The following is a 111848-nucleotide window of genomic DNA, read 5'->3' as shown; positions in this document are numbered from 1 at the left end:
CGCTGGACAACGTCGGCGGCACGATGCTGGCCGGCCTGCTGCCGCTGATCGCGCCGTACGGCAACGTGGCGATCTGCGGCAACGCCGGCGGCATCGCGTTCGACAGCACCGTGATGCCCTTCATCATCCGCGGCGTGAACCTGCTGGGCGTGGCCAGCGCCGGCACTGCACGCGACCAGCGCGACCGGGTGTGGCAGCATCTGGCGAGCGACTGGAAACCGCGTCACCTCGATCGCATCGCCACCCGCGAAGTCACCCTCGACGAACTGCCGGCCGTGTTTCCCGCCATGCTGGCCGGCCAGTCGTTCGGCCGTACCGTGGTGCGCCACGCCGGCACCTGATCGCGGCGACTTGGAAGCCGGTCGGGCGCAGCTTAGAATTCATTCACTTTCGCACAAGGGATCCCCACCTTATGGCCCGTATCCTCATCGTCGACGATTCCCCGTCGCAGTTGCTCGGTCTCAAACGTGTCGTGGAGAAGCTCGGCCACGAGGCGCTGACCGCCGAGGACGGCGCCGCCGGCGTCGAGGCGGCCAAGCGCGAGCTGCCGGACCTGATCCTGATGGACGTGGTGATGCCCAACCTCAACGGTTTCCAGGCCACCCGCACGATCAGCAAGGACCCCACCACCGCGCACATCCCGGTGGTGCTGGTGACCACCAAGGACCAGGAGACCGACAAGGTCTGGGGCATGCGCCAGGGCGCCAAGGCCTACGTCACCAAGCCGATCAAGGAGGACGAGCTGGTCGCCACGCTGGCCGAGCTGCTGCCCGCCTGACCGGCGCGGCCATCGCCGGACACCAAACACGGCGCCCGCGGGCGCCGTGTTCGTTGGATGCCTGCGGACCGGCCACGTTTCAGCCGCGCGGGTCGTAGTCCGCAAAGTGCCTGTGCAGCGACTCGTAGGCCTTGCGCTGCTTGTCGTCGTCGGCCGGTGGCGTGCGGATAGACAGCTCCACCAGCTGGTCGCCGGGCGGCGAACCGGGCATGCCGCGGCCCTTCAGCCGCAGCTTCTTGCCCGACTGCGAACCGGCCGGAATGCGCAGATCCACCGTGCCGGCCAGCGTCGGCACCGGCACCGTGGCGCCCAGCGCCGCCTCCCAGGGGGCGATCGGCAGCACGTGCAGCACGTTGCGCCCGTCCAGCTTGAAGCGGGCGTCATCGCGGATCGCCACTTCCAGCAGCAGGTCGCCGTTGGGGCCGCCTGCCGCGCCGGCATGGCCCTGGCCGGACAGCCGGATCACCTGCCCCGGCTGGATGCCGGCCGGGATCTTCACTTCCAGCACGCGCTCGTTGCCGTGGCCGTCGTGCAGCGCCACACGGGTGCGGCCGCCGTCGAACGCGGTCTGCAGATCGATCTGCACCTGCGCCTGCACGTCGCGACCGCGCCGCGCGCGGGGCTGGCCGCGATGGCCGCCCGCGCCGCGACCGAACAGGCTCTCGAAGAAGTCGCTGAAGTCGCCCTCACCGGCGCCGCCGTGGCCAAAGTCATAGCCCTGGCCGAAGCCCGGCGGCGGGCGGAACTGCTCACCGCCGCGGTAGCCGCCGGCGCGCACCTGATCGTAGGCGCGGCGCTTTTCCTTGTCGCGCAGCACCTCGTTGGCCTCGTTGATGGCCTTGAACCTGTCCTCGGCACCGGACTCCTTGTTCTTGTCCGGATGGTATTGCCGCGCCAGCTTGCGATAGGCGGCCTTGATCTCCGCCTCGCTGGCATCGGGCTTCACGCCCAGGATGTCGTAATAGTCTTTGAACTCCACTCACCTCTCCCCGGCGACGGATCATGCAGGTTCCGCGGCGGGCATGTGCCTGCCGCGGATGCGGTCGGGGTCAGCTTACTCGGCCGCGTTGATGGTGATGCGGCGCGGCGTGGCCAGCGGCTTCTTGGGGATGGCGATTTCCAGCACGCCGAACTTGCCGGTGGCGGTGATGCCCTCGGCATCGGCGCTGTCCGGCAGCGTAAAGCGGCGATGGAACACGCCGTGGGCGCGCTCGACCCGGGTGTACTTGCTGTTGTCACCGCTCGGTGCCTGGCGCTCGCCCTTGATGGTCAGGATGCCCTTCTCCATGCTCACTTCGATCTGCGCCGGATCCACGCCCGGGATGTCGGCCAGGATCACGAAGCGCTGGTCGTCCTCGCGGATGTCCACGTGCGGCGCCCACTGGCTGGTCACCACGTTGGAGGCATCGCCGTCCTCGGTCTGGAAGAAGCGGTCGAAGACCTGGCGGACTTCCTCCGGAAACATGCGGGTGGCGCTCCACTGCATCGGGTTGCGGTTGCTCATGGCTGACTCCTCGAAAAGGTTACGGCGTGCGCGCCGCTTGCCTGTCAAGTAGGTGCGGCCGGCCGCGATTCAAGGCGACAGCCGCGGCCGGCGCGGTTCAGGATCCCCGGGAACCTGCCCGCCATCCGCGCCACAAGGAGCACCGGATGCGGGTGCGCTGCCTGTTGCTCACGCGCATGGCGTCAGGTTGAGGCTCTCTCGTCGATGAAACGAAAAAACCCCGGCGCAGGCCGGGGTTTTTCGTGGTGCCATCACTGGCGAGTGATCAGGCCTCGTCGCCGGCCGGCGCCGTGTCGGCATCGGCCTGCGGCGGCTGGCCTTCAGGCACCAATGCCTCGGTCTCTTCGCCGTTGTCCTCCTCGGCCTCCAGCCGCACCACGCTGACCAGGACCTCGTCGGCCGGCAGCCTGATCAGGGTGACGCCCTGGGTGTTGCGGCCGAGCTGCGAGACTTCGGCGACGCGGGTGCGCACCAGGGTGCCCTGGTTGGAGATCAGCATCAGCTCGTGCGCCTCGGTGACCTGCACCGCGGCGACCAGCGGACCGTTGCGCCCGGAACACTGGATGCCGATCACGCCCTGCGTGCCACGGCCCTTCTTCGGGAATTCGTCGAGCGCGGTGCGCTTGCCGTAGCCGCGGGCGGTGGCGGTGAGGATGTCGCCCTCGGCCGCCACGATCATCGACACCACCTCGACGCCCTCCGCCAGTCGCATGCCGCGCACGCCGGTGGCGGTGCGGCCCATCGAGCGCACGGTGTTCTCGTCGAAGCGGTTGACCTTGCCGTTGGAGGCGAACAGCAGCACGTCGCTGTTGCCGTCGGTAAGCGCCACGTTCACCAGCGCATCGCCGTCGGCCAGGTTGATCGCCTGCTTGCCCTTCTGCAGCTGGAAGGCGAACTCCGGCAACGGGGTCTTCTTCACCGTGCCGTTGCGGGTGGCGAAGAACACGAAGCGGTCCTCGGCGTACTCGCGCACCGGCAGCACCGCCTGCACCTTCTCGCCCTCGGCCAGCGGCAGCAGGTTGACGATCGGCTTGCCGCGCGCGTTCGGGCCGGCCTCCGGGATCTGGTACACCTTCAGCCAGTAGACGCGACCGGTGCTGGAGAACGCCAGCAGCGTGTCGTGCGTGTTGACCACCCACAGCTGCTCGACGACGTCCTCGTCCTTCAGCGCGGAGGCCGAACGGCCCTTGCCGCCGCGGCGCTGCGACCGGTAGGTGCTGGCCGGCTGGCGCTTGATGTAGCCGGTATGCGACAGCGTCACCACCACGTCTTCCGGCGCGATCAGGTCGAGTACGTTGAGGTCTTCCTGCGAGACCTGGATCTCGGTGCGGCGCGCGTCGCCGAACTCGGTCTTGATCGCCTCCAGCTCCTCGCGGATCACGTTGAGCAGCACCTCGGGATTTTCCAGGATCTCGATCAGCCCGCGGATGGTGTCGAGGATCTGGCGGTATTCGTCGGACAGCTTCTCCTGCTCCAGCCCGGTGAGGCGGTGCAGGCGCATGGCGAGGATTTCCTGCGCCTGCACGTCGGACAACTGGTAGCCCTCGGCCTTGAGCCCGTCGCGCGGGTCCATGTCCTCCGGACGCGACGCATCGGCGCCGGCGGCGGAAAGCAGCGCCCCCACCATGCCCGGCTGCCACTTGCGCGCCAGCATGCGCTCGCGCGCCTCGGCCGGCGAGGCCGAGGTCTTGATCAGCTCGATCATCTCGTCGATGTTGGCCAGCGCGACGGTGAGGCCTTCGAGGATGTGCGCGCGGGCGCGGGCCTTGCGCAGATCGAAGATGGTGCGGCGGGTCACCACCTCGCGGCGATGACGGATGAAGGCCTCGAGGATGTCCTTCAGGTTGAGCAGTTTCGGCTGGCCGTCGAGCAGCGCCACCATGTTGATGCCGAAGGTGACCTGCAGCTGGGTCTGCTGGAACAGGTTGTTGAGCACCACGTCGGCCATCGCGTCGCGACGGATCTCGATCACCACGCGCATGCCGTCCTTGTCGGACTCGTCGCGCAGCTCGCTGATGCCTTCGAGCTTCTTTTCCTTCACCAGCTCGGCGATCTTCTCGATCAGCCGCGCCTTGTTCACCTGGTACGGCAACTCGTGGATGAGGATCGTCTCGCGGCCGTTCGGCTCGGTCTCGATCTCGGTGCGCGCACGCACCAGGATGCGGCCGCGGCCGGTGCGATACGCCTCGACGATGCCGGCCGAGCCGTTGATGATGCCGTGGGTGGGAAAGTCCGGCCCCGGGATATAGGTCATCAGCTCGTCGATGCCCAGCGACGGGGCATCGATCAGCGCGATGGTCGCGCCGATCACCTCGGTGAGGTTGTGCGGCGGAATGTTGGTGGCCATGCCCACCGCGATGCCGGCCGAGCCGTTGATCAGCAGTGCCGGCACCCGGGTGGGAAGCACCAGCGGCTCGTGCTCGCTCTCGTCGTAGTTGGGCCCGAAGTCGACGGTTTCCTTGTCGATGTCCGCCAGCAGCTCGTGGGTGAGGCGCGACATGCGCACCTCGGTGTAGCGCATCGCCGCCGCGTTGTCGCCGTCGACCGAACCGAAGTTGCCCTGGCCGTCGACCAGCATGTAGCGCAGCGAGAACGGCTGCGCCATGCGCACGATGGCGTCGTAGACCGAGGCATCGCCGTGCGGATGGTATTTACCGATGACGTCACCGACCACGCGGGCCGACTTCTTGTACGGCTTGTTCCAGGCGTTGCCCAGCTCACTCATCGCAAAAAGCACGCGGCGATGGACCGGCTTGAGGCCGTCGCGCACGTCCGGGAGGGCGCGTCCCACGATCACGCTCATGGCGTAGTCGAGGTAACTCTGGCGCATCTCGTCTTCGATATTGACGCGGATGACTTCTTTGGCGAGTTCTGCCATCAATCGGCTTCCCAGTGAACGAAAAAAAACCGCATCGCCAGCGCCTCAGGCGCGTGCGCAAGCGACCCGGAATTCAAGCTGCGCAGTGTACCACGAAAGCACTTTGTACGGCAGTATTTAGTGCTTTTGCATCAATCACTTAGCGCGGTGTCTTGGGGTGACGGAAAAGCACCCCGCGTGCTGCCGAAAAATTGACCAGCGCAGCCACCGCCGATCCGACCGCCGCGGCCAGTGCCGGCCACCGATGCCAGACCGGAAACAGCTGCAGGCACAGCACGTACACGCCGTAGTTGACCACCGCACCGGCGCTCATCAGCGCCAGCCAGTGCAGCCATTCGGCATGCGCACGACGCCCGCTGGAACGGCCCGCGAAGGTGTGCCGCCGGTTCCACCACCAGGTGAACGTGGCGGCGAGCAGGAACGACACCACGCGCGCGAGGTAGGCGTTCCAGTGCTGCAGGCCCACCAGCGCCTGCACCACCGCCGCGTCGATGAGCAGGCCGAGCACGCCGCCGATCGCGAACAGCGTGATGTCGCGCGGCAACCTCACCCGCCGAAGACCGCCTGCATCACGGCCGCGTCGGGCCGCTCGATCACGCCGCGCTCGGTGACGATGGCGTCGATCAGTTCGGCCGGGGTGACGTCGAACACCGGGTTCCACGCCTCGGCACCCTCCACCACGGTGCGCTGCCCGCCGGTGGAGAGCAGCTCGGTGGCGTCGCGCAGCTCGATCTCGATCGCTTCGCCGTCGGGCGTGGCCATGTCCACCGTCGAGGACGGTGCCACCACCATGAACTTCACGCCGTGATGGCGCGCGGCGATGGCGAGCTGGTAGGTGCCGATCTTGTTGGCGGTGTCGCCGTTGGCCGCAATGCGATCGGCGCCGACGATCACCCACTGCACGGCGCCGGATTTCATGAGATGGGCCGCGGCCGAGTCGGCGATCAGTCTGGCCGGGATGCCGTCGCGCACCAGCTCGTACATGGTCAGCCGCGCGCCCTGCTGCCACGGCCGCGTCTCGCCGGCATAGACGTGATCGATGCGTCCGCCGGCGACGCCGGCGCGGATCACACCGAGCGCCGTGCCGAACCCGGCGGTGGCCAGCGAGCCGGTGTTGCAGTGGGTCAATACGCCCGAGCCCGGCGCGATCAGCGCCGCGCCCAGCTCGCCCATGTGCCGGTTGGCGGCGAGGTCTTCGTCCTGGATCGCCTGGGCTTCGACCGCCAGTGCGGCAGCATCGGCGCCGGCGGCGATGCGCTGCTTCATGCGGTCCAGCGCCCACATCAGGTTGACCGCCGTCGGTCGCGCCGCGCGCAGCATCGCCAGCGCCGTGTCCAGCGGCGCACCCTGCTGCGCGGCAAGCACCACGCCCCAGGCGGCGGCAATGCCGATCGCCGGCGCGCCGCGCACCACCAGGTCGCGAATGGCCAGGGTCACGTCGGCGGCGGTCCGGCAATCCATCCAGCGCTCTTCGTGCGGGAGCCGGCGCTGGTCGAGCAGTCGCAGGTGATCGCCCTGCCATTGCACGGCACGGACGCGGTCGTAACGGTCGTAATCCATCGGGAGTCTTCGTACGTCGGAAAAGTTGGCCGCGCGGCGCGCGGCATGGTGTTGCGCAAGGGGCCGGCCCGGCTCAGGCGGCCTTCGGCATCACCAGCCACAGCACCAGATAGAGCAGTATGCCGGAGCCTCCCAGCAGGGTCAGCACGATCCATCCCACGCGCACCAGGGCGGGATCCCAGCCGTAGTAGTCGGCGATGCCGCCACACACGCCGGCAATGCTGCGGTGGGTGCCGGAGCGCTGCAGCCGCTTGCCTTCGGTCATGGTTCGATATCCTCCGGAATCAGCCGCGCGCACGCAGCCACTGGTGGATCGCCGGCGGCACCTCGCGCTGAGCCCGACCGGAGACGTAGATGCCGATGTGCCCGCCCTTGAATGCCACCTCGGTGTAGTCGCGCGTGCCGATGTGCTGGCGCAGCGCGCGCGAAGCGTCGGGCGGCACCAGGTGATCCTGTTCGGCGTAGATGTTGAGCACCGGCTGCTGGATCAGTCCCAGGTCGACCGGACGCCCACCGATCTCCAGCGAGCGCCTGACCAGCTTGTTGCCCTGGTAGAAATCCTTGATGAACTGGCGGAAGGCTTCGCCGGCCTGGTCGGGCGAATCGAAGATCCACTTCTCCATCCGCAGGAAGTTCTCCAGCTCGGCCGGGTTGTCGAGGATGTCGACCAGGCCCACGTATTTCTGCTGGTTCAGTCGCAGCGGCTTGAGCGTGAGGTAGACCCAGTTCATCAGCCCCGCGGGGATGTTGCCCATCACGTCGACGAAGCGGTCGACGTCGAGGTTCTGCACCCAGTGCGAGAGCATGTTGTCCGGCGTGTGGAAATCCACCGGGGTGACCATGGTGATCAGGTTCTTCACCTTGTCCGGGTGCATCGCCGTGTAGCACAGCGAGAATGCACCGCCCTGGCAGATGCCGAGCAGGTTGAGCGCATCGAGCCCGTGGCGATGACGCACCACGTCGACGCAGCGGTCGAGGTAGCCGTTGAGGTAATCGTCCAGCGTGAGCCAGCGATCGGCGCCGTCGGGGTAGCCCCAGTCGATCAGGTAGACGTCCTCGCCCTGCCCGAGCAGGTTGCGCACCAGCGAGCGGTCGGGCTGCAGGTCGGTCATCCATACCGTGTTGACCAGGGCGTAGACGATCAGCACCGGCGTCTTCGCGGTGGGGCGGCTGCCGGTGAAGTGCCACACCTTGAGCTTGTCCTCGCTGTAGACCAGCTCGCGCGGCGTGTTGGCGTAGTGCGGCTCGCCGAGTTTCGGCAGGTTCTGCATGCCGGCCGCCAGCTTGTGCTGGAAACGGTTGATCTCGGCCAGCGCCTGGGCCGGGTCGATGCGCAGCGGTGTGTACATGGCCATCCCTTACTTGCGCCCCGCGCGGCGCGGCGCAGGGGTGCCCGGGCCGACGATCGAACGCCGCTTGCCCCCCGGAGCCTTCGTCACCGCCATCCGGCGCGAGCGCGCCGCCGCTCGCTTGCGACTGCCACTGGCCGCCGGTGCCGGAGCCGGCACCACCGCCGGGGCGGCCTTCTTGACCGCGGCCGGCCGCGTCGCCGGCTTTTTCTTCGAGACGGCCTTTTTCACGACGGCGTGGTCCGGGACCGTCTTTTTTGCCGCCGACCGGGCCGACGGCCTGGCCTTCGCCGATGAGTGCTTGCGCATGGCGGGCGCGCCGGCGGAAGACGCCGCCTTCTTCGCCACGGCCTTCTTCGCGGCAATTCTTGGCGCCGGCGATTTCGCAACGCTGGCCGGATGGGGCGCCGTATCAGGCGCCGTCGGCCGGTTGGAGAGGCCGGCACCGTCCAGCTGTTTCTTCAGGGCCGCCAGTTCGGTGCGCAGCACAGCGAATTCTTCGTCCGCGTCGCCGCGGCTGGCCGCACGCTGCTCGCGCCGCACTTCCTGCAGGCGCTTGCCCAGGCTGTCGACCTCGCTGCGCGTGGGCAGGCCGAGCTGGCGGCACAGTTCTTCCAGCTGTTGCTGCATGAGTTGGCGCTCAAGCATCTGCGCGTTGACCATGGCGCCGTAGACCTCGCGGAATTCGTCGCTGAGCGCGATCTCGGCATAGGCCTCCTCGACCGAGTCGACCCACAGGTCGTACAGCGCCTTCAGCGATTCGATCTGCCGGCCGGGCTCGGAGTGCTCGGCCAGCCTGTCCTGCAGGCGCTCCAGCCCCTGCGCGTTCGCACGCAGGATCAGCGCCTGGTAGCGCCGCTGCTGTTCGGCGCTGTCGAGCATCGCGGCCATCAGCGCCTGCTGCCTTTCCTGCTGCTCGCGCTGCAGGCCGAAGGCAGGCATGTGCATGGGCCGGTGCCAGTCGGCACCAGCCGAACCGCCCTGCCCGACCGCCGCCAGCCAGGCCTGCCACTGCTGTACGAAACCCTGCGCGGCGGTGCTGTCGATGCCGCCGAATGCCTGCGCAAACGGTTGGCCGGCGTGGCCGAACAACTGCTGCATCTGCGCCTGCCAGTCGGTGCCCAGCGGATCGGCCTGGCTGCTGGCGGCGCGCTGCATCCAGTCGAGGTAGCCCTTGATGCCGGTGAGGCTGCGCTCGAGCACACCGTTCAACGGCGCGCCCGTGGCGGCCCCCATGCCGAACGTCGGGTCGCCCGGCGAAAACCCGGTGCCCATGCCACCGAACGGCGATGCCGGCGGCTGGGTCGAGGTCTGCTGCAGGTAGCGCATCCACTGCTCCCACGATTGCTGGGCCATGGCCTGGGATTGCCTGATGAAGTCGCTCGCCTGATCGGCCATGACTGTCTCCGGATGCGGATATCGCGAGCATCGTAGCAAATGGATGTGGCGTAAAACGAAGAAGGCCCGGCGTCGCCGCCGGGCCTTCGATGCATTCGACGCGAGTCTCGACTCAGGCGCCGGCGGCTTCGTCTTCGGTCACCGCCTTCATGGACAGGCGGATGCGGCCCTGCTTGTCCACCTCCAGCACCTTGACCTTCACGATGTCGCCTTCCTTGAGCTTGTCGGACACCTTTTCCACGCGCTCGGAGGAAATCTGCGACACGTGCACCAGACCATCCTTGCCCGGCATGATCGTCACGAACGCGCCGAAGTCCATCAGCTTGGCGACCTTGCCCTCGTAGATGCGGCCCGGCTCGACGTCGGAGACGATCTGCTCGATGCGCTTCTTCGCCTCGTCGGCCGCCAGGCGGTTGACCGAGGCGATGATGACGGTGCCGTCGTCGCTGATGTCGATGGTGGTGCCGGTCTCCTCGGTGATCGAGCGGATGGTCGCGCCACCCTTGCCGATCACTTCGCGGATCTTGTCCGGATGGATCTTGATGGTGAGCAGGCGCGGCGCGTACTCGCTCATCTCCGAACGCGGCGTGCTGATGACCTTGGCCATCTCGCCGAGGATGTGCAGGCGACCACGCTTGGCCTGCTCCAGCGCCACCTTCATGATCTCCTCGGTGATGCCGTCGATCTTGATGTCCATCTGCAGCGCGGAGATGCCATCGGCGCTGCCGGCCACCTTGAAGTCCATGTCGCCGAGATGATCCTCGTCGCCCAGGATGTCCGACAGCACGACGAAGTCGCTGCCTTCCTTGACCAGGCCCATGGCAATGCCGGCCACCGGCGCCTTCAGCGGCACGCCGGCGTCCATCATCGCCAGCGAGGAACCGCACACCGACGCCATCGACGAGGAACCGTTGGACTCGGTGATCTCCGAGACCACGCGCACTACGTACGGGAACTCCTCAATGCTCGGCTTGACCGCCTGCACGCCGCGCTTGGCCAGGCGGCCGTGGCCGATCTCGCGGCGCTTCGGCGCACCGAAGCGACCGGCCTCGCCCACCGAGAACGGCGGGAAGTTGTAGTGGAACAGGAACGGATCCTTCGACTCGCCTTCCGGCGCGTCGATGATCTGCGCATCACGGGTGGTGCCGAGCGTGGCCACCACCAGCGCCTGCGTCTCGCCGCGGGTGAACAGCGCCGAGCCGTGCGTGCGCGGCAGCACGCCCACGCGCACCGAGATCGGACGCACGTCGTCGAGCTGGCGCCCGTCGATACGCACCTTGGTCTTCAGCACGCTGTCGCGCATGGTGCGGTATTCGAGTTCGGCGAATTCCTTGCCCAGCTCGGCCGAGCTCCAGCCGTGCTGCTCGGCCTGCGCCTTGAGCGACTCCATCGCGTCGGCCTTGATCGCCGAGATCGCGTCGCGGCGCTGCAGCTTGTCGCGCACCTGGAAGGCCTGCTCCAGCTTGTCGCCCACGGCGCCCTTGAGCGCGGCGATCAGCGACTCGTTGCGGGCCGGCGCCTGCCAGTTCCACGAGGGCCTGGCGGCTTCGGCGGCCAGCTCGGCGATGGCGTTGATCGCTACCTGCATCTGCTGGTGGCCGAACATCACCGCGCCGAGCATCACGTCCTCGGACAGCAGCTTGGCCTCGGACTCCACCATCAGCACGGCGCCGGAGGTGCCGGCGACGACGAGGTCGAGGTCGGAGGTCTTCAGCTCGGTGTGCGTCGGGTTCAGCACGTACCGGCCGTTGGCGTAACCCACGCGGGCGGCGCCGATCGGCCCCTGGAACGGGATGCCAGCCAGCGACAGCGCGGCGGAGGCGCCGAGCATGGCCGGAATGTCGCCGTCGATCTCGGGATCAAGCGAGACGACCTGGGCGATCACCTGGACTTCGTTCTTGAAGTCCTCCGGGAACAGCGGGCGCACCGGACGATCGATCAGGCGCGAGGTCAGCGTCTCCTTCTCGGTCGGACGGCCTTCGCGCTTGAAGAAGCCGCCGGGAATGCGGCCGGCGGAGTAGAACTTCTCGACGTAGTCGACGGTGAGCGGGAAGAAATCCTGCCCCTCGCGCGGCTTGGTCGCGGCCACGGCGGTGACCAGCACCACGGTGCCGCCCATGCTGACCATGACCGCACCGGACGCCTGGCGGGCAATTTCGCCCGTCTCCAGCGTGACTTCGTGATTACCGTACTGGAATGACTTGGTTACTTTCGCCACGTGATATGTGTCCTTGTCGGATTAGCGGCGCAGGCCGAGGCGCTCGATCAGGCTCTGATAGCGGGCCAGGTCGCGATCCTTCAGGTAGGCGAGCAGGCTCTTGCGGCGGTTGACCAGCTGCAGCAGGCCACGGCGCGAGTGGTGATCCTGCTTGTGGGTCTTGAAGTGGCCGGTGAGGTGGTCGATGCGGGCGGAAAGCAGGGCAACCTGCACTTCCGGCGAACCGGTGTCGTTCGGCACGCGGCCGAAATCAGCAATGATCTTGCCGGTCTGTTCTGCGGTGAGGGACATGGGTATCTCTTCCTTAAAAGCGAATGCGAAGCTTGCGCAACGTCACCGCGCGATGACGTTGCGCAAGCTTCGACTGGTTGAATGAATCGGGTAAATCAAGCTACTCATTGTAGCGATGTGGGCTGCACCACAACAAGACCGTCATCCGGGGGCGCCGTCCGGGTGCCTTGCACCGTGTTTGTTTCTGCGCTCACCCGGGCGGCGGCAGGTTGAAACCCCGCAGCACCCGCAGCTGGCCCTGCTCATCCAGCTCGGCCAGGGCCAGCAGGCTGCCATCGGCGGCGTACGCGGCGCACGGCCCGGCAGGCAAGCCGGCGGGTTCCAGGACCACCCGCCGGCCCTGCGCCACGGCCCGACTCTGCATCGCGTCCAGATGCACGGCAGGCCGGTGTGCCAGCCCCTCAGCCACCGGCCGCAGGAGCGCCAGCAGCACCTCGTCGCCCTGCACGGCGGCCGCCTCGATCTGTGCCAGCGTGACCATGGCCGGCTGCCGGAATGGCTCCACCCACAGGCGGCGCAGCGACACGAGATGCGCGCCACAGCCCAGCGCCTCGCCCAGATCCACGGCCAGGCTGCGGATGTAGGTGCCCGAGCCGCACTCGATTTCCAGTTGCAGCCGGTCGTCGCAGCGGCCGGTGAGTTCGAGCCGGTGGACGTCCACTTCGCGCGCCGGCACCTCGACCGCCTCGCCACGGCGGGCCTTCAGATACAGCGGCTCGCCGCCCTGCTTGATCGCCGAATACGCCGGCGGCACCTGACGGATGCGCCCGCGCAGCGGCGCCAGCGCCGCCTCGATCCGCGCCTCGTCCAGCGACGGCACCGGGCGCTGCTGCAGCACCTCGCCTTCCCGATCGGCGGTGGTCGTGGTGACGCCCAACCGACATTCGGCGGCGTACGCCTTGCGTGATTCCAGCAGATGGCCGGCCAGCTTGGTGGCTTCGCCGAAGCACAGCGGCAGCAGGCCGGTCGCCAGCGGGTCGAGCGCGCCGGTGTGCCCGCCCTTGGCGGCGCGGATCAGCCGGCGCACCGCCTGCAGTGCCTGGTTGGAGCTCAGGCCCAGCGGCTTGTCGAGCAGGACCAGCCCGTGCAGGTCCCGGAACACCGCGCGTCCCATCAGTCGTCGGCAGGTTCGTCCGGGTCGATGGCATCGACCGCGGCGGTCGGTGGCGCGTCCTGGCGCAGCAGGGTCTCGATGCGCTCACCCTTGTCCACCGAATCGTCGTACTTGAAGCGCAGTTCCGGCACCCGGCGCAGCCGCATGCCGCGGGCGAGCGCGCGACGGAATTCGCCGGTGTGTTCCTTCAGCGCCTTCAGCGCCTCGGGCGCCTGCTCCGCCTGCAGCGCGGTGATCCATACCGTCGCCCAGTCCATGTCGCGGGTGATCTCCACGTCGGACACGCTCACCGAAGGCAGCGCGTGATCGCGCACCGCGGCGTGCACCAGCAGTCCGAGCTCGCGGCGCAGCTCGGCGCCAACGCGGTCGGTACGTTTGAAATCGCGTGAGGGCATGGCTTGACTCCTTCGTCGTCACAGGGACGAGAGACGAGTAGCGAGGGCGCCAACATCGCAGTGTCAGGAAAAATGCGAAGCCCGGACAAAACTGCCCGGACTTCGGAGGCTTGCCGGACCAGGGATTTTCGCGCCCTCGCTACTCGTCTCTCGTCCCTGGCTCACTCAAAGGGTGCGGGCCACCTCGATGCGCTCGAAGCACTCGATCTGGTCGCCGACCTTGACGTCGTTGTACTGCTTCACGGCGATACCGCACTCCATGCCGTTGCGTACTTCGTCGACCAGGTCCTTGAAGCGGCGCAGCGACTCCAGCTCGCCCTCGAACACCACCGTGTTGTCGCGCAGCACGCGGATCGGCTTGGATCGCTTGACCGTGCCTTCGGTGACCATGCAGCCGGCCACCGCGCCGAACTTGGAACTGCGGAACACATCGCGCACCTGCGCCAGGCCGATGATCTCCTCGCGCACTTCCATGCCCAGCAGACCGGTAGCCGCCTGGGTCACCTGATCGATCACGTCATAGATGATCGAGAAATAGCGCACGTCCAGGCCCGAGGTGTCGATCACCTTGCGCGCCGAAGCATCGGCGCGCACGTTGAAGCCGATGATCAACGCCTTGGACGCAGCGGCGAGCGTCGCGTCGGACTCGTTGATGCCGCCGACGCCGGAGGCGATCACGTTGACCTTGACGCTCTCGTTGCCGATCTGGCTGAGCGACTCGCGCAACGCCTGCACCGATCCCTGCACGTCGGCCTTGACCAGGATGTTGAGCGTCTGCACATCGCCCTGACCCATCTGCGCCATGATGTCCTCGAGGCGGTTGGCCTTGCTGACCATGCGGTTGTCGCGGCGCTTCTGCGCGCGCTCCGCCGCCACTTCGCGCGCCAGGCGCTCGTCGGCCACCACCACGAAGTCGTCGCCCGACTCCGGCACGCCGGACAGTCCCAGCACCTGCACCGGAATCGACGGGCCGGCTTCTTGCACGGTCTTGCCGGTCTCGTCGACCAGCGCGCGCATGCGACCGAACTCCACGCCGCAGACCACGAAGTCGCCGCGCTTGAGCGTGCCCTGCTGCACCAGCACCGTGGCCACCGGGCCGCGGCCACGATCCAGGCTGGACTCGATCACCACGCCGGAGGCGGGGCCGTCCTTCACGGCCTTCAGCTCCATCACCTCGGCCTGTACCGAGATCGCATCGAGCAGAACATCGATGCCCATGCCGGTCTTGGCCGACACCGGCACGAACGGCGTGTCGCCGCCCCACTCTTCGGGGATCACCTCGAGGTTGCCCAGGCCCTGCTTGACGTTGTCCGGGTTGGCGTCGGACTTGTCCATCTTGTTGACCGCAACGATCAGCGGCACCTTGGCGGCGCGCGCATGCTCCACGGCCTCCTTGGTCTGCGGCATGACGCCGTCGTCGGCCGCCACCACCAGCACCACGATGTCGGTCGACTGTGCACCGCGGGCACGCATCGAGGTGAACGCGGCGTGGCCCGGGGTATCGAGGAAGGTGATCACGCCCTTGGGCGTTTCCACGTGGTACGCACCGATGTGTTGGGTGATGCCACCGGCCTCGCCCGAGGCGACCTTGGTGCGGCGGATGTAGTCCAGCAGCGAGGTCTTGCCGTGATCGACGTGACCCATGATGGTGACCACCGGCGGACGCGTGCTCTTCTCGCCCTCCAGCTCGGCGTTCTGGGTGTGCGCGGCCAACGCGGCCTCGGCGTCGTTCTGGCTTTCGGCGACCGGGATGTGGCCCAGTTCCTCGACCACCAGCACCGCGGTGTCGTGATCGATGGTCTGGTTGATCGTGGCCATCACGCCCATCTTGAAGAGCGCCTTGACCACTTCCGAACCCTTGACCGCCATCTGCTGCGCCAGGTCGGCGACGACGTTGGCGTCGCCCACCACTACCTCGCGCACCACCGCGGCAGTGGGACGGGTGAAGCCGTGCGGACCGCCCGACGAGGCCGATGCGGAACTGCTGCGCCCCATGTCGCGACCACCACGACCGGGCTTGCCGCGCTTGCTCGAACGACGGGCGCGATCGGCCTCGGACAGGTGCAGTTCGCCGCCGGCAAAACGCTTGCCGCCGGGCGCGTCGTCGCGATCGCGGCCGTGCTTGACCTTGGCATTGCGGCTGCCCGCATCGCCGCTGGCCGGGGCCGCAGCGGGAGCGGCGGCGGCCGGTGCGGCGGCAGGAGCCGGCGCAGGCGCGGCGACTACGACCTTCTTTTCGCGACGGCGCGGCTCGTGGATACGCGGCACGATCATGCCGAAGCTGCTGTGGTCGGTCGTGCCGCTGGTGGCTGCACCCGCCGGCGCGGCGTCCACGCTGGCGGCACGTTCCCGGGAGTTCTCGGTATCCGACGCCTCGGCAGCCGGTTCGTCGGCCTGGGTGGGGCGGGCCTGAACCGCTTCCGCCTGGCGACGGGCCTCGTCGGCCGCCCGTTGTGCCTCGGCGGCACGCTGATGCGCCTCTTCCTCGCGGCGGCGTTCGGCTTCGAGGCGCTCGCGCTCCTCGTGCTCGCGCTGCTGCTGCGATTCGGCGAGTTTGCGCATGGCCTCCTCGCGCTCGCTGTCGACACCGGCCTCTTCGGCGATGACGCTGCGCTTGACGTAGGTGCGCTTGGCGCGCACCTCGACGTTCACCGTCTTGGCGCTGGCCGCCGCGCCGCGCCCGCCGGGCGTGGCGACCTTGAGCTCGCTGACCTTGCGGCGCTTGAGCGTGATCTGGCGCGGCGCGGCGTCATCGACTTCCGGCGCGGCCTCGTTCTTGCCATGGGTGCGACGCAGAAAGCCCAGCAGCTTCACCTTCTCGGTGCTGCTGATGACCTGCTCCGGATCGGAAAATTTCATGCCCGCCTCGCCAAGCTGCCCGAGCAGCTTGTCCACCGGCATGCCAAGTACCTTGGCGAGTTGTTTGATCGTGACATCCGACATCGTGTTCTTTCTCCGCCGTTCCCGCGCCTATCGTCCGTGCGGCCTCGCCTGCACGTCCACCTCCATCCGTGGTGGAGAGCCCCGCAGGACTCCCCCGGCGCGCCCTTCCAGGGCGCGTCCGCTCGCGGTTAGCCGCCTTTCTCCAGCCGCTCGATCATCGGCGCACGTGCGGCCATGATCAGCGCGGCAGCGCGCTCTTCGTCCATGCCCTCAATGTCGATCAGGTCGTCGACCGCGAGGTCGGCCAGATCGTCCACCGTGCTGATCCCGCGGGCCGCCAGCGCATACGCGGTGGCCTCGTCCATGCCCTCGATCGCCAGCAGCTCCTCGGTGGGCTGGTGCTCGTCGATACCCTCTTCCACGGCCAGCGCCTCGGTGAGCAGCGCGTCGCGGGCGCGGGCACGGAGCTCCTCGACGATGTCCTCGTCGAAACCCTCCACCGCCAGCAGCTCGGCGCTGGGCACGTAGGCGATTTCCTCGACGCTGGAGAAGCCTTCCTGCACGAGGATGTTGGCGATCTCCTCGTCCACTTCAAGCTTGTCCATGAACAGCGCCAGCGCCGCCTTCTGCTCGGCCTCGCTCTTGGCGGTGACCTGGTCCTGCGTCATCACGTTGAGCTGCCAGCCGGTGAGCTTGCTGGCCAGTCGCACGTTCTGGCCACCGCGGCCGATCGCCTGGGACAGCTTGTCCTCGGCCACCGCGATGTCCATCGAATGTTTTTCCTCGTCCATGATGATGGATTGCACTTCGGCCGGCGCCATCGCGTTGATGACGAACTGCGCCTGGTTCTCGTGCCACAGGATGATGTCCACGCGCTCGCCGTTGAGCTCGTTGGACACCGCCTGCACGCGCGAGCCGCGCATGCCGATGCACGCGCCGATCGGATCGGTGCGGGTGTCGTGGGCGAGCACGGCGATCTTGGCGCGATCGCCCGGATCGCGGGCACAACCCTTGATTTCGACCAGGCCCTGGCCGACTTCCGGCACTTCGAGCTTGAACAGTTCGATCATGAATTCCGGCGCGGCGCGCGAAACGAACAACTGCGGCCCGCGAACTTCGGACTTCACCTCGTAGAGATAGCCGCGCACGCGGTCGCCCACGCGATGCGACTCGCGCGGAATCGTCTTGTCACGCGGGATGAAGGCCTCGGCATTGCTGCCCAGGTCCAGGTAGATGTTGCCGCGCTCGACGCGCTTGACGATGCCGATCACCAGCTCGCCCACGCGGTCACGGAACGCATCGACCACCTGCTGGCGCTCGGCTTCGCGCACGCGCTGCACGATCACCTGCTTGGCGGCCTGCGCGGCAATGCGCCCGAACTCGGCGTTCTCGATCTGCTGCTCGACGAATTCGCCGACCTGCGCGTCTTCGCGCTCGTCCACGGCGTCCATCAGGCGCACCTGGAAATACGGCGATTCCATCTCGCCGTCGTCGGCGATGACTTCCCAGCGGCGGAAGGTCTCGTACTCGCCGGTGTGGCGGTCGATCTCCACGCGGATGTCCGGATCCTCGTCGGGGTAGCGCTTCTTGGCGGCCGAAGCCAGCGCGGCCTCCATGGCCTCGAAAATGACCTCACGCGGCACGCCCTTCTCGTTGGCAACCGCGTCGACCACCAGCAACAGTTCTTTGCTCATTGCAACCACTCCGTAGGTCGCCGGACAACCGGCGCCTGCTCGTCAGGGATATGTCTCAGTTGGCCTTCGGGGCCGGTTTCTTGCCACCCTTCCTGGGCTGCGGCACGTAACCGAGCGCCACCCAGTCCGGCACCACGCGCGCACCGTCCACGTCCGCATGGTCGAATTCGAATGTCTTGCCTTCCGCTTCCAGCACGATCTGCTCGTCCTGCACCTGCATCAGCTTGCCGCGCAGACGGCGGCGGCCATCGATCGGCGCCTTGAGCAGGATCTTCACTTCCTGCCCGAGCACGCGGGCGAACTGCCCGGCGGTGAACAGCGGACGGTCGATGCCCGGCGAGGACACCTCCAGCACGTAGTGGCCCGGAACCGGATCTTCCACGTCCAGCAATGCCGACAGCTCGCGGCTGGCCGCCTCGCAATCGTCGATGCCCACCTCGCGCCCTTCCGACCGGTCGAGCACGTCGAGATAAACGCGAAGCGTACTCTGCCCCTGCGACGGGGAGAACTCCACGCCCAGGCATTCCAGCTGGAGGTCAGCCAGAACCTCGCTGAAGCGTTGTGCCAGTGCCAGGGTATCCATGTCGGTACCGATCGTTTTCCAGTCGCCAGAAACAAAAAAAGGGCTCGAAACGGCCCATTCCCTTACCACGCCGATGTGCCGGCTCATCCAGCCTTTCCGGGCCTGCGGCCGGGGCGATAGGGCCCCTGGCCGGTCGGCGACGCTTCCTTGCGCCCAACAAAAAAGCCTCACGAGGAGGCTTTCTTGTTCTAAGAAAGATCTGGTAGCGGGGGCAGGATTCGAACCTGCGACCTTCGGGTTATGAGCCCGACGAGCTGCCAGACTGCTCCACCCCGCATCAGAGTCCGCAGACTATAGCGACATGGCCGGTTTCTTGCAAGCCTTGTCGCGATTTTTTTTGCCGCCGGATCGGCCCGTCAGCCGGCGAACGCGCTGCGGCACCAGGCGATCAGCGGCCCCCAGTACAGACCCAGCGCGAGCAGACCCAGCGCATTCAGCGACAGCACCACGCGCACCGAGCCGTCGGCCTGCAGGCGCAGCTCGGAACCCTCGACCGGCTTGTCGAAGTACATCACCTTCACCACGCGCAGGTAGTAGTACAGGCCGATGATGGCGAACACCGCGCCGACGATCGCCAGCCACATCATGCCGGCGTGGATCGCCGCCTGCAGCACCAGCAGCTTGGCGAAGAAGCCGAACATCGGCGGCACGCCGGCCAGCGAGACCATCACCAGCAGCATCAGGAAGGCCAGCCACGGCGAGCGCTGGTTGAGGCCGCGCAGGTCGTCGATCTCCTCGCACTCGAACCCCGCCCGTGCCAGCGCCAGGATCACGCCGAACGAGGCCGTGCTCATCAGCGCGTAGCTGATCGCATAGAACATCGCTGCCGAGTAACCCTCCGGACCGGCCGCCGCCAGGCCCAACAACAGGTAGCCCATGTGCGAGATGGTCGAATAGGCCAGCATGCGCTTGAGGTTGGTCTGCACGATCGCGACCAGGTTGCCGATCGCCAGCGACAGCACCGCCAGCACGCCGAGCATCAGCTGCCACTGGTGCGCCACGTCCGCCATGCCGCCGGCCAGCAGGCGATAGGCCATGCCGAAGGCGGCCAGCTTCGAGGCCGAGGCGATGAAGGTGGTGATCGGCGTCGGCGCGCCCTGGTAGACGTCCGGAATCCACATGTGGAACGGCGCCACGCCCAGCTTGAAGCTGATGCCCACCACCATGAACACCAGGCCGAACAGCAGCAGCGTCGGCGCCGTGGTGTAACCCATCACGTGCTGCAGCTGGGCCAGATCCAGGGTGGCCTGGCCGCCCATGCCGGAGGCGCCGTACACCATCGACATGCCATACAGCAGCATGCCGGAGGCGAGCGCACCGAGCACGAAGTATTTCATCGCCGCCTCGGACGGCAGCGGTGCGTCGCGATTGAGCGCCACCAGCGCGTAGGACGACAGCGACAGCAGTTCCAGCCCGAGGTAGACCGTCACCAGGCTGCCGGCCGAGACCAGCAGCATCACGCCGATCACCGCGAAGATCATCAGCGTGTAGAACTCGCCGATGAACAGCTTGCGGTCGCGCAGGTAGGGCCGCGCGTACACGAACACCAGGATCGTGGTGAGCAGGGCGAACACCTTGAGGATGGTCGCCACGCCGTCGCGCAGGAACATGCCGTGGAAGGCGCTGAGCGGGACGGCCGGCGCCGCGCCCGCCACCATGTAGATGGCGACCGCCAGCACGGCGATGGAGAGCCAGTGGATCCAGTTGCGGTGCTCCGGCTTGAGAAATGCGTCCATCAGCAACAGCAGGCACGCGGCCGCCACCAGGTAGAACTCCGGCAGCAGGATCAGGATGTCATTCATTGTGGGCATGGTCGGTCCCGATCAGATCTTGTGTACGGCCAGCTGCTGGACCAGCTGCGCCACCGAGCTGTCCATCAGGTGGATCAGCGGCTGCGGCCAGATGCCCAGCGCCAGCACCGCGGCGGCGAAGGCGCCCAGCACGAAGGTCTCGCGCCCGTTGATCTCCTTCATTTCCGCCACGTGCGGATTGGTGATGTCGCCCCACAGCACGCGCTTGACCATCCACAGCGTGTAGGCCGCGCCGATGATCAGGGTGAACGCGGCGAACAGCGCGATCCACGGATTGGCGGTGAAGCTGGCCAGCACCACCATGAACTCGCCGACGAACCCGCTGGTGCCCGGCAGGCCGGAGTTGGCCATGGCGAACAGCACGTAGAAGAAGCCGAACCAGGGCATGACGTTGATCACGCCGCCGTAGTCCTTGATCTGTCGCGTGTGCAGGCGGTCGTACAGCACGCCGATGCACGAGAACATCGCACCGGAGACGAAACCGTGCGAGATCATCTGCACCATCGCACCCTGCATGCCCAGCTTGGCCGCATCCGGATTGTTGGCGTCGCGCACCAGCATGAAGGCGATGAAGATGCCCAGCGTCACGAAGCCCATGTGGGCCACCGACGAATAGGCCACCAGCTTCTTCATGTCGTCCTGCACCAGCGCGACGTAGCCGATGTAGACCACCGCGACCAGGCTCAGCACGATCACCAGCGGCGCGAAGTGCGCGGCGGCGTCGGGCGTGATCGGCAGCGAGAAACGCAGGAAGCCGTATCCGCCGATCTTCAGCATCACCGCCGCCAGCACCACCGAGCCGCCGGTCGGCGCCTCCACGTGGGCGTCGGGCAGCCAGGTGTGCACCGGCACCATCGGCACCTTCACCGCGAACGCCAGCAGGAAGGCGAAGAACAGCCAGCTCTGCTCCTTCATGGTCAACGGCAGCGCCGCCAGCGTGTGCAGGTCGAACGTACCGGCCTTGAGGTACAGGTAGATCAGGCCGACCAGCATGAAGATCGAACCGAGGAAGGTGTAGATGAAGAACTTGATCGTGGCGTACACGCGCCGCGGACCGCCCCAGACGCCGATGAGGATGAACATCGGGATCAGCATGGCCTCGAAGAACACGTAGAACAGCAGCGCATCGGTGGCGCAGAACACGCCGATCATCAGGCCTTCGAGCACCAGCATGGCGGCCATGTACTGGTGCGGCTTGTCCTGGATCACCTCCCAGGCGCCCACGATCACCAGGATGCCGACGAAGGTGGTGAGCAGGATCAGCGCCACCGAGATGCCGTCCACCGCCAGGCCGTAGTGCACACCGAGCGAGGCGATCCACAGATGGTCCTCGCCCAGCTGCATGGCCGCACCAGCAGCGTCGTACTGCGACAGCAGAAACAGGCTGACCACGAAGGTGAGGATGGCGACCAGCAGGGCGAGCCAGCGGGCCAGTCCCGGTCGGGCGGAACCGGCCAGCAGCACCGGTACTGCGCCAGCGACGGGAAGCCAGATCAGCAGGCTGAGCAAATGATTGAACATGGAGCTGGATTCCCTTTAGTGCCCGACCAGCCAGAACCCGCCGAGCAGCAGGATCAGGCCGAGAATCATCGCGAAGGCGTAGTGATAGAGGTAGCCGGACTGCAGCCGACGCGCGTTGGCGGCGATGCGCTGCACCAGCCCGGCCGAGCCGTCGACCAGCACGCCGTCGATCACCGCCGCGTCGCCTGCCTTCCAGAACATCCGGCCAAGCTTCACGCTACCGCGGGCGAAGACCGCGAAGTACACGTCGTCCACCCAGTACTTGCGGTCCAGCATGATCCACAGCGGCTTGAGCGCGCCCTTGATCCGGCCGGCCAGCGCCGGGTTGAACAGGTAGATGTAGGTCTGGATGAGGAACGCCGCCAGCACCAGGAAGAACGGCCATTGGGTGAACCCGTGCAGCGCCATCGCCGCCGCGCCGTGGAACTTGCCGGCCAGCTCGCCCAGCACGTTGTTCGCCTCTTCCACGTGGATCGCCCGGCCGAACCAGTTGCCGAACAGCATCGGGCCGACGGTCAGGAATCCGATCAGCAGCGACGGGATCGCCAGCAGTATCAACGGCAGCGTCACCACCCACGGCGACTCCTTCGGCGCGTGATGCAGTACGCCGGGCGTCCCATGGTGCGGCTCGGTCATCGAATGCTCGTCCGGATGCACCGATTCATTCGAAGCGCCGGGATGGTCGGCATGGGATTCGGCATGTGCATGGGTGGCGGCTTCGGCGTGCCCATGTTCGCCATGTGCCTCGACGGTGAAGCGCTCCTTGCCGTGGAAGGTCAGGTACATTTGACGGAAGGTGTACAGCGCCGTGACGAAGGCACCGGCCATCACGCAGAAGTAGGCGTAGCTGGCGCCCCAGCGATGCGATTCGCCCACCGCCTCGATGATCGCGTCCTTCGAGTAGAAGCCGGCGAAGAACGGCACGCCGCACAGCGCCAGCGAGCCGATCCACATGGTGATCCAGGTGATCGGCATGTACTTGCGCAGGCCGCCCATGTAGCGCATGTCCTGCTCGTGGTGCATGGCGATGATCACCGAGCCGGCGCCGAGGAACAGCAGCGCCTTGAAGAAGGCGTGGGTCATCAGGTGGAACACCGCGCCCGAGTAGGCCGACACGCCCAGCGCCACTGTCATGTAGCCCAGCTGCGACAGCGTGGAGTACGCCACCACCCGCTTGATGTCGTTCTGCACGATGCCGATCAGGCCGGTGAACAGCGCGCCGGTGGCACCGATCACCAACACGAAGCTCAGCGCCGGGCCGGACAGCTCGAAGATGGGCGACATGCGCGCCACCATGAAGATGCCCGCGGTCACCATCGTCGCGGCGTGGATCAGCGCCGAGATCGGGGTCGGGCCTTCCATCGAGTCGGGCAGCCACACGTGCAGCGGCACCTGAGCCGACTTGCCCATCGCGCCGATGAACAGCAGCACGCAGATCACCGTGGCGGCATCCCACGCATGGTTCTGGGTGATCTGCAGCGTCTTGCCCACCAGGGTCGGCGCGTCGGCGAACGCGGCGGCGTAGTCCATGGTGCCCAGGAAATACAGCACCGCGGCGATGCCGAGCAGAAAACCGAAGTCGCCCACGCGATTGACCACGAACGCCTTGAGGTTGGCGAAGATCGCGCTCGGGCGCTTGTACCAGAAGCCGATCAACAGGTACGACACCAGGCCCACCGCCTCCCAGCCGAAGAACAGCTGCATGAAGTTGTTGCTCATCACGAGCATCAACATCGAGAAGGTGAACAGCGAGATATAGCTGAAGAAGCGCTGGTAACCGTCGTCGTCGGCCATGTAGCCGATGGTGTACACGTGCACCAGCAGCGACACGAAGGTCACCACCACCATCATCATCGCAGTGAGGCGATCGACCAGGAAGCCCACGCTGGCGCTGAACTTGCCGATCTCGAACCAGGTGTACAGGTTGTGGTTGTAGACCGGCGCACCGCCTGCGGTGATCTGGTACAGCACGTAGAACGAAAGTCCGCAGGCCACCAGCAGGCCGAGGATGGTCACGCTGTGCGCGCCGGCCCTGCCGATGAACTTGCCGAAGAAGCCCGCCAGCAGGCAGCCGACCAGCGGCGCCAGAGCGATGGTGAGCAGAATCGAAGTCGAAAGTTCCATCCGCTCAGCCCTTCATGCTGTCGATTTCGGCGACGTTGATCGTGCTGCGATTGCGGAACAGCAGCACCAGGATCGCCAGGCCGATCGCGGATTCCGCCGCGGCCACGGTGAGGATGAAGAACACGAACACCTGGCCGGAGACGTCGCCCAGGAAGCGCGAAAACGCCACGAAGTTCATGTTCACCGCCAGCAGCATCAACTCGATCGCCATCAGCAGCACGATGACGTTCTTGCGGTTGATGAACAGGCCGGCCACGGAGATGCAGAACAGCACCGCGCCGAGCACGATGTAGTGCGAGAGCGTGAGCATCACTTGGTCTCCTCGGCGGACGGCGGGTCGTACGACGTATCGGCGGCCATCTTGACGATGCGCACACGATCGCTCGCCTTCACCGCCACCTGCTGGCTGGCGCTCTGGTAGCGCGCACCGCCGCGATGACGCAGCGTCAGCGCCACCGCCGCCACCACGCCCACGGTGAGGATCAGCGCGGCGATCTCGAACGGCAGCAGGTAATCGGTATACAGCGCATGGCCCAGCCAGGCGGTGTTGGACAGGCCGGCAGCAGTGGCGGGATTCTCGCCCAGCACCGTGGCGTGCATCGCGCGCACGCCGATCAGCGCCAGCATCTCGCCGAGCATCACCAGCGCCACGATCAGGCCCACCGGCAGGAACTTGACGAAGCCCTCGCGCATCTTCTCCTGGTCGATGTCGAGCATCATCACCACGAACAGGAACAGCACCATCACCGCGCCCACGTAGACCACGATCAGCGCGATGGCCAGGAACTCGGCCTCGGCCAGCAGCCAGATACAGGCGGAGCTGAAGAAGGTGAGCACCAGCGCAAGCACGGCATGCACCGAGTTGCGCAGGGTGATCACCGCCAGCGCCGAGGCCACCGTCACGGTGGCGAAGGCGTAGAAGCAGACGAGCTGGAACAACTGTGGATTGATCATGAATATCCCATGCCCTCAGCGGTAGGCCGCGTCTTGCGCGCGGGCGGCGGCGATATCGGCCTCGAAGCGGTCGCCAATGGCGAGCAGCTGCGGCTTGGTCACCACGTTCTCGCCACGCTGCTCGAAGTGGTACTCGTGGATCGAGGTCTCCACGATCGAATCAACCGGGCAGCTCTCCTCGCAGAAGCCGCAGAAGATGCACTTGAACAGGTCGATGTCGTAGCGCGTGGTGCGACGCTGGCCATCACTGGCGCGCGGCGCCGAGTCGATGGTGATCGCCAGCGCCGGACACACCGCCTCGCACAGCTTGCACGCGATGCAGCGCTCCTCGCCGTTCGGGTAGCGGCGCAGCGCGTGCAGGCCGCGGAAGCGGTTCGACTTGGGGATGTGCTCCATCGGGTAGCGCATCGTGTACTTGGGCTTGAACATGTAGCGCATGGTCAGGCCCATGCCCTTGAGCAACTCGATCAGCAGCAGGCTCTTGAAATAGTGGGTAATGCGGTTCATGGGAACGCTCTCGGCTTGACTCCCTTCTCCCCGCCGGGGAGAAGGTGCCCGTCAGGGCGGATGAGGGGCGGGTGCATGCATAAGCATGGCTCTTTGCGTTCGCCTCCTCTCCCCTCCGGGGAGAGGATCGAGGTGAGGGGCAGGTGCTCGCCAAAATCTCGCATCATCATCTTCACACCACGACCCAGCCGAAATACTTCATGCAGCCGGCAACGAGGACCCACACGATGGTGATGGGAATGAACACCTTCCAGCCCAGCCGCATGATCTGGTCATAGCGGTAGCGCGGGAAGCTGGCGCGGAACCAGAGGAACATGAAGGCGAACACGAAGGCCTTGATGAACAGCCAGATGAAGCCGCCATGGCCGATCCAGCCCCAGCTCTCGGGGAACGGGCTCAGCCAGCCGCCCATGAACAGGACCGAGGCGAGGAAGCTCACCAGGATCATGTTGGCGTACTCGGCCAGAAAGAAGATCGCGAAGGCCGATCCGGAATACTCCACGTGGAAGCCGGCGACGATCTCCGACTCGCCCTCGGCCACGTCGAACGGCGCGCGGTTGGTTTCGGCCACGCCGGAGATGAAGTAGATGACGAACACCGGCAGCAGCGGCCACATGAACCACTCTCCGATGCCCTTCGGGCCGGACTGCGCGTGCACGATGTCGGTCAGGTTGAGCGAACCGGCCAGCACCAGCACGCACACCAGGCACAGGCCCATCGCCAGTTCGTAGGAGATCACCTGCGCGGCCGAGCGCATCGCGCCGAGCAACGCGTAGCGCGAGTTGGAGGCCCAGCCGGCCAGGATGATGCCGTACACGCCCAGCGAGGTCATCGCCAGCAGGTACAGCAATCCCGCGTTGACGTTGGCCAGCACCATCTTCTCGCCGAACGGGATCACCGACCACGCGGCCAGTGCCGGTACCAGCGCCAGCATCGGCGCGAGGTAGTACAGGAACTTGTTCGCGTTGGTCGGCAGAATCACTTCCTTGATCAGCAGCTTGACCACGTCGGCGAAGGCCTGCAGCAGACCCAGCGGGCCGATCTTGTTCGGCCCCATGCGCACGTGCATCCAGCCGATGACCTTGCGCTCCCAGTACACGAACATGGCCACCGCCAGAATCAGCGGCACCGCGATGCACAGGATGTAGATGACCGGCCAGACGAGCTGGTTGAGGATCTGGTCGCCCATGGGCTTAAGCCTTGCTCAGGGTGAGGGACGCGCCGTAGGCCGGCAGCGTCGCGGTGAGTTCATGCGCGGCCTCGATCCACGCGGCGCCGTCCGGCACTGCGCCATCGACCACCACCGGCAGCACGACGTGGCCCACGCGCACCGAAGCGCCATCGGCGACGCCCTGGCGGGCGGCCTCGTCCGCGTTCAGGCGCACGGCCGGGGCGCGGTTGAGCGGATGGGCGTTCAACGCCGTCGCGCGGCGCAGCACGGCGTCGGTGCGGTAGATCGGCCAGTCGGCCAGTCGACTCGGCCCGGCGACCGCGGAACGCACGGCCAGACCCGCATTCGCCGCAGCGGAAGGACGCTCGGCCATGCCCGCACGCAGGCCGGCGAGATCGTCGAACTCGAAGCCGGCGAACTGCATCAGGCCACCGAGCGCGCGCAGCACCTTCCAGCCCGGACGCGCCTGGCCCGGCGCCTTGGCGCCCGCCAGTTGCTGCTGGGCGAGGCCATCCACATTCACCAGCGTGCCCTCCGATTCCGGTAGCAGCGCGATCGGCAGGATCACGTCGGCCACGTCGCGCAACGCCGGGCTGGCGTAGGCGGCGAACGCCACCACGCTCTCGGCGCTCAGCAGTGCCTTGAGCGCGGCGTCGCCGTCGGCGAAGTCGTGCGGCGGCTCCACGCCGTACAGCACATAACCCTTGCGCGGTTTGGCCAGCATTGCCTGCGCGTCGAGGCCGCCGTTGCCCGGCAGCACGCCGGCACGGCCGAGGCCGATCGCATTGGCACCCACCGGCAGTTCGTTGAGTGCGGCGCCGGTCGCTTCGGCAATGAAGCGGGCAATGGCGCGCAGCCAGGAAGCCTGCGGGTGGGTCACCGCCAGCTCGCCCAGCACGATCACCGCGCTGCCGCTCTTGAGTGCGGCCAGCGCCTCGGTGTCGCCCTGGTCCGAGGACGCATGCCCGATCGCATCGACCAGCGCCGCCGGCGCCGAGGCGCCCGCCGCCACGGCCGCATGGGCCAGCGACAGCAGCGCGTCGACCAGCGCGTGCGGCGCGACCACGGTCTCGCCCGCCAGCCGGTAGTTGAAGTCGAAAGCAGCCGGGTTGACCGTGTAGACCCTCGCGCCCTTCTTCACCGCCTGATGCAGGCGATGGTTGAGCAGCGGCATTTCGTGACGCAGGTTGGAGCCGACCAGCAGCGCGGCGCGTACCTTGGCCACCTCGGCCACCGGCATCGCGAACGTCGTGGCCGCGGCAGCGTCGGCGAAGTCGAGCTGGCGCAGGCGGTGGTCGACGTGGACGCTGCCCAGGCCGCGCGCCAGACGCACCAACAGGTCGCCCTCCTCGTTGCTGGTGGCTGGATGGACCAGCACGCCCAGCTCGCTGCCCGGCAGCTGCTGCAGCGCCTCGGCGGCGAACGCCAGCGCGTCGTCCCAGGTGGTCGCCTGCCACCGGCCATTGCGCTTCACTTCCGGTACGCCGATGCGGTCGGCGGCATACAGGCCCTGATAGCTGTAGCGGTCGCGGTCGGACAGCCAGCACTCGTTGATCGATTCGTTGTCGCGCGGCACCGTGCGCAGCACTTCGCCGCGGCGTGTGTGCAGCCACAGGTTGGAACCGAGCGCGTCGTGGTAGCCGATCGACGGCTTGGCGATCAGCTCCCAGGCGCGTGCCTTGAACTGGAACGGCTTGTCGGTCAGCGCGCCGACCGGGCAGACGTCGATGATGTTGCCCGACAGCTCGGTATCGAGCGTCTTGCCGATGTAGGTGCCGATCTGCAGGTTCTCGCCGCGGTTCATGCCGCCGAGCTCGTAGGTGCCGGCGATCTCGCTGGTGAAGCGCACGCAGCGGGTGCACTGGATGCAGCGGGTCATCTCGGTGGCGACCAGCGGACCGATGTTCTCGTCGGCCACGGTGCGCTTGCGCTCGGTGTAGCGCGACACGCTGCGGCCGTAGCCCAGCGCCACGTCCTGCAGCTCGCACTCACCGCCCTGATCGCAGATCGGGCAGTCCAGCGGATGGTTGATCAGAAGGAACTCCATCACGTCCTTCTGGAACTTCAGCGCCTTCTCCGAGCGCGTCATCACCCTCATGCCCTCGGCCACCGGCGTGGCGCACGCCGGCTGCGGCTTGGGCATCAGCTTGCCGCCCATCTCCACGTCGACCAGGCACATGCGGCAGTTGGCGGCGATGGGCAGCTTACGGTGGTAGCAGAAGCGCGGGATCGCCACACCGATGGCGTCGGCCGCTTCGATGATCATGGCACCCTTGCGGATCCGGGTGGGCTTGCCGTCGATCTCGATATTGAGCAGATCGAGGGCGGGGGGCACTGGCTGCGCGCTCATCAGGCGGCGACTCCCTGGTTTGCTGCGGCAAACTGGTCATCCACGATGGAGCGACCGTTGCGCACGAAGTATTCGAACTCGTCCCAGAAGTGGTGCAGGAAGCCCTGCACCGGCCAGGCGGCCGCTTCGCCGAAGGCGCAGATGGTGTGGCCCTCGATCTGCCCGGCGACCGCCTTCAGGCGATGCAGGTCGTCCTCGCTGCCCTTGCCTTCCACGATGCGGCTGAGCACGCGGTACATCCAGCCGGTGCCCTCGCGGCACGGCGTGCACTGGCCGCAGGACTCGGCGTAGTAGAAGCGCGCGATGCGATGGCAGGCGCGCACCATGCAGGTGGTCTCGTCCATCACGATCACGGCACCGGAGCCCAGGCCCGAGCCGGCCTTCTGCAGGCTGTCGTAGTCCATGGTGCATTCCATGATGGTCGCCGCCGGCAGCACCTTCATCGAGGAGCCGCCCGGGATCACCGCCTTTAGTTTGTTGCCGTTGCGCACGCCGCCGGCCATCGCCAGCAAGTCGTTGAACGAGGTGCCCAGGCGGATCTCGAAATTGCCGGGCTTGTTGACGTGGCCGGAGACCGAGAACACCTTCGGGCCGCCGTTGTTCGGCTTGCCGAGGTTCAAGAACCACTCCGCGCCGTTGCGCAGGATTGCCGGCACCGAGGCGTAGCTCTCGGTGTTGTTGATGGTGGTGGGCCTGCCGTACAGGCCGAAGTTGGCCGGGAACGGCGGCTTGAAGCGCGGCTGGCCCTTCTTGCCTTCCAGCGACTCCATCAGCGCGGTTTCCTCGCCGCAGATGTAGGCGCCGGCGCCGAGCGCGGCATGGATGTCCACGTCGATGCCGGTGCCGCCGATGTTCTTGCCCAGCAGGCCGGCCGCATAGGCTTCCTTCAGCGCTTCCTCGAAGTGCTCGAACGGCTCGTGGTGGAACTCGCCGCGCAGGTAGTTGTAGGCCACCGTGGAGCCGGTCGCGTAGCAGGCGATCGCCATGCCCTCGATCACCGCATGCGGGTTGAAGCGCAGGATGTCGCGGTCCTTGGCGGTGCCCGGCTCGGACTCGTCCGAGTTGCACAGGATGTACTTCTGCATGTCGCCCTTGGGCATGAAGGACCACTTCAGGCCGGTCGGGAAGCCCGCGCCGCCGCGGCCGCGCAGGTTGGATTTCTTCACCTCCTCGACGATCGAGGCCGGGTCCGGCTTCTCGGCGAGAATCTTCTTCCACGCCTTGTAGCCGTCCATCTGCACGTAGCTGTCCATCGACCACGGCTTGTCGAAATGCAGCGTGGTGTAGACAACCTGGTGTTCCTGCGGAGCGGGTCCGACTGCCATTACCGATGCCTCACTTGAGCCCGTCGAGGATCTGGTCGACCTTCTCGATCGTCAGAAATTCGTGATAGTGGCCGTTGACGGTCATCGCCGGTGCGCGCACGCAGGCAGCGATGCATTCCTCTTCCTTCTTCAGGTAGACGCGCCCGTCCGGCGTGCTTTCGCCCAGCTTGATGCCGAGCTTTTCCTCGCAGTGCCGCACCAGGTCCTCGGCGCCGTTGAGCCAGCACGAGATGTTGGTGCAGATCGCCACGTTGTTGCGGCCCACCGGTTTGGTTTCGAGCATCGAGTAGAAGCTCGCCACCTCGTAGGCCCACACGGCCGGCAGCTCGAGGTACTTCGCCACGGCGGTGATCAGTTCGTCGGTGAGGTAGCCGTGGTTCTGCTCCTGCGCCGCGAACAGCGCCTGGATCAGCGCCGAGCGCTTGCGGTCCGGCGGAAACTTCGCCACCCACGCATCGATGTGATGGCGGGTGTGGTCGTCGAGTACGGCGAGCGGGTCGACGTTCCTGACCTGGTCGTAATGTCCGGTGGCTTTCATGGTTTTTGGGCCGTGATTGGGGATTCGGGATTCGGGATTCGGAAAAGCGGGTTGTCGGATTGGCACGTTGCTCCCGCCAATCCCGAATCCCGTATCTCGAATCCCGCCGTCCTCATCGATCCACCTCGCCGAACACGAGGTCGTAGGTACCGATCATCGCCACCACGTCGGCCAGCATGTGGCCGCTCACGATGGGATCGATCGAGGAAAGATGCGCAAAGCCCGGCGCGCGCAGGTGCACGCGGAACGGCTTGTTGGCGCCGTCGGAGACCAGGTAGCAGCCGAACTCGCCCTTGGGCGCCTCGACCGCGCAATAGGTCTCCCCGGCCGGCACGCCGTAGCCCTCGGTGAACAGCTTGAAGTGATGGATGAGGGCTTCCATGTCCTCCTTCATCTCCTCGCGCGAGGGCGGCGCGACCTTGAAGTTCTTCAGCATCACCGGGCCGGGGTTGGCGCGCAGCCACTTCACGCACTGCTGGATGATGCGGTTGGACTGGCGCATCTCTTCCACGCGTACCAGGTAGCGGTCGTAGCAGTCGCCGTTGACGCCGACCGGAATGTCGAAATCCATCTGCGCATACCTGGCGTACGGCTGCTTCTTGCGCAGGTCCCAGGCCACGCCCGAGCCGCGCAGCATCGCGCCGGTCATGCCCCACTGCTGGGCCAGTTCCGGGCTGATCACGCCGATGCCGACGGTGCGCTGCTTCCAGATGCGGTTGTTGGTGAGCAGTTCCTCGTACTCGTCGACCTTGGACGGGAAGTCGGCGGTGAACGCGTCGAGGAAGTCCAGCATCGAGCCTTCGCGCCAGCTGTTCAGGCGCTTGAGGTCGGCGCCCTTGTGCCAGGGCGACTCGCGGTACTGCGGCATCTGCGCCGGCAGGTCGCGGTAGACGCCGCCGGGGCGGTAGTAGGTGGCATGCATGCGCGCGCCGGAGACCGCCTCGTAGCAGTCCATCAGCTCCTCGCGCTCGCGGAAGGCGTACAGGAACACCGCCATCGCGCCGAGGTCGAGCGCGTTCGAGCCGATCCACATCAGGTGATTCAGGATGCGGGTGATCTCGTCGAACATGGTGCGGATGTACTGCGCGCGCTCCGGCGCCTCGATGCCCAGCAGGGTCTCGATCGCGCGCACGTAGGCGTGCTCGTTGCACATCATCGACACGTAGTCGAGCCGGTCCATGTAGCCGATCGACTGGTTGAACGGCTTGGACTCGGCCAGCTTCTCGGTGCCACGATGCAGCAGGCCCACGTGCGGATCGGCGCGCACGATCGTCTCGCCGTCCATCTCCAGCACCAGGCGCAGCACGCCGTGCGCCGCGGGATGCTGCGGACCGAAGTTCATCGTGTAGTTGCGGATTTCCACAGAGGCAGCCTTCATCTCAGTTCTCCCGCCAGTGGTCGGCGGCCTCGGCCTTGGCCTGCAGCAGATCGGCATCGTCGCGGATCACCCGCGGCACCAGCACGCGCGGCTCGATCGAAACCGGTTCGTAGATCACCCGCTTCTGCTCGGGGTCGTAGCGCACCTCGACATTGCCGATCAGCGGGAAGTCCTTGCGGAACGGATGGCCGACGAAGCCGTAGTCGGTGAGGATGCGGCGCAGGTCCGGATGCCCCTCGAACAGGATGCCGTACAGGTCGAACGCCTCGCGCTCGAACCAGTTCACGCCCGGCCACACGCCGGTCAGCGACGGCACCACCGGCAAGCTGTCGTCCTCGGCGAACACGCGCAGGCGCAGGCGCTGGTTGTGCTCGATCGACAGCAGGTGGATCACCGCGGCGAAGCGGCGCGGGTTGCGCTCCGGATGCGGACGGTCGGCCCAGCTGAAGCGGCCGACCGCCTCGCCTTCCACGCCGCGCGAGAAACCCTCGCCCGCGGCGGTGTTGGTGTCCCACTCGGTCTGGCCGTAGCCGAGGTAGTCGATGCCGCACAGGTCGATCAGCTCGCTGAAGCGGAACGAGGGTTCGTCGCGCAGCGCGGTGGCCACGGCCAAGAGGTCGGCGGCACGGACCTCGGCAGTCACTTCGCGACGGGCGACGCTGATCGAGAGCAGGTCGCCGAAGCGGGCCGTGAGGCGCCCGGCGAGCGAGGTGTCTTGCGTATCAGTCATGGGGCAGGCGCCTTCAGGAACGCGCGATGGTGCTGGTGCGGCGGATCTTCTTCTGCAGCTGCAGGATGCCGTGGATCAGCGCCTCGGCCGTCGGCGGGCAACCCGGCACGTAGATGTCCACCGGCACGATGCGATCGCAGCCGCGCACCACGGAGTACGAGTAGTGGTAGTAGCCGCCGCCGTTGGCGCAGCTGCCCATCGAGATCACCCACTTCGGGTCGGGCATCTGGTCGTAGACCTTGCGCAGCGCCGGGGCCATCTTGTTGACCAGGGTGCCGGCGACGATCATCACGTCGCTCTGGCGCGGGCTGGGGCGGAAGATCACGCCGTAGCGGTCCAGATCCAGGCGCGCGGCGCCGGCGTGCATCATCTCCACCGCGCAGCAGGCCAGGCCGAAGGTCATCGGCCACATCGAACCGGTGCGCGCCCAGTTCATCAGCGCATCCACCGAAGTAGTGGCGAAGCCGCGCTGCACGATCGGGTTGTCGCCGGCCGGACGCAGGATGTCGTCGACCAGGTTCAGCGGCTGCGGGTTGTGCATCACCCGGTCGATGGAGGACATCACTCCCATTCCAGTGCTCCCTTCTTCCAGACGTAGGCGAAGCCGATCACCAGCAGCAGCAGGAACAGCGCCATCTCGATCAGCGCGATGAGGCCGATCGACTGGAACACCACCGCCCACGGAAACAGGAAGGCGATTTCCAGGTCGAAGATGATGAACAGGATCGCCAGCAGGTAGTAGCGCACGTCGAAGCGCATGCGGGCGTCCTCGAACGCTTCAAAGCCGCACTCGTAGGGCGCGAGCTTTTCCGCTTCGGGCCGGCGCGGACCGACGAGCATACCGATGGCGAGCAGCACCAGGCCGAGGCCGGTGGCGACGCCGATGAACAGCAGGATGGGCCAGTATTCGGCGAGCACGATGCAACGTACCTCCGCGCCCGCGGGCGCATCAGTGACCGTGGGGAAGACGGTCCGGGAAGTGGCTTCAGCGGAAAGCGACGGCCGCGAGCGGCTCCATCACGATCACCCACGATCCGTCGCAGGCGTCCGACCGGCCACGATCTGGTTCGGGGATCGGGCTATTGTATCAGTGCGGGCGGGTGACACGACAAGTATTCGGGCGCGCAGATGACCGTGCATCGCCATGAAATGGCGTGCGCGCTTTTCGCCGGCGTCACATCGTGCTGGTGGGGCGATCGGAGGCCGTCATGCCGGCGAGCAGGTTTTCGATGCGCTGGCGCGCCACTTCGCCATCGCCGGATTCGCTGAAATGCACGCCGATGCCTGCCGGGCGATTGCCCTGGGCGCCGACCGGGCTGATCCACACCACCTTGCCCGCCACCGACATCCGCTCGCTTTCGTCGATCAGGCTGATCAGCAGCACCACCTCGTCGCCCAACGCATAGCGTTGCGTGGTCGGAGCAAACAGGCCGCCGTTCTTGAGGAAGGGCATGTACGCGCCGTAGAGCGACGCGATGTCCCTGATCTTCAGCGAGATGATGCCCTGGCGGGCGACGACGGGATTCATGCCTGCTCCTGGCGGACCATTCACGCGCGGAATGGATTGCCCATCGTAGCGATGGGCGCCGCGGTGCGCAAAGCGCCCGTGCGCGTTCAGTGCGGCAGCTCGCACCAGCCCCAGTGATCGAAGATCCACGGCGACGGCAGCCGCCCCTGCAGTTTGGCGAATCGCGGCTCACCCGACCGCGCCGGCGAGGACGGCAGCCAGTAATCGCCGTCCGCGGAGCACACCCACGGCGCAGCCGCCCAGGGCCAAGTCGCGCCGCCGGTGGAATCGGCCACGGTGAGCATGAGCCATGACCACGCCAGGCGGGGCGGATGCCATGGCAGCGGCACACGGCCGCATTGCGCCACCAGCGGCAGGTAACGCTCCACGCGGGCGGCCAGCCGCGCCATCCTCGACGCACTCAGCGCGAGCTGGCTCGCATGACAGGCCAGCGCCATGCGCTTGCGTGCCTGCATGGCGGCATCGGACGGCAGGGCGAACCCGGCGCCCCCCTCCCGCGGTCCGCCGTGGACGCGGTACAGCCAGGTGGCCGGCACGATGCCGCGACCATGCATGGCCAGGCGCATCAGCACGTGGGCAGCAGCGTGATCGGGGTGGCGATCGTCCAGCGCCGGCATCGCCACGAGATCCGGGTCGAATGCATCCAGCACCGCGCGCAGCGCGGGCAGCGAGGCGGCCAGCTTGCACTGCACGCGTCGGGTCAGCCCCTGGTCGGGCCAGCCGAGTGCGGTGAATGCACCGTCGCGCATGCCGAGCACGGCCATTGCAGCACGGAACTCGCGACGACGGCGGGTGGCCCAGCGTGCGCGCTCGGCGGCGCCAATGCGCACGCGCCGCTCCAGCCAGCGTTGCGGCCACGGATTGTTGTCGCCATCGCTGAGCAGCAGCACGTGCACCGCGCCGCCCGCGGCGAGCACGCGCTGGATCAGCACGCCGGTGGCCAGCGTCTCGTCGTCGGGATGCGGCGCCACCACCAGCAGACGCGTCTGTGCGGAAAGGGACTGCAGCATGGACGGGGCCAGGCGGCTGGCGGTGCGGGCGCTCAGCGCCAGCGGGCCAGCAGCTCCAGCAGGATGAGGTCGCCGCGCAGCGGGCCGCGCAACGATTCGCGGGCACGGTTGGCGCTGGCGTACCAGTCCGCCAGCGCGGTCGGCTCGAGGGCGCTGGCCAGCGGACCGGCCGCGCCGGAAAGTTTCGCCTTCGTTTCCTCGGCCACCGCCTGGGCGGCAAACCAGACCCGCTGCGCGGGTTCGCTGTCCAGCCAGCGGCGCACCACCTCCACCGCCTCGCCGCGGCCGGCGGCCAGTGCGGCGAGGTCCTTGCGCACCTCGCGACGCCGATCGAGCGCCCCCTCCTGCGCCCAGCGCTGCGCCAGCCCCGGGTTGCCACCCGCCGCCTGCAGCGCCGCGGCGGCATCCGCCACGCCCCGCGTCCCGAGCCAGGCCAGCGCCTGCCCGGCCGCCGGCAGGTGGAACTCGACACGCTGGCAGCGGCTGCGGATCGTCTGCGGCAGCCGCCACGGCGCGTCGGCGACCAGCACCAGCATGGTCTGTGCCGCTGGTTCCTCCAGCGTCTTCAGCAGTGCATTGGCAGCGGCCGCGTTGAGCGCATCGGCCGGGTCGATGCTGGCGATCTGCCAGCCGCCGAACTGGCTGGACATCGCCAGCCGTGCCGACAGCTCGCGGATCTGGTCGATCACGATCTCGCTGCGCTGCACGCCATCCTTGCGCAGGCCATAGGTGAGCGTGACACGATCGGGATGCGTGCCCGCGGCCTGCAGGGCGCAGCTGCGGCAGTGGCCACAGGCCTCGCCATCGACCGGCTGCAGGCACAGCAACCCGCGCACCAGGCGCTCGGCGAAGGCGCGCTTGCCCAGGCCTTCCGGACCGCAGATCAACAGCGCGTGCGGCATCGCCCCACGGGCGCGACGCGCCTGCAGGCGCGCCCAGTGCTCCTCCTGCCATGGCATGCCGCTCATGCTGCGCGCTCCAGCAGCGGCGCCAGCGCGGCGATCGCCGCGGTCAGCACCTGCGCCGGCGTGCCACCGGCGTCGATCACGCGGAAACGCTGCGGCTCGGCCTGCACCCGCGCCCGGTACACGGCACGCACGCGTTCGAAGAACGCGTCCGCCTCCGCCTCGATACGATCGGCGTCGCCGCGCCCGGCCGCGCGCGCGCGGCCGGCGGCGACGGGAAGATCCAGCAGCAGGGTGAGATCGGGGGTGACGCCCGCACAGGCCCAGGCTTCGAGCGCCGCGATGCGCTCCATCGGCTGGCCGCGGCCGCCGCCCTGGTAGGCGTAGCTGGCGTCGGCGTAGCGGTCGCACAGCACCCACTGCCCGGCATCCAGCGCCGGCACGATGCATTCGCGCACCAGTTGCGCGCGCGAGGCGAACATCAGCAGCAGCTCGCTCTCCGCGCTCATGCCGCGCATGGCCGGGTCGAGCAGGATCTGCCGCAGCGCCTCGCCCAGCGGCGTGCCGCCGGGCTCGCGCGTCTGCAGCAGGTTTATGCCCTGCCCCGCCAGGTGATCGCGCAGACCGGCCAGCAGGGTGCTCTTGCCCGCGCCTTCGCCGCCTTCGAGGCTGATGAACCTGCCTCGCCTCATCGCTGGCACCGCTTGAGCTGGTAGCAGGCGACGTTGCGGTTGTGCTCGGCCAGCGTGCTGGCGAACACGTGCGTGCCGTCGCCGCGCGCCACGAAGTACAGGGCCTTGCCGGGCGCCGGGTGCAGCACCGCCTCGATCGCCGGTTTGCCCGGCAGGGCGATCGGCGTGGGCGGCAGGCCGGCGCGGGTGTAGGTGTTGTAGGGCGTATCGGTGGTGAGGTCGCTGCGGCGGATGTTGCCCGCATAGCTCGCCCCCATGCCGTAGATCACGCTCGGATCGGTCTGCAGCAGCATGTGGTTCTCCAGCCGGCGCACGAACACACCGGCAATGCGCCTGCGCTCGTCGGCGCGGCCGGTTTCCTTCTCCACGATGGAGGCAAGGATCAGCGCATCGTACGGCGTCGCCAGCGGCAGGTCGGCGTCACGGCCGGGCCACAGCGTGTCGAGCGTCTTGCGCATCGCCGCGTGTGCGCGCTTGAGCAGGTCCACGTCGCTGTCGCCTTTCACGTAGGCATAGGTCTCAGGCAGGAAGCGCCCTTCCGGCGTCTCGCCGGGCGCGCCGATCTTCTGCATCAGCGCGGCGGCGTCCAGGCCGGTGGTGAGGTGCTGCAGCTTGCCGGCCTTGTCGAGGGCGGCGCGCAGCTCGGCGAAGGTCCAGCCGTCGACGATGGTGAAGTCGTGCTGCAGCACGCGACCGCTGGCCATGTCCTCGAGCAGCACGCGCGGCGTGATGCCAGGCGGCAGTGCGTACTCGCCTGCGTGCAGCCTGCCGGCCACCCGCATCCGCTCGGCCAGCGCCCGCCAGTACAGCGGCGGCGCCGCGCTCAGGCCCTGCCCGCGCAGCTGCGCCACGATCTGCTTGAAGCCGCTGCCCCTGGCGATGTCGATCGAGCTGCCGGCCGCCGGCACCTGCAGCGGCGTGCGGCTGAAGCGGTCCAGATCATGCCAGAGCCAGCCGGCGACGCCCGCGGCGGCCAGCACGAGGACCACCAGCAGCATGCGCCAGCGCGCACCACCCCTCATTCCGCCACCACTCATGCCCGCACGACTCATGCCTGCTCCAACGGAAAACCGAGGTCGCGCCAATGCCGCTGCAGCGCGCGCGTCACCGGACCGGGGGCGAAGACCTTGTCGCCGACGGCCTGAACCGGCAGGATGCCGCGGACGCTCGACGTGAGGAAGACCTCGCCCGCATCGAGCAGCGCGTCCAGGCGCAGGTCGCGCACCTGCGCACGAGCCTGCGCCGCCAGCACCTCGGCCCGCGCCACGCCGGCCACGCCGCAGCGATCGAGCGCCGGGGTCACCGGCACGCCGTCGATTACCGCGAAGACGTTCGCCATCGTGGCGCAGATCACGCGCCCTGCCGCGTCCAGCAGCAGGCCTTCGGCGATCGCCGGATCGCTCCATTCAGCGCGCGCCAGCACCTGCTCCAGCCGGTTGAGATGCTTGAGCCCAGCCAGGCGCGGCTGCTCGGCCAGGCGCAACTCGCAGACGCGCACGCGGATGCCCTGCGACGCAGCGCGCCAGTCCAGTGGCGGCATGGGGAAGGCCGTCACGATGCGGGTCGGCTGCGCGACCGCGGGCGGCGCATAACCGCGCGCGCCCTCGCCACGCGTCACCGTGATGCGCACGGCAGCCGCATCCATGCCGCTGGCGACGACCTGCAACTCGGCGGCCAGCAGGCCGGCTTCCGGCGCCGGCAAGCCGAGGCGTGCGCAGCCCTCCGCCAGTCGCGCCATGTGCCGCGGCCACAGCGGAGCCACGCCGCCGACCACGCGCACCGTCTCGAACAGACCATCGCCGTAGAGCAGCCCACGATCGCGCGACGACACCGTGGCGCCGGCCTGCCCGTTGATCAGCTCGCGCGCCGCCATCAGCCGGCCGCGCCCAGCGCCCGCAACAGGCCGCGCGCCTTTGCCCGCGTTTCGTCGAGTTCGTTCGCTGCCACCGAGTCGGCCACGATGCCCGCTCCGGCGCGCAGGCTGACGCTGGCGCCCATCTGGGTCAGCGTGCGGATGAGGATGTTGAGGTCCATGTCGCCGTTGCGATCGAGATAGCCGAGCGCACCGGTGTAGGCCCCGCGCGGGGCATCTTCGAGCGCGGCGATGATCTCCATGCAGCGCACCTTGGGACAGCCGGTGATGGTGCCGCCGGGGAACGTGGCGGCGATCAGTTGTCCCGGCGTCACCTCCGGGCGCAGCCGTCCGCGCACGTTCGACACGATGTGGTGTACGTGGGCGTAGCTCTCCACCACCATCAGCTCGTCGACCTCCACCGTGCCGGGCACGCAGACGCGACCGAGGTCGTTGCGCTCCAGGTCGATCAGCATGACGTGTTCGGCGCGCTCCTTCGGGTGCGCACTCAGCTCGCGGATGCGCGCCAGCTCGTCGTCGCCGGCCACGCGCGGACGGGTGCCGGCGATCGGACGCGTCTGCGCCATGCCGCCACGCGATTCCACCAGCCGCTCCGGCGAGGAGCTGGCGATGGCCCAGCCCGGCTGCTGCAGCAGGCCGGCGAACGGCGCCGGATTGGCGCGGCGCAGTGCGTCGTACAGCGCGACCGGCGATGGAGCCTCGGCAAACCCGGCGTGCCACGCGCGCGACAGGTTGACCTGGAAAATGTCGCCGGCGCGCAGGTGCTCGTGGATCCGTTCCACGCCGTCCAAAAAGCGCTCGGGCGAGTCTTCCAGCAGCGCGGCAGGGGCAGCGAGCGGCGGCAGCGTGTCGACCCGGGCCAGATCCGCCTCCAACTGATCGAGCAGATGTTCGCAGCCCGATTCGGCCACCAGCACGGTATGGCCGGCAGCATGGTCGACGATGGCCGCAGCAGGACAGCGCAGGGCGCATGCCAGCGGCAGCGGCTCGGGCGCGCGCAGGCGCAGGCGCGGCTCGATCTGGCCGACCAGCTCGTAGCTCAGGAACAGCAGCCAGCCACCGTGGAATGGCAGCGTACTGATCTCGTCACGCGCGGTGCGCGCGGCGAGCCACTGCCCATCCAGCACGTCGAGGAAGCGACCCTCGTGCACACGCCCGTCCTGGTCGCGCACCACGCCGTCGCCGTGCACGGCCAGCGACTCGCGACCGGCCATGAAAAGGATGTCGTAGCGCGCCTGCGGCGTGCCGCGCACCACGCTCTGCAGCAAGCCTGGATAGCGCTGCGCAAATGCAACGGCCGGCGCGAGCAGGTCGCGCCGGCCGCCAAGGATGCGGCGATGGCCGTCCATTCGCCGCTCAGAGGCGTCGGAAGGCGAGCGTGCCGTTGGTGCCGCCAAAGCCGAACGAGTTGGAGATGGCCACGTCGAGCTTGGCATGCTCGGCCCGGTTCGCGACCAGATCCATCCCGAGTGCGGCGACTTCCGGATCGACCTCATCCAGGTTCATGGTCGGCGGCATGACGCCATCGCGCAACGCCATGATCGAGAAGATCGCCTCCACGCCGCCGGCAGCACCGAGCAGGTGACCGGTGACCGACTTGGTGGAGCTGACTGCGAATTGCCCCTTCTTCGTGGCGTGCTCGCCGAACACATTGCGGATGGCCTTGGCCTCGCCGAGGTCACCCACCGGCGTGGAGGTGCCGTGCGCGTTGACGTACTGCACGTCCGACGGATCGAGCTGCGCATCGTGCAAGGCATTGCGCATGGCCAGCTCGGCACCATCGCCGCTCGGCGCGGTGATGTGGTACGCGTCGCCGCTCATGCCGAAGCCGATGATCTCGGCCAGGATGTTGGCGCCACGCGCCCTGGCGAACTCGTACTCCTCCAGCATCAGCATGCCGGCGCCGTTGGAAAGCAGGAAACCGTCGCGACCGACATCCCACGGGCGGCTGGCATGCTTCGGATCGTCGTTGCGGGTGGACATCGCCTTGGCCGAGCAGAAACCCGCCATCGCCGTGGGCGTGGTGGCGAACTCGGCGCCGCCCGCCAGCATCGCATCGGCATCGCCGTACTGGATCAGGCGCATCGCCATGCCGATGTTGTGCGCGGCGGTGGTGCATGCCGAGACCAGCGCGATGTTCGGCCCCTTCAGGCCGTGGTAGATCGAAAGATTGCCCGCGACCATGTTGATGATCGAACTGGGCACGTAGAACGGCGACACCTTGCGCGGGCCCTTCTCGGCCAGCTCCAGCGTGGTGGCCTCGATCGTGTGCAGGCCGCCGATGCCGGCGCCGGCAGCCACGCCGATGCGGTCGGCGTTTGCCTCCGTCACCACGATGCCGGACTGGCGCAATGCGTGGGTGCCGGCCACGATGCCGTAATGGATGAACGGGTCCATCCGCTTGAAGTCCTTGCCGATCGAACGCTGCTCGTCCGCCGGCACATCGGTGCCCTGGAAATAGGCGGCGACGGGATCGAAATCGCCGACTTCGCCGGCGATGCGGGTCGCGTAGGCACTGGCATCGAACGTCGTGACCGGGCCGATGCCGCTGTTGCCCTCCAGGACATTCTTCCAGGCGGTGGCAATGTCGTTGCCGACCGGCGAAATGATGCCCATGCCGGTCACTACCACGCGTCGCTTGCTCATGCTCTTGAATTCCTTGCTGATGCGATTTGTCGCCCTTCGCAACGGAAGATCCGCGCGTCGGACACGTCTCGAAACCCGTGTACGCCGGGCGCACACCATACGGGATCGGACGTTGCAGATTGCAGAAACGAAAACTGCGCCAGGATGGCGCAGCTCTCGCTATCGGTTCGCGGCGGAACAGGCACCCGGGGGCGCCCGCATGCCGCGACGCGATCACTCCTTGGAGTGGGCCTTGATGTAATCGACGGCCTGCTGCACGGTGGTGATCTTCTCGGCTTCCTCATCCGGGATCTCGGTTTCGAACTCTTCTTCCAGCGCCATCACCAGCTCGACCGTGTCCAGCGAATCTGCGCCCAGATCGTCCACGAACGAAGCGTTCGCCGTGACTTCATCTTCCTTCACGCCCAGCTGCTCGATGACGATTTTCTTGACGCGTTCTTCGATGGTGCTCATGTTGCCAAACCTCCCAAGGAGAAAATTTCATGCTGCGCCGGCGGGTTCCGGCATAAGCCTGCGGGTCGCGTGCCCGGAGGGCATGCCACGAACCGCTGACGGTGGAGCCACGCAGGCCACGGGGCCGGCGCGCGAAGGGCGCATTGTCGCCTAAAACGGGGCTGGTGGCGACAAGGAAGCCAATCCGGGGCGGCGCCATGCGCCGCCGTGATCACGGCATGTACATGCCGCCGTTGACGTGCAGCGTCTCGCCGGTGATGTAGGCCGCCGCCGGCGACGCCAGAAAGCCCACCGCCTTGGCGATGTCGCTCGCCTGACCCAGGTGGCCCAGCGCGATCTGGCCGAGCAGGCCGCTGCGCTGTTCCTCGCTGAGCGCGCGCGTCATGTCGGTGTCGATGAAACCCGGCGCCACCACGTTCACCGTGATGCCGCGGCTGCCGATCTCGCGCGCCAGCGATTTGGAGAACGCGATGATGCCGGCCTTGGCCGCCGCGTAGTTGGACTGGCCCGGGTTGCCGGTGACACCGACCACCGAGGCGATCGAGACGATGCGGCCCTTGCGCGCCTTCATCATGCCGCGCATCACCGCCTTGGAGGTGCGGTAGACCGAGGTGAGATTGGTGTCGAGGATCGCCTGCCAGTCCTCGTCCTTCATGCGCATCAGCAGCTGGTCGCGGGTGATGCCGGCGTTGTTGACGAGGATGGAAACGGCACCGAATTCCCTGGCGATGCCGTCGATCAGTCCGTCGACGGCGGCGCCGTCGGTGACATCGAGCCTGCGCCCGTGGCCACCGTGCGGCGCCAGCCGCTCGCCGATCGCGGTCGCGCCGCCGTCGCTGGTCGCGGTGCCGATCACGGTGGCGCCCATCGCGGCCAGCTCGTCGGCAATCGCCGCGCCGATGCCGCGGCTGGCGCCGGTGACCAGCGCGACCTCGCCCTTGAGTACGTCGTTCATGTGGATGTCCTTGCAGTTTCGGAATCGGGAGAGCTCAGACCCACTCGGTGCGGGTGGCCCCGAAGTCGCCCGGCGTGCCGAGCGCACGTGCCTCGATGGACCTGTCGATGCGCTTGACCAGTCCGGCCAGCACCTTGCCCGGCCCGCACTCGGCGATGCGGGTGGCGCCGCCGGCGACCAGCGCCTGCACGCAGCCGGTCCAGCGCACCGGCAGGTAGAGCTGGCTGACCAGCGCCTCGCGAATCGACTCGACGCCGTCATGGACGCGAGCGTCCACGTTCTGCACCACGGGAATCTTCGGCGCGTGCCAGGCATACGCGGTCATCGCCTCGGCCAGCCGGTTGGCGGCCTCGCGCATCAGCGGCGTGTGCGAGGGCACGCTCACCGGCAGTTTCACCGCCTTGCGCACGCCGCGCTCGGCCAGCAGCGCCAAGGCCTTGTCCACCGCGTCGGCATGACCGCCGATCACCACCTGGCCCGGCGAATTGAAGTTGGCCGCCACCACCACCTGCACGCCCGAGGCGTCGCGGCAGGCCTGCTCGACCACCGTATCCTCCGCGCCGAGCACGGCGGCCATCGCGCCCGAACCTTCCGGCGCGGCCTCCTGCATCGCCTGGCCGCGGATGCGCACCAGGTGCGCGGCGTCACGCAGCGCGATCGCCTCGGCGGCGACCAGCGCGCTGTACTCGCCCAGGCTGTGGCCCGCCAACCGGGCCGGCACCGCGCCGCCCTGCGCGCACCACAGGCGCCATACCGCCACGCTGGCGGCCAGCAGGGCCGGCTGGGTGTATTCGGTGCGGTTGAGCTGCTGTTCCGGACCCTGCTGGCTGAGGACCCACAGGTCGACGCCCGCGCCGTCCGACGCTTCGTCGAACGTGGCCTTCACTTCCGGATGCAGTTCGGCCAGCTCGGCCAGCATGCCGACCGACTGGGAACCCTGGCCGGGAAAGACGAAGGCCAGCGAAGAAACGGGTGCGCTCATGGAAACAGGAACCGTTGGCGGAAAGGCGGGCATGGTGCCAGCATTCGATGGCGTACGCAGCCGTATCGCGAAGTTTCGTGTCGTAGAACGCAGATGCCGCCCTAGGAGCGTGGGCCGTAGAAACTTTGGATAGCGAGATTGGGCTATCGCCATAGGATGCGTCTATCGGAGGGTGCGCATAGTCACACTATGCAAGCCCGACGAGAGGCGCAGCCTATGGATGAGAGCACAATCGCAGCCCAAAGATTTCTACGGCCCACGCTCCTAGAGGGCGGCGTCTGGAGTGGTGCGCAGCAGGATCGGTCAGTAGCGCAGCAGCGCCGACGCCCAGGTAAATCCGCCGCCGAAGGCCTCCAGCAACAGGGTCTGTCCGCGCTGCACCTTGCCCGAGCGCACCGCGTAGTCCAGCGCCAGCGGCACCGAGCCCGAGGACGTGTTGGCGTGCTTGTCGACCGTCACCACCACCCGCTCCATCGACATCTTCAGCCGCTTGGCCGTGGCCTCGATGATGCGCAGGTTGGCCTGGTGCGGAATCAGCCAGTCGATGTCCGACTCCTGCATGCCGGCGGCCTGCAGCGTCTCGTCAACCAGCGAATCGAGCGTCCTCACCGCCACCTTGAACACCTCGCGACCGGCCATGCGGATGCGCACGCCATGATTCGGCTCGTCGGTGAAGCCGACGGACACGCCGACCGGGTTGTACAAGAGATCCCTGTGGCCACCGTCCGCGTGCAGGCAGGTGGCGTAGATGCCCGGCTCGCCGGACGCTTCGAGTACCACCGCACCCGCGCCGTCGCCGAACAGCACGCAGGTCTCGCGCTCGGTCCAGTCGACCATGCGCGTAAGCGTCTCGGCGCCGATCACCAGCACCTTCTTCGACTGCCCGCTCCGGATGAACTTGTCGGCGACACCCAGCGCATACACGAAGCCCGAGCAGGCCGCATTCACGTCAAATGCCGCGCAGCCGTTGGCGCCGATGCGGTGCTGCACCAGGCAGGCGGTGGACGGAAAGATGATGTCCGGCGTGGTCGTGCCCAGCACGATCAGGTCCAGCTCGGATGCCTTGACGCCGGCCGCCTCCAGCGCACGCTGCGCCGCGGTCACGGCGAGGTCGGAGGTGGTTTCGCCATCGGCAACCACATGCCGCTCGCGGATGCCGGTGCGGGTCCGGATCCACTCGTCGCTGGTGTCGACGATCTTCTCGAGGTCGGCGTTGGTGAGGACGCGATCCGGCAATGCGCTGCCGGTGCCGGTGATGCGGGAAAAGATCGGGGTCATTCAACTATCCATTGGCACGGTCGCTCGGGGTGTCCGCTGCTTCCACGCCAAGGGTGGAGAAGGCCGCACCGGAACCGACAAAGTACGTTCGCCTGCGCACAAAAGCAAAGCGGCGCGTTACCGCGCCGCCTTGTCACCGGAATCGGTCACCGGAATCGCACAGGAACCGATCAATCCTCTTCGACGGCCGCCACGGCGGTGTCGATGACCTTCTTGCCGCGGTAGTAACCGTCGGCAGTCACGTGGTGGCGCAGGTGCACCTCGCCGCTGGTCGGGTCGGTCGACAGCTGCACGGTCTTCAGCTTGTCGTGCGAACGACGCATGCCGCGGGTGGACGGGGTCTTGCGGCTCTTGGCAACGGCCATGGCGGATCTCCAACGTAATCGCTTGTTTCGAGCGGGTTATTTCTTGAGTTCGCGCAACACCGCGAACGGGTTATCGGTACGTCCCTCGTCGGCACTCTCGTCCGCCGGCGGGCTTGTCACTTCTTCGGGCAGCTGGCTGTCCGGATTGACCGGGACCAGCGGCAGCGCCAACAACAGTTCGTCCTCGATGACCTCGACCAGCATCAGTTTGCCGTCGTCCTCCACCAGCAGCGGCTCGCAGTCGGGCGACAGCCCCGACTCCTCGCGCTCCGACCGGATCAGGCCCAGCCGGTTGCACACCGAGACCGGCAGCACGAACGGCTCCAGCGAACGCTGGCAGGTCACGCTCAGCGGCGCATCGGCACGCACATCGAGATACGCCATGCCCAACTCGTCGCGACCGAACTCCAGCTCGAATCCGATCTCCCCGTCGCTGCCTGCCAGCATCCCGCACAGGCGGGGCATCGAGGCCACAGGAAGCGTTCCGACGAAGGAACGCCGCGCCGTGACCATGCGCCAAGCATCCACGGACTCTGGCAGTGTCACGGACATAATCGCGAAATTATGGGTTTGCCCACGCCCCAAGTCAACCATGAAGCGGCACCGCGCAACCCGGAGCATCGCGCAGGCGCACTTTGCCTGCGCCGCCCCGCTTGCGGCAGACTGGCTACCCGACGATTTCCGGCGAATCCAGCCCTGTGACCCCCCAGATGATGATAGCCGGCGGCGCGGCCCTGTTCGGGCTACTGGTGGTGCTGGTCGCCGTGATCCTCAACCAGCGCAGGCGCGAATGGCGGCGCAATGCCAGCCTGCAGACCCTGCTGGATCTGGCCGACCGGCTGGAAGCGGATCTGAAGACCTGCCGCAGCGGCCTGCAGCAGGCGCACGCGGTGATGTCGGTCAATCCGGACACGCCGCAGGCCAGCGAAAAGGACGCGCACCAGGCCATCGACGCCGGCCTGCGCGCGCTGCTGCAGCAGCGCCTGTGGATTCGCGACTGCTCCGCCTGGGCCAGCCAGCAGCAACTCGATGCCACCGCGCAGTCGATGCGCGACACGCGTGGCCGCCTCGAACCCCTGCTGAGCGCGCTGAACCAGGCCCAGCACGACCTGGACAACGCCATGCGCGATCACATTCGCGGCCCCGGCGCATGACCGCGCCGATCGTGCTCGGTTCGACCTCGCGCCATCGCGCCGAGCTGCTGCGCCGCCTGCTGGCGGACTTCACCCAGGCCGCGCCGGGCGTCGATGAAGCCGCGCGGCCGGACGAGGCACCGGCCGCGCGGGCGCTGCGGCTGGCGATCGCCAAGGCCGCGGCGGTGGCGCGGACCCATCCGCAGGCACTGGTGATCGGCTCGGACCAGGTGGCCGAACTCGGCGGCGCCGTGCTGGACAAGCCCGGCACGCCGGAGCGCGCGCGCCGGCAGCTGCGCGCCAGCAGCGGTCGCACGGTGCGTTTCCACACCGCGCTGTGCCTGCTCGATGCGCGCAGCGGCGTCAGGCACACCCACGTCGACCTTACCCGGGCCGTCTTCCGCGCCCTCGGCGACGGCGAGATCGCCCGCTATGTCGAGCGCGAACAGCCGCTGGACTGTGCCGGCAGCTTCAAGTGCGAGGCGCTGGGCATCAGCCTGTTCGAGCGCATCGAGACCGACGACCCCAGCGCGCTGGTCGGCCTGCCGCTGATCGCCCTGGCGCGCCTGCTGCGCGCCGCGGGACACCCGATTCCCTGAGCGGTTCGATCAAGGCGCCGTCTCGGCCGCATGCGCCGCGCGCCAGAGCGGACAGGCCGCGCGCTCGGCCGGCGTGGCCGGCAGCGCGGAAGGCGCCACCGTCGGCACCCGCCCGCGATAGAAGGCAAAGCGCTTGCGGCCGTCGTAGAGATCCAGTCGTCCCGCGGCTTGCGGCGCATCGATGCGCCGGCACAGCGTGCCCTGCCAGGCCAGCCGTTCGCGCTCGCTCTGCGCGGTTTCCTCCACCACCAGCAGCATCGGCTGGCCCGCGTGCGCGGCGCGCAGACCCGCCTCGTCGCGCTGCCAGATCGCCAGCTGCGGCGCGCGGCCGTGCTTGATGTTCAGCGGGCTGTCCAGGCTGTAGACGGGCCGACTGTCGCCCGGACGATCGCCGTCGAGCGCGAAATCCAGTTCGGCCGCGAGCACGAAGTTGTCCGCCACCAGTACGGCGCCGCCGGTCCGCAGCGACGATGCCCGTGCCGCTGCCTCGCGCCATCCGACGAAGGCATACGGAAACGCCTTCAACCCGGCCAGGCGGGTCGCCCCGCCCGGCGTGGCGGCCGCGGCGAGGTAGGTCAGCCCCAGCACCTGTCCGGCAACCGCCAGGCCCAGTGCCGCGATCAGCCAGCGGCGGCCGGCGCGGGTGCCCTGCCCGGCCCACAGCAACGCAGGCAATACGGCGAGCAGCGGCAGATAGCCCGGCAGCGGCCAGTGCGCGCGAAAGCGCAGGTCGTCGGCAAACAGGCCCAGCACGAAATACAGCCCGAGAAAGCCCACCGCCACGAAGGCGATCACGTCCCATGGCGCGTCTTGGCGCCGCCGCCACGCCTGCCACGCCGCCCACAGCAGCAGCGCGTACAGCAACGGCGTGCAGGCCAGCGCCTGTTCCAGCGGCTGCGCCAGCGCATCGGCGTGGAACCGCCAGGGATTGCGGTCGACCAGTTGGAAGGCGATGCCGACACCACGCTGCTGCCAGTTGGACACCAGCAGCGGGATCAGGCCGAGCGACGCCACCGCCAATGCCAGCCACAGGCCACGACGTCGCCACAGCGCACGGCCGCGCGGTGCAAAGACGAAAAACCCCAGCCCGGCCAGCATCGGCATCGCCGCGCGGTAGTGCGCCATCCACGCCAGCGCGAGCGCGCCGCCGAGCAGCAGCCAGTCACGCATGCGGTTCGCTTCGGCCACCCGCTGCAGCGCGAGCACGGCCAGCATGATCGCCACCGTCAGCGGCACGTCCGGCACGGCAAGCACCCCAAGCGTGCCGGCCAGCGGCAGCGCCAGGCACAGCAGGCCGGCCTGCCAGCCGATACGCGCATCGAACCCCTCGCGGGCGAAGCGCACCACGATCCACGGCAACGCCGCGCCCAGCAGCAGGAACGGCCAGCGCATGCCGAGCAGGCCGTGCCCCGCCACGGTTTCGCCGAGGCGGATCAACCATGCGGTCAGCGGCGGCAGGTCGCTGTAGCCCCAGGCGAGGTGCCGGCTCTCCTGCCAGTAGAACGCCTCGTCGCTGAAAGGCGCGAGCGTCGCGGCGAGTGCGATCTTCACCAGCAGCAGTGCGACAAACGCCCCCAGGAACGCGGCTCGCCAGCGCGCGACGGGCGCGACTACACTGGATCGATCACGCATGCATCGCGCTCCGGTGCGCCACCAGGGAACTGCCTGACCACATGTCCGCCACTCCACTACGCGATGATCCCCTGCTGCGCCGCCTGGACGCAGCGCTGGCGCAGGTCAACCAGGTGCTGCTGGGCAAGCCGCGCCAGGTCAAGCTGGCCTTCGCCTGCCTGATCGCCGGCGGCCACCTGCTGCTGGAGGACGTGCCCGGCGTGGGCAAGACCACGCTGGCGCATGCGCTGGCCGCCACCTTCTCGCTCGACTTCCAGCGCGTGCAGTTCACCAGCGACCTGCTGCCGTCGGACATTATCGGGGTGAGCGTGTACGAGCGCGAGACGGCGCAGTTCCGCTTCCATCCCGGTCCGATCTTCGCCGGCCTGCTGCTCGCCGACGAGATCAACCGCGCCACGCCCAAGACGCAGAGCGCGCTGCTCGAGGCGATGGCCGAAGGCCAGGTCACGGTGGACGGCCAGACCCACGCGCTGCCGGTGCCGTTCTACGTGGTGGCCACGCAGAATCCGCTCGATCTCAACGGCACCTTCGCGCTGCCCGACTCGCAGCTGGACCGCTTCATGCTGCGCATCTCGCTGGGCTACCCCGATGCCGGCGCCGAACGCGCCCTGCTCACCGGCAGCGACCGCCGCGGCTTGCTGGCCCAGCTGCAGCCGCAGCTCGACGGCGCCGGCCTGCTCGAACTGCAGCATCGCGCGCAGGCGATCACCGCCAGCCAGGCGCTGCTCGATTACCTGCAGGCGCTGCTCGCAGCCAGCCGCCGGCACACCGAGATCCGCGTGGGCCTGTCGCCGCGGGCCGGCCTGTCGCTGCTCGCCGCCGCGCGCAGCTGGGCGCTGCTCAGCGGTCGCAGCCACGTGCTGCCGGAAGACCTGCAGGCCTTGTTCCTGCCGCTGGCCGGCCATCGGCTCGTGCCCAGCCGCGGCAGCAGCGGCGAAGCGCTCGCCCGCGAGCTGCTCGCCGAGGTGGCGGTGGACTGATGCCCGCTCCGCTGCACGCTCTGCAGCGCTGGGCCGAACGACGCCTGCCGGCGCTGACCCGCTACCGCCGCCCCGAGCCGCTGCCGATCGAACTGCACCGCCGTCGCATCTACATCGTGCCGACCGGCTTCGGCCTGGGCTTCGGCGTGCTGCTGCTGGTGATGCTGGTCGGCTCGCTCAACTACACCAACAACGCCGCCCTGCTGCTCACCTGCCTGCTCGGCGCGGCCAGCATGAGCTCCATGCTGCTGGCCTTTCGCGTGCTCGACGGCGTCACGCTCGCGCACATCCGCGCCGGCCATGCCACTGCCGGCCAGCCGATCGACCTGCACCTCACGTTCCGGGCGGCCCGTGCGCGCGAATCGGTGCGGGTGGATCTGGATGACGCCACCCAGGCCTTCGCCATCGGCGCGACCGGCGAGGCCGAGGTGGCGTTCTCCGTCGCCACCGAATTCCGCGGCTGGCAGCCGCTGCCGCGCCTGCGCGTGTGGAGCACCTGGCCGCTGGGCATGTTCCGCGCGTGGAGCTGGCTGTATCCGGAGCAGTCGGTGCTGGTGTGGCCGCGTCCGGAAGCGCGCGGCCCCGCCCCGCAGGCGCCGGACGAGGATCCCGCCCGCCGCCGCCTGCACCGTGGCGACGACCTCGCCGCCCTGCGCGACTACCGCGTGGGCGATCCGCAGCGGCACGTGGCGTGGAAGGCCAGCGCGCGCCACGAGGGCCTGCTGGTGAAGGACTTCGAGCAACCGCAGTCGCACGAGGAGTGGCGGCTGGACTGGCGCCAACTCGGCCATCTCGACAGCGAATCGCGCATCGCACGCCTCGCCCGCTGGGTCGGCGAGGCGCACGCCCAGCGCCGTCGCTACAGCCTGTGGCTGCCCACCCAGGAGATCGCCGCGGGCAGCGGCGCCGACCACTACGCACGCTGCATGAGCGCGCTGGCGCTGTTGCCGTGAACTGGCTGGCGCGACTGCTGCGCCGATCCGAGGCGCCGGCGCCGATCGAGCGGCGCAGCTTCGACTTCCTGGCGCTCACCATGCTCGGCGTGCTGACGCTGCACGCGCCGCATCTGCCGTGGTGGCTCAGCGGCGGCCTCGGCGGTGTGCTGGCATTGCGCTGGTGGCAGCGTCGGCGGCAACCGGGCAAGGCGGCCGCGTGGCTCAAGCTGCCGCTGATCGCCCTGCTCACGCTGGCGATCCTGACCACCTACGGCACGGTGTTCGGCCGCGCGCCCGGCTCGGCGCTGGCGGTGGGCCTGCTGGTGCTCAAGCTGCTGGAAAGCGAGACGCCGCGCGACGCGCGGGTCGGCATCGCGTTCGCCTGCTTCGCGCTGATGGCGGCGCTGCTGTTCGACCAGAGCCTGCTCATCACGATCGGCGTGGCGATCGGCCTGCTGCCGGCCTTTGCCGCACTGCGCGCGCTGGAACCGGCGCGCGTGCCGGCCAGTCTGCCGCGCCAGCTGCTGCCGGGCCTGGTGCTGCTGACCGCCTCGCTGCCGCTGACCCTGTTCGCCTTTGTGCTGGTGCCGCGGCTGAGCTCGCCGCTGTGGGGTGCGCCGCCGCGGGACGAAGCGCGCACCGGCCTGAGCAGCGAGATGTCGCCCGGTGCGATGACCGAGCTGCTGATCGACGACAGCCCGGCCATGCGCGTCGCCTTCGATGGCCCGATGCCGCCACGTGCGTCGCTGTATTTCCGCGCCTACGTGATGTGGAACTACGACGGCAGCAGCTGGCACGCCGTGGACATCGCCCACCGCCCGGCCGAGCCGATGGAGCCGGCCGATTCCATCGGCTACACCGTGACCCTGCTGCCCACCGGCCAGCGCGTGCTGCCCGCACTCGACGTGCCGCTGCAAACCGTGGATGGCGCCGAGCTGCGGCGCGAACGCACGCTGATGCGCGCGCGGCCGGTCAACGACACGCTCACCTACCACCTCACCTCCGCGCTGCGCTATCGGCTGCAGCCCACGCTGGAGCGCAACCACCGCGCGTCGCTGCAACTGCCGGCGGGCTTCAACCCCCGCACCCTCGCGCTGGGCCGGCAGTGGCGCGCGCGCCACGGCGACGACACCGCCGCCATCGTGCGCGCCGCGCTGGATCTGTTCCACGACGGCGGCTTCAGCTACACGCTGACGCCGGCGCCACTGGGCCGCGACGCCATGGACGATTTCCTGTTCGCCACGCGCGAAGGCTTCTGCGAGCACTACGCCTCGGCCTTCACCGTGCTGATGCGCGCAGCCGGCGTGCCGGCGCGTGTGGTCACCGGTTACCAGGGCGGCTTCTGGAACAGGTTCGGCAACTACCTGCTGGTGCGCCAGTCCGACGCGCACGCCTGGAGCGAAGTGTGGATGGCCGGGCGCGGCTGGGTGCGCGTGGACCCCACCGCGGCCGTGCGGCCCGAGCGGGTCAGCCTCGGCGCCGCGGCGGCGGCCGGCGGAAGCGATCGCCCCTGGTACCAGGACGCCTGGCTGCAGGGCCTGCGCAATCGCTGGGACATCGTCAACCGCTGGTGGGACAAGGGCGTTATCGGTTTCGATGCGCTGCGCCAGCGCGGCCTGCTCACGCCGTTCGGCGTGCAACAGACCGATACGCAGATGCTGACCCTGCTGCTGGTGCTGGGCAGCGTGCTGTTCGCCTCGATCGGCCTGGCCTGGGCGATGGCGCGGCGGGTGCGCGTCGACCCGGCACTGGCCGGCCTGCGACGACTGGAACGCCGGCTCGGCAAGGCGGGGGTGGTGCGGCGGCGCGGCGAAGGGCCACGGCACTACCTGCAGCGCGCCGCACGTGCCCTGCCCGGGCAGCGCGACACGTTGTTGCGGCTGATGGAGCAGTACCTGCAGCTGCGTTACGGCGAAACCGAACCGTCCCGTGAATCGCTGCGGGCCTTTCGACGCGCGGTGCGGGATTTTCACCTGCCGCGCGTGGTCCAATGAAGCCGACGCGATGGCACGGCCATCGTCCTGAGCTGGAGAAACCCATGTCCGTCTACCGATCGATCACGCTGGCTTCGGCCGTCGCCCTGCTCGCCGCCTGCGCCACGGTACCCAAGCCGCTGGAAGGCACCTATACCGACATCTCCACCGCCAGCGCCCAGCAGGGCGGTGCCGGCGGCACCCGCGTGCGCTGGGGCGGCGAGATCATCAAGACCGAGCCGGGTCCGCAGCAGACCTGCTTCTACCTGCTGTCGCGCCCGCTGGATTCGCAGGCCCGCCCGCGCTCGGCCCGCAGCGGCGACGACAAGACGCAGGGGCGCTTCGTGGCGTGCCGCGCCGGCTTCTACGATCCGGAAGTGTTCACCCGCGGGCGCGAGGTGACCGTCACCGGCACCCTGCATGGCATCGTGTCGCAGAAGGTGGGCGATTTCGACTACGCCTATCCGCGCGTGGAGGCCGACGTGGTCTACCTGTGGCCGCGCCGCCCGGCGGTGGTCCATTATCCGCCGGGCTTCTACGACCCGTTCTGGGGTCCGGGCTTCGGCCCGTGGGGACCGGGCTACTGGGGCAATCCCTACTGGTACCAGCCGCGGGTCATCGTGGTGCCGGCACCGCCGCCCCCACCCAAGAAGTAAGCCCTGCGCACAGCAAAACGCCGGCCTCGCGCCGGCGTTTTTTCATGCGTTGCCGGGAGCGTGGATCAGCCGGGCGGCCAGCTCAGCCTGCGCCCCGCCAGCAGGTGCACGTGCAGGTGGTAGACCGTTTGCCCACCGTGGGTATTGCAGTTGATCACCGTGCGGTAGCCGTCCTGGGCGAAACCCTCCTGCCTGGCGTAGTCCGCGGCGGCCAGCAGCACCTTGCCGAGCAGGGCCGCGTCCTCGGGCGTGGCGTCGTTGAGCGTGGCGATCGGCTGCTTCGGAATGAACAGCACGTGCACCGGCGCCTGCGGATTGAGGTCGCGGAAGGCGAGCACGTCGTCGTCCTCGTAGACGATGTCGGCGGGAATCTCGCGCCGGATGATCTTGCCGAAAATGGTGTCGCCCATGGTGTGACTCCCCGTTCGTTCAAAGCCGCAGCAACATGCCGTGCGCCCCCGGCGCCACCCGCTTGAAGCCGAATTTCTCGTAAAGCCGGTGTGCCGTGCCGTCGGCGATCAGGCCAACCATCGCGCGCGCCGGCGCACGTGCGTGCACCTCGTCCATCAGCGCCTGCATGATGCGCCGCCCCAGCCCCTGGCGCTGCCACGCCGGCGCCACCGCGATGTCGACCACGAACAGGAACAGGCCGCCGTCACCCACCACGCGCCCCATGCCGACCAGTTCGCCGGCATGGCGCAGGCAAACCGAGCACCAACTGGCCGGCAGGCCGAGCCGCGCACCTTCGGGTGTCATGGTGCTGAGCCCGGCGGCACTGCGCAGCGCGAGGTACTCATCCTCGCCGGGAATCGCCAGCGAAAGCTCGGGCGTCATCGACTCACTCCAGCGCCTGGCGGCTGCCGAAGGCGTGCGCCAGCGTGCCGCGATCGACGTATTCCAGCTCACCGCCCAGCGGCACGCCATGCGCCAGCCGGGTGGCCCGCACGCCGCCGGCGCGGGCGAGCTGGGCAAGATAGTGCGAGGTGGCCTCGCCCTCCACCGTGGGGCTGGTGGCGATGATCAGTTCCTCCACCTCGCCCTCGGCCAGCCGCTCGGTCAGCAGATGCAGGCCCAGCTCGCGCGGACCCAGGCCATCCAGCGGCGACAGCCGGCCGAGCAGCACGAAGTACTGCCCGCGGTAGCCGGTGGCCTGCTCGACCGCGGCAAGATCCGTGGGCGATTCGACCACGCACAGCACATGGCGGTCGCGGCTGGCGCTGGCGCACAGCGGGCACACCGCATCCTCGCTGAAATTGCGGCAGCGGCTGCAGTTGCCGATGCGCTGCATCGCCTGCTCCAGCGCACCGGCCAGCTTCAGGCCGCGCTCGCGTTCGCGCTCGAGCAGGTGGAAGGCCATGCGCTGCGCACTCTTCGCGCCCACGCCGGGCAGGCAGCGCAGCGCGTCGATGAGTTCGGCCAGGAGGGGGGAGCTGGACATTTGTTGAGGAGGAAATGGGAAATCGAGAATGGAAAATCGAGAATGGGGAGTCGGGAGTCGGAAATACTGCAGCTTCATCGCATGAGGGTTGACGTTGGCCGGGGCCCACCTCCACTTGGCAGGTCCTCAGCGTCATTCCCGCGAAAGCGGGAATCCACGGTGCTCTTCAACATCCAGGGCCAGTGGATTCCCGCTTTCGCGGGAATGACGGCACGCTGGGAAGGGGCGTTTGACGATCTATGGTCCAAGGTCGAAGCCACCACGCTATCGCTTCATCGCCATCGGCACGCCCGTATCCGGGGAAATCGTTCGGAAGCACCTCAACTCACAAGCCGACTCGATTCTCGGCTCCCGATTTCCGATTCCCGACCCTCAAAACGGCATCTTGAAGCCGGGCGGCAGGTTCATCCCGGCGGTGACCCCGCCGAGGCGGTCCTTGCTCGCCGCCGCGACCTTGTTGACCGCGTCGTTCATCGCCGCAGCCACCAGATCCTCGGCCATCTCCGGATCGTCGGCGAACAGCTGGCGGTCGATCTGCACGCGACGCACTTCGTGCGCACCGGTCATCACCACGGTCACCAGGCCGCCGCCGGCGCTGCCGGTGACTTCCATCCGCGCCAGTTCCTCCTGCGCGCGCTTCATGTCTTCCTGCATGCGCTGGGCCTGCTGCATGAGCTGGCCGATCTGTCCTCTCATGGGTGTACTCCGATGTGTGCTCAGCCCGACATGGGCTTGATGGATTGCGGTACCACGCGGGCGCCGAAGTCGCGCTTCAACGCCTGCACCAGGGGGTCGTCCTCGATGGACTGTTCCGCGCGCGCCTGCGCGGCGCCGCGCGCCTCGGCCGCCCGTGCCGCCGGCGTATGGCTGGCCGCGCTGGCGTCGCTGACGAAGCGCAGGCGGATGCGCTCGCCCAGCGCCCGCCCGACCTGCTCCTCCATCTGGCTCACCATCGGCTCCACCGCCAGGTGCATGTGCGATGCCTGCAGCACCAGGGTCAGCGTCTGGCCGTCGCGTTCGCGCAGGGCCGCGTTCTGCGCCAGCTGGCCGAGCGGACCGCGCAGGCCGGCCTGGTCGATCAGCGCGGCCCAGTCCGGCAGGCCGCGCGCATCGAGCGGCACCGCGGCGCGCGGCGGCGCTGCTGCTGGCGCGGGGGCCGGTGCGACGACTGCGCGTTCGACCGGCGCAGCCGGGGGTGCCGCCACCGTCGGCGCGGCGGGCGGGCGTTCCATCGGCGGCCGCACCGCGCTGGACACCGAAGCCGCGGCCGGCGCCACCCGCGCCGGCGCCGAGCGCACCGACGGCGCCGCGCCGTCGGACGTCTCGCCGGGACGGAACGCCAGCATGCGCAGCACGGCCATCTCGAAGCCGGTGCGCGCATCCGGGGCGAGTGTGAGGTCGCGGCGGCCGGTGGTGGCGATCTGGTAGTACAGCTGCACGTCTTCCGGCGCGAACTGGCTCGCCAGCTCGGCCAGTTCCGCGGCGGCGCTGTCGTCGCCGGACTCGGGCCGATAGCCCGGCACCAGCTGCATCAACTGGATGCGATGAAGCACCGCGGCGACGTCGTCGAGCACACCGCCGAAATCGGGCGAGTAGGAGGCGATGCGCGCGCACTCAAGCATCAGCGCCTCGCCCTGCCCGGCCGCCAGCGCCTGCAGCAGGCCCAGCACCTGGCCGCGCGCCACGCTGCCGAGCATGGCGCGCACGTCGTCGGCCTTGAGCGCGCCGCCGCCGTAGGCGATCGCCTGATCCAGCAGCGACAGGCCGTCGCGCAGCGAGCCGTCGGCGCCGCGCGCCAGCTCGACGATGGCCGCGTCCTCGTAGGCGATGTTCTCGGCGGCGAGGATGTGCCGCATCTGTCCGGAGATCTGCTCCGGCAGCAGGCGCTTGAGGTTGAACTTCAGGCAGCGCGACAGCACCGTCACCGGCAGCTTCTGCGGGTCGGTGGTGGCGAGCAGGAACTTCACGTGCGGCGGCGGCTCCTCCAGCGTCTTCAGCAGCGCGTTGAAGGCCGGCTTGGACAGCATGTGCACCTCGTCCACCAGGTACACCTTGAAGCGGCCGCGCGAGGGTGCGTACTGCGCGTTCTCGATCACCTCGCGCACGTCGTCCACGCCGGTATTGCTGGCCGCGTCGATCTCCAGCAAGTCGACAAAGCGCCCCGCGTCGACCGCCGTGCAGACCGAGCACTCACCACACGGGTCGGCCGACTCGCCGCGTTCGCAGTTGAGCGATTTGGCGAAGATGCGCGCGATCGTCGTCTTGCCCACCCCCCGGGTGCCAGTGAACAGGTAGGCGTGGTGCATGCGGCCGGTGTCGAGCGCGTTGGTCAGCGCGCGCACCACGTGCTCCTGCCCCACCAGCTCGGCGAACTTGCGGGGGCGCCACTTGCGCGCGAGGACCTGATAAGACATGCGTTAAAGCCTGCTCGTGACGTTCATGCGCCGCCCGCGGATGCGGGCCGCCGCCCGCTGCGGTGTCGATACCCGGCGCAGGCGGCGGCGGAACGCCGGCGCGACGAGCGATGGGTCGACTGATCTTGGGGCGAGTCCCGATTGTGCCAAGTCGACGCCGGCAAGTCAGCCGTCGTCATGGTCGCGGGATCGAAACGCCGAAGCACGCGGCGCACGAGGCGACCCCGAAAAGGTGGCGGCCCCGCCAGCCACACCCCGGCACCCGAATCATCCACTACCGTTGCTTCCTTCCGGACCTGGCGGGGTTTGCGGACTATCGTCGCGGGGGGACCGACGGGGCCACCATAGACGTGGGCTGTTGGGCCCTCGCTCGCCGATCGAATCGGCGAACTTTCAACTTTGCGCCAGCGTTTGGCTGTCGCGCACCTCAATTGGCGGAGAGGGCGGGATTCGAACCCGCGATACGGGGATAAGCCGTATACACACTTTCCAGGCGTGCTCCTTCAACCACTCGGACACCTCTCCGCACGCAAAACCTTTACTGCAACCATCCGCACCGGGCGGGATGGTTCGGCCCGGCAAAGAGGCGGAAGAATAGCGGCAGGCCCTGAACGAGACAAGCACGGCGAGGTTCAGCGCGGCGAGGTTCAGCCCGCGTCGGCACGCACCGGCGGCGGGGTGGCCAGGGCGAGACGCTCGCCGGCCCGCGCCACGGCGTAGCCACGCGCGGCCAGCGCGTCGCCATCGGCAGCGCTGGCATAGTGGTAAAGCACCAGCCGGGCGCGCAGCGCGGCATCGTATTCGCGTTCGATATCGTCGATGCCGGTGTGCGAGGGATTGCCCAGCATGCCGCAGTCGTGCGCCACCCGCGCGTCGCCGACGGCGTGCAGCGCGAGCATCTCGGGGATCGGCCGGGTATCGCCGGTGTAGACGAAGCTGCCGTGCAGGGCCACGCCGAATGAGGTGCCAGGCCGGTGGTGGCGCGTGCCGAACACGTCGAACCAGTAACCGTCCAGCCAGAAGCCGCGGGTGCACGGGACCAGCTGGAACGCCTCCCAGAAGTTCGCCCCGCCCTCGGCCAGGGCACCGGGGTAGTCGGCCACGCGCATCTGCAGCCACGGCAGCAGTTCGGCGTGCAGGAACACCGGCACGCGTCCGCGGCGCGCCGGATCGAACCACAGCTTGAAGAACAGCCGCTCCAGCCCCGCCACGTGATCCATGTGCGTGTGCGTGATGTACAGCGCGGGCGGCACGCCACCGTAGGCGGCGTGGTAGCGGTCCAGCGTGTCGGGGCCGCAGTCGATCAGCAGCAGCGGCGCGCCGTCGCGCTCCACCACCACCGCGGACGAGCCCAGCTCCACCGCATGCGCCGCCCCCGTGCCGAGGAAATGCAGCGCCCAACTCATGCGCCGAGGATCCGTTCGTAACCGCGCAGCACCGCGGCCCACACGTCGCGATCGAAGGCTTCCTCGCGGCCTTCGGCGGCACCGAGCTTGATCAGCGAGCGGCGCAGGCGCTGCAGGTTGGCCTGCCGCCAGCCGTCGGCCGGTACGCGCAAGCGGCCGCGGTCGAAATCGATCAGGTACAGACCGTCCGGCGCGATCAGCACGTTGTGCGCATTGAGGTCGGCATGCCAGACACCCTCGCGATGAAAACGCGCCACCAGCGCGCCCACCTCCTCGGCCAGTTCGCGGGCGATGCCGACCACCGTCATGCGGTCGGCCAGCGTCTCGCTGCGGGCGATGCGCCGGGTGATCAGGTCCGCGCTGTACCACAGGCCGCGGCGGCGATAGCGCACCGCCACCGGCGCGGGTGCCGGCAGGCCGAGCCGGCCCAGCGCCTGCAGCAGGCGGAACTCGGCGAAGCAGCGCGTGCGCGAGGCGCCGGTCCACAGGTAGCGATCGCCCATCAGCACGGCCACCGTGCCGCCACGGCGGTAGTGCCGCAGCACGCATTCGCCGACGGGCGTGTCGATCACCGCCACGCCGCCGCGTCCGCCCGGCTGCGCCTGCAGCACGCCGTGGCGACGCCAGTGATCGGGGTCGAACCAGTCGTGGTCGACTTGTGGCGACACCCCGGGGTCGAACAGAATCACGCCTTCCGCATTCCGGCGGAGCTGTTCCCGCACGATCGTGCCCGGCATGTCTGGCGCGCTGTCTGCATTCATGGCCCGCCGATTCTAGCCCAAGCCGATCTAGCCCAAGCCGCCCCAGCCCAAGCCGATGCCCGCACCCGCCTCGATCTGCCTGCTGCGCACCTCCGCCATCGGCGACGTGACCCATGTCGTGCCGCTGGTGCGCACCCTGCAGCAGGCGCTGCCGCAGGCCGCACTCACCTGGATCGTCGGCAAGCTGGAACGCCGCCTGGTGGGCGACCTGCCGGGCGTGCGCTTCGTCACCTTCGACAAGGGCGCGGGCCGCGCCGGCATCCGCGCGGTGCATGCCGCGCTCAAGGGCGAGCGCTTCGACGCCCTGCTGCAGATGCAGGTGGCGCTGCGTTCCAACCTGCTCAGTCTGGGCATCCGTGCCGAACGGCGCATCGGCTACGACCGTGCACGCTCGAAGGATCTGCACAGCCTGGTGGTCAACGAGCGCATCCCCGCGCGCAGCGGCGAGCACGTGCTCGATGCCATCGGCAGCTTCTGCGAGCCGCTGGGCCTGAAGCAGACCCAGGTGCGCTGGGACATTCCCATCCCGGATGCGGACCGCGAGTGGGCGCAGCAGCAGCTGCCCGGCGAACGCCCCACGCTGCTGGTAAGCCCCACCTCCAGTCACGCGCTGCGCAACTGGCGCGCCGAGCGTTACGCGGCGGTGATCGACCACGCGATGGACAAGGGTTGGCGCGTGGCGCTGGTCGGCGGACCGTCCCCGCAGGAGCGCGCGATGGCCGATGCCGTGCTCGCCGCCGGCAGGCATGCACCGCTCGACCTCACCGGCAAGGACACGCTCAAGCGGGCGCTCGCGCTGTTCGCCCGCGCGCAGCTGCTGCTGACGCCGGACTCCGGCCCGATGCACATGGCCAACGCGGTGGACACCAAGGTGCTCGGCCTGCACGCGGCCAGCAACCCGGATCGCTCCGGCCCCTACTCCGACCGCCGCTGGTGCGTGAACCGCTACGACGACGCCGCACGCCGGTTTCTCGGCAAGCCGGCCAGCGAGCTGGCCTGGGGCGCGAAGATCGAGAAACCCGGCGTGATGGACCTGATCACGGTGGACGATGTGATCGAGCGCTTCGAGGCGTTCGCCGCGGCGCGCGGCTTCTGACCCCACCGCCGCCTGTAGGAGCGCACCCTGTGCGCGACCGGACGCCCGCTGCCGCAGCTACATCTCGTCGCCCACAGGGTGGGCTCCTACAGGAGAGGCCGCACATCCCTGCGCAAACCGCCCAACCGCGCGTAGGAGCGCACCCTGTGCGCGACCGGACGCCCGCTGCCGCAGCCGGTTCTTGTCGCCCACAGGGTGGGCTCCTGCGAAGGTGCGGCAACGCCCGGATCAGGAAGCCCGGTAATCCTGATAGGACTTCTCTTCCACCAGCTGCGAGCCGAGCTTGAGGTTGATCTCGCGCTTCACCGCGGCGCGCTCGTCGTTGCGGAAGTACACCGCACGGGCCAGCTCGATGAACTCGGCATCGAAGGCCTGCGCCTTTTCCTTCAGGCGGATGCGGTCCTCGATGTCCCACAGCGCCTGGTTCACCGCCAGCAGGCGCCCGCGCGCGTCGGCGATGTCGGTGTGCGAGGCCGGATGCGCGGCCCAGGTGGCGTTGAGCAGGTCCAGCTCGGTGCGCACGTTGACCAGCTTGGCCGGGTCGCGGATCTGCTGCGACTTGATCTCCAGGATGGTGATCTTGTCGATCAGCTCGCCGAAGGAAACGGGGGTCTGGATCAGGCTCATCGAAAACTCCGCAATCGGGCGGCGCGCCGGGCGGCGCACCGGGGAAATCAGCACCACAGGATAACCGGGCGCCGCCTCAGGACGCGCCGTCCAGCAAGGCGCCGTGGGCAACCAGCTCGCACACCGAGCGCACGTCGCCGTCCATCGCGCGGTCGCGGTGCATGAAGCCGATGTGCTGGCGCAGGCGCTCGTGCGCGCGGCGCACGGCGGCGCCGGCATGGTAGTCGCCCACCTCGGCCAGCGCTGCGGTGAGCGCCTTCACCTCGTCGACGAACTGCGCGTGGTGCGGGCTGTCCTCGCGCGGCGCGTTGGTGATCTTGGCGGCCAGCGCGCGCCAGTCGCCGCGGGCGGCCAGTCGGCGCGCGGCGTTGAGCATTTCCTGGCGGTAGTCCAGCGCCTGCGCGGCGGTGTACAGCTCCAGTGCCAGCACGTGGCCGAGGTCCTCGCACATCTCCAGCACGTGGCGCGCCTCGTTGGCGCCCATCGACACGTGGTCCTCGGCGTTGGCGCTGGTCGGCACCGAGTACACGCTGGCCGGATGCGCCCGCGTGGCCAGGTCGTTGACCAGCGCCGCGGCGGTGTACTGCACGATCATGAAGCCCGAATCGGTGGCGTCCTCGTTGCCGGTGAGGAAGGCCGGCAGGCCGTCGTTGGTGGCCGGATCCACCAGCTTGGCGAGCCGGCGCTCGGAGATCGAGGCCAGCACCGGGATCGCCGCCTTCACGTAGCTCATCGCCAGCGCCAGCGGCATGCCGTGGAAGTGGCCGGCCGAGATCACCTGCTCCTCGATGAACTGTGCGGCCTCGTTGTCGGGGAAGATCAGCGGGTTGTCGGTGACTGCGTTCAACTCGATGTCGAACACCCGGCAGGCCTGCGCCCAGGCGTCGCGCACCGCGCCGTGCACCTGCGGCATGCAGCGCAGCGAGTAGGCGTCCTGCGGCTGGTGCTTCTTGCCGCCCTTGAACGGCAGGAAGCGACTGTAGAACGCCTCGCGGCCGTGGCGCTGGTTGGCCGGCACCCATTCCCATGCGATGTCGAAGCTGAGCGACTGGTCTTCCGGCGTGCTCCACGCATCGGACGTCCACTGCCGGAAGCGCGGCACCAGGTGGTAGGGAATGTCGACCAGGGTCGAGCCTTCCAGCAGCTCGCGCACCCGCGCGGCCGTCTCCACCTGCCCCGGATGCGGGCGCAGCGCGTGGACCTCCTGGCGCAGCGCGCCGCTGCGGCCGGCGAAGGCATCCAGCGTCATCGCCGCGGCGAGGTCGGCGGTGTCGAGCAGGCGCTCGAGCGTGTCCAGCGCCAGCGCACCGGTGGCCAGCATCTGCGCGGTGCCGTTGTTCAGCGCCAGACCTTCCTTGAACGACAGCCGGATCGGCTCCAGCCCCGCCCGCCTGAGCGCCTCGGCGCCGGGCATGCGCTCGCCCCGGTAGAAAGCTTCACCACCACCGAGCAGCACGATCGCCAGGTGCGACAGCGGCGCCAGATCGCCGCTGGCCCCGACCGAGCCCTTCTCCGGCACCACCGGCACGATGCCGGCGTTGAGCATGGCGGTGAGCGCTTGAAGCGTGGACACGCGGATGCCGGAATGGCCGCGCATCAGCGTGTTGATGCGGATCACCAGCATCGCCCGCACCACGTCCTCGGCAAACGGCCTGCCCACGCACACGGCGTGGGTGATGATCAGGTTGTGCTGCAGTTCGTCCAGCAGCGTGCCTTCGGGCTGGTGCGGGTTGCCGCCCGGCAGCTCGTCGCGCAGGCGGTGGGCGCCGAGCAGCTTGTCGGCGTTGGAGCCGAAGCCGGTGGTGACGCCATAGGTCGGCTCGCCGCAGCTCACCTTCTCGGCGAGAAAATCCGCCGCGCGCTGCACGCGTGCGAGCTGGTTCGGATCCAGCTGCACCGACGCGCCGCCGCGGGCGACGGCAACCAGTTGCTTGCGGGTGAGGCTGCTGCCGTCCAGGGTGATGGTGTGGCTCACGGAACGCTCCAAGGTGTTGATTGCTGCGCGGCGCCCGGGGCGCACTCGCTCGCTGCTTACTATTCTGCCGAGTCAGGTACCAGACATCTGCTAATCCAGAATGTCGCTCCAGAGGTCGCGCCAGCGTGGATTGACGCTCTCGATCAGCTCAAGCTTCCAGAGTCGATTCCACTTCTTGAGTTGCTTCTCGCGCATGATCGCTGCGGGAAAATCAGCGTTGAGCTCGAACCAGACCAGATGCTTGATGCCGTAGCGATGGGTGAATCCTTCGACCACCCCTTCGCGGTGTTCCCATGCGCGCCGCTTCAGGTCGCCGGTCACACCGATGTAAAGGGTGCCGCGCTCGCCGCTGGCCATGATGTAGACGGCCGGTTGTTTGGAAGGCATCCGTGTCTTCTTATGGTTGTGGCTTATTGCTTGGCGATCGATTGACGGCGATCGCTCCATCTATCCTCACGTCATTCCCGCGCAAGCGGGGCTCTCAACAGACGAATGTCTGGTCATCCATTTTCGCCTTTGGCGGCAAGAGCAAGATGGATTCCCGCTTGCGCGGGAATGACGGCGAGGAGGGTTTTGGAATGACGGCGCGGGCCGGCTCGGCACGACGCCCCAGAGCCATCGCCCCTCACCCCATCACCGCCGCCTGCTCCAGCTCAACCCGCAACGCCTTGATCAACTCCCCGCGCGCCACCTCGAACTGGTCCTCGCGGCGCAGGTCCTTCACCGTCACCACGCCCTTGGCCAGCTCGTCTTCGCCCAGCACCAGCACGAAGCGGATGCCGGCGCGGTCGGCGTACTTGAACTGCTTGCCGAGCTTGCCGGCCTCCAGCACCACCTCGGTGGCGATGCCGGCGCTGCGCAGTTCGCTGGCCACTGCCAGATAGGCGGGCAGCTGCGCCTCGTCCATCTGCGTCACCAGCACGTCCACCGTGCTCTGCGCGGTGTTGACCAGGCCGGCGTCGCGCAGTTGCCAGTACAGGCGGGTCAGGCCGATCGAGATGCCCACGCCCGGCAGGTGCGACCTGGTGTACTGCCCGGCCAGGTTCTCGTAGCGGCCGCCGGAGCAGACCGAGCCGATCTGCGGGTGGTCGTTGAGCGTGGTCTCGTAGACGGTGCCGGTGTAGTAATCCAGGCCGCGGGCGATCGAGAGGTTGAGCGCGTAGTGCGTCTCCGGCACGCCGAAGGCGTGGATCAGGCCCAGCACTTCCTTCAGTTCGGCGCGGCCCTGCTCCATCGCTTCGGGGCCCTGGCCCAGCGCATCGAGCTTGTCGTACGCATCCTGCAGCGAGGTGGAGCGCAGCTGCACGAAGGCGAGAATCTGGTTGGCCACCTCGGCGCTGAGGCCGAACGCCTCGCCGGTGAGCGCGTCGCGCACGTAGTCGGCGCCGCGCTTGTCCAGCTTGTCCACCTCGCGCAGCACCAGCATCTGCTGCTCGGCGTCGGCGATGCCGAGCTTCTCGAAGTAGCCGCGCATCAGCTTGCGGTTGTTGAGCTGGATGGTGAACGCGCCCACGTTGAGCTCGCGGAACACGCTGTAGATCACCGCCGGCACCTCGGCGTCGTAGCGGATCGACAGGCTGTCCTTGCCGATCACGTCGATGTCGCACTGGTAGAACTCGCGGAAGCGGCCGCGCTGGGCGCGCTCGCCGCGGTACACGCGCTGCATCTGGTAGCGGCGGAACGGGAAGCTGAGCTCGCGCTCGTGCTCGGCGACATAGCGGGCCAGCGGCACGGTGAGGTCGAAGCGCAACGCCAGCTCGGGAACCCCGTCGGCGTCCTTCTCGGCGTTGAGCGCGCCGGTGGACTGCACGAAATACACCTGGCGCTCGGTCTCGCCGCCGGTCTTGGTCAGCAGCACGTCGGAGTATTCGATCACCGGGGTCTCGATCGGCAGGAAGCCGAAGCGCTCGTAGTTGCGGCGGATCGTGTCGAGCATGCGCTGGAACGCGATCTGGTCGAGCGGCAGCAGCTCGAGCACGCCGGGCATGGTGCGGGCCGGGGTAAGCGCCATGGGATCCTCTAACTTTGCGGTGACGGATGGCCGTGAATCGGCAGCCCGCAAGATTAGCAGATGGCCGGCGCGGCTCCCCGCCGCACGGACGCTCGCGGCACCCTGCCCGGCACCCTGCCCTGTTGCCAAGACCGAGGGGCATCGCTAGAATGCGCGGCTCCCACGGGGTGTAGCTCAGCCTGGTAGAGCGCTACGTTCGGGACGTAGAAGTCGCAGGTTCGAATCCTGTCTCCCCGACCAAGAAAAACAATGACTTAGGCCACCTTCCCCGGTGGCCTTTTTCGTTGGTAACAGCGTGGTAACAGCAAAAAACAAAGCCCCGCCAGCGCACGGCATGGCGGGGCTTCGACATGGTCAGCGAGGGGGAAGCGCCCGCAAGGGCAAACCCCCGCCCCATGCTGCGGCGGTTGTTCATGCCCCAGCACTCACCGCTTGCCGGGGGCGGACGGGAATCTTCTTTCGCTGCGAGCCCGTGCCGCCTTTCCTCGCAGCAGCTATTGGGTGGACGTGGTGACCAAGGTCGGCATGCGGTCGAATCAGCCTGCGGTCGAAGGTGCCCTCTTGAGCACCGCCTTGATCGTGTAGGCGATACCACGGAACAACACGTTCTGGACGTTTTTATACGCTTAAACGTTTATACGCCTAAACGTTTATACGCTTAAACGTTTATACGTTTATACGTTTGGACGTCTATACCGATGCACGATGCTCGATCGTCACCCAATGGCGCAGGTTGCCGGCGCGCATCACGCCACCGCCAGTTCGCGGTAGGGCCACAGCAGCCGGTCCAGGGTCGGGTTGTGGACGCGGGCCACGCCCACGAACTGCCCTTCGCGGTTGGCGTACAGGTCGCCCACGATCAGCAGGATCGCCACCTTGATGGATGCCGGCACGGCCACGTCGGCGCCCGCTTCGTCCTGCCAGGGCACGGGGCGCTTGATGAACTTCTCGACGTGCTCGCGGGCGGCCGTGATCAGGGGAGTGATCAGGCTGTCGTCTGCCGTATCGTCCACGCGCAGGTGCAGTTTGGCTTCGTCCAGGGATACGGGTTCGGTCATGGGGTCACCTCACAGGAAAAGGAAGCCGCGTTCGGCGTAGGGGTTGGCGGGGATCGGCTCGGCGGTCTGGGCGGCGCCCATCGCCATGGCCAACGCCACCATGCCGTCAATGCGGCCGGTGGCGCGGCTCTTGTCCAGCTTGCGACTGCCGGCCGGGTCTTTGGTCACCACGGCGTTGGCGGCGCACAGGGTCAGCACCGGGTGCATGCCGTGCGCCATGCGGCCGTTGACCAGTTCCGCCTCCAGTGCGTCGACGGCCGGCCCCATGTCCTTGTAGCCCTGCCCGAACGGCACCAGCGGCAGGCTGACGCCCAGCGCGGTCAATTCGCGCTGCAGGACGTCCATGCGCCAGCGGTCGTAGGCGATCGCCTGCACGTCCAGGGCGGCCGTCAGCTCCGCGAGTTCGGCGGCAACGTGGGCATAGTCGACGCTGGCGCCCGGCGTGGTGCGCAGGAAACCTAGCCGCGCCCAAGTGGTGTAGTCGGTGCGATCCCGGCGTGCGCGCTCGGCCAGGCCCTGTTCCGGCGCCCAGAAGTAGGGCTGTACCTGCCAGACGTCGCCCACTTTCCCCACCAGGACAAAGGCGGTCAGGTCGCAGCGGGCGGACAGATCCAGGCCGGCGAACACCGGGCCGTCGAAGGGTTCCGGTTCGGCGCCGTTATCGCGCCAGACGCCCGGGCTCACGAACGGGGATTCGGTCGACACGCGCTGGTTCAGCAGCAGGTTGCGCGCCATGTTCTCGGCGCTCGGCATGCGCTTGGCCTGCTTCATCTGCTCGGCCAGATCGTCTTCGCCGCGGAAGAGGCCCAGCGCCGGGTTGGCGGCTCGCCAGGCGTCGCGGTCGTCCAGCTCGCACCCGGCCGGCGCCGCGTGCAGGTGGCACACGATGCGCGGGTCTTCGCTGGCCAGGGCATCGTCAAGCCAGACGCTCAACAGGTCCGCATCGCTGGCCGCTTGCGTGCTGATGACCAGCAGCAACGGTTCGGCGTGCGCGCCCTGACTGGTCACGATGGCGTCGATGAACTCGCTGCGCGGGCCGCGTACCTGCCCAGCCTCGTCCAGGATCGCCAGCACCGGGGAAAGGCCGTGGGCGGTCTTGCCGTCCGCCGCCAGCGCCCGGAGCTCGGTATTCAGCGGCAGCCCGATCAGCCGCTTGCCGCTCGGCACGATGCGCACGATGGATGCCAGCTTCGGGTTGAGCTGCACCATCTTGGCCGCCAGGTTGAACACCAGCGCCGCTTGGTCGCGACTCATCGCGCCCGACACAATCTGCGCGTTCTGCTTGGCCTCCGGTCCGACCAGGTGCGCCAGCAGCAGGCCGGCAATCAGACCCGTTTTTCCATTCTTACGGGAAATGGACAGATAGGCGCGGCGCGTGCCTGCCGGGTTGTCGTACACCTCCCGGATGAATTGCCGCTGGAACTCGGCCAGCACCATCGGCTGCCCCACCTTGGCGCCGTCCGGCGTCAGGCAGTAGCGCTCGATGAACTCGATGATGCGGGCGGCGCGGCTCACGATACGATGCGCAGCGTGGGGATGAGGGGGTCGGCTTCCGCCTCGGCTTCGCGTTCCAGCTCCAGGGTGTTGCCCTGATTCTGCACGCGGCCTTGCGTGGCCTCGGCGTGGACGTGCAAGAGGGTCGACAGCGCCGACGCTCGCTTGATCAGCCGCTCGACGATGACGTGCTTGGGGTTGGGCTTGCCGTCGATGACATCGCCTTCGGCCGCGATCTCGACCAGCAGCCGTTGCACGTCGCACTGCGCCCGCGCCAGGGTCACCGCGTGGGCCAGGTCGGCATCGTTCCACCGGTGGCGGGGTCGGTTGCGCATGATCGCCTCCCAGAACGGCGTGCAGGCGTCCGGGAGCGTGATGTGGGCCGGAACCGGCAGGGGTCCCAGGGCGATGTTCTGCGCCGCCTGCACGGCCGCTGCGGCGCTGTCGGAGCGGGGATTCCTCGGGCGGGTCATGTAAGCCTCACTTAGCAATGAAAGAAAGGGGAACGCCCGGTCTAACGCCGCTCGGTTCCCCGTGATTTCGGGTCGGCATTCCATGGGTGGCGCTCGTCCATCGGCCAGCCGTTGACGTCGCAGCCCTTGAGTGGACGCCAGACGCCCGTGGCCATGTAGTGCTGGTCACGCGCGGTCTTCTCGCTATGGCACTCGTGACACAGGGGCTGCAGGTTGTCCGGGCTGTTGTCGCTCGGGTCGCCGCTGATATGGTCCACGTCCGTGGCCGGCACGCTCTGGCCCCGGCGTGCGCAGTACCGGCACAGGGGTTCGCGGGCCAGGACGCTGGCGCGCAGCTTCTGCCACCGCGCACTGTTGAGCGGGATCGTTCGGCGCGGGTCCGCGTTACGCCCGGTTGGGTTGCTTGGCATCGTCGATTCCCTCCACGGCAGGCAGGTTTTCCAGTTGGCGGGCCTCGCTCGGCAGCATCCAGCCAGCCTCGATGCCGGACTTGTAGAACGCGGCACGGTTGGCGCTATCGCCGCGCAGCAGCCCTTCCACGTTGTGCTCGGGGAAGTAGGTGCGGCGGCCATCCTCGCTCAGTAGCTGCGTGCTGATGGCCTGCTCCCAGGCGACCAGGTGGCGGCGCAGGGAGTGCGTGACGAACCAGCGGTTCATCTCCACGGAGTTGGAGTAGTTGGCGTGTGTCAGGTCGCCGATCATGACCGGCGGCACCCGGAACAGACGGGCCACTTCCTGCACGCTCATCTGCCGGGCCGCGATCCACTCGGCATCCTCCAGGCTCATGCTGAAGGGCTGGAACTCCATGCCGCTTTCCAGGATCGCGACCTTGCCGGCGTTGGGGCCGCCCGCGTACTGCGTGCCCCAGGACGTGCGCAGCCGAGCCATGGCGTCCGGGTCCATGACACCCGCCAGCTTCAGGGCACCCGCCAGCTTGGTGCCGTTGGCGAAGGTGCGCGTGCCGTGCTCCAGCTCGGCCAGGGCCAGCCCCAGGGACTCGCGGGCCACGCTGATGCGGCTCTTGCCGGTCAGGCCGTTGTCGCTGCGATCGCGCAGGTGGAGCACCTCTTCCTGCAGCAGCCGGCGCATGCGGCCGTTGTCATCCTGCACGTCATAGGCCAGGCGGCCGTTGTCCAGCTTCAGGACCGTGACGCGGGTCGGGTGGATCGGCTTCAGCTCCCGCACGCGCCCGGCGCCGTCGAACAGGACTTCGGCGTAGCCGTTGCCCCGCAGCAGCATGTGCGCGGTCAGCGTCTCGCGAAACTCCAGCGCCGTCTGGATGCCATTGGGGGCATCGTGCAGCAGCTTGTAGAGCGCATGCTCGGGGGCGCGTTCGCGGCCCGTATCGCTGCGCTTGTAGATGATCAGCGGCAGGCTGCCGATCGTCTCGGCGATCGTGCTCACACAGGCGTAAACCGCCGCCAGCGATTCGGCCGTGTCGGCCGTGACAATCTGCCCGCTGGTGGTCGGGCCGATGCCGAACAGTGTCCCGGTCGTCGGGTCGGCGATGCTGGCGCTGCGGGTCTCGCGCCGGAAGGGCCATTTCATCGCACGGTCTCCAGCCAGTGGCGCAGCAGCGCCAGGTGATCGGCGCTCTGGCGCGAGCGCACCGCCACGCTGGTCTGCTCGTAGGCGGGCCAGCTCTGCACCACGGACACCTCGTGCAGGTCGACGCTGCGCAGCTCGCGCGTGTTGCCGCTCCAGTGGTCGCCACCCTCGGGCACCACGAACCCGAAGCTCATGCCGCCCAGGTCGCCGCGTTCGGCCAGCGCCAGCAGATCACGGCCCGCTTGCGTCTCGGGCAGGGCCAGCTCGAAGGCCAGGCCCTCGGCATCCTCGCGCAAGGTCAGCGTGCCGGACTTGGTGCGGCCCAGCACCGCCTTGGGGTCGTGGTCGGCCAGCGCCAGGATGTCCGCCCCGGACGCCAGCGCACGGGTGAAGGCGCCCGGCGCGATCGTTTCCACGAACGTGCCGATGCGCGCCTCCACGCCGTAGCGGGCGACGTAGCCGACCAGGCGCCGGCCGCTGGCGCGCAGCTCAGCGGCGGCCCGACGTTCAACCTCAGGCGATGGCGACATCATCGGCCACCACGAACGCCTCGGGGTGGCGCACGGCGACGTCGCAGGTGGCCATGGCCCGCACCAGCACGCCGCCGCGCGCGTAGGCGGTCGAATCGTACGGGTTGACCAGGATGTCCAGCTCGGACCAGATGCCCAGCATGGCCTGCGCGAAGTCGCCCAGGATCAGGCGGCCGGTATTGGGGCTGCCGGCCTTCTCGGGCACCTGATTCGTGCTCGACAGCGGAATGTCCGCCACCCGGCCGTGGGTCAGCAGGAAAGGCAGCGCATCGGCCGTCTGCACGCTGGCAAGCTTGGTCCGCACCCTCGGGCTGGTCAGCCAGTTGGCCGCCGTGGCGTTCACCAGGTCCAGCTTCTCCAGCATCGCCAGGACGGCGGTCCAGGTGAGCGTGGCCAGGCTTGCGGTCTGGATGCCGCTGGTCGCCAGGATGCCGGTCGGCTCATTCGTGCCGCCGCCCATGATCAGCGCCGCGTCGATCGCCTGCGCAATGCCGAAGCTCAGGTCATCGCGCAGGAGCTGCTCGACGTCCGGGCTGGATTGCTGGATCAACTGGCGGCTCATCTCCGACAGGGCGCCAACATGCTTGGGGGTCAGGCCCACCGAGTCGAAGCTCATGTCGGACGTGCTCAGGGCGCCGTTCTCGGCCACCCAGCCGCTGGTGGTGCCCGAACCGAACTTCGGGATGGACACGTCACCGGACAGGCCGGACAGCACCCGCACGCCCAGCTTGCGCGCCAGCAGTTTGTTGCGCAGCGGCTGGATGTACTGGTCGGGGCGATGGTCGGTCGGGACGACCGCGCCGGCACCGGTGGTCGTGTTGACGCGCTTCTCCAGTGCCGCCAGCGGCACCAGGGTGCCTTGCGCCCTGCGCCCACTGCGGCGCTGCGCCTCGGCGTGGTATTCGGCTTCCGCCCCGCTCGGGCTGCGCCCTTCCATGCCGGCGCGGATCACGCTCAGCAGGGACACGCTGCGCTCCAGGTCGGCGAAGCTCTTGTCACCCTGCACCGGCTCGCCGCCCATGCGGCGCTCGGCCTCGGCCATGAACGCGGCCCGGGTCTCGTCCGCTTCCAGGCGCTCGATGTCGACCTTGAGGGTGTCGAAGGATTTCGATTCGTCCGCGTTGAGCGAACGCTTCTCGGATTCGGCCTTGGCCAGCAAGGCGCGGCACTCCGCCACCTTGCTTGCCTTGGCCTCGCGAATACTCGCAAGGTTCATCGTTTGTCACTCCGTCTGCAGGGAAGTAGCTGCCTCACGGCAGTTGCCTATGGATATAGCCGAAACGATAGGTACTGTCAATGACAAATAACTGGTGCACGGGTGCATTCCCTATGCGTGCACCCGTGCACCAGTTTTTGCCGCCCTTGCCGGTGGAGCCCGACCCCACGTAGAGCGGCACCGTCGACCTTCAGCGCGTCACCTCGTTGTCGGGCCACTCCGACGCGAGGGCCAATAGCTCCCGCTTGTGCTGGCGTAGCAGATCGATCAGCTCCGGGGGTGTGTCCGGCTGGATACCGTCCACGATCAGCTCCCCGCCTTGTCGGTGCAGCACCAGCCCGGCAGCCCAGCACAGCAGCAGTGTCTCGATAGGGTTCATAGCACCAGCCTCCCACCGCCCGGGTCCCGGTGCGCCGAAGGTGCGCGAAGATTCACGTCACTCTGGCGGTGAGCACCTTCAGCACCTTCGGAAAATTGAGCATCTTCGACACCCTCGGGAACCCGCACGGTTGACCGAAGGTGCTCATCAGATGCGAAGGTGCTCACCTGTTTTTTGTTCGGGGGTGCGTGAGCACCTTGGTGCGCACCTTCGACGGGCTTCGGGTCAGGAAGAGCCCAGAACCATCGAGAATCCTCAAACCCGTTTTTCCTCGACTTCGCTCCGATCTCCTCCTTCGCTCGACGAACGGTCGCCCAGGTGAAACCCGCGTCCCTCGCTTCCGCCTTGATCTCCTCCGTAGCCACTGGACCGGGCTGCAGCAACTCCATCAAGAACTCGGCGGCTCCGTCGCGTGCAGGTGCTGCGCGGTCCTCGCGGGGGGCTTCCGGTTCGGCCAGCAGCTCGCGGGCTGTCCCTTGCAGCTCACAGCCCCAGACAATGCGGCTGGCGATCAGGCCGTCATAACCGGGCAGCTCGGTCTGCTCAAAGGCGTAGGCGTAGCCGCCACCATCCGGGCCGATGTTCGACTTCGCGCGGGCCAGCACCATGTTCTGCGTGCTGTCCTCGCCCTCCTTCTGCCGGACCGTACCCATGACCACGCGGGCCAGTGCACCGAACGCCAAAGAGCCGCTCACGCGCTCCAAGGGCTCACGTCCGCCAGTGCCCTTGCTGTAGTGGGTGATGCCCAGCAGCGCGGCGTCCAGGCGGGCGGCCAGGTCGACCAGCGGAGCCAGGCCGCGACGCACTTCGGCGTTCTTGTGCGAGTCGCCGCCGACCGCCGACACCAGCGGATCCACCACGATCAGGGCGATGTCCTTGATACCCTTCGCCGCGATGGCGAGCATGGCCACGTCACGCGATGGATCGAACGGGCGGCGGTAGTCGCCCTCGTCGATCGTGTCGCGCACGAAGTGGATGCGGGAGCGATCAGCGCCGGCGGCGATCAGGCGCGGCACCAGCGTGTCGCGTGGGTCGTCCTCGCCTGACCAGATAAGCACCGAACCGCAGCGAGGCTTCCAGCCAGAAGGCAGTGCCGTGCTCGCACTGACAGCCGCGGCCACCGCCATGGCCAGGGTCGTCTTGCCGGTGCCGGGGGCACCTGCGAGCACATGCAACTTGCCGCGTGCCAGCCAGCCCGGCCAAAGCCAGCGGATCGCCTCGGGCTTCAGTTGGTCGGCGCCGATCAGCTCGACCCGCGGACCGGTGGGCACCTCGATGATCGGATGGCGCTGCGCCTCGCAGTCGGCCCAGTCGTCGAAGCTATCGATGTAGCGTTCAGGTGCGTTCATTGAGCACCTCGCCGCAGTCGAACACCTTCAGGGCGGCCACCCGCATGCGGGTCAGCTCGTCGTCGTCCAGCGCTTCACCGTCGCCCATCTTGTTGGCTGCGATCAGCACCACGGCGGCCTCGTGCGTCAGTACCTCCAGGGCGGCCCGCCAGCGCGGAAGCATGGCCGCTTGCCGCAGTTGGCTCCGTTCGATCGGCGTCATCGTGCGCAGGTCGCGCCGCACGAACAGGTCGCCCATCTCCAGGCCGATGACGTGCAGGTTCTCTTGCACGCTATGCCCACAGAAAAAGTGCAGCAGGACGGTCCCGTTATCCCCCTCGGTGGCGGCGCCCTTGTAGGACTTCGTACCGCACACGGCACAGGTGATCCGCGCCCCCTTGCTGGTCCGTTGCGCATGGTGGCCGGTGGCCGCCTCGTGGGCGGACAGGAACCTTTCGATCGGCCGGACGTTGATGCTAGGATGCCGATGCAGCCCGCCGCCTTTGGTCTGCCTTGCTGTTGCAAAGCCCGCCCTGCTCGGCGGGTTTTGCTTTTGTAGGCCGCTCATTGGCGCACCTCCACGCGGTATTCGACCAGCACCCGCTGCAGGCCCTCGACCGTGGTCACGATCTCGCCGCTGTCCGGCCGGATGGCGCCGTATTGCACGGCGGCGCCCAGGTCGCCCAGGCGTCGGCAGGCTTCGATGATGTCCCGCGCGATGTTGGAAGGATCGCGGGGAAGCATGGCGCGGGCGTTCATGCGGTCACCTTGGCGCGAGCCTGATAGCAAACGGGTCGCCCGGCGTCCGATTCGGCCTGCAGGTGGTCCACCCAGGCCTGCACGTCAGCCGGCCTTGCGAACCGGCGACGTCCTACCAGAAACGTTTTCAGGTGGCCCGCGTTGATGGCCGCATAGATCAGCGGCGGAGCCTCGCCGGTCAGCTCGGCGATGTCCTGCATGGATAGTTTCAGTTTCTGCATTGCACTCACCTTTTGCGTTATTCCGCCACGTTGCGCGGCGGCGTGAGTGCAATGCTGTTAGCGGCGCCCCTTTGGATCACTCAAAAAGCCAGGCAGAAAAAAAGCGGCATTTTTCTGCCTCATTTTTTCGGGGTGGCATAGATTGAGGTATGGGAAAAGTTCCAGCTCGACCATGGATGCTCCCTGCCACGCTGAATCCAGTACCTGAGGCTGCCTTTCTCCCAGCCGGTCAAGTCGAATACCGCGGCCAAGCAATCCGCAGCAAAGCCGGTGTCGGAGACAGGGAAGTCAAGCCCCCGCATGTGGAAGGTGTTACCGACTGAGCACGCAACAGACGCTTGCGCGTTCACCTTGTCCAATTTCGGCAGGGTTTTCGAAGCCAAGATCGCCGCCGCATGCACCTTACCCAGCGCGCCGACGACCTGTCCTCGTTCAGCGCATGCTTCAATGAAGTAGCTGATGGGGGAATGCTTGTCAGCCTCACCCTCCCCAGCAGCCACGGCGGCGACACATCGGTAGAGATACGCAAGCGCATCCAAATCAAGCCCTTCGAAAGCCTCGACCAGCTTTCCGGCGGCAGTCTGCAGCTTGTCCATCGCTCGCTGCCTGTCCTTGTGCCCGCGGTCCTCTAGCGGCTGGAAAGTCGCCGCACTCTCCGCCGCAGATTCCAGCATGGAAATAAACCACTGCCGGTCCTCTAAATAGAATGGCGCCGCTCTATTTGCGTCGCCAAACTTTTGATTGAAGGCTTCGTCGTACCCCCGTTCTATGTACTCTCTCGCGGCGTTACTGAAACTGGTCACCTTGCACCTCCCACCAGCATCTCCACCGCCGCGGCCTTGTGCTCCGGGGCCAGGTGCGCATAGCGCAGGGTCATCTTGATGTCGCCGTGCCCCAGCAGCTCGCGCACGGTGTTCAGGTCCACGCCCGCCATGACCAGCTTGCTGGCGAACGTGTGCCGCAGGTCGTGGAACCGGAAGTCTTCCAGGCCGGCTTTCTCCATGAGTCGGCCCCACGCCTTGGCCGTGCAGATCAGGTTGAACAGGCGCCCTTCCGGTTGCTGCTTCTTCCACCGCTCCAGCACCGCCACCGCCTCGCTGTTGAGCGGGATGTGTCGGGCCTTCCCGCTCTTGGCGTAGCCGGCGCGCACAGTGACGCGCTTGGCCTTCAGGTCGACGTCCGCCCATGTCAGTTGCGTGATCTCGCCCCGGCGCATGCCGGTGTTCAACGCCAGCAGCGTCATGGGCATGATGTGGTCGGCGTAGCCCGTGATGGGTTCCAGCGGCTCCCTGCCCCGTTCCTTGCGCCAGGCGTTGCCCGACAGCCGCCGTTGCCTGAAACGGGCCTCTCGCAGCTCCAGCGTGGCCCTGAGCGCCTTCTCTTCAGCGGTGGACAGGTAGCGCACCCGTTCCTCGATCTCGCGCTTGATGCGCTTCACGCCCAGCAGCGGGTTGGACTCCAATAACTCCCACTCCACGGCCTTGGATAGCGCCGCCTTGATGCGGTCCAGGTCGCGGTTGACGGTCGCCGGGTTGGTGCCGGCCCGCAGGCGCTTGGCCTTGAACCGGTCGAACTCCGCGCGCGTGATCGCGGTCAGCGGCTCGTCGTACAGGTATTCGAAGTGCTTATTGATCAGCGCCACGGTGGCCTTGCCAGCCTTGGCGGTCGCCTCGACGTGCGGCGCGTAGTGCTCGCGGATGAACTCGCCAAACGTGCCCGGCTTGTTGCTGCGCTTTTCGATCACTGCCAGCGGGGCGCCTTCCTTGTCGACCTCGGCCAGCAGTTGGCGGGCGCGCACCCGCGCAGCCTCGACAGTGACCGCCGGCCACTTGCCCAGCGAGCGGGTGGTTGATCGGTCCCATTGGACGTTGAAGGTCTTCACCCCGGACGGCTGCACGCGAACATGCAATTGCGGGACCTTCGTGTCCCACAGCCGGTAGGGCGACGTCGCTGGCTTGGCGCCCTCAACGACAAATGGCGACAGCTTCACGGCTTGTTTGACCATGGCCCTCAGTCCCGTAACAGCACGGTAACAGCAGATGCCATGTTATCGCGAAATGAAGCGAAATTGCGCGACCAGTGGAATCAATGACTTAGCGCCTAAGTGACTGATGCCAAAGGCCCCAAAATCACGTTCGGGACGTATAAGTCGCAGGTTCGAATCCTGTCTCCCCGACCAAAATTCGATGAAAAAGCCGGCCACGCGCCGGCTTTTTTGTGCCCGCTGCCCACCGCTGCAGATTGCTAAACGGTTGGGCGGTGATGCCAAGTGGCGCAAAGCCTGCGCCGGCAGGGCCTGCGGGCAAGAGCGGCCACCGCCAGCGGCGACTCGACGATGGTGTAACGCAACACTCAAGCGTTGGCGGCAAGCATGGCCAACTGATCCATCTCCGCTTCGTCGAAGCCCGCCTGCAATCGCGCCGGCCGATTGAACGGACCGCGCAGGGTGGCGCCCATGTAGGTGCGCAGCAGCTCGATGAAGGCGGCGCGCGGCTCGATGCCGTCGCGCGCGCAGCACCAGTGGAACCAGCGCGTGCCCGCGGCGACGTGGGCGACCTCCTCGCGCAGGATCAGTTGCAGGATCTCCACCGTCCGATGATCTCCCGCGCCGCTGAAGCGCTCGATCATGCCCGGTGTCACGTCCAGCCCGCGCGCCTCCAGCACGCGCGGCACCAGCGCCATGCGCGCGGTGTCGCGGTGGGCGGTCTTCTCGGCCATTTCCCACAGGCCGTTGTGCGCATCGAAGTCGCCGTAGCCGTGGCCGAGTTCGGCCAGCCGCTCGTTCAGCAGGGCGAAGTGGCGCGCCTCGTCGTGCGCGCAACTGGCCCAGTCGCGGTAGTACTCCGCCGGCATGCCGCGGAAGCGGTAGACCGCATCCCACGCCAGGTTGATCGCGTTGAACTCGATGTGCGCCACCGCGTGCACCAGCGCCGCGCGTCCCTCCGCCGTGCCCAGTCCGCGCTGCGGCACCTGCCGCGCCGAGACCAGCACGGGACGCGCGGGGCGGCCCGGCGCACCGATCGGCCGCGGCGCCGGCGCGCCGGCATCGGGCGCCAGCTCGCCGGCCTGCAGCGCCTGCCACGCGGCGTGGGTCAGGCGCAGCTTTTCCGCCGGATCGGCGGCGTCGAGGCAGCGCTTGGCGGCGGCGTGCATATCATTTATCACGGCAAGTCTGGAAGGGCGTCTGGGTCAATAGCCGAGGTAAGGCGAAAGCGGCATAGTCATCGCTCGCCATTCTCTTGGAGCCTACGCATGGATCGCCTCGCCACCATCGAAATCAAGGCCTTTGTCCCGGCGCGCGACTATGCGCTGTCGCGGCGCTTTTACGTCGACATCGGCTTCGAGGAGAAATCCGAGGGCGATGGCGTCGCCTATTTCGCCGCCGGCGAGTGCAGCTTCCTGCTGCAGGACTTTTACCGCCCTGGTCACGCCGACAACTTTGTCATGCATCTGCTGGTGGCCGACGTCGATGCCTGGCACCAACACCTGCGCAATGAACGCATCGTCGAGCGCTACGACATCCGCCTTGACGAGCCGGAGGACCGGCCGTGGCGCATGCGTGACTTCTGCATGACCGATCCCTCCGGTGTGCTCTGGCGCATTGCCCAGAACCTGGGCGGTCGCCCGCTTGCCGATGGTTGATGCCGACAAGCGGCGCTCTCACGCCGTACGCCGCGCGGCCTTGGCGTCGTCCGAGCGCATCAGCTCGATCTGCTGCAGGTATTCCTTCTCCAGCCCGGTGACGTACTCGCCGGAGAAGCACGAGGTATCGAAGTGCTTCAGATCCTCGTTGCCGTCCTGCACGGCCCAGATCAGGTCTTCCAGATCCTGGTAGATCAGCCAGTCGGCGCCGAGCTGCGCCTCCACTTCCTGCTCGGTCCGGCCGGCGGCGATCAGCTCGCCGGCGGAGGGCATGTCGATGCCGTAGACGTTGGGGTAGCGCACCGGCGGCGCGGCCGAGGCGAAGTAGACGTTCTTGGCGCCGGCATCGCGCGCCATCTGGATGATCTGCTTGGAGGTGGTGCCGCGCACGATCGAGTCGTCCACCAGCAGCACGTTCTTCTTGCGGAACTCCAGGTCCACCGCGTTGAGCTTGCGGCGCACCGATTTCACGCGGTCGCCCTGCCCCGGCATGATGAAGGTGCGGCCGACGTAGCGGTTCTTCACCAGGCCCTCGCGAAACGGCACGCCGAGCGCGCCGGCCAGCGCGCTGGCGGCGGTGCGGGCGGTGTCGGGGATCGGGATCACCGCGTCGATGCCGTGGTCCGGGCGCAGCCGCATGATCTTCTGCGCCAGCTTCTCGCCCATGCGCAGGCGCGCCTTGTAGACCGACACGTCCTCGATCATCGAGTCGGGACGCGCGAGGTAGACGTACTCGAAGATGCACGGCGCATGCACCGCGCCATCGGCGCAGCGGCGACTGAACAGCTCGCCGTCGTCGGTGATGATCACCGCCTCGCCCGGCGCGATGTCGCGCACGCGCTTGAAGCCCAGCACGTCCAGCGCCACCGACTCGGAGGCCACCGCATACTCGCGGCCCTCGCCGGTGAGGCGCTCGCCCAGCACCAACGGGCGGATGCCGTTGGGGTCGCGGAAGGCGACCAGACCGTAGCCCAGCAGCAGCCCGATGCAGGCATAACCGCCCCGGGCACGCGCATGCACGCCGGCGACGGCCTTGAAGATGTGGTCCGGCGTGAGCGCCATGCGCTCCTGGATCTGCAGCTCGTGCGCCAGCACGTTCAGCAGCACCTCGGAGTCGGACTCGGTGTTGATGTGGCGGCGGTCCTCGTGAAACATCTCGCGCCGCAGCGACTCGGTGTTGATCAGGTTGCCGTTGTGCGCGAACGCGATGCCGTAGGGCGAGTTCACGTACAGCGGCTGCGCCTCGTCGGCGCCTTCGGAACCGGCCGTGGGATAGCGACAGTGGCCGATGCCGATGCGCCCGCGCAGGCGGCCCATCGAGGTCTCGTTGAACACGTCGCGCACCAGGCCGTTGCCCTTGTGCAGGCGCAGGCGGGATCCGTCCACGGTGGCGATGCCCGCGGCGTCCTGGCCGCGGTGCTGCAATACGGTGAGGCCGTCATAGAGCGCCGAGGCGACCTCGGTGATGCCGACAATGCCGATGATTCCGCACATGATGGTTTACGCCTGCGTGGGTGGTGCGATTACGGATGCGAGGACATGTCCGCCGGACCCGCCGAGGCGGCGGACGCCGGCGACGGCGCGGAGGATGAGGATGTGGGTGCGCGCGGCCGTCCGCGCAAGGCGGCCGGCAGGTCGCCCCGCGGGGGCGTGCCGGCGGGGCCGGGGGCGTCGAGCATGTCGCGCACGCCCTTGAGGTCCGCCGCGCCGGACAGGTCCGGCAGCCTGGGCAGGCCGTCCAGCACCTCGGGCGACGGGCGCAGATAGCGCGCCGTGCTCGCCGGCAGGTGGTGGCCGACCGCGATCGCCACCGACTGGAACTGCGGCAGCAGCAGCGACTGGCGCCACCAGGGCTCGCGAGTGACCGCGGTGAAGCCGAGCAGGAACACCATCAGCGCCACCAGCAGCACGCCGCGGGCGAAGCCGAACAGCATGCCCAGCCCGCGATCCGGGCCGGACAGCCCCGCACCCGCCACCAGCCGGCGGAAGATCGCATGGACCAGCGCACCGACGATCAGCACCGCCACCACGCAAATGCCGTAGCCGGTCGCCAGCCGCAGTTGCGGCGTGCGGATGCTGTGATCGAAATACGCCGCCACGCCCGGCCCGAACGCCCACGCCACCCAGATCGAACCGATCCAGATCGCCAGCGACAGCACCTCGGCCACCAGCCCGCGCCACAGGCCGACCAGCACCGAGACGGCCACGACGCCCGCGATGAAGTAGTCGGTCCAGTTCATCCTGCGGCGGGTCCGGGGCGACGGGCGTGGATCAGGGGACGCCGACGACGTTGCCGGCCAGACCAAGCCTGGACTTGATCTGGTCGCGCACACGCTCGGCGTCGCTGCGTTGGGTCTGCGGCCCGGCGCGCACGCGCCAGAGTTTCCTGCCGCCGACGGTCACCGAATCGACGAACCCGTCGAAGCCGTTTGCGCGCAGCTTGTCGCGCAGGGCATTGGCGTCGGACTGGCTGCTCATCGCGGCCACCTGCACCGCCCAGCCACCGGCGCGCGCGGACGCCTTCGGCGCCGCGCCGGCCGGCTCGTCGCCGGCCGGCGTGCTCGCACCGCTTTCCAGGCGTACCGGCACGCCGGCGATGCTCTGGGTGATCTTCAGTCGCGCACTCTCCGCGGCGGTGCGTGTGGCGAACGGACCCGCCTCCACCGCAGTCAGCGATTTGTCGCCCTGCTGGATGACATGACTGCTCACCGGATAGCCCAGTTTCCGCACGCGCTGCATCAGGCTGCGCGCTCCGGCGCCGGATGCGTAGGCGCTGAGGCTCAGGCTGTAGTTGCCGCGTGCCGCGGTGGCCGGCGGCAGTACCGGGGCGCTGGCCCGGGGCGACGCGCTCGCCGGCGACTGCGATTTGATCGCCGACCCGCCGGCGGCCGGCTTGACCGGTGCCGGTGCGGTGGTCGGCGCCCGACCCGCGGGAGGACTCGCGGTGTCGGCATGGCCAGCCGGCGTGGCCGCGGCACCGGTCTCCACGTCGGTGGGTCGGCGCGAGCGGATGTCGACCGTGGCCAGCCGATCGCCGCTGCCCGCCTGTGCTGCGGGGATCACCACGGCGCCCGCGCTGGCCGCGGCGGCCGGCGCGGCGGCATCCGGGTCCAGGCTCATGGTCCTGGTCTGCAGGTCGCGGTCCGGTGCCGGCGGAATGGCCAGGCTCACCGTCTGGTCGCCGGCAGCGGTGGGCGGGCTGCTCGGGAAGAACATCGGCACGAACAGCACGAGCAGCGCGATGAGAACAAAGGCTCCCAGCAGGCGAGTTTTCAAGACGGGCTCCAGGATGGGCGGGCGCGGCGCAAAGCGGCGAAATTATACCCGGCCGCGCCAGCTCTTCCGAAAATCGGCCGGTGCCGCGTTCAGGCGGCGCCGGACGCGAGCACCGCCGAGGCCACGAAGAACGAGCCGAAGGCGAGGATGCAGTCGCCCGGATGCGCCGCCATACGCGCCGCCGCAAGCGCGGCGGCCACGCCGGCGTGGGCGTCGTGCGGCGCGCCGGGCAGCGTGGCATGCAGGATGTCCACCAGCACCTGCACCGGCAACCCGCGCGGCGTGTCGAGATCCAGCCCGGCCAGGTGCCAGTGGCTGATGCGCGGCCCGAGCGCGGCGAGCACGCCCGCCACGTCCTTGTCCGACAGCGCGCCGAACACCGCATGCACGCGGCCGTGCGGCACCGCGTCCAGCCATTGCGCCAGCGCGCGCGCCGCCTGCGGGTTGTGGCCCACGTCCACGTACAGCGGCGGATCGCCGCCCAGGCACTGCAGCCTCGCGGCCACGCTCACGCGACCCAGGGCCGAGGCCAGCGTCCGCTCCAGCGAGTCACCCAGCACGCCGGCATCGAGCGCGTGCAGCGCGGCGATCGCGGCGGCGGCATTGGCGTACTGCACCGGCGCGGCCAGCGCCGGATCGGGCAGTTGCATCACCGTGCCGTCGCGATGACGCCAGCGCCAGCCGCGATCGAGCCGCTCGGCATGGAAGTCCGCACCCGCGCGCTCCACCCGCGCGCCAATCGTGGCCAGCGCCGCGAGCAGTCCGGCCGGCGGCTGCATCTCGCCGACGATCGCCGGCCGCCCGGCGCGCGCGATGCCGGCCTTCTCGCGGCCGATGCTGTCGCGATCCGGCCCCAGCCAGTCCACGTGGTCGAGGTCGACGGTGGTGATCACCGCCACGTCGGCGTCGACGATGTTCACCGCGTCCAGCCGGCCGCCCAGCCCCACTTCCAGCACGGCCACGTCGACCCCGGCGCGGGCGAACAGGTCCAGCGCGGCCAGCGTGCCGAACTCGAAATAGGTCAGCCGGATCGGCGCGTCCGGACCCTGCATGCGCGCCGCCTCGATGCGCTCGAACGCGGCGACCAACGAGGCATCACCGACGTCGCGTCCATCAACGCGCACCCGTTCGTTGTAGGCCAGCAGATGCGGCGAGGTGAACGCGCCGGTGCGCCGGCCGGCGGCCTGCAGCATCGCTTCCAGCAGCGCGACGGTGGAGCCCTTGCCGTTGGTGCCGCCCACGGTGATCACGTGCCGCGCGATCCGCGGCGCGCCCATGCCTTGCCATACGGCGCGCACCCGATCGAGCCCCAGCTCGATGCTGCGCGGGTTCACGCCTTCCTGATAGGCGAGCCATTCGGCGAGGGTGCGGGTCATCACGGATCCGGAGGAGAAAAGACGTCAGGCGCCCAGCGGACACAGCACGCACCCGGCAGCGCCGGCTCGCCGACATAGAACACCCCGTCCAGCATCGCCTCAGCCGCCGGGAACCCGGGCGATCCAGTCGTTGCGGTTGTCGTGGCTGCCGACGCGACCGATGCGCCCGTCGCGGATGTCGAAGCACGCGCCGCCCGGCAGCAGGTGGCGCTGGATCAGGGCGATGGTGTCGGACATGACGGGCGCTTCCGGAGCGGGGATGAAGCGCGAAGTCTAAGCCATCGCATCCCTCGCGCGGCACCACGCGCGTCGCTGCTGTCGCGGGAAATTCCGGATTCGGCGCGGGTCAGAGGCCGAACCGGTCCAGGGCGCCGGCGATGCGTTCCCGCAGCACCGTCGAATGCATCGGGAAGGCGCGGAAAAAGTCCGCACGGGTCAGCGCCGGGTTGCGCGCACGCACGTCGCGTAGTTCGGACTGATCGACGTGGCCCGCTCCAGCCACAGCAGGCTGCTGTGCAGATCGCCCTCGAGCCAGAAGCTGCGCCCCATCGCGTAGTTGATGAAAGGATCGATCGGATCCAGCTCCAGGCCATGCAGCGCAGAGCGTCGCGAGCCTGTGCCCCTCCCCGCACTGGGGATATGTGCTCGAGGGCGAGCTCACCGTGACCTATGCCGACGGCCGCACCGAACAGGCCGCGTGCGGCGACCTGTTCTATTGGCCGGCGGGCCACACGGTGAAGGTCGACCGCACGGCGGAGGTCATCCTCTTCAGCCCGCAGCACGAGCACAGCCGCGCGATCGATCACATGCTGCACAAACTGGCACCATCCTGACGCGATCGCACCGCGGGTCTACAGGCGCATGGTTGCCCGCAGCATGACCTGGCCGGCGCTGAAGCGCTGGCTGTGCTGGTAGTCGTAACCGGCCTCGAACGACCACGCGCCGTCGCCGGCCACCAGCACGCTGGCGCCCACGTCCACGATGTTGCGCCCCGTGTTCACGCCGCTGGCATTGAACTGCGGGCCGCCGCTGACGAAGGCCGCGGTGCTGCCAGCCGCCTGCCCATCGAACGCGTGCAGCCAGGTGGCATGGATTTCCGGACGGATGATGCGCGAGCCGGACGACACCAGGTCGCGGGCCAGCTTCACGCCCAGGCCGGACTGGGTGAAATTCTGGTTGCGCGCGTCCACGCGCAGATCCACCGAGTTCCCGCCCGTCTCGGCATAGCCTGCGACCTTCATCCGGGTGTGCTGGATCGTGGCGAACGGCGTGAGGACGGTACGGCCGTCGTCCAGGCGGTAGTGATAGCCGGCGGTGCCGAAGGCGGTGTACTGGCGTCCGCTGTAGTGGGCCCGCGCCGTCTCGTTGATGCCCGTGAAAACGACCTGGCGCGAGCTCGTGTAGTTGTCGTGTCCGTAAACCAGGTCGCCGTTGAAGAACCAGTTGCCCGGCGCGTAGCCCAGGTACACCGAGGCCTGGCGCGAACGCACGTCGCCGTGGCTGCGCTGCGACAGGCCGTCGAGCGCGGAGCGGGCGTAGCGCAGGCTGCCGCCGAACGTGAGCGACGGACTCAGCGGCATGTCGTAACCGAGGATCAGGCCGCCGCTGTTGTCCGAATAGCCTTCATAGCCATTGGCGCCACGCTGGGTGCCGGCAAATCCGAAGCCGGCGGCCCACAGCTGCGGACGCCGGCTGGTGAGGCACGGCGAATCCTGCCCGTCATGCGCGGGTGCGCGGTCGTTGCGGGTACTGGCCAGGGCGCAGCTCTGCTGCGTGGCGTCCAGGTGCGAGGCCCACAGCTGCTCCAGCTGCTGGGTGGCGCGATAGCTGGCCTGTGGCGAGGCCAGGCTCACCGCGTCGGGCTGCAGCTGCGCGAGCGCGTCGGCCACCTGGGTGGCGGTGGGCAGCAGGGTGATCGCCGTCAGCAGCGGCATGCTGGCCGGCGTCAGCGGCAGCGCGTCGATCACCGGCGCGATCACCGGCGCGGCCGGGTTGCCCACCGGGGCAACCACGTCCGCCAGCGGAACCTGCGTGGCCATGATCTGCACCAGGCCGTTGGTGGTGGGGGCAGCGGAGAACAGGTAGCGGGTGGTGTTGCTGGTGGCGGTCACCGTGCTGCCGCTGGTGCCGCTGGTGGCATCGACGATGTTGAAGAGGCTGCCCACCGCGATCGGCCCGGTCACGCTCACGCTCACCGTGAGCGCGTTGCCGATGCTGGCCGCGCCCACCGGCACGATCTTGCCGTACAGGCTTTCGCTGAAGATGGTGGTGTTGATGGTGCCGGCGACGGGGATCGCGAATGCACCGGCGACATTCAAGGTATTCGTGCCGAGCGTGTAGCTGGCTGCCTGCGCCTGGCCGGTGATCAGCGCGTTGCCGCCCGTGAGGGTGATCTGCTTCAGCCCGCTGGACGCACCGACCGCACCATCGATGATGCTGTCGGCGTTGAGCGTGAGCGTGCCGGTGCCGGCGCCGGCCGTGTTGGTGATGGCGGCCTTGACGGTCTGCCCGGCGCCCACGTTGATGAAACCGTCACCGCCGAAATCCATGGTGGAACCGGTGTTGCTGGTGAAGCCGCCGTTGAAGTTCACGATGCCCGTGCCGGCCAGCGAAAACGTGGTGGAGTACACCGGGCCGTTGAAGGTCACCGTGTTGCCCGCGGTGCCGGCGGAGATGCCCAGGAAGGTCGAGCCCGCGCTGCCCACGAAACCGGTCACCGTCGAGCTGTTCATGAACGCAATGCTGGCCGTATTGGCGGCATCGGTAGTGATGGCTCCGCCGGCCTCGTTCTGGGTGTTGATGTCCTGCTGACCGACCGTCAGCAGGCCCGGCCCCTGCGTCTGCACGCCGGTGGCCACGCCCACCGGACCGACCACGCCCGGCAGCACGACCACTTCGTGCGCCACGGCCATGGGCAGCCAGGCGAGCATCGCCGAACTGAGGACGGACATGGAGATCTGCTTCTTAAGGTTTTTCATGGAATGCCTCGGGAGATTGGGGTGACTCGCTCTGGGTGAGCGGGTGCAATGAGTCGGCATCCCCGTTTGGCGTATCACCCCGGAGGCAAACTGGTCGGACATGCGCCCGAGGCCGGCCCGGCCCGACCAGGAAAGGGTCGCGCCGAGATGGAGGCCATCGGAGCCCCGGCATGGCATGCCGGTACAGGTAAGGCATCGGGGCGGCGCATGCCGCTGCTACAGGGAGGGCGCTCGCCGACGGATCCGGCGAGGCGTACTGGCAGGGAGGCTTCGGCGTAGCCGCGCTCGACACCAGCCTGCCGAGTATCCGGTTTGCCGGTGAATGCCACGTGCATGCGCTTGGGACACCATCGGCACCGGCTCGACCGAGCCGGCTTTCAATGGTCGCCGGCGCGACGGACCTCGATCCGCGCGGACCATCCACGCCAGCGCGCAGCGCGGCCGTCGGGCCGCCATGCACCCACCCCGCCCGACCTTCCCGCTTGCAAGCCCGATGCGACCCTGGCTGACTTTGCCTGCCCCGTACATGACGACGCCGCGCAGTTCCCTGCGCGGCGTCGATACACGGAGTGCCCGGTGCGGGCGGTCAGAACTGGAAGTCGACCCGTGCGAAGTAGTAGCCGCCGTTGATGCCGAACGGCAACGTCTCCCAGCCGTAGGTGAAGCCCAGCTGCGGGAACGGGAAGCCAGTCTGCGGATTCCACTTGTCCGGATAGGTGTCGAACACGTTGTCGGCACCCACCGTCACCCGCGCATGCTTCGAGAAACGGTAGACCACCGCCACGTCCTCCAGCCATTTGCCGCCCCAGGTCTGCTTGATGCCCGGGGTGAAGCCCTGGCCGGTGACCGAGCCGAAGTAGTTGGCGCGCAGGGTCAGGTCCCACGGACCGTCGTGGTACACGCCCTGCAGGATGTGGTGCTGGCGCGGCTGGCCCTGCTCGACCAAGGTCACCTGGGTGTCGTCGAACAGCTGCGAGGGGCTGAGGATCGGCGACTCGGACTTGCGCCTGGTCACCTTGGTCTTGTTGTAGTTCATCGCCGCGGTCAGATCGAGGCTGGCGCCGCCGTCGAACGCGATGCCCTTCTGCACCACCAGGTCGGCACCAGTGGTGCGGGTGTCGATGGCGTTGGTGAAGAACAGCACCTGGCCCACGCCAATCGGGTCGAGGATCGCGGCGATCGGGCAGTTGGCGTTGTTCGCCGCGCACGGCTGGCCGTCGGTACCCACCGACTCCGGCACGATGTTGCTGGAGAAGATGATCCGGTTCTTGATATCGATCCGGAACAGGTCCAGCGTCATCGTCAGGTCGTTGGTCGGCGTGTACACGAAGCCCAGCGTGCCGCTGCGCGAGGTCTCCTGCTTGAGCGGCTGGATGCCGAACGCGCGGGTGACGCTGCTGTTCTGGCGCGCGGTCAACGTATCGGTGAGCACGCCCTGCGGATTGAGGTTGGTCGAGCGCTGGCTGTAGTACATCTGCTGCACGCCCGGCGCGCGGAAGCCGGTGGCCAGCGTGCCGCGCACGGCAAACCGGTCGCTGGCGTCGAAGCGGGCCGAGAACTTGCCGGTGGTGGTGCCGCCGAAGTCGGAATAGTGCTCATAGCGACCGGCCGCACCCAGCAGCAGCCGATCGGTGACCTGCGACTCGGTGTCCACGTAGGCCGCCCAGTTGCTGCGCCCGGCGTTCACTGCCTCGCTCGGCGAGAAGCCCGGAAAACCCTGGATGCCCGGCTGCGCGATGTCGCCGGTCTGGCCGTAGATCGGAATGCTGCGGTCGTTGGTGCGACCGTAGATGTACGACACCGGATCGCCCGGGGTGATCGCGTACACGTCACGGCGCCATTCCAGGCCGGTGGCCACATCGAGCTGGTCGTTGCCGATGCCCCAGTCGATCGGACCGCGCACGTCCATGTTCGCCACCGTCTCGTTGAGCTTCAGGGTGCCGGTGTTGGCCGAGGTCGGCGAGCTGGCGTAGATGCCGCCGGAACCGTTCGGCTCGTACCACCAGCTCACGTTGACCGAATGCTTCTCGTCGAAGCCGAAGGTGTTGCGACCGCGGTCGATCGAGAAATCCAGGTCCCAGGTGTCGCTGATCGGGGTGCGGTAGCCGGCCACGATCGAGGCGTCCTTCACCGTGGTGACGATGTTCGGCAGGAACCCGTTCGGGTACAGCGCCGGCACCGTGCGGTTGTCGCCGGCCGAGCGGAAGAAACCGAACGAGCTGCCGGTACGCCTGGACAAGCCGCCGAACCAGTACAGCTCGCCCTTGCCGATCGGCAGGCCACCGTTGAACCAGAAGTAGCGATCCTTGGCCCTGGCATCGCCCAGGTGCTGGGTGACGCGCGGCGGGTTCGCGCGCAACGTGTCGGGGCCGGCACGGTTGGTTTCGCCGCGGTCGCGGTACTCGACGGTCAGGTTGAGGTAGCCGTCCTTGCCTAGCTTGAAGCCGGTGTTGGCGCCCACCTGCTTCACCAGGCCGTCGCCCTGGTAGGTCTGGCCGAGGCTGGACGACACGTAGGTCACGTCGGTCTGCTTCTTGAGCACGATGTTGATCACGCCGGAAATCGCATCGGAGCCGTACTGCGCCGCCGCGCCGTCGCGCAGCACCTCGATGCGCTCGATGGCGGAAATCGGGATGGCGTTGATGTCGGTGCCGGCCGAGCCGCGGCCGATCGTCTGCTGCACGTTCACCAGCGCCTGCTGATGGCGGCGCTTGCCGTTCACCAGCACCAGCACCTGGTCCGGGCCCAGGCCGCGCAGCGTGGCCGGGCGGATGATGTCGGTACCGTCGCTGACGAAGGTACGCGAGAAATTGAAGCTCGGCTCCAGCAGCTGCAGCGCCTGGCCCACCTCGGTCACACCGGCGTTTTCCAGTTGCTCGCGACCGATCACGTCGACCGGCGCCGACGTCTCCGCCGCCGTGCGCTCCTTGGCGCGCGAGCCGATCACCTGCACTTCCTGCAGCTCGGTGACCTTCTTCGTGCCGGCTGCCGCCGGCGCCGCCTGCTGCGCATGCAGCGGCACCGCCAGCACTGAAATCCCCATGGCAGGGCGAGACTACCCACGCGGATGGTGCACCGGCAATGCCCGGCCGAACGGTGCGAGCCCGGAGCCTTCCCCGCGCTTCATGCCGATGGCCCGGCGGTGGCGTGCGCGGCTCCGCTCCGGTCGAACGACCGGCACGGCGTCCTGTCGCGGTGCCGGCCTGTGGGACAATGCCCGCCGCATTCCCCTCTCGGATTTCCATGCGAAAAGGCGTCGTCCTCGGTTTTGCCTGCTACGCCGCCTACGCCATCAGCGATGCCTGCGTGAAATCGCTGCACGGCGCACTGCCGGCCTACGAGACGGCATTCTTCGGGGCATTGCTGTGCCTGGGCGTCCTGCCGCTGATCCGCTCGCCGGGCGACCGGCTGCGCGATGTGGTGATCGCCAGGCGCCCCGGCCTGTGGTGGATACGCGCCGTGACGGGCGGTATCTGCAACATCGCCGCGGTGGTCGCCTTCACCCGGCTGCCGATGGCCGAAACCTTCGCGCTGATCTTCCTCATGCCGATCTTCGTCACCCTGCTTTCCGTGGTCTTTCTCAAGGAACACGTGGGCTGGCGGCGCTGGACCGCCGTGGTCACCGGCTTCGTCGGCGTGCTGGTGGTGTTGCGACCGGGATTCCGCCAGCTCGGGCTGGGTCATTTCGCGGCCATCCTGTGCGGTCTGTCCGGCGCGGTGTCGATGGTCGCCATGCGTCTGGCCGGACCGCACGAGAAGCGCATCAGCCTGTACGGCGCCGGGGTGGCGGGCCCCCTCCTGATCGGCGGGCTGCTGATGCTGCCGCATTTCATGTGGCCGGACCGGCACACCTGGCTGCTGCTGCTCGGCTACGGCCTGATGCAGGGACTGGCGGGTGTGCTGCTCATGCTGGCCACCCTGCTCGCCCCGGCCAACCGCATCGCGCCGACTCAGTACAGCCAGATGCTGTGGGCGATCGGTTTCGGCTACTGGCTATTCGGCGACCGGCTCGACTGGCCCATGCTGGTCGGCATCGCGCTGATCCTCGGCGCCGGCTTGTTCACACTGGTACGCGAAGAGCAGGTCACGCCGTGGTGGCGTCGGCAAAAGCTGGTCTAGTGTGGTGTTGCACGCTTGTTGCCCATGACACGGGTTGGCAGACTGGCCCGCCCTGCCCCGCACGCACGCCATGACGCAACCCGCTCTTGCACTTTCCACCGTCGTCGCCGGCCTGTGGCGGCTTGCCGACTGGAACCTCGATGTCGCCGCCCGCGTGCGCTGGATCGAACAGGCGCTGGAGCTGGGCATCACCAGCTTCGACCACGCGGACATCTACGGCGACTATCGGGCCGAGGCGCTGTTCGGCGAGGCGCTGAAAGCGGCGCCCGCGTTGCGCGGTCGCATGCAGCTGGTAAGCAAATGCGGCATCCGGCTGCGCTGCGCCGATCGCCCGTACCGGGTGAACCACTACGACACGGGCGCCGCCTACGTGCGGGCGCAGGTGGAGCAGTCGCTGGTCAACCTGCAAACCGATCGGCTCGACCTGGTGCTGATCCATCGCCCCGACTACCTGATGGACGCGGCCGCACTGGCCGCTACCTTCCGCACGCTCACCCGCGAGGGAAAGGTGGCGCACTGGGGCGTGTCCAACCACAGCGCCAGCCAGTTCGCCCTGCTGTACCAACACCATCCGCTGCTGACCAACCAGTTGGAGCTGTCGCCGCTGGCGCTGCAGGCGCTGGACGACGGCGCCCTGGACCAGGCCCAGCAGTTGGGCCTGCATCCGATGATCTGGTCGCCCCTGGGCGGTGGACGGCTGTTTGCCGGCGACGACGCGCAGGCCGTGCGCGTGCGCCAGACCATGCAGCCGATCGCCGCAAGGCTCGGCATCAGCCTCGCCACGCTGGCCTATGCCTGGATCCTGCGCCATCCCTCACGCCCGCATCCCATCACCGGCAGCGGTCGCATCGACGGCCTGCGCGAGGCCGTCGTCGCGCTCGACGTCAGTCTCGAAGCCGAGGACTGGTACGCGATCTGGACGGCCGGCAAGGGGCATCCGGTGCCTTGAGAGGCAAGAAGCGAGGAGTGGTCACTTCTGGCGATTGCTCACGCCGTGCGGCACGTGGCCGGTCGCCACGTGCTTGCGGGCGGACTCCACGTTGGCCGGCGAATCGTCGAAGAAAATGTCGGCGCCGAAGGCGTCGAGGAACGGTCCCTTGTCGCGGCCGCCGAGGAACAGCGCCTCGTCGATGCGCACGCCCCACTTGCGCAGGGTGAGGATCACCCGCTTGTGCGCCGGCGCGGAACGGGCGGTGACCAGCGCGGTGCGGATCGGCGAGTTCTCGGCCGGGAAGGCGGCCTGCAGGCGGTGCAGCGCGGTAAGGAACCCGCGGAACGGTCCGACCGACAGCGGCTCGGCGGCACGCTCGCGTTCGTTGCGATGAAACGCGTCGAGCCCTTCCTCGCGCGACACCCGCTCGCCCTCGTCGCCGAAGATCACCGCATCGCCGTCGAAGGCGATGCGCAACTGCTCGCTGGCACGCGGAGGCGCCGTGCTGGGGAGAATGGTGGCTGCGGCAACCCCGGCGGCCAGCGCGCGGCCGACATCCTCGGCATTGGCGGAGAGGAACAGGTCGGCCTTGAACGGCGCGATGTAGTCGGAGGTGGGCGCGCCGCTGGTGAACGCGGCACGGCTGATCTCCAGTCCGTAGTGCTGGATCGCGTTGAAGATGCGCAGCCCGGTGTCGCCGGAATTGCGCGACAGCAGGATCACCTCCACCGGCGGCACGTCGCCGGCCAGCCGGTTGAGACCGAGCAGCTTCTGCACCAGCGGAAACGCCACGCCGGGCTTGAGGATCTCGTCCTCGTGCTCGATCTGGAAGCTGCGGTAGGCGTCCAGGCCGTCGCGCTCGAACAGCGCGTGGCTGTCGCCGAGGTCGAACAGCGCGCGCGAGGAAATCGCCACCACCAGGCGGTTGTCGCCGGATGCGGAGGGGTCGTGGGCAGTGGCTCGGGACATGCGGGCAATCTAGCGCAACGGGCGAGCAGGATGAGAGTGAATGAGGAGTGGTGATGACGAGGCCCGGCTCTGCTGCTGGCTCGCCACTCCCCGCGCGGAGCTCAATCGGGGGCGAACTGTTCGTCGAGAATCCGCTGCTCGAGGTTGTGCTCGGGATCGAACAGCAATCGCACGCCATGCTCGCGCGACTGCCGGATCAGCACCTCGCGCGCATGGCGCACCTCGTGGAAATCGGCGGTGGCGCTCACCGGCCGCTTGCCCGGATCGAGCACGCGCAGCCCCACTTCGGTGAGGTGCGGCAGGATCGCGCCGCGCCAGCGGCGTGGGCGGAACGGGCTGATCGGCGTGAGCGCCAGCACGTTGGCGTCCAGCGGCAGGATCGGCCCGTGGGCGGACAGGTTGTAGGCGGTGGAGCCGGCCGGCGTGGATACCAGGATGCCGTCGCAGATGAGGTTGGCCAGCTTCACCGTGCCGTTGAGCCGTACTTCCAGGTGCGCGGCCTGATTGCTCTGGCGCAGCAGCGACACCTCGTTGAAGGCGATCGCCGAGACCGTCTCGCCATCGGCATGGGTGGTGCGCATCTCCAGCGGATACAGCGTGGCGAGGTGGGCCAGAGCGATGCGCTCCGGCAGGTCGTCCAGCCGGTGCTTGTTCATCAGGAAGCCGACCCGGCCCAGCTTCATGCCGTACACCGGCAGGTGCAGGTCGCGATACGCATGCAGCGTGCGCAGCATGAAGCCGTCGCCGCCCAGCGCCACGATCACCTCGGCGTCGGCGGCCGGCACATCGCCGTACTGCTCGATCAGTTTGCGCCGCGCCTGCTGGGCGACCGGGGTTTCGCTGGCGACAAAGGCAAAGCGCATGGATGTGAATGAGTGAAAACGGCCGGCCGAGCTTACCGTAGGAGCCCACCCCGTGCGCGAATGCCCCCTGCGGGAGCGGCTTCAGTCGCGACGCCTCTGTCTTGATGCAGCATCAGAACAAGAGCGTCGCGACTGAAGTCGCTCCCACACACAAAAAAATCAATCGCGCACCAAGGGCCGCTGCCGGCCGGTCAGTTCACCGGCACCTGCGCAAGCTGCGCCAGCCGACGGACCGCGACCGAGGCGATCGGGTAGTCCGCGTTCTGCGTGAGGATCTCCGCCAGCATGCTGCGGGTGTACCTGAGCGTGGCGTCGTCGCGCTCAAGCCACGCCTGCACCGGCGAGCGGTCGGTGCGCTCGCCGCACAGCGCCAGTACCTGCAGCGACAGCGCGCGGTGCTGGTGGTTGAGCTCGTCCAGCAGCGAACCGCGCGCCTGCGCATGCCAGTGGCCTTCCACCGGCAGCGCCTCGATCTGGTCGCGCAGCCACTCCAGGTCCAGCGCCTCGCCCAGCTCGTAGAACACGCTGGCCACGCGGGCGATCGGCGCTCCGCTGTGCTGCGCCACCTCGACCATGTCCAGCGCCGCGCGCAATTCGGACAAGCGCGCCAGACGCACCGACAGTTCGGTCGGCAGGCCCAGGCCCTCCCACTTCTCCTGGCTGGACTCGAAGTCGCCGCGACCGGTGTCGGTGAGCGCGGCCGGCAGCGCCTTGCGCAGCTCGCTCACGTGGTTCTGGTAGCGCTCCACGTTGGCGGCGATGTCCAGCGTGCCGCCCGGACGGTTGAGCAGCCAGCGCGTCATGTGGCGCAGCAGGTTCCAGATCTGCAGGATCGCGTCGATCTGTGTGTTCTCGGCCACCTGGCCGTCCAGTGCCTCGATCTGCGCCCACAGCTCGCGTGCATCGAGGATTTCGCGCGCCGCGGTGTACGCCTTGGCGATCGCCGCCGGCTCCTGCCCGGTGTCCTCCTGCATGCGCATCATGAAGGTGGCACCCATGCGGTTGATCGTCGAGTTGGTCACCGCGGTGGCGATGATCTCGCGCTTGAGGCGATGGCGCTGCATGTGCTCGGTGTATTTCTCGTGCAGCGGCTCGGGGAAGTAGCGCACCAGTTCCTTGGAGAGGTAGGGATCCTCCGGCACGTCCGAGTCGAGCAACTGCTGGAACAGCTTGATCTTGTCGTAGGACAGCAGCACCGCCAGCTCCGGTCGGGTCAGGCCCTGGCCGCGGGCCTTGCGCTCGGCCAGCTCGGCGTCGCTGGGCAGGTTCTCCACCTGGCGATCGAGCAGGCCCTCGGCCTCCAGCGTGCGGATGAAGTGCGCCATCGAGCCGATGCGCTTGATCGACTGGTGCTCCATCAGGGTGATCGCCTGGTTCTGGCGATAGTTGTCCCACAGCACCAGCTCGCCTACCTCGTCGGTCATCGCGCGCAGCAGGTCGTTGCGCGCCTCGTCGGTGAGTTCGCCGCGCTGCACGGCGTCGCCGAGCAGGATCTTGATGTTCACCTCGTGGTCGGAGGTGTCCACGCCGGCGGAGTTGTCGATGAAGTCGGTGTTGAGCAGCACGCCGTGCTGGGCGGCTTCGATGCGGCCCTTCTGGGTCATGCCCAGGTTGCCGCCCTCGCCCACCACCTTGCAGCGCAGCTCGGCGCCGTTGACGCGCAGCGCGTTGTTGGCGCGGTCGCCGACGTCGGCGTGGGTTTCGCTGGTCGCCTTGACGTAGGTGCCGATGCCGCCGTTCCACAGCAGGTCGACCGGCGCCTTGAGGATCGCGCTGAGCAGCTCGGTCGGCGCCATGTGGGTGGCATCGCCCTTGATGCCGAGCACCGCGCGCACTTCCGGCGACACCGGGATCGACTTGGCACTGCGCGGGTACACGCCGCCGCCGGCGGAGATCAACGATTTGTCGTAGTCCTCCCAACTGGAGCGCGGCAGCTTGAACATGCGCTCGCGTTCGGCGAACGAGCGTTGCACGTCCGGGTTCGGATCGAGGAACACGTGGCGGTGGTCGAACGCGGCCACCAGCTTGATGTGGCGCGACAGCAGCATGCCGTTGCCGAACACGTCGCCAGACATGTCGCCGATGCCCACGCAGGTGAAGTCCTGCGTCTGCGAGTTCCGGCCCAGCGCGCGGAAGTGGCGCTTCACCGACTCCCACGCGCCCTTGGCGGTGATGCCCATCGCCTTGTGGTCGTAGCCGTTGGAGCCGCCCGAGGCGAACGCGTCGCCCAGCCAGAAACCGTGCGCCACCGAGATCGTGTTGGCGATGTCGGAGAATGTGGCCGTGCCCTTGTCGGCGGCCACCACCAGGTACGGATCGTCCTGGTCGTGGCGCACCACGTCGTGCGGCGGCACCACCTGGCCCTCGACCAGGTTGTCGGTGATGTCGAGCAGGCCGGCGATGAACAGGCGGTAGCAGGCGATGCCCTCGGCCTGCTGCGCGTCGCGGTCACCGCCTTCGGGCGGATTCTTCACGTAGAAGCCACCCTTCGAGCCGACCGGCACGATCACCGTGTTCTTCACCATCTGCGCCTTCACCAGGCCCAGCACCTCGGTGCGGAAATCCTCGCGGCGGTCGGACCAGCGCAGGCCGCCGCGCGCCACCGGGCCGAAGCGCAGGTGCACGCCTTCCACCCGCGGCGAGTACACGAAGATCTCGCGGTACGGCACCGGCTTGGGCGCATCGGGCACGCGGTGCGAGTCGAACTTGAAGCTGATGTACGGCCGGAACTGGCCGTCCCACTGCTGGAAGTAGCTGGTGCGCAGCGTGGCGCCGATCACGTCCAGGTAGCTCTTGACGATGCGCTCATCGTCGAGGCTGGCCACGTCGTCCAGCAGCGTGCGCAGTGCGTCGGTCAGCACCTGCACCTGCTCGTTGCGCGGGCGGGCCAGGCAAGCCACCATGCCGTCGACCAGCTCCGGCTGCGCGTGGCGGGTGGCCTCGGGAATCAGCGCCAGCATCTCGCGGCGCAGGTCGTCGCCGGCACGCGCCAGTTCCTTGCCGGTGAGCTGTTCGCGGCGCGGATCGAATTTGGCATGGAACAGCTCGATCAGCACGCCGGCGATCGCCGGGTAGCGGTTGAGCGTGGCTTCCATATAGGTCTGCGAGAACGCGATGCCCACCTGCTGCAGGTACTTGCAGTAACCGCGCAGCACGGCCACATGGCGCCAGTCGGCCTGGGCGAACAGCACCAGGTTGTTGAAGCCATCGCTCTCGGCCTGGCCGCGCCACAGCGCCTCGAACGCGCGCTCGAAGCGCTCGCGCACGTGCTCCAGCTCGAAGCTCAACGGCTGCTTGGGCTTGAGCTCGAAGTCGTGGATGGTCAGCGGATGCTCCTGGCTCTCCAGGCTGTAGACGTGCTCGGCGAGCATGCGCACGCCCATGTTTTCCAGCATCGGCAGCGCCTCGGAAAGCGGAATCGGCTCGCCGAAATGGATCACCTTGAAACGCAGCGAGCCGTCCTCGTGCCGGTACAGCGACATGCGGATCGCATCGTCGCCGTCCAGGCTGGCCAGCGCCACGATGTCGGCGGCCGCCACGGCCGGCGCCACCTCGTCGATGTAGCCCGGCGGCATGGCACGCGCGTAGCGGTTGGCCAGCACCACGCCCTGGTGGGGGCCGAGCTGGCGCACCAGCAGGTCGCGCACCTCGTCGTACCAGTTGCGCACGATGCGCGCCACGCCCTCTTCGAGCGCATGCAGGTCATAGCTCACCTGCTCGCCCACGCGCGGGCGCACCACCACGTAAAGGCGCGCCAGCGCGGCCTCGCCCATCTGCACCGCCGAGTCCAGTTCCTCGCCGTGCAGCGCGTCGCGCAGCAGCGCCTCGATGCGCTCGCGCACCGTGGTGTTGAAGCGTTCGCGCGGCACGAACACCATGCAGGTGAAGAAGCGGCCGTAGCGGTCGCGGCGAACGAACAGGCGGGTGTGCGCACGCTGGCGCAGTTCCAGGATGCCGCTGACCGCCTGGTAGAGCTCGTCCTCGTTGGACTGGAACAGCTCTTCGCGCGGCAGGGTTTCCAGCGTGTGGCGCAGCGACTTGCCCGAGTAGGAGTCGCGCTTGAGGCCGGAGCGATCCAGCACTGCCTCGACCTTCTGGCGCACCAGCGGTACATCCTGCGGACGGGCCATGTATGCGTTGGACGAGAACAGCCCGAGGAAGCGCTGCTCGGCCACCGGCTTGCCGGCGGCGTCGAAGCGCAGCACGCCGACGTAATCCATGTGCCCCGGGCGATGCACCAGCGAGCGGGCGTTGGTCTTGGTGAGGATCACCGGCTCGATGACGCCGGCGCTGGCCGCATCGCGCCGGCCCAGCGAGCTCAGCGAACGCGGCGCGAGCGAGCGCTCGTTGCCGGCAAGAATGCCCAGCCCGGAACCCGCCACCGACTGCAGCACCTCGCCCGCCTCGCCCTGGCGCACTTCGTATTCGCGATAGCCGAGGAAGGTGAAGTTGTCCTCGGCCAGCCAGCGCAGGAACTCGCCCGACTCCCGCGCAAGCTGGTCGGGAAGGCCGGCGCGCGACGGCAGCTCGGCGGCAATCGCCAGCGCCCGGTCGCGCATGGCCACCCAGTCGCGCACGGCCAGGCGCACGTCGTCCAGTGCCGTCTCGATGCGCGCCTTCAACGCCTCCTGCGGCTCGCCGTCGCCCAGGCGATCGATTTCGAAATGCATCACCGACTCGGCCGCCGCGGCATCGTCGCCCAGCGCCAGCAGCTGGCCGTCGCCGTCGCGGGTCACCTTCACCACCGGGTGGATCACGGCGTGGATCTGCAACTCGCTCGCCAGGATCATGCTCACCGTGTCGACCAGGAACGGCATGTCATCGGTGACCACCTCCACCACGCTGCGGCCGTCATGGCCGTGCACCGGGTTGATCACGCGCACCGAGGCGCAGCCGGGCTGGCGCAGGCCCATGAAGTCGAGCAGATCGAGCAGCAGCTCGGCCCACTGGGCCGGGGTGTGCAGTGAATGGTCGCCGGCGGCGAGTCGGGCGAAAAAGGCGCGGATAAAAAATTGCGCCTCCTGGAGGCGCTGGGCGGGCAATTCCTTTTTGCTGATTTCTTCGGCTACAGCTGCTGCGAGAGAGACGTTTTCGGCCGCGCGGATCGCATTCATGGCTTCTACTGTTCAGTGGATACAGAAGGGGGAGCAAAAAGCCTGCAAAGAATACGCTTCGCCATCGGCCGAATCCACCGCGGGGCGCGGCCTGACGCCATGCCGGGCGCATGGAAAACCGGTCTCGGCCAACCATCGATTCGCGCTGCGGTGCAATAGAAACGTCACGTCGTACAACAGTCGACATGTCCGGTCGCGGCACCGTGTACGGACGTCGACCCGGGCTGGTCGACGATCCGGGCTGGTCGACGATCTGTCGCCGCATCCATCGGCGGCGGGCTGCCCGCAAATCGGTTCTGCCCACAAGTCATGCCTTGCCTGCAAGTGCGGAAAGCCACGGCAGATATGGCCATGCCAGCGAGACAAATTGTAAACTGATGAGTATAATCTGGCGTTTGATGCTTCCGGCGAAGCGCGCAGGTGCCCCTCATGCGCCAGGCGACGGTCTTCCCGAAGTGAAATCCGCACGGCCACTCGAATGCCGGCAACCTGCCACGCGGTCGCCGGCGAACGATGTTGCGGCACCGGACTCCCCTTCCCGATAAAAGCGAGCATGGAGTTTTCATGAGCCCCTCTTCACTGCGCACACCCTTGTTGTGCCTGAGTCTGCTGGCATTGGCTGCATGCGGAGGCAAGGACAAGAACCAGCAGCAACAGCCGCCCCCGCCGACCGTCGGCGTGCTCACCGCGATGCCCGCCACGGCGCCGCTGACCAAGGACCTGGTGGGCCGGTTGTCGCCCTACCGCAGTGCCGATATCCGCGCCCGGGTCTCGGGCATCCTGCTCAAGCGCACGTACGAGGAAGGCTCGGACGTCAAGCAGGGGCAGTTGCTGTTCCAGATCGACCCGGCCCCGCTGCAGGCCGCCGTGAATGCCGCGCAGGCCACACTGGCGCAGGCACAGGCCAGCTATACCAACGCCCGGGTCAACGCACAGCGTGCCCGTGAGCTGGCGCCGAAGGGCTACGTCTCCCAGGCCGACCTCGACAACGCGCTGGCCACCGAACGCAGCGCCGCCGCCGCGGTACAGCAGGCGCGCGCCAACCTGCAGTCGGCGCAGATCAACCTGGGTTACGCCCAGGTGCGTTCGCCGATCGACGGCCGCGCCGGCCAGCAGCAGGTGACCGAGGGCGCCCTGGTCGGCCAGGGCGCGGCGACCCTGCTCACCACGGTGGACCAGATCGATCCGCTCTACGTCAATTTCACCCTCGGCGCGGCCGAGCTCGCGCAGCTGCGCGCGGCGCAGACCCGGGGCGACGTGACGCTGGCCGGCAACGACCAGACCAAGGTGCGGTTGACGCTGCCCGACGGCAGCACCTACCCGCAACCCGGCACGGTGGACTTCTCCTCGACCTCGGTCGACCCGGCTACCGGCGCGGTGCGGCTGCGCGCACGCGTTCCGAACCCGCAGCACGTGCTGCTGCCGGGCATGTACGTGACCATGGCCGCCCTCCTGGGCCAGCACCACAACGTGTTCCTGGTGCCCGCACAGGCCATGCTGCGCGATACCCGGGGCGCGTACGTCTACACCGTCGGCGCCGACGGCAAGGTCGCGCGCCGCGATGTGACCGCCAGCGAGACGGACAACGGCGACTGGATCGTCACCGGCGGCCTGAAAGCCAACGAACAGGTGGTCGTCTCCGGCGTGCAGAAGGTCAAGGATGGTGCGCCCGCCAAGCCCACGCCGTGGAAGCCCAACGCCCAGACGCCGGCCCATGGGCCGACCGCGTCCGGCGCGCAGTGACGGAGCGACGACATGCCTAGTTTCTTCATCGACCGTCCGGTCTTCGCCTGGGTGGTCGCCATCCTGATCACGCTGGGCGGCGTGCTCGCGCTGCTCAACCTCGGGGTGGAGTCCTACCCGAACGTGGCGCCGCCGCAGGTGACGGTGACGGCCAGCTATCCCGGCGCCAACGCCACCACCGCCGAGCAGGGGGTGACGCAGGTGATCGAGCAGCAGTTGACCGGCATCGACCATCTGCTGTACTTCAGCTCGCAGTCCAGCTCCAACGGCCGCGTGCAGATCACGCTCACCTTCGAGACCGGCACCAACCCGGACATTGCCCAGGTGCAGGTGCAAAACAAGGTCGCGCTGGCCACGCCGCGCCTGCCTACCGAGGTGACCCAGCAGGGCGTGACGGTGGCCAAGGCCAGCGCCGGCTTCCTCGGTCTGATCGCGCTGCAATCGGACAACCCCTCGATCGACCGCAGCCGGCTGAACGACATCGTGGCCTCGCAGGTGCTGGACCAGATCTCGCGCATCTCCGGCGTCGGCAGTACACAGCAGTTCGGCTCCGAATACTCGATGCGCATCTGGCTCGATCCGCGCAAGATGCAGGGCTACGGCTTGTCCGCCACGCAGGTGCTGTCGGCGATCCGGGCGCAGAACGCCCAGTTCGCGGCCGGTTCCGTGGGTGCCGACCCGGCCCCCCCCGGTCTGAGCTTCACCGCCACGGTCTCGGCCGAGGGGCGGTTCACCTCGCCGGACCAGTTCGAGAACATCATCCTGCGCGCCAACAGCGACGGCACCACGGTCACGCTGAAGGATATCGGCCGTGTGTCGTTCGGCCCGATCAACTACGGCTTCGACACCGAGTGGAACGGCAAGCCGACCGGCGCCTTCGGCATCCAGCTGCTGCCCGGGGCGAATGCGCTAGACGTGATGCAGGCCGTGCGCGGCAAGATGGACGACCTGGCGCGCTCCTTCCCGCCGGGCGTGAGCTGGTTCATACCCTACGACAGCACCACCTTCGTGAATGTCTCGATCAACGAGGTGGTCCACACCCTGGTCGAGGCAATCATCCTGGTGTTCCTGGTGATGCTGCTGTTCCTGCAGAACATCCGCGCCACCATCATCCCCACCCTGGTGATTCCGGTGGCCCTGCTGGGCACCTTCCTGGGCATGCTGCCGCTCGGCTTCACCATCAACCAGCTGACCCTGTTCGGCATGGTGCTGGCGATCGGCATCGTGGTGGACGACGCGATCGTGGTGATCGAGAACGTCGAACGCATCATGACCGAGGAAAACCTGCCGCCGAAGGAAGCCACGCGCAAGGCAATGGGCCAGATCACCGGCGCGGTGGTCGCCATCACCGTGGTGCTGGCGGCGGTGTTCGTGCCATCGGCGCTTCAGCCGGGCGCCTCCGGCATGATCTACAAGCAGTTCGCGCTGACCATCGCGCTGTCGATGGGCTTCTCGGCGTTCCTGGCGCTGTCGTTCACGCCGGCGCTGTGCGCCACCATCCTCAAGCCCACGCACGAGGGACACCGCGATTTCTTCGTGTTCCGCTGGTTCAACCGGTTGTTCGAGCGGGTCACGCACACCTATACCGGCCACATCGGCGGCGCGGTGAGACATGCGCCGCGCTGGATGATCGTGTTCGTCGCGCTGACGGTATTGGCCGGCTTTCTGTTCACCCGCCTGCCGACCAGCTTCCTGCCCGAGGAGGACCAGGGCTATGCGCTGGGCATCGTGCAGCTGCCGCCCGGCGCGACGCTGCAGCGCACCAAGGCCGTGATGGGTGAAATGCGCGACGTGCTCGACCGCGATCCGGCCGTCGACGGCGTATTCCAGATCACCGGCTTCAGCTTCCTGGGCCTGGGCGAGAACGTCGGCATGAACTTCATCCGGCTCAAGCCCTGGGGCGAGCGCGGCTGGCGCGACGATCAGCAGGCGCAGAAGGCCGCCTACGAGAAGCGGGTGCAGGCGGGCCAGGCGGAAAAGGTCGATCCGGGCGTGACCGCCGAAAAATTCATCCTGCGCGCCAACAAGGCCATGGCCGCCATCCACGATGCGCAAATTTTCGTGGTGAACCTGCCTACCGTGCAGGGCCTGGGCCAGTTCGGCGGCTTCGACATGTTCCTGCAGGACCGTGCCGGCGCTGGTCGTGACGCGCTCACCCAGGCACGCAACATCCTGCTCGCCAAGGCCAGTCAGGACCCCAAGCTGATGGCGGTGCGCCCGAACACGCTGGAGGAGGCGCCGCAATTGCAACTCTCGGTCGACCGTACCCAGGCCGAGTCGATGGGCCTGTCGGTCAGCGACATCTACAATGCGGTCAGCCTGATGCTGGCGCCGGTCTACGTGAACGACTTCTTCTATGGCGGCCGCGTCAAGCGCGTGACGATGCAGGCCGACGCGCCGTTCCGCACCGGCCCGGAATCGCTGGGCCAGTTCTATACGCCCAGCACGCAGACCAACGCGGACGGCACGCCGCAGATGATCCCGCTGACCACGGTGGTGCATTCGAAGTGGCAGGTCGCCTCGCCCTCGCTGAACCGCTACAACGGCTACGCGGCGGTGGAGATCGTCGGCTCGCCGGCGCCAGGCCTGGCCTCCGGCCAGGCCATGCAGGAGATGGAAGGCATCGTCAACAACGATCTGCCCAAGGGCTTCGGCTTCGACTGGAGCGGCATGTCCTATCAGGAAATCCTGTCGGGCAACGCGGCCACGCTGCTGATGGTGCTGTCTGTCGTCGTCGTGTTCCTGTGCCTGGCCGCCCTGTACGAGAGCTGGTCGATCCCGGTGTCGGTGTTGCTGGTGGTGCCGCTGGGCATGCTCGGTGCGGTGGTGTTCTCCCTGCTGCGTGGATTGCCCAACGACATCTTCTTCAAGATCGGCCTGATCACGGTGATCGGCCTGGCGGCCAAGAACGCCATCCTGATCGTGGAGTTCGCCGTCGAGCAGCAGGCCGCCGGCCGCTCGCTGCGCGAAGGCGTGGTGGAGGCCGCGCGCCTGCGACTGCGTCCCATCCTGATGACCTCGCTGGCGTTCATCCTGGGCGTGCTGCCGCTGGCCATCTCCACCGGCGCCGGCGCCAACTCGCGCCACGCCATCGGCACCGGCGTGATCGGCGGCATGCTGTTCGCCACTTTCCTCGGTCTGCTGCTGATTCCGGTGTTCTACGTGGTGGTGCGCCGCCTGCTCGGCGACAAGCTCGACGGGCCGGACGACGGCAAGCCGGCGCAAGGTCATGGCGGCATGCAACCGTTCGACTCCGATCCGCGGCGAGGAGCGTGAAATAAAAAAGCCCCGGCTCGCGCCGGGGCTTTTTTTGTAGGAGCGCACCCTGTGCGCGAATGCCTTTGGCTTTGATGCCGATCAGGAGCAAAAGCATTCGCGCACAGGGTGCGCTCCTACCGGGATAGCCCGAATATCAGCGCAGGCCGATCTCCGCCCGCGCGATCACCAGGCGCTGGATCTCGCTGGTGCCCTCGTAGATCTCGGTGATCTTGGCATCGCGGAAGTAGCGCTCCAGCGGCAGCTCCTTGGAGTAGCCCATGCCGCCATGGATCTGCACCGCCTGGTGGGTGATCCACATCGCCGCCTCCGAAGCCACCAGCTTGGCCACCGACGCCTCGGTGTTGAAGCGCCCGCCGTTCTTCTCCGCCTCCATCCTGGTCCACGCCGCGCGCAGCGTGAGCAGCATGGCCGCGTCGAGCTTGCATTTCATGTCGGCAATCTTGGCCTGGGTCATCTGGAAGGTGCCGATCGGATGGCCGAACGCCTTGCGGTCGCGCGACCACTGCAGCGTGGCCTCGTAGGCGGCGCGCGCGATGCCCACCGCCTGCGAGGCGATGCCGATGCGCCCGGCGTCGAGCACGCCCATGGCGATGGAGAAACCCTTGCCGATCTCGCCGAGCACATCGTCCTTCGCGCAGACGTATTCGTTGAGCTCGATCTCACAGGTGGCCGACGCACGGATGCCGAGCTTGGGTTCGGTCTTGCCGGCGTGGAAACCCGGCTTCTGCGTGTCGATGATGAAGGCCGACACGCCCTTGGCGCCGATGCCCGGCGTGGTGATGGCGAACAGCACGATGTAGCGCGCCACCGGACCGGAGGTGATCCAGCTCTTCTTGCCGTTGATCACCCAGTCGCCGTTGTCGTTCCTGGTGGCGCGGGTATGCATGGCCGAGGCGTCGGAGCCGGACTGCGGCTCGGTCAGCGCGTAGGCGCCGATCGCCTCGCCCTGGGCGATGGCGCGCACGTACTTCTGCTTCTGCTCCTCGGTGCCGTGCTTGAGGATGCCGTTGCAGAACAGCGAGTTGTTGACCGACATGATGGTCGAGGTGGCCGCATCGGCCGCGGCGATCTCGATCATCGCCAGCACGTAGGCGATGGTGTCCATGCCCGCACCGCCGTATTCCTCCGGCACCTCAATGCCCATCAGCCCGAGCCGGCCCATCTCGCGGATATTCTCCAGCGGGAACTCGCCCCTGGCGTCCAACTCGGCAGCCACCGGCACGATTCGCCGCGAAGCGAAATCGCGCGCGATCGACTGGATCGACTGCTGGTCTTCGGTAAAACGGAAATCCATGAACTACTCCGGTGCGATGGCCTAGCCCGCCATTTTAACGTGGCGGCCCGCGATGCCTTGTGCGACTGCAGCAGCGCAGCTTCAGACAACCTGCGGATACGGCGGCGCACGAGCCCGCGACGCCACCCTGCGACAACGCACCCCGACGCCCTCGCATGTCAACCCTGCATGTCAACCCTTGACGGCCCCGCGATGCAGGCCTAGCCTTGCTTATCTTTATATCGCGATAAAAGGATGACGCATGGATCTGGCAACCGCCTCCAGCGTGCTCCGGCTGCTTGCCGACCCCACCCGCGTGCGCCTGCTGGCCGTGCTGGAGGGCGAGGAACTGACCGTGGCCGAGCTCGCCTCCGTGCTGCACCTGGCCCAGCCGCGGGTATCCACGCACCTGGCCAAGCTGAAGGAGGCCAACCTCGTGCGCGACCGCCGCGCCGGCGTCTCGGCCTACTACCGCGCCAACACCGAGGGCGACGAGCACCAGCATCTGCTGCTGAAGTCACTGCGCGAGAGCATCGACGACGCCCTCCTGCGCGAGGACGCCGCACGCATCCCCGGCGTGCTGGCGCAGCGCGCCCGCGAGGCGGGCTGGGCCGACACCGTGGCTGGCGACATGGAGCGGCACTACTCGCCGGGCCGCACCTGGGAAACGCTGGCCCGCTCGCTGCTGCAGCTGCTGGAAACCGGCGACGTGCTGGACATCGCCTCCGGCGACGGCATCACCGCCGAGCTGCTGGCGCCCCACGCGCGCTCGATCGTCTGCGTCGATTCCAGCGAACGCGTGGTCGAGGCCGCGGCGCGGCGCCTGCAGGCGTTCGGCAACGTCGAGGTGCGCCAGGGCGACATGCAGGCACTGGATCTGGGCGAACGCCGCTTCGACCTGGTGCTGATGCTGCACGCGCTGACCTACGCCGCCGAACCGGCCGTGGCCGTGGCCGAAGCCGCCCGCGTGCTGCGTCCCGGTGGACGCCTGCTGGCGGTCACGCTGGGCGAGCACGACCACCGCGCCGCAGTGGAACCGTTCGACCACATCAACCTCGGCTTTTCGCTCAGGCAGCTCGGCGGCTTTGCCGTCGCCGCGGGGCTGGACGTGGTCAGCGCCAACCGCCTCAGCCGCGAGCGCAAGGCGCCGCATTTCGAAGTCATCAGCCTGCTGGCGCGCAAGCCGCAGGCCATTCCGGAGCAAGCCCCATGACCACCCTGCCCTGGCTCCATCCCGGGCGCGTCGCCAAACTGCAGGCCGCGCTGCGCGAGCGCATCCTGATCCTCGACGGCGGCATGGGCACCATGCTGCAAGGTCACCAGCTCGATGAAGATGCGTTCCGCGGCGAGCGCTTCTCCGGCGGTCACGACAGCGCCCACGCGCACAGTCACCCCGGCGCCTGCGATCTGAAGGGCAACAACGACCTGCTCACGCTGACCCAGCCGGAGATCATCCGCGGCGTGCACACGGCCTATCTGCAGGCCGGCGCGGATCTGGTGGAAACCAATACCTTCAACTCCACCCGCATCAGCCAGGCCGACTACCGCCTCGAACACCTCGCCTGCGAGCTGAACCGCGCCGGCGCCGCACTGGCGCGCGCCGCCTGCGATGCAATGGAGGCGCAGACGCCGGACCGGCCACGCTTCGTGATCGGCGTGCTCGGCCCCACCAGCCGCACCGCCTCGCTGTCGCCGGACGTCAACGACCCGGGCTTCCGCAACGTGAGCTTCGAGGAACTGGCGGCCAACTACACCGAGTCGGCCGGGGGCCTGATCGACGGCGGCGCCGACCTGATCATGGTCGAGACCATCTTCGACACGCTCAACGCCAAGGCCGCGCTGTTCGCGCTGGCCGAGTTGTTCCGCGAGCGCGGCGGACGGCTGCCGGTGATGATCTCCGGCACCATCACCGACCGCTCCGGCCGCACGCTCTCGGGACAGACCGCCGAGGCGTTCTACTACTCCGTGCAGCACGCGCGACCGCTGTCGGTGGGGCTGAACTGCGCGCTCGGGGCGGCCGATCTGCGCCCGCACATCCAGACCCTGGCGCGCGTCGCCGACGGCTACGTCAGCACCCACCCCAACGCCGGCCTGCCCAATGCGTTCGGCGAATACGACGAATCGCCCGAGCAGATGGCCAGCGTGATCCGCGGCTTCGCCAGGGACGGCCTGCTCAACCTGGTTGGCGGCTGCTGCGGCACCACCCCGGCGCACATCCACGCGATTGCCGAGGCGGTGAAGGACTGCGCGCCGCGGGCGCTGCCGTCGCTGGACGAGGCTGCGGCGTGAGTGGCCAGTCGCGCCGACGCTTGAGCCTTGCCTCGCGTGGGGCTGCGGGAGCAATGCACCGAGACAACGCGCGCTTTAGCCCTCTCCTCCGAGCTCCGCTCGGGGGAGAGGGTTGGGTGAGGGGGAAGCTTTTGGCTTTCCCCTCCACCCAGGCATCAGGGCGCCCCCTCACCCCAGCCCTCTCCCCCGGCTACGCCAGGGGAGAGGGAGCATCTACTGTCGGCCTTCTTATTCGATGAATACTCCCCGCTACACCCGCCTGTCCGGTCTCGAGCCGCTGGTCCTCACCCCGGACCTGCTGTTCGTCAACATCGGCGAGCGCACCAACGTCACCGGCTCGGCGCAGTTCCGCAAGCTGATCAAGGAGGATCGCTACGGCGAGGCGATCGAGGTCGCGCGCCAGCAGGTGGAGAACGGCGCGCAGATCATCGACGTCAACATGGACGAGGGCCTGATCGACTCCGAGGCGGCGATGACGCGCTTCCTCAACCTGATCGCCGCCGAGCCCGACATCGCCCGCGTGCCGGTGATGGTCGACTCGTCCAAGTGGAGCGTGATCGAAGCCGGTTTGCGCTGCCTGCAGGGCAAGGGCATCGTCAACTCGATCTCGATGAAGGAGGGCGAAGCGGCCTTTCTCGACCAGGCGCGCAAGGTGCAGCAGTACGGCGCCGCCGCGGTGGTGATGGCGTTCGACGAGGCCGGCCAGGCCGACACCTGCGCGCGCAAGGTGGAAATCTGCTCGCGTGCCTACGCGCTGTTGACGGAGAAGCTCGACTTTCCGCCCGAGGACATCATCTTCGACCCGAACATCTTCGCCATCGCCACCGGCATCGATGAGCACAACAACTACGCGGTCGACTTCATCGAGGCGACCCGCAAACTGAAGCGTCGCTTCCCGCTCAGCCACGTCTCCGGCGGCGTGTCCAACGTGTCGTTCTCGTTCCGCGGCAACAACACCGTGCGCGAGGCGATCCACTCGGTGTTCCTGTTCCACGCGATCCGCGCCGGCATGGACATGGGCATCGTCAACGCCGGCGCGCTGATGATCTACGACGACATCCCCGACGAGCTGCGCGAGCGCGTCGAGGACGTGGTGCTCAACCGCCGCCCCGACGCCACCGAGCGATTGCTGGAGATCGCCGAGCGCTTCAAGGGCAAGAAGGGCGAGGCGGTGGTCGAGACGCTGGCCTGGCGCGAGAAACCCGTGCGCGAGCGGCTGAGCCACGCGCTGGTGCACGGCATCGACCAGTTCGTGGTGGAGGACACCGAGGAAGCGCGCCAGCTTTCGACCCGCCCGCTGGACGTGATCGAAGGCCCGCTGATGGACGGCATGAACGTGGTCGGCGACCTGTTCGGCGCCGGCAAGATGTTCCTGCCGCAGGTGGTCAAATCCGCCCGCGTGATGAAGAAGGCGGTCGCCCACCTCATCCCCTACATCGAGGAAGAGAAGCTGCGCACCGGCGACGCCGGCAGGAACAACGGCACCATCGTCATGGCCACGGTGAAGGGCGACGTGCACGACATCGGCAAGAACATCGTCGGCGTGGTGCTCCGCTGCAACAACTTCGAGGTGATCGACCTGGGCGTGATGGTGCCCGCGCAGAAGATCCTCGACGCCGCGCGCGAGCACCACGCCGACATCATCGGCCTGTCCGGGCTGATCACGCCGTCGCTGGAGGAAATGAGCCAGGTCGCGCGCGAGATGCAGCGCCAGGAGTTCCACATCCCGCTGCTGATCGGCGGCGCCACCACCTCGCGCGCGCACACCGCGCTGAAGATCGATCCGCACTACAAGGCGCCCACCGTGTGGGTGAAGGACGCCTCGCGCGCGGTCGGCGTGGCGCAGTCGCTGCTGAGCAAGGAGCTGGTGGACGCCTTCATGGACAAGGTGCGCGCCGAGTACGCCGATGTGCGCGAACGCCACCGCAACCGCGGCCCGGGCAAGCAGCTGGTGTCGCTGGAGAAGGCGCGCGGCCAGCGCTTCAGCTGCGACTGGGCGGCCTACCAGCCCGCCCAGCCGAAGCAGCCCGGCCTGCACGTGTTCGACGATTACGACCTGGCCGAACTGCGCGGCTATATCGACTGGACGCCGTTCTTCAACGCCTGGGAACTGGCCGGCCGCTACCCGGCCATCCTCACCGACGAGACCGTCGGCGCCCAGGCCAGCGAGCTGTTCGCCGATGCGCAGAACATGCTCGACACGCTGATCGCCGAGAAGTGGCTGACCGCCCGCGGCGTGATCGGCTTCTGGCCGGCGGCCAGCGTGGGCGACGACATCGAACTGCTCCCCTCTCCCCCCGGGAGAGGGGCCGGGGGTGAGGGTACGGGCCTGGTGCAGCCCTCTGCTCCAGACCCAAGGGGAGAGGGGGGTATGGTCCTGCACCACCTGCGCCAGCAGGTCGACAAGCCGGCCGAACGCCCCGACTTCTGCCTGAGCGACTTCATCGCGCCGAAGTCCGCCGGCAAGCCCGACTGGATCGGCGGCTTCGCGGTCACCGCGGGCATCGGCATCGAGGAGCACGTGGCGCGCTTCGAGGCCGGGCACGACGACTACTCGGCGATCCTGCTCAAGGCGCTGGCCGACCGGTTGGCGGAAGCCTTCGCCGAACGCATGCACGAACGCGTGCGGCGCGAGTTCTGGGGCTATGCGCCCGACGAATCCCTGGAGAATGATGCGCTGATCGCGGAAACCTACCGCGGCATCCGCCCGGCGCCAGGCTATCCCGCCTGCCCCGACCACACCGAGAAAACCGCGCTGTTCGCCCTGCTCGACGCCCCGGCGAACGCCGGCATCACGCTCACCGAGGGCTTCTCGATGTACCCGGCGGCAGCCGTCTCCGGCTGGTACTTCGCGCATCCGGACAGCCAGTATTTCGTGGTCGGCCGGATCACCCGCGAGCAGGTCGACGACTACGCCAGGCGCAAGGGCTGGACCCGCCAGGAAGCCGAGCGCTGGCTGGCGCCGATCCTGGACTACGACCCCGACTGACCGGGCGGGGTCACACCTCGCTCCCGCCGCCCCCCCGGCGGCGCTTCACGTCGCGCATGTGCACCACCAGGTTGTAGATCGAGACGAACGCCGGGAAGAAGTTCGACAGGATGCCCACCGAGTCGTTCTTGCCCACGATGAAGTAGGCCAGCAGCAGCGCGCTGCCGCACACCGACAGCCACCAGAACGCCAGCGGCATCACCACGCGCTTGAGCTTGCGCGTGTAGTACATCTGCACGAACCAGCGGCTGGTGAACATCAGCGAGCCGAGCAGGCCGACCACCTTCCACGGAGTCAGCTCGAAGCCCTGCAGGGCGGCGAGGATGTGGTGCAGTTCATGCTGGAGCAGGTCCATCGGGCGGGTCCGGGGTGGCAGGGGTGGAAAGCGTGCCAGTCTAGCAATCCGCCGCACGACACCCCACCCGCAGCCGGCGGAAAGCCGCCGGTTCACGGTTGACCGCCACACGGACACCCCGTATATTTGCGCGCTCCCGGCGGGCGGTTAGCTCAGCGGTAGAGCACTGCCTTCACACGGCAGGTGTCACAAGTTCGATCCTTGTACCGCCCACCACCGAATCGACGACAAGGGGCCCGGCATCGCCGGGCCCCTTGTCGTTCGGGTGCCGGCGCGCTGGTCCGACCGATCGCCACGACTGCCGTGGCAAGATGCCGGCGCAGCGCAGGCAGGAGCCGCTGCATCGCGCCGACGCGGCGATGTTCGGGTCAAGGCCGCAGGGAAAGCCTGCCTGGCGTCCTGAACCGCGTGGGCGGCCGGCCGCTCACGCGGCCACGGCGCGCCGACGCTCCTCCAGGGCGACCTGCTCGATCAGCAAGGCCTGGAACCGCTCGCGCGCGGCGCGGTAACCGGGATCGTGCGGCCCGGCCATGGCGGCGGCATGCATCGCCTGGTGCGCATCGTGCAACGGCGGCAGGCGGCGGTTGTCCACATAACGGCCGGCAGCGCAGGCCACTTCGGCATGCTGTCGCCAGTAGCCGTCGTCGTGCGGCAGCGCGTGCAGGTGTTCCTCCCACACCAGAGCGCCGGCCAGCGCTCCCAGCGCCGTCGCGGGAAGCGCGTCGGGCCAGTCGCTGTGGAACTCGCCCAGCCAGCCGGCCAGCGCCTCGGCCGACATCGGTCGGGCCAGCGCATAGCCCCACCCCATGTCCGCGCCGAGCAGCAGCGCGGCCTCGATCAGGCCGCGGGTTTCCAGGTCTTCCACCACCACCTCCAGATCGAGGTCGTGGCCCAGCCGGATCAGCTGGCGGATGAAGCGCAGCGTGCGCAGCGGGTCGTCCACTGCCTGCATCACGATGGCCTGGTCGATCTTGATGTCGATCTTGATGCGATCGAACGGCCACTGGCGCAGGCGGATCAGCGAGCTGCAGCCCGCACCGAGATCGTCCTCCACCAGCCGCACGCCGAGCGCCTTGGGCGCACGCATCCCGGCCATCGCGTCGGGGGCGTCGTGCTCCATGCCGAGCGGCGATTCGAGGATCTCGAACAGCAGCGACTCGGCTTCCGGACTTATCGACATCCCCTGGTGGCACTTGAACGAGCGTCCGGCATCCGGCCCTCGCTTGGCCCGGCATCATACGCCGGGTGCCTGTTCAGCGTGCCAGACTGCCACCAGATCCGGCGGGCGGCCGCCGGGCATCGGAGGACGCATGGATCGAGAGTACGAGGGCGCATCGGCACGCTTCGGGCTGACCCTGCTGGCGCTGTTCGCGCTCGCCGCGGTGGCGCTCGGCATCGCACCGCGCTATCGCCAGGACTGGGCGCTGGAGAACGCGATCGTGCTGGTGGCGGTACCGCTGCTGGTGTTCGGTTGGCGGCGCCTGCGCTTCTCGCGGGGCGCCTACCTGGCGCTGTTCGCGTTCCTGCTGCTGCACGAGATCGGCGCGCATTACACCTACTCCGAGGTGCCCTACGACGAGGCGTTCGCACGCCTCACCGGCCATTCGCTCAACGCCTTGCTGGGGCTGCACCGCAACCATTTCGATCGCGCAGTGCACTTTCTCTACGGCGCGCTGGTGACACCGATGGCGGTGGAGCTGTTCGCCCAACGCGCACCGCCCAGCGGCGTGTGGCGCTGGATCCTGCCGGTATGCTTCGTGATGTCCCACTCGGTGATCTACGAGCTGGTGGAGTGGCTCGCCGCGTTGCGCTTCGGCGGCGAGCTGGGCGCCGCCTACCTTGGCACCCAGGGCGACCCCTGGGACGCCCAACAGGACATGGCGCTGGCCGCGCTGGGCAGCGTTCTTTCCATGGGCCTGCTGGCGTGGCGCGGGAGACAGACGCACGCGGGTTGACCGTCATCAATGCCCCGGCAATACGCCGCTTAAGCTGGTTTCAGAGGCTGATAAAAATTCGACGCCGTAGCGAGAGCGCCGCCAGGCGTTCGTGACAAGGTGCATTGGGCGCCGCCGGCACGGGCGTTTGGCGGTGGTCGCAGCAGGCGGGTGATTTTTTCTCAGCACTCTCAGCCCCTGCGGTAGCCCCTACGTGTCAACGTATGACCCAACAGCTACCCTCGGTTTTTATCTATAACAAATGGGCTCCGCTGCTGGAGTACACCGATGACCACCAATTCACCCCTCGCCGCCGAGATCACGCCTGACCCGCG

At 68.1% G+C, this 111848-nt stretch carries 102 protein-coding genes, 4 tRNA genes and 1 other RNA gene (1 of these 107 running past the window's edge); 21 read left to right on the top strand and 86 right to left on the bottom strand.

Annotated elements, in window-relative coordinates; all coding sequences use genetic code 11:
* Positions 1-341, top strand: partial view of a YhdH/YhfP family quinone oxidoreductase gene (locus tag ACO2Q2_RS09440; RefSeq protein WP_423255514.1) — the 3' portion only. Its footprint begins 655 nt before the window's first position; only the last 341 of its 996 coding nucleotides appear in the window; its start codon lies off the left edge, out of view; it ends in the stop codon at positions 339-341.
* Positions 342-412: 71 nt separating this feature from the next.
* Entirely contained in the window at positions 413-778 is a 366-nt protein-coding gene (locus ACO2Q2_RS09435) for a response regulator (protein WP_423255513.1), read from the top strand.
* Positions 779-857: 79 nt separating this feature from the next.
* On the opposite strand, the gene ACO2Q2_RS09430 is transcribed toward ACO2Q2_RS09435, so the two are convergent.
* From ACO2Q2_RS09430 to ACO2Q2_RS09215, 44 genes are all read right to left on the bottom strand, one after another.
* Entirely contained in the window at positions 858-1757 is a 900-nt protein-coding gene (locus ACO2Q2_RS09430; protein WP_423255512.1) for a DnaJ C-terminal domain-containing protein, read from the bottom strand.
* A 75-nt stretch (positions 1758-1832) separates the two neighbouring features.
* Positions 1833-2282 (bottom strand): Hsp20/alpha crystallin family protein, encoded by a 450-nt coding sequence (locus tag ACO2Q2_RS09425; RefSeq protein WP_423255511.1) that lies wholly within the window; start codon positions 2280-2282, stop codon positions 1833-1835.
* Positions 2283-2547: 265 nt separating this feature from the next.
* A complete protein-coding gene (gene gyrA / locus ACO2Q2_RS09420; protein ID WP_423255510.1) occupies positions 2548-5160 on the bottom strand; it encodes a DNA gyrase subunit A in 2613 nt (870 codons plus the stop codon).
* 139 nt (positions 5161-5299) lie between these two features.
* The gene (locus ACO2Q2_RS09415; RefSeq protein ID WP_423255509.1) at positions 5300-5710 is read right to left on the bottom strand and encodes a GtrA family protein; all 411 of its coding nucleotides are present in this window, start codon (positions 5708-5710) and stop codon (positions 5300-5302) included.
* A complete protein-coding gene (mtnA, locus tag ACO2Q2_RS09410; RefSeq protein ID WP_423255508.1) occupies positions 5707-6720 on the bottom strand; it encodes an S-methyl-5-thioribose-1-phosphate isomerase in 1014 nt (337 codons plus the stop codon). The genes ACO2Q2_RS09415 and mtnA overlap by 4 nt, the downstream gene beginning before the upstream one ends.
* Positions 6721-6793: 73 nt before the next feature.
* Positions 6794-6985 (bottom strand): PspC domain-containing protein, encoded by a 192-nt coding sequence (locus tag ACO2Q2_RS09405; protein WP_423255507.1) that lies wholly within the window; start codon positions 6983-6985, stop codon positions 6794-6796.
* Between the two features lie 19 nt (positions 6986-7004).
* The gene (gene phaC, locus ACO2Q2_RS09400; protein WP_423255506.1) at positions 7005-8069 is read right to left on the bottom strand and encodes a class III poly(R)-hydroxyalkanoic acid synthase subunit PhaC; all 1065 of its coding nucleotides are present in this window, start codon (positions 8067-8069) and stop codon (positions 7005-7007) included.
* A 9-nt stretch (positions 8070-8078) separates the two neighbouring features.
* A complete protein-coding gene (locus tag ACO2Q2_RS09395; RefSeq protein ID WP_423255505.1) occupies positions 8079-9467 on the bottom strand; it encodes a poly(R)-hydroxyalkanoic acid synthase subunit PhaE in 1389 nt (462 codons plus the stop codon).
* Positions 9468-9579: 112 nt separating this feature from the next.
* Positions 9580-11685: a polyribonucleotide nucleotidyltransferase gene (gene pnp, locus ACO2Q2_RS09390; RefSeq protein ID WP_423255504.1), complete on the bottom strand. Its 2106-nt coding sequence runs from the start codon at positions 11683-11685 to the stop codon at positions 9580-9582.
* Between the two features lie 21 nt (positions 11686-11706).
* Positions 11707-11976, bottom strand: coding sequence for a 30S ribosomal protein S15 (gene rpsO / locus ACO2Q2_RS09385; RefSeq protein ID WP_404633265.1), 270 nt, complete (start codon positions 11974-11976; stop codon positions 11707-11709).
* Between the two features lie 190 nt (positions 11977-12166).
* Positions 12167-13090: a tRNA pseudouridine(55) synthase TruB gene (gene truB, locus ACO2Q2_RS09380; protein WP_423255503.1), complete on the bottom strand. Its 924-nt coding sequence runs from the start codon at positions 13088-13090 to the stop codon at positions 12167-12169.
* Positions 13090-13485 (bottom strand): 30S ribosome-binding factor RbfA, encoded by a 396-nt coding sequence (gene rbfA / locus ACO2Q2_RS09375; protein ID WP_423255502.1) that lies wholly within the window; start codon positions 13483-13485, stop codon positions 13090-13092. Before rbfA ends, truB begins: the two co-directional genes overlap by 1 nt.
* Before the next feature lie 165 nt (positions 13486-13650).
* On the bottom strand, positions 13651-16428 hold the full coding sequence (gene infB, locus ACO2Q2_RS09370; protein WP_423255501.1) for a translation initiation factor IF-2: 2778 nt from the start codon (positions 16426-16428) through the stop codon (positions 13651-13653).
* Positions 16429-16556: 128 nt separating this feature from the next.
* Positions 16557-18062, bottom strand: coding sequence for a transcription termination factor NusA (gene nusA / locus ACO2Q2_RS09365; RefSeq protein WP_423255500.1), 1506 nt, complete (start codon positions 18060-18062; stop codon positions 16557-16559).
* Positions 18063-18117: 55 nt separating this feature from the next.
* Positions 18118-18645 carry a ribosome maturation factor RimP gene (rimP, locus tag ACO2Q2_RS09360; RefSeq protein WP_423255499.1) on the bottom strand — a complete coding sequence of 176 codons (528 nt, stop codon included), beginning with the start codon at positions 18643-18645 and terminating at the stop codon, positions 18118-18120.
* Positions 18646-18845: 200 nt separating this feature from the next.
* Positions 18846-18922, bottom strand: a tRNA-Met gene (locus ACO2Q2_RS09355).
* 79 nt (positions 18923-19001) lie between these two features.
* Positions 19002-20456 (bottom strand): NADH-quinone oxidoreductase subunit NuoN, encoded by a 1455-nt coding sequence (gene nuoN, locus ACO2Q2_RS09350; protein ID WP_423255498.1) that lies wholly within the window; start codon positions 20454-20456, stop codon positions 19002-19004.
* 12 nt (positions 20457-20468) lie between these two features.
* Positions 20469-21977 (bottom strand): NADH-quinone oxidoreductase subunit M, encoded by a 1509-nt coding sequence (locus ACO2Q2_RS09345; protein WP_423255497.1) that lies wholly within the window; start codon positions 21975-21977, stop codon positions 20469-20471.
* A gap of 15 nt (positions 21978-21992) precedes the next feature.
* Positions 21993-24101 (bottom strand): NADH-quinone oxidoreductase subunit L, encoded by a 2109-nt coding sequence (nuoL, locus tag ACO2Q2_RS09340; RefSeq protein ID WP_423255496.1) that lies wholly within the window; start codon positions 24099-24101, stop codon positions 21993-21995.
* 4 nt (positions 24102-24105) lie between these two features.
* Positions 24106-24414, bottom strand: a complete 309-nt coding sequence (nuoK, locus tag ACO2Q2_RS09335) for an NADH-quinone oxidoreductase subunit NuoK (protein WP_205631085.1) — start codon at positions 24412-24414, stop codon at positions 24106-24108.
* Positions 24411-25055 carry an NADH-quinone oxidoreductase subunit J gene (locus ACO2Q2_RS09330; protein WP_423255495.1) on the bottom strand — a complete coding sequence of 215 codons (645 nt, stop codon included), beginning with the start codon at positions 25053-25055 and terminating at the stop codon, positions 24411-24413. The genes nuoK and ACO2Q2_RS09330 overlap by 4 nt, the downstream gene beginning before the upstream one ends.
* Before the next feature lie 15 nt (positions 25056-25070).
* Positions 25071-25562 (bottom strand): NADH-quinone oxidoreductase subunit NuoI, encoded by a 492-nt coding sequence (gene nuoI, locus ACO2Q2_RS09325; RefSeq protein WP_423255494.1) that lies wholly within the window; start codon positions 25560-25562, stop codon positions 25071-25073.
* Between the two features lie 172 nt (positions 25563-25734).
* Complete coding sequence (nuoH, locus tag ACO2Q2_RS09320) at positions 25735-26751, bottom strand: NADH-quinone oxidoreductase subunit NuoH (RefSeq protein ID WP_423255493.1); 1017 nt, start codon at positions 26749-26751, stop codon at positions 25735-25737.
* Between the two features lie 4 nt (positions 26752-26755).
* Positions 26756-29083, bottom strand: coding sequence for an NADH-quinone oxidoreductase subunit NuoG (nuoG, locus tag ACO2Q2_RS09315; RefSeq protein WP_423255492.1), 2328 nt, complete (start codon positions 29081-29083; stop codon positions 26756-26758).
* Positions 29083-30408, bottom strand: coding sequence for an NADH-quinone oxidoreductase subunit NuoF (nuoF, locus tag ACO2Q2_RS09310; protein ID WP_423255491.1), 1326 nt, complete (start codon positions 30406-30408; stop codon positions 29083-29085). The genes nuoG and nuoF overlap by 1 nt, the downstream gene beginning before the upstream one ends.
* Positions 30409-30418: 10 nt before the next feature.
* Positions 30419-30946: an NADH-quinone oxidoreductase subunit NuoE gene (nuoE, locus tag ACO2Q2_RS09305; RefSeq protein WP_423255490.1), complete on the bottom strand. Its 528-nt coding sequence runs from the start codon at positions 30944-30946 to the stop codon at positions 30419-30421.
* 112 nt (positions 30947-31058) lie between these two features.
* Positions 31059-32324 (bottom strand): NADH-quinone oxidoreductase subunit D, encoded by a 1266-nt coding sequence (locus ACO2Q2_RS09300; RefSeq protein WP_423255489.1) that lies wholly within the window; start codon positions 32322-32324, stop codon positions 31059-31061.
* Between the two features lies 1 nt (position 32325).
* Positions 32326-33054 (bottom strand): NADH-quinone oxidoreductase subunit C, encoded by a 729-nt coding sequence (locus ACO2Q2_RS09295; protein ID WP_423255488.1) that lies wholly within the window; start codon positions 33052-33054, stop codon positions 32326-32328.
* 13 nt (positions 33055-33067) lie between these two features.
* Positions 33068-33625, bottom strand: coding sequence for a NuoB/complex I 20 kDa subunit family protein (locus tag ACO2Q2_RS09290; RefSeq protein ID WP_423255487.1), 558 nt, complete (start codon positions 33623-33625; stop codon positions 33068-33070).
* A complete protein-coding gene (locus tag ACO2Q2_RS09285; RefSeq protein ID WP_423255486.1) occupies positions 33616-33972 on the bottom strand; it encodes an NADH-quinone oxidoreductase subunit A in 357 nt (118 codons plus the stop codon). The genes ACO2Q2_RS09290 and ACO2Q2_RS09285 overlap by 10 nt, the downstream gene beginning before the upstream one ends.
* Before the next feature lie 256 nt (positions 33973-34228).
* A complete protein-coding gene (locus ACO2Q2_RS09280; RefSeq protein ID WP_423255485.1) occupies positions 34229-34582 on the bottom strand; it encodes a PilZ domain-containing protein in 354 nt (117 codons plus the stop codon).
* Positions 34583-34668: 86 nt separating this feature from the next.
* Entirely contained in the window at positions 34669-35592 is a 924-nt protein-coding gene (locus ACO2Q2_RS09275; RefSeq protein WP_423255484.1) for a PIG-L deacetylase family protein, read from the bottom strand.
* 32 nt (positions 35593-35624) lie between these two features.
* A complete protein-coding gene (gene holB, locus ACO2Q2_RS09270) occupies positions 35625-36560 on the bottom strand; it encodes a DNA polymerase III subunit delta' (protein WP_423255483.1) in 936 nt (311 codons plus the stop codon).
* Positions 36557-37189 carry a dTMP kinase gene (gene tmk / locus ACO2Q2_RS09265; protein ID WP_423255482.1) on the bottom strand — a complete coding sequence of 211 codons (633 nt, stop codon included), beginning with the start codon at positions 37187-37189 and terminating at the stop codon, positions 36557-36559. The genes holB and tmk overlap by 4 nt, the downstream gene beginning before the upstream one ends.
* The gene (gene mltG, locus ACO2Q2_RS09260) at positions 37186-38187 is read right to left on the bottom strand and encodes an endolytic transglycosylase MltG (protein ID WP_423255481.1); all 1002 of its coding nucleotides are present in this window, start codon (positions 38185-38187) and stop codon (positions 37186-37188) included. Before mltG ends, tmk begins: the two co-directional genes overlap by 4 nt.
* 50 nt (positions 38188-38237) lie before the next feature.
* Positions 38238-39062, bottom strand: a complete 825-nt coding sequence (gene pabC / locus ACO2Q2_RS09255; protein ID WP_423255480.1) for an aminodeoxychorismate lyase — start codon at positions 39060-39062, stop codon at positions 38238-38240.
* Entirely contained in the window at positions 39062-40411 is a 1350-nt protein-coding gene (locus ACO2Q2_RS09250; protein ID WP_423255479.1) for an aminodeoxychorismate synthase component I, read from the bottom strand. The genes pabC and ACO2Q2_RS09250 overlap by 1 nt, the downstream gene beginning before the upstream one ends.
* A 7-nt stretch (positions 40412-40418) precedes the next feature.
* Positions 40419-41708: a beta-ketoacyl-ACP synthase II gene (gene fabF, locus ACO2Q2_RS09245; RefSeq protein WP_423255478.1), complete on the bottom strand. Its 1290-nt coding sequence runs from the start codon at positions 41706-41708 to the stop codon at positions 40419-40421.
* A gap of 213 nt (positions 41709-41921) precedes the next feature.
* A complete protein-coding gene (gene acpP, locus ACO2Q2_RS09240) occupies positions 41922-42161 on the bottom strand; it encodes an acyl carrier protein (RefSeq protein ID WP_017462265.1) in 240 nt (79 codons plus the stop codon).
* Positions 42162-42372: 211 nt separating this feature from the next.
* Positions 42373-43116 carry a 3-oxoacyl-ACP reductase FabG gene (fabG, locus tag ACO2Q2_RS09235; RefSeq protein ID WP_423255477.1) on the bottom strand — a complete coding sequence of 248 codons (744 nt, stop codon included), beginning with the start codon at positions 43114-43116 and terminating at the stop codon, positions 42373-42375.
* 34 nt (positions 43117-43150) lie between these two features.
* Entirely contained in the window at positions 43151-44098 is a 948-nt protein-coding gene (gene fabD, locus ACO2Q2_RS09230; RefSeq protein WP_423255475.1) for an ACP S-malonyltransferase, read from the bottom strand.
* A gap of 303 nt (positions 44099-44401) precedes the next feature.
* Positions 44402-45376, bottom strand: coding sequence for a beta-ketoacyl-ACP synthase III (locus ACO2Q2_RS09225; RefSeq protein WP_423255473.1), 975 nt, complete (start codon positions 45374-45376; stop codon positions 44402-44404).
* Between the two features lie 170 nt (positions 45377-45546).
* Complete coding sequence (gene rpmF / locus ACO2Q2_RS09220; protein ID WP_423255471.1) at positions 45547-45741, bottom strand: 50S ribosomal protein L32; 195 nt, start codon at positions 45739-45741, stop codon at positions 45547-45549.
* Between the two features lie 36 nt (positions 45742-45777).
* Positions 45778-46254 carry a YceD family protein gene (locus tag ACO2Q2_RS09215; RefSeq protein WP_423255470.1) on the bottom strand — a complete coding sequence of 159 codons (477 nt, stop codon included), beginning with the start codon at positions 46252-46254 and terminating at the stop codon, positions 45778-45780.
* 197 nt (positions 46255-46451) lie between these two features.
* Between ACO2Q2_RS09215 and ACO2Q2_RS09210 the strand changes: the two genes are divergently transcribed.
* The gene (locus ACO2Q2_RS09210) at positions 46452-46895 is read left to right on the top strand and encodes a hypothetical protein (protein WP_423255543.1); all 444 of its coding nucleotides are present in this window, start codon (positions 46452-46454) and stop codon (positions 46893-46895) included.
* Positions 46892-47473, top strand: coding sequence for a Maf family protein (locus ACO2Q2_RS09205; protein WP_423255469.1), 582 nt, complete (start codon positions 46892-46894; stop codon positions 47471-47473). The genes ACO2Q2_RS09210 and ACO2Q2_RS09205 overlap by 4 nt, the downstream gene beginning before the upstream one ends.
* Before the next feature lie 9 nt (positions 47474-47482).
* Here ACO2Q2_RS09205 and ACO2Q2_RS09200 read toward each other — a convergent pair whose 3' ends face one another.
* The gene (locus tag ACO2Q2_RS09200; protein ID WP_423255467.1) at positions 47483-49105 is read right to left on the bottom strand and encodes a glycosyltransferase family 39 protein; all 1623 of its coding nucleotides are present in this window, start codon (positions 49103-49105) and stop codon (positions 47483-47485) included.
* A 41-nt stretch (positions 49106-49146) separates the two neighbouring features.
* On the opposite strand from ACO2Q2_RS09200, the gene ACO2Q2_RS09195 reads away from it, so the two are divergent.
* From ACO2Q2_RS09195 to ACO2Q2_RS09180, 4 genes are read left to right on the top strand one after another with little or no spacing between them, the layout of a single operon-like run.
* Entirely contained in the window at positions 49147-50085 is a 939-nt protein-coding gene (locus ACO2Q2_RS09195; RefSeq protein WP_423255466.1) for an AAA family ATPase, read from the top strand.
* Positions 50085-51038 (top strand): DUF58 domain-containing protein, encoded by a 954-nt coding sequence (locus tag ACO2Q2_RS09190; RefSeq protein ID WP_423255465.1) that lies wholly within the window; start codon positions 50085-50087, stop codon positions 51036-51038. The genes ACO2Q2_RS09195 and ACO2Q2_RS09190 overlap by 1 nt, the downstream gene beginning before the upstream one ends.
* A complete protein-coding gene (locus ACO2Q2_RS09185; protein ID WP_423255464.1) occupies positions 51035-53014 on the top strand; it encodes a transglutaminase TgpA family protein in 1980 nt (659 codons plus the stop codon). The genes ACO2Q2_RS09190 and ACO2Q2_RS09185 overlap by 4 nt, the downstream gene beginning before the upstream one ends.
* A gap of 44 nt (positions 53015-53058) precedes the next feature.
* The gene (locus ACO2Q2_RS09180) at positions 53059-53649 is read left to right on the top strand and encodes a Slp family lipoprotein (protein ID WP_423255463.1); all 591 of its coding nucleotides are present in this window, start codon (positions 53059-53061) and stop codon (positions 53647-53649) included.
* A 65-nt stretch (positions 53650-53714) separates the two neighbouring features.
* On the opposite strand, the gene ACO2Q2_RS09175 is transcribed toward ACO2Q2_RS09180, so the two are convergent.
* From ACO2Q2_RS09175 to ACO2Q2_RS09135, 9 genes are all read right to left on the bottom strand, one after another.
* Positions 53715-54059 (bottom strand): histidine triad nucleotide-binding protein, encoded by a 345-nt coding sequence (locus tag ACO2Q2_RS09175; protein ID WP_423255462.1) that lies wholly within the window; start codon positions 54057-54059, stop codon positions 53715-53717.
* A gap of 19 nt (positions 54060-54078) precedes the next feature.
* Positions 54079-54483, bottom strand: coding sequence for a GNAT family N-acetyltransferase (locus tag ACO2Q2_RS09170; protein WP_423255461.1), 405 nt, complete (start codon positions 54481-54483; stop codon positions 54079-54081).
* 4 nt (positions 54484-54487) lie between these two features.
* Positions 54488-55087, bottom strand: coding sequence for a recombination mediator RecR (gene recR, locus ACO2Q2_RS09165; RefSeq protein WP_423255460.1), 600 nt, complete (start codon positions 55085-55087; stop codon positions 54488-54490).
* Positions 55088-55459: 372 nt separating this feature from the next.
* Entirely contained in the window at positions 55460-55783 is a 324-nt protein-coding gene (locus tag ACO2Q2_RS09160; protein WP_423255459.1) for a YbaB/EbfC family nucleoid-associated protein, read from the bottom strand.
* Between the two features lie 20 nt (positions 55784-55803).
* Positions 55804-57501 carry a DNA polymerase III subunit gamma/tau gene (gene dnaX / locus ACO2Q2_RS09155; protein WP_423255458.1) on the bottom strand — a complete coding sequence of 566 codons (1698 nt, stop codon included), beginning with the start codon at positions 57499-57501 and terminating at the stop codon, positions 55804-55806.
* Between the two features lie 239 nt (positions 57502-57740).
* Positions 57741-57837, bottom strand: an RNA gene (gene ffs, locus ACO2Q2_RS09150) — signal recognition particle sRNA small type.
* Between the two features lie 96 nt (positions 57838-57933).
* Positions 57934-58026, bottom strand: a tRNA-Ser gene (locus ACO2Q2_RS09145).
* Between the two features lie 122 nt (positions 58027-58148).
* Positions 58149-58907 (bottom strand): MBL fold metallo-hydrolase, encoded by a 759-nt coding sequence (locus ACO2Q2_RS09140; protein ID WP_423255457.1) that lies wholly within the window; start codon positions 58905-58907, stop codon positions 58149-58151.
* Positions 58904-59668, bottom strand: coding sequence for a 3-deoxy-D-manno-octulosonic acid kinase (locus ACO2Q2_RS09135; protein ID WP_423255456.1), 765 nt, complete (start codon positions 59666-59668; stop codon positions 58904-58906). Before ACO2Q2_RS09135 ends, ACO2Q2_RS09140 begins: the two co-directional genes overlap by 4 nt.
* Positions 59669-59723: 55 nt before the next feature.
* Between ACO2Q2_RS09135 and ACO2Q2_RS09130 the strand changes: the two genes are divergently transcribed.
* Positions 59724-60764, top strand: a complete 1041-nt coding sequence (locus ACO2Q2_RS09130; RefSeq protein WP_423255455.1) for a glycosyltransferase family 9 protein — start codon at positions 59724-59726, stop codon at positions 60762-60764.
* Positions 60765-60992: 228 nt separating this feature from the next.
* Here ACO2Q2_RS09130 and ACO2Q2_RS09125 read toward each other — a convergent pair whose 3' ends face one another.
* The 4 genes from ACO2Q2_RS09125 to hisS all read right to left on the bottom strand — a co-directional run bounded on the left by ACO2Q2_RS09125 (position 60993) and on the right by hisS (position 65377).
* Positions 60993-61391, bottom strand: a complete 399-nt coding sequence (locus tag ACO2Q2_RS09125; protein ID WP_423255454.1) for a DUF6165 family protein — start codon at positions 61389-61391, stop codon at positions 60993-60995.
* A 76-nt stretch (positions 61392-61467) separates the two neighbouring features.
* Positions 61468-63366 carry an HAL/PAL/TAL family ammonia-lyase gene (locus ACO2Q2_RS09120; protein ID WP_423255453.1) on the bottom strand — a complete coding sequence of 633 codons (1899 nt, stop codon included), beginning with the start codon at positions 63364-63366 and terminating at the stop codon, positions 61468-61470.
* 90 nt (positions 63367-63456) lie between these two features.
* The gene (locus ACO2Q2_RS09115) at positions 63457-63753 is read right to left on the bottom strand and encodes a GIY-YIG nuclease family protein (RefSeq protein ID WP_423255452.1); all 297 of its coding nucleotides are present in this window, start codon (positions 63751-63753) and stop codon (positions 63457-63459) included.
* Between the two features lie 238 nt (positions 63754-63991).
* Positions 63992-65377: a histidine--tRNA ligase gene (hisS, locus tag ACO2Q2_RS09110; RefSeq protein WP_423255451.1), complete on the bottom strand. Its 1386-nt coding sequence runs from the start codon at positions 65375-65377 to the stop codon at positions 63992-63994.
* A gap of 163 nt (positions 65378-65540) precedes the next feature.
* On the opposite strand from hisS, the gene ACO2Q2_RS09105 reads away from it, so the two are divergent.
* Positions 65541-65617: transfer RNA gene (locus ACO2Q2_RS09105), tRNA-Pro, on the top strand.
* Between the two features lie 506 nt (positions 65618-66123).
* Here ACO2Q2_RS09105 and ACO2Q2_RS09100 read toward each other — a convergent pair.
* The 15 genes from ACO2Q2_RS09100 to ACO2Q2_RS09030 all read right to left on the bottom strand — a co-directional run bounded on the left by ACO2Q2_RS09100 (position 66124) and on the right by ACO2Q2_RS09030 (position 77545).
* The gene (locus tag ACO2Q2_RS09100) at positions 66124-66435 is read right to left on the bottom strand and encodes a head-tail connector protein (RefSeq protein WP_423255450.1); all 312 of its coding nucleotides are present in this window, start codon (positions 66433-66435) and stop codon (positions 66124-66126) included.
* A 9-nt stretch (positions 66436-66444) separates the two neighbouring features.
* The gene (locus tag ACO2Q2_RS09095) at positions 66445-67950 is read right to left on the bottom strand and encodes a terminase large subunit (protein WP_423255449.1); all 1506 of its coding nucleotides are present in this window, start codon (positions 67948-67950) and stop codon (positions 66445-66447) included.
* Positions 67947-68402, bottom strand: coding sequence for a hypothetical protein (locus ACO2Q2_RS09090; RefSeq protein WP_423255448.1), 456 nt, complete (start codon positions 68400-68402; stop codon positions 67947-67949). Before ACO2Q2_RS09090 ends, ACO2Q2_RS09095 begins: the two co-directional genes overlap by 4 nt.
* Positions 68403-68443: 41 nt before the next feature.
* Positions 68444-68812 (bottom strand): HNH endonuclease, encoded by a 369-nt coding sequence (locus ACO2Q2_RS09085; RefSeq protein WP_423255447.1) that lies wholly within the window; start codon positions 68810-68812, stop codon positions 68444-68446.
* Complete coding sequence (locus tag ACO2Q2_RS09080; protein ID WP_423255446.1) at positions 68787-69950, bottom strand: phage portal protein; 1164 nt, start codon at positions 69948-69950, stop codon at positions 68787-68789. Before ACO2Q2_RS09080 ends, ACO2Q2_RS09085 begins: the two co-directional genes overlap by 26 nt.
* The gene (locus ACO2Q2_RS09075; protein WP_423255445.1) at positions 69947-70480 is read right to left on the bottom strand and encodes an HK97 family phage prohead protease; all 534 of its coding nucleotides are present in this window, start codon (positions 70478-70480) and stop codon (positions 69947-69949) included. The genes ACO2Q2_RS09080 and ACO2Q2_RS09075 overlap by 4 nt, the downstream gene beginning before the upstream one ends.
* Complete coding sequence (locus ACO2Q2_RS09070) at positions 70464-71696, bottom strand: phage major capsid protein (RefSeq protein WP_423255444.1); 1233 nt, start codon at positions 71694-71696, stop codon at positions 70464-70466. Before ACO2Q2_RS09070 ends, ACO2Q2_RS09075 begins: the two co-directional genes overlap by 17 nt.
* A 190-nt stretch (positions 71697-71886) precedes the next feature.
* A complete protein-coding gene (locus ACO2Q2_RS09065) occupies positions 71887-72075 on the bottom strand; it encodes a hypothetical protein (protein ID WP_423255443.1) in 189 nt (62 codons plus the stop codon).
* The gene (locus ACO2Q2_RS09060) at positions 72072-73424 is read right to left on the bottom strand and encodes an AAA family ATPase (protein ID WP_423255442.1); all 1353 of its coding nucleotides are present in this window, start codon (positions 73422-73424) and stop codon (positions 72072-72074) included. Before ACO2Q2_RS09060 ends, ACO2Q2_RS09065 begins: the two co-directional genes overlap by 4 nt.
* Positions 73411-73971 carry a hypothetical protein gene (locus tag ACO2Q2_RS09055; RefSeq protein ID WP_423255441.1) on the bottom strand — a complete coding sequence of 187 codons (561 nt, stop codon included), beginning with the start codon at positions 73969-73971 and terminating at the stop codon, positions 73411-73413. Before ACO2Q2_RS09055 ends, ACO2Q2_RS09060 begins: the two co-directional genes overlap by 14 nt.
* Positions 73968-74162: a hypothetical protein gene (locus tag ACO2Q2_RS09050; RefSeq protein ID WP_423255440.1), complete on the bottom strand. Its 195-nt coding sequence runs from the start codon at positions 74160-74162 to the stop codon at positions 73968-73970. Before ACO2Q2_RS09050 ends, ACO2Q2_RS09055 begins: the two co-directional genes overlap by 4 nt.
* Complete coding sequence (locus ACO2Q2_RS09045) at positions 74159-74383, bottom strand: hypothetical protein (protein WP_423255439.1); 225 nt, start codon at positions 74381-74383, stop codon at positions 74159-74161. Before ACO2Q2_RS09045 ends, ACO2Q2_RS09050 begins: the two co-directional genes overlap by 4 nt.
* A 119-nt stretch (positions 74384-74502) precedes the next feature.
* Positions 74503-75186, bottom strand: a complete 684-nt coding sequence (locus ACO2Q2_RS09040; RefSeq protein WP_423255438.1) for a hypothetical protein — start codon at positions 75184-75186, stop codon at positions 74503-74505.
* A complete protein-coding gene (locus tag ACO2Q2_RS09035) occupies positions 75183-76388 on the bottom strand; it encodes a phage integrase (protein WP_423255437.1) in 1206 nt (401 codons plus the stop codon). The genes ACO2Q2_RS09040 and ACO2Q2_RS09035 overlap by 4 nt, the downstream gene beginning before the upstream one ends.
* 347 nt (positions 76389-76735) lie before the next feature.
* Positions 76736-77545, bottom strand: coding sequence for a ferritin-like domain-containing protein (locus ACO2Q2_RS09030; protein WP_423255542.1), 810 nt, complete (start codon positions 77543-77545; stop codon positions 76736-76738).
* A 90-nt stretch (positions 77546-77635) separates the two neighbouring features.
* Here ACO2Q2_RS09030 and ACO2Q2_RS09025 point away from each other — a divergent pair, with 90 nt between their 5' ends.
* A complete protein-coding gene (locus ACO2Q2_RS09025; protein ID WP_423255436.1) occupies positions 77636-78025 on the top strand; it encodes a VOC family protein in 390 nt (129 codons plus the stop codon).
* A gap of 18 nt (positions 78026-78043) precedes the next feature.
* Here ACO2Q2_RS09025 and purF read toward each other — a convergent pair whose 3' ends face one another.
* The 5 genes from purF to ACO2Q2_RS09000 form a co-directional block, all read right to left on the bottom strand.
* Positions 78044-79519: an amidophosphoribosyltransferase gene (gene purF, locus ACO2Q2_RS09020; RefSeq protein WP_423255435.1), complete on the bottom strand. Its 1476-nt coding sequence runs from the start codon at positions 79517-79519 to the stop codon at positions 78044-78046.
* 29 nt (positions 79520-79548) lie between these two features.
* The gene (locus ACO2Q2_RS09015; RefSeq protein WP_423255434.1) at positions 79549-80265 is read right to left on the bottom strand and encodes a CvpA family protein; all 717 of its coding nucleotides are present in this window, start codon (positions 80263-80265) and stop codon (positions 79549-79551) included.
* A gap of 31 nt (positions 80266-80296) precedes the next feature.
* Positions 80297-81301: an SPOR domain-containing protein gene (locus tag ACO2Q2_RS09010; RefSeq protein WP_423255433.1), complete on the bottom strand. Its 1005-nt coding sequence runs from the start codon at positions 81299-81301 to the stop codon at positions 80297-80299.
* Positions 81302-81390: 89 nt separating this feature from the next.
* Entirely contained in the window at positions 81391-82677 is a 1287-nt protein-coding gene (gene folC, locus ACO2Q2_RS09005) for a bifunctional tetrahydrofolate synthase/dihydrofolate synthase (protein WP_423255432.1), read from the bottom strand.
* A gap of 99 nt (positions 82678-82776) precedes the next feature.
* Positions 82777-82914, bottom strand: a complete 138-nt coding sequence (locus ACO2Q2_RS09000; protein ID WP_423255431.1) for a hypothetical protein — start codon at positions 82912-82914, stop codon at positions 82777-82779.
* Between the two features lie 377 nt (positions 82915-83291).
* Between ACO2Q2_RS09000 and ACO2Q2_RS08995 the strand changes: the two genes are divergently transcribed.
* Positions 83292-83510: a cupin domain-containing protein gene (locus ACO2Q2_RS08995; protein ID WP_423255541.1), complete on the top strand. Its 219-nt coding sequence runs from the start codon at positions 83292-83294 to the stop codon at positions 83508-83510.
* 18 nt (positions 83511-83528) lie between these two features.
* Here ACO2Q2_RS08995 and ACO2Q2_RS08990 read toward each other — a convergent pair whose 3' ends face one another.
* On the bottom strand, positions 83529-85628 hold the full coding sequence (locus ACO2Q2_RS08990) for an autotransporter domain-containing protein (RefSeq protein ID WP_423255430.1): 2100 nt from the start codon (positions 85626-85628) through the stop codon (positions 83529-83531).
* Positions 85629-86241: 613 nt separating this feature from the next.
* Complete coding sequence (locus ACO2Q2_RS08985; protein ID WP_423255429.1) at positions 86242-88698, bottom strand: TonB-dependent receptor plug domain-containing protein; 2457 nt, start codon at positions 88696-88698, stop codon at positions 86242-86244.
* A 200-nt stretch (positions 88699-88898) separates the two neighbouring features.
* Here ACO2Q2_RS08985 and ACO2Q2_RS08980 point away from each other — a divergent pair, with 200 nt between their 5' ends.
* Positions 88899-89774, top strand: coding sequence for a DMT family transporter (locus ACO2Q2_RS08980; protein WP_423255428.1), 876 nt, complete (start codon positions 88899-88901; stop codon positions 89772-89774).
* A 70-nt stretch (positions 89775-89844) separates the two neighbouring features.
* Positions 89845-90723 carry an aldo/keto reductase gene (locus tag ACO2Q2_RS08975; protein WP_423255427.1) on the top strand — a complete coding sequence of 293 codons (879 nt, stop codon included), beginning with the start codon at positions 89845-89847 and terminating at the stop codon, positions 90721-90723.
* A 21-nt stretch (positions 90724-90744) separates the two neighbouring features.
* Here the strand turns inward: ACO2Q2_RS08975 and ACO2Q2_RS08970 are convergent, their stop codons facing one another.
* The 3 genes from ACO2Q2_RS08970 to ACO2Q2_RS08960 form a co-directional block, all read right to left on the bottom strand.
* On the bottom strand, positions 90745-91674 hold the full coding sequence (locus tag ACO2Q2_RS08970; protein WP_423255426.1) for a 5'-nucleotidase: 930 nt from the start codon (positions 91672-91674) through the stop codon (positions 90745-90747).
* 101 nt (positions 91675-91775) lie between these two features.
* A complete protein-coding gene (locus ACO2Q2_RS08965) occupies positions 91776-92537 on the bottom strand; it encodes an NAD kinase (RefSeq protein WP_423255425.1) in 762 nt (253 codons plus the stop codon).
* A 191-nt stretch (positions 92538-92728) separates the two neighbouring features.
* The gene (locus tag ACO2Q2_RS08960; RefSeq protein WP_423255424.1) at positions 92729-97651 is read right to left on the bottom strand and encodes an NAD-glutamate dehydrogenase; all 4923 of its coding nucleotides are present in this window, start codon (positions 97649-97651) and stop codon (positions 92729-92731) included.
* Between the two features lie 564 nt (positions 97652-98215).
* On the opposite strand from ACO2Q2_RS08960, the gene ACO2Q2_RS08955 reads away from it, so the two are divergent.
* Complete coding sequence (locus tag ACO2Q2_RS08955) at positions 98216-99394, top strand: efflux RND transporter periplasmic adaptor subunit (RefSeq protein WP_423255423.1); 1179 nt, start codon at positions 98216-98218, stop codon at positions 99392-99394.
* A gap of 12 nt (positions 99395-99406) precedes the next feature.
* On the top strand, positions 99407-102670 hold the full coding sequence (locus ACO2Q2_RS08950; RefSeq protein ID WP_423255422.1) for a multidrug efflux RND transporter permease subunit: 3264 nt from the start codon (positions 99407-99409) through the stop codon (positions 102668-102670).
* A 136-nt stretch (positions 102671-102806) separates the two neighbouring features.
* Here ACO2Q2_RS08950 and ACO2Q2_RS08945 read toward each other — a convergent pair whose 3' ends face one another.
* Positions 102807-103967: an acyl-CoA dehydrogenase family protein gene (locus ACO2Q2_RS08945; protein WP_423255421.1), complete on the bottom strand. Its 1161-nt coding sequence runs from the start codon at positions 103965-103967 to the stop codon at positions 102807-102809.
* A gap of 241 nt (positions 103968-104208) precedes the next feature.
* On the opposite strand from ACO2Q2_RS08945, the gene ACO2Q2_RS08940 reads away from it, so the two are divergent.
* The 3 genes from ACO2Q2_RS08940 to metH all read left to right on the top strand — a co-directional run bounded on the left by ACO2Q2_RS08940 (position 104209) and on the right by metH (position 109224).
* On the top strand, positions 104209-105159 hold the full coding sequence (locus ACO2Q2_RS08940) for an ArsR/SmtB family transcription factor (RefSeq protein WP_423255420.1): 951 nt from the start codon (positions 104209-104211) through the stop codon (positions 105157-105159).
* Positions 105156-106235, top strand: coding sequence for a homocysteine S-methyltransferase family protein (locus ACO2Q2_RS08935; protein WP_423255419.1), 1080 nt, complete (start codon positions 105156-105158; stop codon positions 106233-106235). Before ACO2Q2_RS08940 ends, ACO2Q2_RS08935 begins: the two co-directional genes overlap by 4 nt.
* 235 nt (positions 106236-106470) lie before the next feature.
* Complete coding sequence (metH, locus tag ACO2Q2_RS08930; RefSeq protein ID WP_423255418.1) at positions 106471-109224, top strand: methionine synthase; 2754 nt, start codon at positions 106471-106473, stop codon at positions 109222-109224.
* 10 nt (positions 109225-109234) lie between these two features.
* On the opposite strand, the gene ACO2Q2_RS08925 is transcribed toward metH, so the two are convergent.
* Entirely contained in the window at positions 109235-109579 is a 345-nt protein-coding gene (locus ACO2Q2_RS08925) for a lipid-A-disaccharide synthase N-terminal domain-containing protein (protein WP_423255417.1), read from the bottom strand.
* 141 nt (positions 109580-109720) lie between these two features.
* Between ACO2Q2_RS08925 and ACO2Q2_RS08920 the strand changes: the two genes are divergently transcribed.
* Positions 109721-109795, top strand: a tRNA-Val gene (locus ACO2Q2_RS08920).
* Between the two features lie 208 nt (positions 109796-110003).
* On the opposite strand, the gene ACO2Q2_RS08915 is transcribed toward ACO2Q2_RS08920, so the two are convergent.
* Entirely contained in the window at positions 110004-110759 is a 756-nt protein-coding gene (locus ACO2Q2_RS08915) for an EAL domain-containing protein (RefSeq protein ID WP_423255416.1), read from the bottom strand.
* A gap of 130 nt (positions 110760-110889) precedes the next feature.
* Here ACO2Q2_RS08915 and ACO2Q2_RS08910 point away from each other — a divergent pair, with 130 nt between their 5' ends.
* Positions 110890-111534 (top strand): DUF2238 domain-containing protein, encoded by a 645-nt coding sequence (locus ACO2Q2_RS08910; RefSeq protein WP_423255415.1) that lies wholly within the window; start codon positions 110890-110892, stop codon positions 111532-111534.
* Positions 111535-111848: the final 314 nt, after the last annotated feature.

It is taken from the genome of Dyella sp. KRB-257 (assembly GCF_049445995.1).
Taxonomy (GTDB): Bacteria; Pseudomonadota; Gammaproteobacteria; order Xanthomonadales; family Rhodanobacteraceae; genus Dyella_A.
The sequence above is the reverse complement of the archived record's forward strand: the minus strand, read 5'-3'. Positions and strand labels throughout refer to the sequence as shown.

What these genes read in the sequence shown, in the direction of transcription:
- ACO2Q2_RS09435 (WP_423255513.1), top strand. Translation starts at nt 413, where the DNA reads ATGGCCCGTATCCTCATCGTCGACGATTCCCCGTCGCAGTTGCTCGGT.
- ACO2Q2_RS09425 (WP_423255511.1), bottom strand. Translation starts at nt 2,282, where the DNA reads ATGAGCAACCGCAACCCGATGCAGTGGAGCGCCACCCGCATGTTTCCG.
- gyrA (WP_423255510.1), bottom strand. Translation starts at nt 5,160, where the DNA reads ATGGCAGAACTCGCCAAAGAAGTCATCCGCGTCAATATCGAAGACGAG.
- mtnA (WP_423255508.1), bottom strand. Translation starts at nt 6,720, where the DNA reads ATGGATTACGACCGTTACGACCGCGTCCGTGCCGTGCAATGGCAGGGC.
- ACO2Q2_RS09405 (WP_423255507.1), bottom strand. Translation starts at nt 6,985, where the DNA reads ATGACCGAAGGCAAGCGGCTGCAGCGCTCCGGCACCCACCGCAGCATT.
- phaC (WP_423255506.1), bottom strand. Translation starts at nt 8,069, where the DNA reads ATGTACACACCGCTGCGCATCGACCCGGCCCAGGCGCTGGCCGAGATC.
- ACO2Q2_RS09395 (WP_423255505.1), bottom strand. Translation starts at nt 9,467, where the DNA reads ATGGCCGATCAGGCGAGCGACTTCATCAGGCAATCCCAGGCCATGGCC.
- rpsO (WP_404633265.1), bottom strand. Translation starts at nt 11,976, where the DNA reads ATGTCCCTCACCGCAGAACAGACCGGCAAGATCATTGCTGATTTCGGC.
- truB (WP_423255503.1), bottom strand. Translation starts at nt 13,090, where the DNA reads ATGGGACGCGCGGTGTTCCGGGACCTGCACGGGCTGGTCCTGCTCGAC.
- rbfA (WP_423255502.1), bottom strand. Translation starts at nt 13,485, where the DNA reads ATGCCCTCACGCGATTTCAAACGTACCGACCGCGTTGGCGCCGAGCTG.
- infB (WP_423255501.1), bottom strand. Translation starts at nt 16,428, where the DNA reads ATGTCGGATGTCACGATCAAACAACTCGCCAAGGTACTTGGCATGCCG.
- nusA (WP_423255500.1), bottom strand. Translation starts at nt 18,062, where the DNA reads ATGAGCAAAGAACTGTTGCTGGTGGTCGACGCGGTTGCCAACGAGAAG.
- rimP (WP_423255499.1), bottom strand. Translation starts at nt 18,645, where the DNA reads ATGGATACCCTGGCACTGGCACAACGCTTCAGCGAGGTTCTGGCTGAC.
- nuoN (WP_423255498.1), bottom strand. Translation starts at nt 20,456, where the DNA reads ATGCCCACAATGAATGACATCCTGATCCTGCTGCCGGAGTTCTACCTG.
- ACO2Q2_RS09345 (WP_423255497.1), bottom strand. Translation starts at nt 21,977, where the DNA reads ATGTTCAATCATTTGCTCAGCCTGCTGATCTGGCTTCCCGTCGCTGGC.
- nuoL (WP_423255496.1), bottom strand. Translation starts at nt 24,101, where the DNA reads ATGGAACTTTCGACTTCGATTCTGCTCACCATCGCTCTGGCGCCGCTG.
- ACO2Q2_RS09330 (WP_423255495.1), bottom strand. Translation starts at nt 25,055, where the DNA reads ATGATCAATCCACAGTTGTTCCAGCTCGTCTGCTTCTACGCCTTCGCC.
- nuoI (WP_423255494.1), bottom strand. Translation starts at nt 25,562, where the DNA reads ATGAACCGCATTACCCACTATTTCAAGAGCCTGCTGCTGATCGAGTTG.
- nuoH (WP_423255493.1), bottom strand. Translation starts at nt 26,751, where the DNA reads ATGGGCGACCAGATCCTCAACCAGCTCGTCTGGCCGGTCATCTACATC.
- nuoG (WP_423255492.1), bottom strand. Translation starts at nt 29,083, where the DNA reads ATGAGCGCGCAGCCAGTGCCCCCCGCCCTCGATCTGCTCAATATCGAG.
- nuoF (WP_423255491.1), bottom strand. Translation starts at nt 30,408, where the DNA reads ATGGCAGTCGGACCCGCTCCGCAGGAACACCAGGTTGTCTACACCACG.
- nuoE (WP_423255490.1), bottom strand. Translation starts at nt 30,946, where the DNA reads ATGAAAGCCACCGGACATTACGACCAGGTCAGGAACGTCGACCCGCTC.
- ACO2Q2_RS09300 (WP_423255489.1), bottom strand. Translation starts at nt 32,324, where the DNA reads ATGAAGGCTGCCTCTGTGGAAATCCGCAACTACACGATGAACTTCGGT.
- ACO2Q2_RS09295 (WP_423255488.1), bottom strand. Translation starts at nt 33,054, where the DNA reads ATGACTGATACGCAAGACACCTCGCTCGCCGGGCGCCTCACGGCCCGC.
- ACO2Q2_RS09290 (WP_423255487.1), bottom strand. Translation starts at nt 33,625, where the DNA reads ATGGGAGTGATGTCCTCCATCGACCGGGTGATGCACAACCCGCAGCCG.
- ACO2Q2_RS09280 (WP_423255485.1), bottom strand. Translation starts at nt 34,582, where the DNA reads ATGAATCCCGTCGTCGCCCGCCAGGGCATCATCTCGCTGAAGATCAGG.
- ACO2Q2_RS09275 (WP_423255484.1), bottom strand. Translation starts at nt 35,592, where the DNA reads ATGCTGCAGTCCCTTTCCGCACAGACGCGTCTGCTGGTGGTGGCGCCG.
- holB (WP_423255483.1), bottom strand. Translation starts at nt 36,560, where the DNA reads ATGAGCGGCATGCCATGGCAGGAGGAGCACTGGGCGCGCCTGCAGGCG.
- tmk (WP_423255482.1), bottom strand. Translation starts at nt 37,189, where the DNA reads ATGAGGCGAGGCAGGTTCATCAGCCTCGAAGGCGGCGAAGGCGCGGGC.
- mltG (WP_423255481.1), bottom strand. Translation starts at nt 38,187, where the DNA reads ATGCTGCTGGTGGTCCTCGTGCTGGCCGCCGCGGGCGTCGCCGGCTGG.
- pabC (WP_423255480.1), bottom strand. Translation starts at nt 39,062, where the DNA reads ATGGCGGCGCGCGAGCTGATCAACGGGCAGGCCGGCGCCACGGTGTCG.
- ACO2Q2_RS09250 (WP_423255479.1), bottom strand. Translation starts at nt 40,411, where the DNA reads ATGGACGGCCATCGCCGCATCCTTGGCGGCCGGCGCGACCTGCTCGCG.
- fabF (WP_423255478.1), bottom strand. Translation starts at nt 41,708, where the DNA reads ATGAGCAAGCGACGCGTGGTAGTGACCGGCATGGGCATCATTTCGCCG.
- acpP (WP_017462265.1), bottom strand. Translation starts at nt 42,161, where the DNA reads ATGAGCACCATCGAAGAACGCGTCAAGAAAATCGTCATCGAGCAGCTG.
- fabG (WP_423255477.1), bottom strand. Translation starts at nt 43,116, where the DNA reads ATGAACGACGTACTCAAGGGCGAGGTCGCGCTGGTCACCGGCGCCAGC.
- fabD (WP_423255475.1), bottom strand. Translation starts at nt 44,098, where the DNA reads ATGAGCGCACCCGTTTCTTCGCTGGCCTTCGTCTTTCCCGGCCAGGGT.
- ACO2Q2_RS09225 (WP_423255473.1), bottom strand. Translation starts at nt 45,376, where the DNA reads ATGACCCCGATCTTTTCCCGCATCACCGGCACCGGCAGCGCATTGCCG.
- rpmF (WP_423255471.1), bottom strand. Translation starts at nt 45,741, where the DNA reads ATGGCCGTTGCCAAGAGCCGCAAGACCCCGTCCACCCGCGGCATGCGT.
- ACO2Q2_RS09215 (WP_423255470.1), bottom strand. Translation starts at nt 46,254, where the DNA reads ATGGTCACGGCGCGGCGTTCCTTCGTCGGAACGCTTCCTGTGGCCTCG.
- ACO2Q2_RS09210 (WP_423255543.1), top strand. Translation starts at nt 46,452, where the DNA reads ATGATGATAGCCGGCGGCGCGGCCCTGTTCGGGCTACTGGTGGTGCTG.
- ACO2Q2_RS09205 (WP_423255469.1), top strand. Translation starts at nt 46,892, where the DNA reads ATGACCGCGCCGATCGTGCTCGGTTCGACCTCGCGCCATCGCGCCGAG.
- ACO2Q2_RS09200 (WP_423255467.1), bottom strand. Translation starts at nt 49,105, where the DNA reads ATGCGTGATCGATCCAGTGTAGTCGCGCCCGTCGCGCGCTGGCGAGCC.
- ACO2Q2_RS09195 (WP_423255466.1), top strand. Translation starts at nt 49,147, where the DNA reads ATGTCCGCCACTCCACTACGCGATGATCCCCTGCTGCGCCGCCTGGAC.
- ACO2Q2_RS09190 (WP_423255465.1), top strand. Translation starts at nt 50,085, where the DNA reads ATGCCCGCTCCGCTGCACGCTCTGCAGCGCTGGGCCGAACGACGCCTG.
- ACO2Q2_RS09180 (WP_423255463.1), top strand. Translation starts at nt 53,059, where the DNA reads ATGTCCGTCTACCGATCGATCACGCTGGCTTCGGCCGTCGCCCTGCTC.
- ACO2Q2_RS09175 (WP_423255462.1), bottom strand. Translation starts at nt 54,059, where the DNA reads ATGGGCGACACCATTTTCGGCAAGATCATCCGGCGCGAGATTCCCGCC.
- ACO2Q2_RS09170 (WP_423255461.1), bottom strand. Translation starts at nt 54,483, where the DNA reads ATGACGCCCGAGCTTTCGCTGGCGATTCCCGGCGAGGATGAGTACCTC.
- recR (WP_423255460.1), bottom strand. Translation starts at nt 55,087, where the DNA reads ATGTCCAGCTCCCCCCTCCTGGCCGAACTCATCGACGCGCTGCGCTGC.
- ACO2Q2_RS09160 (WP_423255459.1), bottom strand. Translation starts at nt 55,783, where the DNA reads ATGAGAGGACAGATCGGCCAGCTCATGCAGCAGGCCCAGCGCATGCAG.
- dnaX (WP_423255458.1), bottom strand. Translation starts at nt 57,501, where the DNA reads ATGTCTTATCAGGTCCTCGCGCGCAAGTGGCGCCCCCGCAAGTTCGCC.
- ACO2Q2_RS09140 (WP_423255457.1), bottom strand. Translation starts at nt 58,907, where the DNA reads ATGAGTTGGGCGCTGCATTTCCTCGGCACGGGGGCGGCGCATGCGGTG.
- ACO2Q2_RS09135 (WP_423255456.1), bottom strand. Translation starts at nt 59,668, where the DNA reads ATGAATGCAGACAGCGCGCCAGACATGCCGGGCACGATCGTGCGGGAA.
- ACO2Q2_RS09130 (WP_423255455.1), top strand. Translation starts at nt 59,724, where the DNA reads ATGCCCGCACCCGCCTCGATCTGCCTGCTGCGCACCTCCGCCATCGGC.
- ACO2Q2_RS09125 (WP_423255454.1), bottom strand. Translation starts at nt 61,391, where the DNA reads ATGAGCCTGATCCAGACCCCCGTTTCCTTCGGCGAGCTGATCGACAAG.
- ACO2Q2_RS09115 (WP_423255452.1), bottom strand. Translation starts at nt 63,753, where the DNA reads ATGCCTTCCAAACAACCGGCCGTCTACATCATGGCCAGCGGCGAGCGC.
- hisS (WP_423255451.1), bottom strand. Translation starts at nt 65,377, where the DNA reads ATGGCGCTTACCCCGGCCCGCACCATGCCCGGCGTGCTCGAGCTGCTG.
- ACO2Q2_RS09100 (WP_423255450.1), bottom strand. Translation starts at nt 66,435, where the DNA reads ATGACCGAACCCGTATCCCTGGACGAAGCCAAACTGCACCTGCGCGTG.
- ACO2Q2_RS09090 (WP_423255448.1), bottom strand. Translation starts at nt 68,402, where the DNA reads ATGACCCGCCCGAGGAATCCCCGCTCCGACAGCGCCGCAGCGGCCGTG.
- ACO2Q2_RS09085 (WP_423255447.1), bottom strand. Translation starts at nt 68,812, where the DNA reads ATGCCAAGCAACCCAACCGGGCGTAACGCGGACCCGCGCCGAACGATC.
- ACO2Q2_RS09080 (WP_423255446.1), bottom strand. Translation starts at nt 69,950, where the DNA reads ATGAAATGGCCCTTCCGGCGCGAGACCCGCAGCGCCAGCATCGCCGAC.
- ACO2Q2_RS09075 (WP_423255445.1), bottom strand. Translation starts at nt 70,480, where the DNA reads ATGTCGCCATCGCCTGAGGTTGAACGTCGGGCCGCCGCTGAGCTGCGC.
- ACO2Q2_RS09070 (WP_423255444.1), bottom strand. Translation starts at nt 71,696, where the DNA reads ATGAACCTTGCGAGTATTCGCGAGGCCAAGGCAAGCAAGGTGGCGGAG.
- ACO2Q2_RS09065 (WP_423255443.1), bottom strand. Translation starts at nt 72,075, where the DNA reads ATGAACCCTATCGAGACACTGCTGCTGTGCTGGGCTGCCGGGCTGGTG.
- ACO2Q2_RS09060 (WP_423255442.1), bottom strand. Translation starts at nt 73,424, where the DNA reads ATGAACGCACCTGAACGCTACATCGATAGCTTCGACGACTGGGCCGAC.
- ACO2Q2_RS09055 (WP_423255441.1), bottom strand. Translation starts at nt 73,971, where the DNA reads ATGAGCGGCCTACAAAAGCAAAACCCGCCGAGCAGGGCGGGCTTTGCA.
- ACO2Q2_RS09050 (WP_423255440.1), bottom strand. Translation starts at nt 74,162, where the DNA reads ATGAACGCCCGCGCCATGCTTCCCCGCGATCCTTCCAACATCGCGCGG.
- ACO2Q2_RS09045 (WP_423255439.1), bottom strand. Translation starts at nt 74,383, where the DNA reads ATGCAGAAACTGAAACTATCCATGCAGGACATCGCCGAGCTGACCGGC.
- ACO2Q2_RS09035 (WP_423255437.1), bottom strand. Translation starts at nt 76,388, where the DNA reads ATGGTCAAACAAGCCGTGAAGCTGTCGCCATTTGTCGTTGAGGGCGCC.
- ACO2Q2_RS09025 (WP_423255436.1), top strand. Translation starts at nt 77,636, where the DNA reads ATGGATCGCCTCGCCACCATCGAAATCAAGGCCTTTGTCCCGGCGCGC.
- purF (WP_423255435.1), bottom strand. Translation starts at nt 79,519, where the DNA reads ATGTGCGGAATCATCGGCATTGTCGGCATCACCGAGGTCGCCTCGGCG.
- ACO2Q2_RS09015 (WP_423255434.1), bottom strand. Translation starts at nt 80,265, where the DNA reads ATGAACTGGACCGACTACTTCATCGCGGGCGTCGTGGCCGTCTCGGTG.
- folC (WP_423255432.1), bottom strand. Translation starts at nt 82,677, where the DNA reads ATGACCCGCACCCTCGCCGAATGGCTCGCCTATCAGGAAGGCGTGAAC.
- ACO2Q2_RS09000 (WP_423255431.1), bottom strand. Translation starts at nt 82,914, where the DNA reads ATGTCCGACACCATCGCCCTGATCCAGCGCCACCTGCTGCCGGGCGGC.
- ACO2Q2_RS08990 (WP_423255430.1), bottom strand. Translation starts at nt 85,628, where the DNA reads ATGTCCGTCCTCAGTTCGGCGATGCTCGCCTGGCTGCCCATGGCCGTG.
- ACO2Q2_RS08985 (WP_423255429.1), bottom strand. Translation starts at nt 88,698, where the DNA reads ATGGGGATTTCAGTGCTGGCGGTGCCGCTGCATGCGCAGCAGGCGGCG.
- ACO2Q2_RS08980 (WP_423255428.1), top strand. Translation starts at nt 88,899, where the DNA reads ATGCGAAAAGGCGTCGTCCTCGGTTTTGCCTGCTACGCCGCCTACGCC.
- ACO2Q2_RS08975 (WP_423255427.1), top strand. Translation starts at nt 89,845, where the DNA reads ATGACGCAACCCGCTCTTGCACTTTCCACCGTCGTCGCCGGCCTGTGG.
- ACO2Q2_RS08970 (WP_423255426.1), bottom strand. Translation starts at nt 91,674, where the DNA reads ATGTCCCGAGCCACTGCCCACGACCCCTCCGCATCCGGCGACAACCGC.
- ACO2Q2_RS08965 (WP_423255425.1), bottom strand. Translation starts at nt 92,537, where the DNA reads ATGCGCTTTGCCTTTGTCGCCAGCGAAACCCCGGTCGCCCAGCAGGCG.
- ACO2Q2_RS08960 (WP_423255424.1), bottom strand. Translation starts at nt 97,651, where the DNA reads ATGAATGCGATCCGCGCGGCCGAAAACGTCTCTCTCGCAGCAGCTGTA.
- ACO2Q2_RS08955 (WP_423255423.1), top strand. Translation starts at nt 98,216, where the DNA reads ATGAGCCCCTCTTCACTGCGCACACCCTTGTTGTGCCTGAGTCTGCTG.
- ACO2Q2_RS08950 (WP_423255422.1), top strand. Translation starts at nt 99,407, where the DNA reads ATGCCTAGTTTCTTCATCGACCGTCCGGTCTTCGCCTGGGTGGTCGCC.
- ACO2Q2_RS08945 (WP_423255421.1), bottom strand. Translation starts at nt 103,967, where the DNA reads ATGGATTTCCGTTTTACCGAAGACCAGCAGTCGATCCAGTCGATCGCG.
- ACO2Q2_RS08940 (WP_423255420.1), top strand. Translation starts at nt 104,209, where the DNA reads ATGGATCTGGCAACCGCCTCCAGCGTGCTCCGGCTGCTTGCCGACCCC.
- ACO2Q2_RS08935 (WP_423255419.1), top strand. Translation starts at nt 105,156, where the DNA reads ATGACCACCCTGCCCTGGCTCCATCCCGGGCGCGTCGCCAAACTGCAG.
- metH (WP_423255418.1), top strand. Translation starts at nt 106,471, where the DNA reads ATGAATACTCCCCGCTACACCCGCCTGTCCGGTCTCGAGCCGCTGGTC.
- ACO2Q2_RS08925 (WP_423255417.1), bottom strand. Translation starts at nt 109,579, where the DNA reads ATGGACCTGCTCCAGCATGAACTGCACCACATCCTCGCCGCCCTGCAG.
- ACO2Q2_RS08915 (WP_423255416.1), bottom strand. Translation starts at nt 110,759, where the DNA reads ATGTCGATAAGTCCGGAAGCCGAGTCGCTGCTGTTCGAGATCCTCGAA.
- ACO2Q2_RS08910 (WP_423255415.1), top strand. Translation starts at nt 110,890, where the DNA reads ATGGATCGAGAGTACGAGGGCGCATCGGCACGCTTCGGGCTGACCCTG.